At 42.8% G+C, this 115343-nt stretch carries 90 protein-coding genes and 1 tRNA gene (1 of these 91 running past the window's edge); 44 read left to right on the forward strand and 47 right to left on the reverse strand.

Translation table 11 applies throughout. The features are described from left to right. The 4 genes from ACLI1A_RS16535 to ACLI1A_RS16550 form a co-directional block, all read right to left on the reverse strand. The coding region (locus ACLI1A_RS16535; RefSeq protein ID WP_411409793.1) for a hypothetical protein at nt 1-256 on the reverse strand (256 nt) is incomplete at its 3' end. Between the two features lie 20 nt (nt 257-276). Beyond that, entirely contained in the window at nt 277-939 is a 663-nt protein-coding gene (locus ACLI1A_RS16540) for a hypothetical protein (protein ID WP_411409794.1), read from the reverse strand. An 86-nt stretch (nt 940-1025) separates the two neighbouring features. After that, nucleotides 1026-1454 (reverse strand): hypothetical protein, encoded by a 429-nt coding sequence (locus tag ACLI1A_RS16545; protein WP_411409795.1) that lies wholly within the window; start codon nt 1452-1454, stop codon nt 1026-1028. A gap of 83 nt (nt 1455-1537) precedes the next feature. Beyond that, nucleotides 1538-2254, reverse strand: a complete 717-nt coding sequence (locus ACLI1A_RS16550) for a DUF4369 domain-containing protein (RefSeq protein ID WP_411409796.1) — start codon at nt 2252-2254, stop codon at nt 1538-1540. 123 nt (nt 2255-2377) lie between these two features. Between ACLI1A_RS16550 and ACLI1A_RS16555 the strand changes: the two genes are divergently transcribed. After that, nucleotides 2378-3145, forward strand: coding sequence for a hypothetical protein (locus ACLI1A_RS16555; protein ID WP_411409797.1), 768 nt, complete (start codon nt 2378-2380; stop codon nt 3143-3145). Between the two features lie 79 nt (nt 3146-3224). Here ACLI1A_RS16555 and ACLI1A_RS16560 read toward each other — a convergent pair whose 3' ends face one another. From ACLI1A_RS16560 to ACLI1A_RS16600, 9 genes are all read right to left on the reverse strand, one after another. Beyond that, complete coding sequence (locus ACLI1A_RS16560) at nt 3225-5090, reverse strand: T9SS type A sorting domain-containing protein (protein WP_411409798.1); 1866 nt, start codon at nt 5088-5090, stop codon at nt 3225-3227. 120 nt (nt 5091-5210) lie between these two features. Further along, nucleotides 5211-7049: a peptidase M61 gene (locus ACLI1A_RS16565; protein ID WP_411409799.1), complete on the reverse strand. Its 1839-nt coding sequence runs from the start codon at nt 7047-7049 to the stop codon at nt 5211-5213. Nucleotides 7050-7149: 100 nt separating this feature from the next. Continuing rightward, nucleotides 7150-7566, reverse strand: a complete 417-nt coding sequence (locus ACLI1A_RS16570) for a PH domain-containing protein (protein WP_411409800.1) — start codon at nt 7564-7566, stop codon at nt 7150-7152. An 85-nt stretch (nt 7567-7651) separates the two neighbouring features. Then, nucleotides 7652-9049 carry an alpha/beta hydrolase family protein gene (locus ACLI1A_RS16575; protein WP_411409801.1) on the reverse strand — a complete coding sequence of 466 codons (1398 nt, stop codon included), beginning with the start codon at nt 9047-9049 and terminating at the stop codon, nt 7652-7654. Nucleotides 9050-9055: 6 nt separating this feature from the next. Next, the gene (locus tag ACLI1A_RS16580; protein ID WP_411409802.1) at nt 9056-9634 is read right to left on the reverse strand and encodes a hypothetical protein; all 579 of its coding nucleotides are present in this window, start codon (nt 9632-9634) and stop codon (nt 9056-9058) included. Between the two features lie 6 nt (nt 9635-9640). Next, nucleotides 9641-9919 (reverse strand): DUF2089 domain-containing protein, encoded by a 279-nt coding sequence (locus ACLI1A_RS16585; protein WP_411409803.1) that lies wholly within the window; start codon nt 9917-9919, stop codon nt 9641-9643. A 473-nt stretch (nt 9920-10392) separates the two neighbouring features. Continuing rightward, nucleotides 10393-12804: a TonB-dependent receptor domain-containing protein gene (locus ACLI1A_RS16590; RefSeq protein ID WP_411409804.1), complete on the reverse strand. Its 2412-nt coding sequence runs from the start codon at nt 12802-12804 to the stop codon at nt 10393-10395. Between the two features lie 213 nt (nt 12805-13017). After that, nucleotides 13018-13893 (reverse strand): alpha/beta hydrolase, encoded by an 876-nt coding sequence (locus ACLI1A_RS16595; RefSeq protein WP_411409805.1) that lies wholly within the window; start codon nt 13891-13893, stop codon nt 13018-13020. 51 nt (nt 13894-13944) lie between these two features. Further along, nucleotides 13945-14724 (reverse strand): zinc ribbon domain-containing protein, encoded by a 780-nt coding sequence (locus ACLI1A_RS16600; RefSeq protein ID WP_411409806.1) that lies wholly within the window; start codon nt 14722-14724, stop codon nt 13945-13947. A gap of 160 nt (nt 14725-14884) precedes the next feature. Here ACLI1A_RS16600 and ACLI1A_RS16605 point away from each other — a divergent pair, with 160 nt between their 5' ends. Together ACLI1A_RS16605 and ACLI1A_RS16610 are read left to right on the forward strand one after the other, a co-directional pair. Beyond that, the gene (locus ACLI1A_RS16605) at nt 14885-15406 is read left to right on the forward strand and encodes a DUF6584 family protein (protein WP_411409807.1); all 522 of its coding nucleotides are present in this window, start codon (nt 14885-14887) and stop codon (nt 15404-15406) included. A 103-nt stretch (nt 15407-15509) separates the two neighbouring features. After that, a complete protein-coding gene (locus ACLI1A_RS16610) occupies nt 15510-15941 on the forward strand; it encodes a lipocalin family protein (RefSeq protein WP_411409808.1) in 432 nt (143 codons plus the stop codon). Nucleotides 15942-15997: 56 nt separating this feature from the next. Here the strand turns inward: ACLI1A_RS16610 and ACLI1A_RS16615 are convergent, their stop codons facing one another. From ACLI1A_RS16615 to ACLI1A_RS16630, 4 genes are all read right to left on the reverse strand, one after another. Beyond that, nucleotides 15998-16879, reverse strand: a complete 882-nt coding sequence (locus ACLI1A_RS16615) for a bifunctional 5,10-methylenetetrahydrofolate dehydrogenase/5,10-methenyltetrahydrofolate cyclohydrolase (protein WP_411409809.1) — start codon at nt 16877-16879, stop codon at nt 15998-16000. Nucleotides 16880-17120: 241 nt separating this feature from the next. Then, a complete protein-coding gene (gene ffh, locus ACLI1A_RS16620) occupies nt 17121-18458 on the reverse strand; it encodes a signal recognition particle protein (protein ID WP_411409810.1) in 1338 nt (445 codons plus the stop codon). 300 nt (nt 18459-18758) lie between these two features. Next, entirely contained in the window at nt 18759-19442 is a 684-nt protein-coding gene (locus ACLI1A_RS16625; protein ID WP_411409811.1) for a hypothetical protein, read from the reverse strand. A 212-nt stretch (nt 19443-19654) separates the two neighbouring features. Continuing rightward, a complete protein-coding gene (locus ACLI1A_RS16630) occupies nt 19655-20125 on the reverse strand; it encodes a hypothetical protein (protein ID WP_411409812.1) in 471 nt (156 codons plus the stop codon). A 544-nt stretch (nt 20126-20669) separates the two neighbouring features. Between ACLI1A_RS16630 and ACLI1A_RS16635 the strand changes: the two genes are divergently transcribed. The 3 genes from ACLI1A_RS16635 to ACLI1A_RS16645 are packed head-to-tail and all read left to right on the forward strand — an operon-like array spanning nt 20670 to nt 24676. Next, entirely contained in the window at nt 20670-21191 is a 522-nt protein-coding gene (locus ACLI1A_RS16635) for an RNA polymerase sigma factor (RefSeq protein WP_411409813.1), read from the forward strand. Between the two features lie 48 nt (nt 21192-21239). Then, nucleotides 21240-22145: a FecR family protein gene (locus ACLI1A_RS16640; protein WP_411409814.1), complete on the forward strand. Its 906-nt coding sequence runs from the start codon at nt 21240-21242 to the stop codon at nt 22143-22145. Beyond that, nucleotides 22142-24676, forward strand: coding sequence for a TonB-dependent receptor plug domain-containing protein (locus ACLI1A_RS16645; protein ID WP_411409815.1), 2535 nt, complete (start codon nt 22142-22144; stop codon nt 24674-24676). Before ACLI1A_RS16640 ends, ACLI1A_RS16645 begins: the two co-directional genes overlap by 4 nt. 63 nt (nt 24677-24739) lie before the next feature. Here ACLI1A_RS16645 and ACLI1A_RS16650 read toward each other — a convergent pair whose 3' ends face one another. The 5 genes from ACLI1A_RS16650 to argS all read right to left on the reverse strand — a co-directional run bounded on the left by ACLI1A_RS16650 (nt 24740) and on the right by argS (nt 32840). Continuing rightward, on the reverse strand, nt 24740-26104 hold the full coding sequence (locus tag ACLI1A_RS16650) for a peptide-N-glycosidase F-related protein (RefSeq protein WP_411409816.1): 1365 nt from the start codon (nt 26102-26104) through the stop codon (nt 24740-24742). A gap of 119 nt (nt 26105-26223) precedes the next feature. After that, nucleotides 26224-27909 (reverse strand): MBOAT family O-acyltransferase, encoded by a 1686-nt coding sequence (locus ACLI1A_RS16655; RefSeq protein WP_411409817.1) that lies wholly within the window; start codon nt 27907-27909, stop codon nt 26224-26226. A gap of 7 nt (nt 27910-27916) precedes the next feature. Next, the gene (locus ACLI1A_RS16660) at nt 27917-29353 is read right to left on the reverse strand and encodes a GDSL-type esterase/lipase family protein (protein ID WP_411409818.1); all 1437 of its coding nucleotides are present in this window, start codon (nt 29351-29353) and stop codon (nt 27917-27919) included. Next, a complete protein-coding gene (locus ACLI1A_RS16665) occupies nt 29343-30941 on the reverse strand; it encodes a hypothetical protein (RefSeq protein ID WP_411409887.1) in 1599 nt (532 codons plus the stop codon). Before ACLI1A_RS16665 ends, ACLI1A_RS16660 begins: the two co-directional genes overlap by 11 nt. Nucleotides 30942-31055: 114 nt before the next feature. Continuing rightward, nucleotides 31056-32840, reverse strand: a complete 1785-nt coding sequence (gene argS / locus ACLI1A_RS16670) for an arginine--tRNA ligase (protein ID WP_411409819.1) — start codon at nt 32838-32840, stop codon at nt 31056-31058. Nucleotides 32841-33409: 569 nt separating this feature from the next. Between argS and ACLI1A_RS16675 the strand changes: the two genes are divergently transcribed. Beyond that, nucleotides 33410-34852, forward strand: coding sequence for a cellulase family glycosylhydrolase (locus ACLI1A_RS16675; RefSeq protein ID WP_411409820.1), 1443 nt, complete (start codon nt 33410-33412; stop codon nt 34850-34852). A gap of 177 nt (nt 34853-35029) precedes the next feature. Continuing rightward, complete coding sequence (rluF, locus tag ACLI1A_RS16680) at nt 35030-35905, forward strand: 23S rRNA pseudouridine(2604) synthase RluF (RefSeq protein WP_411409821.1); 876 nt, start codon at nt 35030-35032, stop codon at nt 35903-35905. Between the two features lie 91 nt (nt 35906-35996). Here rluF and ACLI1A_RS16685 read toward each other — a convergent pair whose 3' ends face one another. Together ACLI1A_RS16685 and ACLI1A_RS16690 are read right to left on the reverse strand one after the other, a co-directional pair. Further along, the gene (locus tag ACLI1A_RS16685; RefSeq protein WP_411409822.1) at nt 35997-36716 is read right to left on the reverse strand and encodes a LytR/AlgR family response regulator transcription factor; all 720 of its coding nucleotides are present in this window, start codon (nt 36714-36716) and stop codon (nt 35997-35999) included. Next, the gene (locus tag ACLI1A_RS16690; protein WP_411409823.1) at nt 36713-37807 is read right to left on the reverse strand and encodes a sensor histidine kinase; all 1095 of its coding nucleotides are present in this window, start codon (nt 37805-37807) and stop codon (nt 36713-36715) included. Before ACLI1A_RS16690 ends, ACLI1A_RS16685 begins: the two co-directional genes overlap by 4 nt. Before the next feature lie 408 nt (nt 37808-38215). On the opposite strand from ACLI1A_RS16690, the gene ACLI1A_RS16695 reads away from it, so the two are divergent. From ACLI1A_RS16695 to ACLI1A_RS16710, 4 genes are all read left to right on the forward strand, one after another. Further along, a complete protein-coding gene (locus ACLI1A_RS16695; RefSeq protein ID WP_411409824.1) occupies nt 38216-39112 on the forward strand; it encodes a helix-turn-helix domain-containing protein in 897 nt (298 codons plus the stop codon). 95 nt (nt 39113-39207) lie between these two features. Beyond that, nucleotides 39208-40047, forward strand: coding sequence for an SDR family oxidoreductase (locus ACLI1A_RS16700; protein ID WP_411409825.1), 840 nt, complete (start codon nt 39208-39210; stop codon nt 40045-40047). 18 nt (nt 40048-40065) lie between these two features. Beyond that, on the forward strand, nt 40066-40905 hold the full coding sequence (locus ACLI1A_RS16705; RefSeq protein WP_411409826.1) for an SDR family NAD(P)-dependent oxidoreductase: 840 nt from the start codon (nt 40066-40068) through the stop codon (nt 40903-40905). A 297-nt stretch (nt 40906-41202) separates the two neighbouring features. After that, nucleotides 41203-43041 (forward strand): T9SS type A sorting domain-containing protein, encoded by a 1839-nt coding sequence (locus ACLI1A_RS16710; protein ID WP_411409827.1) that lies wholly within the window; start codon nt 41203-41205, stop codon nt 43039-43041. A 445-nt stretch (nt 43042-43486) separates the two neighbouring features. Here ACLI1A_RS16710 and ACLI1A_RS16715 read toward each other — a convergent pair whose 3' ends face one another. Beyond that, entirely contained in the window at nt 43487-44581 is a 1095-nt protein-coding gene (locus ACLI1A_RS16715; protein WP_411409828.1) for a Nif3-like dinuclear metal center hexameric protein, read from the reverse strand. Between the two features lie 83 nt (nt 44582-44664). Next, nucleotides 44665-45189, reverse strand: coding sequence for a hypothetical protein (locus ACLI1A_RS16720; protein WP_411409829.1), 525 nt, complete (start codon nt 45187-45189; stop codon nt 44665-44667). 316 nt (nt 45190-45505) lie between these two features. Between ACLI1A_RS16720 and lpxK the strand changes: the two genes are divergently transcribed. Together lpxK and ACLI1A_RS16730 are read left to right on the forward strand one after the other, a co-directional pair. Beyond that, entirely contained in the window at nt 45506-46534 is a 1029-nt protein-coding gene (lpxK, locus tag ACLI1A_RS16725) for a tetraacyldisaccharide 4'-kinase (protein ID WP_411409830.1), read from the forward strand. Next, nucleotides 46506-47321: a purine-nucleoside phosphorylase gene (locus ACLI1A_RS16730; RefSeq protein WP_411409831.1), complete on the forward strand. Its 816-nt coding sequence runs from the start codon at nt 46506-46508 to the stop codon at nt 47319-47321. The genes lpxK and ACLI1A_RS16730 overlap by 29 nt, the downstream gene beginning before the upstream one ends. A 71-nt stretch (nt 47322-47392) precedes the next feature. Here the strand turns inward: ACLI1A_RS16730 and ACLI1A_RS16735 are convergent, their stop codons facing one another. From ACLI1A_RS16735 to rpe, 3 genes are all read right to left on the reverse strand, one after another. Continuing rightward, nucleotides 47393-48820: a glycosyltransferase gene (locus ACLI1A_RS16735; protein WP_411409832.1), complete on the reverse strand. Its 1428-nt coding sequence runs from the start codon at nt 48818-48820 to the stop codon at nt 47393-47395. 148 nt (nt 48821-48968) lie between these two features. Then, nucleotides 48969-51203: a TonB-dependent receptor gene (locus tag ACLI1A_RS16740; protein ID WP_411409833.1), complete on the reverse strand. Its 2235-nt coding sequence runs from the start codon at nt 51201-51203 to the stop codon at nt 48969-48971. 393 nt (nt 51204-51596) lie between these two features. After that, on the reverse strand, nt 51597-52262 hold the full coding sequence (rpe, locus tag ACLI1A_RS16745; RefSeq protein WP_411409834.1) for a ribulose-phosphate 3-epimerase: 666 nt from the start codon (nt 52260-52262) through the stop codon (nt 51597-51599). 183 nt (nt 52263-52445) lie between these two features. Between rpe and ACLI1A_RS16750 the strand changes: the two genes are divergently transcribed. The 6 genes from ACLI1A_RS16750 (at nt 52446) to ACLI1A_RS16775 (ending at nt 60646) form a co-directional block, all read left to right on the forward strand. Beyond that, a complete protein-coding gene (locus ACLI1A_RS16750; protein WP_411409835.1) occupies nt 52446-53519 on the forward strand; it encodes an efflux RND transporter periplasmic adaptor subunit in 1074 nt (357 codons plus the stop codon). Between the two features lie 2 nt (nt 53520-53521). Then, a complete protein-coding gene (locus ACLI1A_RS16755) occupies nt 53522-56599 on the forward strand; it encodes an efflux RND transporter permease subunit (protein WP_411409836.1) in 3078 nt (1025 codons plus the stop codon). A 2-nt stretch (nt 56600-56601) separates the two neighbouring features. Continuing rightward, nucleotides 56602-57906, forward strand: coding sequence for a TolC family protein (locus tag ACLI1A_RS16760; RefSeq protein WP_411409837.1), 1305 nt, complete (start codon nt 56602-56604; stop codon nt 57904-57906). Nucleotides 57907-58038: 132 nt separating this feature from the next. Then, nucleotides 58039-58704: a DUF2306 domain-containing protein gene (locus ACLI1A_RS16765; protein ID WP_411409838.1), complete on the forward strand. Its 666-nt coding sequence runs from the start codon at nt 58039-58041 to the stop codon at nt 58702-58704. Next, nucleotides 58701-59624, forward strand: a complete 924-nt coding sequence (locus tag ACLI1A_RS16770) for a YARHG domain-containing protein (RefSeq protein WP_411409839.1) — start codon at nt 58701-58703, stop codon at nt 59622-59624. Before ACLI1A_RS16765 ends, ACLI1A_RS16770 begins: the two co-directional genes overlap by 4 nt. 107 nt (nt 59625-59731) lie before the next feature. Then, on the forward strand, nt 59732-60646 hold the full coding sequence (locus ACLI1A_RS16775; protein ID WP_411409840.1) for a YARHG domain-containing protein: 915 nt from the start codon (nt 59732-59734) through the stop codon (nt 60644-60646). Between the two features lie 35 nt (nt 60647-60681). On the opposite strand, the gene ACLI1A_RS16780 is transcribed toward ACLI1A_RS16775, so the two are convergent. The 9 genes from ACLI1A_RS16780 to miaB all read right to left on the reverse strand — a co-directional run bounded on the left by ACLI1A_RS16780 (nt 60682) and on the right by miaB (nt 70835). After that, entirely contained in the window at nt 60682-63030 is a 2349-nt protein-coding gene (locus ACLI1A_RS16780) for a hypothetical protein (RefSeq protein WP_411409841.1), read from the reverse strand. A gap of 176 nt (nt 63031-63206) precedes the next feature. Further along, the gene (gene groL, locus ACLI1A_RS16785; protein ID WP_411409842.1) at nt 63207-64838 is read right to left on the reverse strand and encodes a chaperonin GroEL; all 1632 of its coding nucleotides are present in this window, start codon (nt 64836-64838) and stop codon (nt 63207-63209) included. Nucleotides 64839-64880: 42 nt separating this feature from the next. After that, nucleotides 64881-65156: a co-chaperone GroES gene (gene groES / locus ACLI1A_RS16790; protein ID WP_411409843.1), complete on the reverse strand. Its 276-nt coding sequence runs from the start codon at nt 65154-65156 to the stop codon at nt 64881-64883. Nucleotides 65157-65308: 152 nt separating this feature from the next. After that, entirely contained in the window at nt 65309-65701 is a 393-nt protein-coding gene (secG, locus tag ACLI1A_RS16795) for a preprotein translocase subunit SecG (RefSeq protein ID WP_411409844.1), read from the reverse strand. Nucleotides 65702-65710: 9 nt separating this feature from the next. Further along, nucleotides 65711-66697 (reverse strand): hypothetical protein, encoded by a 987-nt coding sequence (locus ACLI1A_RS16800; protein WP_411409845.1) that lies wholly within the window; start codon nt 66695-66697, stop codon nt 65711-65713. Between the two features lie 98 nt (nt 66698-66795). After that, nucleotides 66796-67314, reverse strand: coding sequence for an LptE family protein (locus tag ACLI1A_RS16805; protein ID WP_411409846.1), 519 nt, complete (start codon nt 67312-67314; stop codon nt 66796-66798). 88 nt (nt 67315-67402) lie between these two features. Continuing rightward, nucleotides 67403-67927, reverse strand: coding sequence for an LptE family protein (locus tag ACLI1A_RS16810; RefSeq protein WP_411409847.1), 525 nt, complete (start codon nt 67925-67927; stop codon nt 67403-67405). Next, the gene (locus ACLI1A_RS16815) at nt 67917-69203 is read right to left on the reverse strand and encodes a sigma-54 interaction domain-containing protein (protein ID WP_411409848.1); all 1287 of its coding nucleotides are present in this window, start codon (nt 69201-69203) and stop codon (nt 67917-67919) included. The genes ACLI1A_RS16810 and ACLI1A_RS16815 overlap by 11 nt, the downstream gene beginning before the upstream one ends. A 186-nt stretch (nt 69204-69389) precedes the next feature. Continuing rightward, nucleotides 69390-70835: a tRNA (N6-isopentenyl adenosine(37)-C2)-methylthiotransferase MiaB gene (gene miaB, locus ACLI1A_RS16820; protein WP_411409849.1), complete on the reverse strand. Its 1446-nt coding sequence runs from the start codon at nt 70833-70835 to the stop codon at nt 69390-69392. A gap of 220 nt (nt 70836-71055) precedes the next feature. On the opposite strand from miaB, the gene topA reads away from it, so the two are divergent. The 9 genes from topA to ACLI1A_RS16865 all read left to right on the forward strand — a co-directional run bounded on the left by topA (nt 71056) and on the right by ACLI1A_RS16865 (nt 84994). Then, nucleotides 71056-73563, forward strand: coding sequence for a type I DNA topoisomerase (gene topA, locus ACLI1A_RS16825; RefSeq protein WP_411409850.1), 2508 nt, complete (start codon nt 71056-71058; stop codon nt 73561-73563). 6 nt (nt 73564-73569) lie between these two features. After that, nucleotides 73570-74727, forward strand: coding sequence for a formimidoylglutamase (locus ACLI1A_RS16830; RefSeq protein ID WP_411409851.1), 1158 nt, complete (start codon nt 73570-73572; stop codon nt 74725-74727). Between the two features lie 147 nt (nt 74728-74874). Beyond that, the gene (gene gldK, locus ACLI1A_RS16835; RefSeq protein ID WP_411409852.1) at nt 74875-76260 is read left to right on the forward strand and encodes a gliding motility lipoprotein GldK; all 1386 of its coding nucleotides are present in this window, start codon (nt 74875-74877) and stop codon (nt 76258-76260) included. Between the two features lie 74 nt (nt 76261-76334). Further along, on the forward strand, nt 76335-76967 hold the full coding sequence (gldL, locus tag ACLI1A_RS16840; RefSeq protein WP_411409853.1) for a gliding motility protein GldL: 633 nt from the start codon (nt 76335-76337) through the stop codon (nt 76965-76967). A 60-nt stretch (nt 76968-77027) separates the two neighbouring features. After that, nucleotides 77028-78575: a gliding motility protein GldM gene (gldM, locus tag ACLI1A_RS16845; RefSeq protein ID WP_411409854.1), complete on the forward strand. Its 1548-nt coding sequence runs from the start codon at nt 77028-77030 to the stop codon at nt 78573-78575. A 30-nt stretch (nt 78576-78605) separates the two neighbouring features. Next, nucleotides 78606-79592: a gliding motility protein GldN gene (gldN, locus tag ACLI1A_RS16850; protein WP_411409855.1), complete on the forward strand. Its 987-nt coding sequence runs from the start codon at nt 78606-78608 to the stop codon at nt 79590-79592. Nucleotides 79593-79749: 157 nt separating this feature from the next. Continuing rightward, entirely contained in the window at nt 79750-83031 is a 3282-nt protein-coding gene (locus tag ACLI1A_RS16855) for a T9SS type B sorting domain-containing protein (RefSeq protein WP_411409856.1), read from the forward strand. A 173-nt stretch (nt 83032-83204) separates the two neighbouring features. Continuing rightward, complete coding sequence (locus ACLI1A_RS16860; RefSeq protein WP_411409857.1) at nt 83205-83498, forward strand: hypothetical protein; 294 nt, start codon at nt 83205-83207, stop codon at nt 83496-83498. A gap of 137 nt (nt 83499-83635) precedes the next feature. After that, nucleotides 83636-84994: a sigma-54-dependent transcriptional regulator gene (locus ACLI1A_RS16865; protein WP_411409858.1), complete on the forward strand. Its 1359-nt coding sequence runs from the start codon at nt 83636-83638 to the stop codon at nt 84992-84994. A gap of 5 nt (nt 84995-84999) precedes the next feature. On the opposite strand, the gene ACLI1A_RS16870 is transcribed toward ACLI1A_RS16865, so the two are convergent. The 3 genes from ACLI1A_RS16870 to ACLI1A_RS16880 all read right to left on the reverse strand — a co-directional run bounded on the left by ACLI1A_RS16870 (nt 85000) and on the right by ACLI1A_RS16880 (nt 89391). Then, nucleotides 85000-87390 carry a hybrid sensor histidine kinase/response regulator gene (locus tag ACLI1A_RS16870; protein WP_411409859.1) on the reverse strand — a complete coding sequence of 797 codons (2391 nt, stop codon included), beginning with the start codon at nt 87388-87390 and terminating at the stop codon, nt 85000-85002. Between the two features lie 87 nt (nt 87391-87477). Then, nucleotides 87478-87822, reverse strand: coding sequence for a helix-turn-helix domain-containing protein (locus tag ACLI1A_RS16875; RefSeq protein WP_411409860.1), 345 nt, complete (start codon nt 87820-87822; stop codon nt 87478-87480). Nucleotides 87823-88248: 426 nt separating this feature from the next. Further along, nucleotides 88249-89391, reverse strand: coding sequence for an acyl-CoA dehydrogenase (locus ACLI1A_RS16880; RefSeq protein WP_411409861.1), 1143 nt, complete (start codon nt 89389-89391; stop codon nt 88249-88251). Between the two features lie 86 nt (nt 89392-89477). Here ACLI1A_RS16880 and ACLI1A_RS16885 point away from each other — a divergent pair, with 86 nt between their 5' ends. After that, nucleotides 89478-90554, forward strand: coding sequence for an anhydro-N-acetylmuramic acid kinase (locus ACLI1A_RS16885; protein ID WP_411409862.1), 1077 nt, complete (start codon nt 89478-89480; stop codon nt 90552-90554). Here ACLI1A_RS16885 and ACLI1A_RS16890 read toward each other — a convergent pair. After that, nucleotides 90549-91226 carry a response regulator transcription factor gene (locus ACLI1A_RS16890; protein ID WP_411409863.1) on the reverse strand — a complete coding sequence of 226 codons (678 nt, stop codon included), beginning with the start codon at nt 91224-91226 and terminating at the stop codon, nt 90549-90551. The genes ACLI1A_RS16885 and ACLI1A_RS16890 overlap by 6 nt on opposite strands. A gap of 114 nt (nt 91227-91340) precedes the next feature. On the opposite strand from ACLI1A_RS16890, the gene ACLI1A_RS16895 reads away from it, so the two are divergent. From ACLI1A_RS16895 to ACLI1A_RS16960, 14 genes are all read left to right on the forward strand, one after another. After that, complete coding sequence (locus ACLI1A_RS16895; RefSeq protein ID WP_411409864.1) at nt 91341-92159, forward strand: LytR/AlgR family response regulator transcription factor; 819 nt, start codon at nt 91341-91343, stop codon at nt 92157-92159. A gap of 182 nt (nt 92160-92341) precedes the next feature. Further along, a complete protein-coding gene (locus ACLI1A_RS16900) occupies nt 92342-92491 on the forward strand; it encodes a hypothetical protein (protein WP_411409865.1) in 150 nt (49 codons plus the stop codon). A 52-nt stretch (nt 92492-92543) separates the two neighbouring features. Then, on the forward strand, nt 92544-92693 hold the full coding sequence (locus ACLI1A_RS16905) for a hypothetical protein (RefSeq protein WP_411409866.1): 150 nt from the start codon (nt 92544-92546) through the stop codon (nt 92691-92693). Nucleotides 92694-92745: 52 nt separating this feature from the next. Continuing rightward, nucleotides 92746-92895 carry a hypothetical protein gene (locus ACLI1A_RS16910; RefSeq protein ID WP_411409866.1) on the forward strand — a complete coding sequence of 50 codons (150 nt, stop codon included), beginning with the start codon at nt 92746-92748 and terminating at the stop codon, nt 92893-92895. A gap of 52 nt (nt 92896-92947) precedes the next feature. Further along, the gene (locus ACLI1A_RS16915; protein ID WP_411409866.1) at nt 92948-93097 is read left to right on the forward strand and encodes a hypothetical protein; all 150 of its coding nucleotides are present in this window, start codon (nt 92948-92950) and stop codon (nt 93095-93097) included. A gap of 54 nt (nt 93098-93151) precedes the next feature. Beyond that, nucleotides 93152-93301, forward strand: a complete 150-nt coding sequence (locus ACLI1A_RS16920) for a hypothetical protein (RefSeq protein WP_411409867.1) — start codon at nt 93152-93154, stop codon at nt 93299-93301. 67 nt (nt 93302-93368) lie between these two features. Then, the gene (locus ACLI1A_RS16925; RefSeq protein WP_411409868.1) at nt 93369-95387 is read left to right on the forward strand and encodes an ATP-binding protein; all 2019 of its coding nucleotides are present in this window, start codon (nt 93369-93371) and stop codon (nt 95385-95387) included. 71 nt (nt 95388-95458) lie between these two features. Beyond that, complete coding sequence (locus tag ACLI1A_RS16930; RefSeq protein ID WP_411409869.1) at nt 95459-96685, forward strand: Glu/Leu/Phe/Val dehydrogenase dimerization domain-containing protein; 1227 nt, start codon at nt 95459-95461, stop codon at nt 96683-96685. Between the two features lie 54 nt (nt 96686-96739). After that, the gene (locus tag ACLI1A_RS16935) at nt 96740-97954 is read left to right on the forward strand and encodes a bifunctional folylpolyglutamate synthase/dihydrofolate synthase (protein ID WP_411409870.1); all 1215 of its coding nucleotides are present in this window, start codon (nt 96740-96742) and stop codon (nt 97952-97954) included. 84 nt (nt 97955-98038) lie between these two features. After that, nucleotides 98039-98116, forward strand: a tRNA-Val gene (locus ACLI1A_RS16940). 128 nt (nt 98117-98244) lie between these two features. Next, a complete protein-coding gene (locus tag ACLI1A_RS16945) occupies nt 98245-98703 on the forward strand; it encodes a hypothetical protein (RefSeq protein ID WP_411409871.1) in 459 nt (152 codons plus the stop codon). A gap of 103 nt (nt 98704-98806) precedes the next feature. Then, nucleotides 98807-99184, forward strand: a complete 378-nt coding sequence (locus tag ACLI1A_RS16950; RefSeq protein ID WP_411409872.1) for a hypothetical protein — start codon at nt 98807-98809, stop codon at nt 99182-99184. Nucleotides 99185-99267: 83 nt separating this feature from the next. Next, entirely contained in the window at nt 99268-103641 is a 4374-nt protein-coding gene (locus tag ACLI1A_RS16955) for a CusA/CzcA family heavy metal efflux RND transporter (protein ID WP_411409873.1), read from the forward strand. A gap of 4 nt (nt 103642-103645) precedes the next feature. After that, nucleotides 103646-104782, forward strand: a complete 1137-nt coding sequence (locus ACLI1A_RS16960) for an efflux RND transporter periplasmic adaptor subunit (protein ID WP_411409874.1) — start codon at nt 103646-103648, stop codon at nt 104780-104782. 155 nt (nt 104783-104937) lie between these two features. Here the strand turns inward: ACLI1A_RS16960 and ACLI1A_RS16965 are convergent, their stop codons facing one another. From ACLI1A_RS16965 to ACLI1A_RS16985, 5 genes are all read right to left on the reverse strand, one after another. Beyond that, nucleotides 104938-106896, reverse strand: coding sequence for an LTA synthase family protein (locus ACLI1A_RS16965; protein ID WP_411409875.1), 1959 nt, complete (start codon nt 106894-106896; stop codon nt 104938-104940). Nucleotides 106897-106964: 68 nt separating this feature from the next. Continuing rightward, nucleotides 106965-109376, reverse strand: coding sequence for a TonB-dependent receptor domain-containing protein (locus ACLI1A_RS16970; RefSeq protein ID WP_411409876.1), 2412 nt, complete (start codon nt 109374-109376; stop codon nt 106965-106967). A gap of 57 nt (nt 109377-109433) precedes the next feature. Further along, on the reverse strand, nt 109434-110705 hold the full coding sequence (locus ACLI1A_RS16975) for a sensor histidine kinase (protein ID WP_411409877.1): 1272 nt from the start codon (nt 110703-110705) through the stop codon (nt 109434-109436). After that, entirely contained in the window at nt 110698-111375 is a 678-nt protein-coding gene (locus ACLI1A_RS16980; protein ID WP_411409878.1) for a response regulator transcription factor, read from the reverse strand. Before ACLI1A_RS16980 ends, ACLI1A_RS16975 begins: the two co-directional genes overlap by 8 nt. Nucleotides 111376-111473: 98 nt before the next feature. Next, nucleotides 111474-115343: the 3' portion of a T9SS type B sorting domain-containing protein gene (locus ACLI1A_RS16985; RefSeq protein ID WP_411409879.1), read on the reverse strand. Its footprint extends 3060 nt past the window's final position; only the last 3870 of its 6930 coding nucleotides appear in the window; the start codon falls outside the window, past its right edge; its stop codon occupies nt 111474-111476.

Genomic DNA, 115343 nt, shown 5'->3' on the forward strand with positions numbered 1-115343 from the left:
TATAAAAATAAATTTCAAAAACAGCATCAAGATTCAAATTAGCAATTACAATCTTTTTTTGTGCTTTATAAAACTCATAATCGGGTGCTTTAAAGCCTTCGATGTTGAAAAGCTTGGATGAATCAAACTTCTTTAAGATTTCCTTAGAAGAATTTCCTTCAATATCTGATATGCCAAAAGCAGAGAGGTTTATTTTACATTGACCTATCGAGATTTGAAATAGCAGGATAAACAATATTGAGAGATAAAATTTCATGGTTTAATTTTTTGGATAGTCTATTTAATAATCCTGTATTTTTCTTCTGGGTCATTGGGTAGCGCTACTTTAATATCTTCCCGATATATAGCACCTGCCCATACATAATGTATTTTGTTGTACTGCTCGGTTAGCTGCAAATTTTTTGTAAATGAATTAGCAGTTATACTATAAACGATGTACGGACTGTATGCGCTAACGTGTTCAGATATCATTTCGGGTTCGTTGTGGCAAATAAGTTCGGCTTTGTTATCGTTGTCCAGGTCTTTAAATGCTATGGGAGTTTCCAGTTCATTATCGTGCAAAAGATGTGTCTTAGAACCCTCTATGCTTATCAGGGTTATCTCATCATATCCTGTTCCGTAGAAGAAGCCGAAAAGCAGTAAAATAGTGTGGTTTTTTTCGGTGCGCACGAAAACAGACTGAGAGGCTACAGCGTTTTTGTTTTCTTTCAGGAAATCGGCAGGAATGTTATCCCATATATCTATAGGAATGTAGCTTGTGTTGCAGCTTCCTGTTATATCCAGCTTGGTGTACCTGCCGGGATCTTCCCGGGTTAGCACTTCATATAGGGTAAGTTTGTTCTTCCCGGTTGGGAGTACTATGGTTTCTGTTTTTTGCTTGTTTTGTGCGTTGCAAAGCAAAACGGTAAGTAAGGTGAGTATATAGAAGTTCCGCTTCATATCCGGGTTGGTTAAAACCCAAATATAAACAATCTGCCATTTGCAAAAACAGCCTGGTAAAAATAACCCGTAAGCGGGGTGTGGAGCTACGCTATATGCCGTTTGCGTACACCTATAGCCAGGTTTGCTATAAACAGCAATTGTGCTGCTGTAGCTACCGTAATAAGCCAAAAGGAAACTATTTCTATTTTCCATTCGGGCAGGGCTACAAGCAGTATGGCATTTATCAGTACGCACCCCAGTGTTATTATGGTGTGTGTAAGCGTAAGGCTGCTGTTTAAGGGCATTTTTAGCCTGTTGGCAAGGTAGTACCCCAGCGCGATAACAAAAAGCGCTATTTTAAAGAAAATGGCAAGTTCAAACTTGTCCAGGGAAATAAAAGTATTGCTGAAGCTTAGGCTTACAAAGCGTTCTTCGGCAAATGCGCTGATAAAAAGCGCGTAAAGCAGCGTAAAAAAAGACGACGTTAAAAATAATAACGCCGTGTAGTTTTTACCTAAAAATGAATTGTTCACTTTAGTAAAGGTTTAGATGGGCGGTGCAAGTTAATGAAAAACCCAAATATATCTTTTGTAAAGTGCCGCTTTAACGAATTTGATTAAATTCCTTCCTTTTTACGCTCTTTAATGTACTCATTTAGTACTTTCCCGTACTTAGAAGCGGCCACTTTTGGTGTCATGCTTTTAGAAATCGTATCCAGGTATTTCAGGTTTATATCCGGAATTTCTTTCAGTACTATGTACGGCGCTACTTCATACTTGCCGTTGTTCAGGGCATAGTTTGCAGTAAACAGGTAACGGCGTTTTGTGTTGCTGTCCATGGCTTTAGATATACTGTCCAGCCTTGTGGCATTGCCTTGTTTTGTGGCTTCCATATTTTTGGCTACCAGTTCCAGGTTCATGTCGGTATAGCGGCGGATGGTTTTTTCGTATTCGGCAAATTTATCCTGGTTAGGGCCTGCCTTTATCTTAGCTTGCGCATAAAAATAGTCGAGCTTGGTATCTATGGTTACGTTGCCCGGTTCGGCAAAAAACATCAGGTTGTCGTCTATACTTTCGGTAGTACCACGGTCTATAACCAGGTACAGCATATCTGGGCTATCCATTTTTAGGTGGCTCTCAAATTTAGAGTCGCCGTCTACATTTATGGTATCTATAGTTACCAGTGTAGAGTCGTTGTATTTTTTAATAAACAGCCTACCCTGTTTAAAACCCTTAATATTTCCTGTTATATGTACGTTTGTGTCGCCATGGTCTTCTTTTTTACAGGCTGTAAAAAGTGTAAGGGCGGCCACTACTGCAAGTATCTTTTTCATCTTTGTGTTTGTATGTTAAAAAACCAGCGCAAAGTAATAAAAATTATGTTTTATATTATACCGATAACGTTTTTTTGTGGAATGGATAAAGTATTATATTAGTCTGAAAAATATTACCTGATTATGGGCAAACGCAAAAATAAATTTTCATCTAATATTCGGGGTGGTGCTCCCAGTGGTTATGCAGGGTTATATTTTATTGCTATACTTACAGGTGTGGCAATGATGTATTTTTCTGACACAACAGAACATGATGATTTGTTTTTACTAAATCTGTTAGGTTGGTTCATGCTTATTTTCGGACTTGCAAAGTTAGTACCGGAACTACGGCCGCTGATGGATAAATATTTCCCGTTGCCCGGAGTAAAAAGCAGTGATGAAAGTAGTGCTTTTGGTGTTGTAAAAAACATTTTTGCTGCACTTATGGTGCTTAGTGTTGTTTTTCTTATTTTTCAGGTTTATATCATCCGAAATACTTTTGGTGGGGCAAAAGTAGCTATGCTGTCTGCCCTGGCAGCTGTGCCGGTGTGGTTAATAATGTTGTTTGTTATTGGTAAGTTGTTGCCGGGAATTTATTCCGATGGAGACCGCAGGTTTAAAATTGTATTCCATGCACTGGTATTTTTCACATCTATAGGTGCAATTAGTGTGCCTTTTATAAATAGCCAATTTGCCGATGTGCGTGTTGAGTACAACAGTTACAGGGTGGCAAATACTTATACCACATCCGGCAAGCATAATGATGTATACCATATAAACATATATACAACCGGGGGAGAGAAGGAAAGTTTTATTGTTAAAGAGCCTTTATTTAGGGAGGCTACAAAACGTGGCTCGGTAACCTTGTGTACCCGTAAAGGCTATTTTGGTTATTTAATTATACAAAAGTAAAAGGAAATAGGGCATAATCAAAAATGGCTGCACCACACGGTACAGCCATTTTTTTTGGAATATCTGGAAATAGGGGCAGTTATAGTTTTATAAGCTTCAGGGTACTGTGCGTATTGCCTTGTTGTGCTTCTATAAAATAAGTACCGGCCGAAAGGCTTGCAGTATCTATAGTAGTTTGCAGCGCGCCGTTATATGCTTTGCTAAGCAGTACTTTTCCGGTAATATCATAAATCTTTACCGTGTCTATACCGTTAACCGAGGTAATGTTTACACGCCCCGTAGCCGGGTTAGGGTATAGGGTAAAGGCTTTTGGGGTAACGGTGGCGGTGCTAAGCGCGGTAACAAATTCGGTAGTAAAGGTGTTTGTTTCTACCACAGGGTTAAAGTCGAAATATATTCCTGCCGATGCCGGTATCATGTCGCCTGCCTGTATGCCCGGTAGGGGTTTTACCTTAAAGTATACATAGCCGTTGCTTCCTGCCTCGTCGTCCTGGGCAGCGGGTAGCATTATATCGTTAAATTTCCAACTCAGGTTACTGCCGGTACGGTCCAGTTCGTAACTGTGGCTGCTGCTTAGCATGGTAAGGGTAGAAGCGTCTATCTGTGTGTCCAGTACTTCTTCTATGCGTACATTGTGTGCCGGGGCAGTACCCAGGTTCTGGAAACGTATGGTGTAATACAGGTAGTCGTTCTCGGTAAATGTAGCCGCTATAATTTCGCGCCCGTGCGATTCGGTAATGTCATTCGGGTCGTAAGAAGCTACAATTTCCTGTGAAAGTTCCGAAAGGTTATTTGTAGGGTTTACATCGTCGGCAACCGGGGTTATAGACGCCGAGCAACTGGTAAGCTGACCTAATGTTACTGTAGGTATGGCGGGTACATCCATATACACGGTTACGTATCGTATTTCTAACGGGGCAAGGTCTGTAAAAGGCAGTTCAAAGCCATAAAGTGTTATTATCGCATCGGGAGATGAAACACTTGTTATGGTAAAAGCATTGTCTTTTGTAAAAGCTACGGTGCCCGAAACGGTTTCAGGGCCAAGGTTGGTATAGGCCACTGTAAGGTGGTGGCTAAAGCCAGCCGCAGGGCTACCCCACGAAGCTATAAGGTTAACGCTAAGATCCTGGTACGACTGAATTATTGATATGGGGAATTCATAGGTTTGTATGCTGCCCGGTGCCTGTGGGTTTATGTCCTGGTACGATGCCGGACTCACCGAATAGTAACTGGTATAAGGCTCCGGTATGCTGTAGCTAAAGTCGTAACTGGCTGCAGGGTCTTCGTTATAAATAGTAAAGAAACCGTCTGAGTCGTTAACTTCATGCACTGTTCCGCTGTTGTTTGCTTCGTAGCTTATAACACCAAAAGGGAAGTTGGTTTCGTTTGCATCACGTACGCCGTTTGCATTCGCGTCTATAAAGGCATTTATATTAATGCCTGAACAGCCTATAACACCCGTGCCGTTTAATGCGTTTTCTATAGTGATAAAGCCTGGACTGCCATTAAAATTCGTTATCATTAAAAGGTAGTATTCACCGGCCTGTGCATTAGATATATCTAATTGCTCTGTTGCCGATGCAGAATAGCTACAGTCAACTATATTATTGCTTCCGGCATTGTTACACATTCCTTCCGGAGAGCTGTAAGGGCCATAGCAAATAAAATCCACATCTATAGGAGTGCCATTTTCAGAAACCTGGTTCATTATAAATGCAAGTGGTCCGCTTTCTGCAATACTAAAATAAAACCACACAGGATTAGGTTGTGAGCCAAGGCATCCATAGGTTGAGATAGGGGTTGTTTGTGCAGATGTACCTGTTGTATTAGGAAATGGTATTCCTAATGACCCGCATAGTGAGTAGGCTTCCTCGCACAGGGCTGCATTTTGGGCAGAAACAATAGAACTTACGGCAAGAAACAGGAGAAGTAAGAATTTTTTCATATCTGTAAGGTAAAGGTTTGTTCTTGTTAGATGTGAATTTACGTAAAAGGTTGCGTGTATATGCAAAAAAAATCCTGCAACATGTGCAGGATTTTAAAATTTTAAGAAAAGTGATGCGGATTATCCTTTTAGCCATGCATTGCGCAGTTCGGTTTTAGAGGCATCGGTTCCTTTCCATGTATTTACTTCTTCACTTGGTAGTACTATTTTGCCTTTTACCACCTGTTCTTTACCATCGTGTTTTATTTTTACGCTGATGTCTTCGCCACCTTTCCAGCCTATACTCAGGGTTATCAGGTCGTAAATGTTATCCAGGTTATAAGCAGTACCGTTTATTTCAAGCAGGGCATCGTTTTTCTGTATACCAAGTGTTTTAAAGAAAGCATTTGGCTCCAGGTCTGGTCTTAAAAGGATTGTTTTGGTAGCACGGTCTACAGTAATTGTAGGCTCCTGCATGTTTATAAGGAACGGGTTTCCTGTTTTGCTGGTTTTAGCTTCGGTTACACCCATTTTAGCAAAAAACTGCTCGTAAGGTATAGGCGTGTTACCCGATACGTATGTTTTAAAGAACTCGCCTACGGCAGGGTAGGTAATAGAAGTTATCTTGTCAAAAAGTTCACTGTCGTTAAACGGCTTGTTGTTACCGTATGTTTTGCTCAGTTCGCTCATAAGGCTAAGTATGCCACGTTTGCCGTTGCTCTGCTCGCGCAGGGTAATATCAAGGCACATGGCTATAAGCGCACCTTTTTCGTATACGTTGTTGTACTGGTCTTTGTAGCCTGCCTCAAGTACGTTTTTACTCATTACGGTAAACGGCATGGTGTCATTATACTTGCGTGAGTGGGCTATCTTTTCTGCCATACGGTTATAAAATGCCTCTTCGTCTATAAGCCCCTGGTTAATCTGGAACAGGTTTGCAAAGTACTCGGTAATACCTTCGTACATCCACAGGTGCTCACTCATTTTAGGGTTGTTAAAGTCGAAATACTGAATCTCTTTACTGTGTACGCTAAGCGGCGTTACAATATGGAAGAACTCGTGCGATACTATGTCTTTAAAGTTTTCGGCAAGTTCCTCTATGTCCATAATTTCTGGCATTACCACTGTAGTACAGGTAGGGTGTTCCAATGCACCAAAACCGTTGGCATCATTATCTCCCATTTCAGAAAGGTAGATAAGCACTGCATATTTTTTGTTGCTGTTTATAGGGCCAAGGAATTTCTTCTGGGCGCGCATGGTTTTTTCCAGCATCGGGGTTACATCGGCAGCTTTTACTTTTCCTGTAGGCGAGTATACCGCTATGATTATCTCCATACCGTCTGCGGTAAAGGTGGTATAATCAGGCTTGCTGTACATAACCGGGAACTCGGTAAGCTCGTGGTAACGCGATGTTTTAAACTCATCTACAGTGTTAGATGCATTGCTGTCGGTCATGCTTGTAGCACCCCAAAGCTCAGCCGGGTGTGTTACGGTTACAGTATACGGAGTTTCGGTTTTTCCTTCAAAGTAACCTACAAACCCGTGGGTGTTCAGCATAAAGTTTTTACCCGCATCAATATTAGTACCTGCAGGAGAAAAGATAGGATCTTCCTTTTCTTTTTCGTTATCATAGCTGTCGTTTACCAGGTAGGTAATCTTAGCCAGCTTTTTAGCATCTTCTATTTTCCACGAGTTAACATCGGGCTGGGTTACGGTAAGTTCCTTGCCTTTTTTGTCATAAGCCTTAAGGCCTTCTATAAAAGTACCATAGTTGTCTGCGCTATAAGTTCCCGGTACGGTTTTCGGGATAAAGTATGTTACCGTAGCTGTTTTTACAGGATCGGGTATTACTGTTACCTGGACTTTGTCGTCCTTAACATTGGTAAGGTCTATAGCTACCTTAATGTCGCCGCCCTTTTGGGCATAAGTAAGGCCGCCCAGGGTAAGGGACAGAGCCAGTGTACAGATGAATTTATTCATAGTTTATGTTTTCTTGCCAATAAGTATTGGTAATGGCTTTTTTGTTACGGCTAAAGATAAAAAAAATACCCGCAGTAATTTTGCGGGTACTATTTTATAGTTAATTCTTTGAATTGTATGTAATTGCAGGGTTAATTTCCTGAAGCAATTGTATAAACCCCTCCTTATCTTTTGGCGAAACCAGAAGATATCCCCTGGCATGCCTTATTTCCATGCGGTCTAACGAAGCCGCCGGGGCACTCAGCGGGTTGCTGGTGTCTTTTATTGTGGTAATGGTATTTATGTCAATAGGCTTATAGCCAAAGAACCATACATAAGCCCGTAGCGTACTTCCGTTTATGGTATAGCGCGTGGTGCGCAGGAGTAATAATACAAGCACAAAAAGCGCAGGCATTATTAAAATGGCTACCCAGTCTTTTTCTTCCTCTGCCAGCATGGTAACCAATGCCGGAAGCATACCTACTGATAAAAGGATTATAAGCTCAGGGCCAATCTTCGAACGGAAAACTTTTGGCATTTTAATGAGTTTATAACCACAAATTGCACCGACTCGTATACATTGTTACTTGCAAGGCCAGTGCAATTTGTGGTGTTGTAAAACTTTATTTTGTTTGTTGTACTATCCAGTCGCCTACTGTTTTCAGGGCAACGGGAGCAAAGGTTTCTTCTATTTCGCCATACTCTGTAGGTGCGCCGGTGGTGCTGGTCTGGAACAGGTGGTTAAGCCCTTCCAGTTCTACAGTGGTTACCTTTTTATTACCGCTTTTTGCAGCAGCACGTTTTATAGCCTCAAGATTGGCTTTAGGCGCTACCTGAACGTCTTTACTGCCGTTTATGGCCAGTAACGAGCATTTTACCTTTTCCAGTGTAGGGTAGGGGTTGTAGCGGATAAAGTTAAGGTACCATGGTGTGGTAAGGTCGCCTATCTGCATTTCTATGTATTGCGATGCCTGCGCCTCAGGTATCCCCTTAGATATAAGCAACGGCTTCAGGTCTTTGTTAAACGCTGCCTGAAGGCGGGTTTTTAATATCCCGGTGTTTTCTTCCTGCTTTACAAGGTCATAAGCAGTACGGTTTATGGCGCCCAGTTTTTTTAGTTCCTCTTCGGGCATACCATTCGCCTTGCCTATAAGGTAGTTTTGCAGCATCATCAGCTCATCGCCCGGTATTGCGGTACCGGCAAGCAATACTACAAAAGCTACGTCGGGGTTTTTTACGGCTACTATAGGCGCCACAATACCACCTTCGCTGTGGCCTGCAAGGCCTATTTTCTTAGCGTTTATTTCCTTGCGGGTTTTCAGGTAGTTAAAAGCAGCCTCTGCATCGGTCGCAAAATCTTCGGTAGTAGCGGTGGCGTATTTCCCGGTACTCTTTGCTGTGCCCCTGTCGTCATAGCGCAGTACAGCTATTCCCTGACGGGTAAGGTAGTCTGCCAGTACCAGGAAAGGCTTATGGTCTAAAATCTCCTCATTACGGTCTTGTGCGCCGCTGCCTGTAATCAGTATTACGGCAGGGTAGTTACTGCCGCCCTGTTTTGGCAGGGTAAGTGTTCCGGCAAGGGTAAGGCCTGCCTTAGTATTTTGTATGCTAACTTCTTCTTCGTAGTACGGATACGGCTTTTTAGGCTCCTGCGGACGCTTGGGCGGTACAGCCTCAACCTTTTCGCGACTAAAGTTAAGATCCATAGGGTAATTGTTCTGGGTAAAGGTGCCCTTAATGGTTTTACCTTCCAGTGTGCCTTTATAGTTAATGCCACCTGCGGGTATGCCCCACACCAGTGTGTTGTTTTCAAAATCTATAGTGGTTACCGGTATACCGTTGGCGCCCTGGTCCGGGCTGTCCATGGTGGCGGTGTATCCTTTTTCAGCTTTTGTAATGTGCAGGTTTATATGTAATTGCCCGCCGGGAAAGCTAAGTAATGAAAACCAGTCGCCCGTAATATCCTGGGCCTGTAGTGCAGCACTAAACATAAGTACCGCAGTAAGTAAAAATTTTTTCATGTTGAATTAGTATGGAATGTTGTATATCAATAGTTTCGAAATCACTTCTGCTGCAATAACCGCAGCAACAAATACCAGCACCTGCGGGGTGGTTTTTACATTGGCCGCTACACGGTAGCCGTGGTACAGCAGTGCCATGGCCCAAACCAGCAGTGCCATAGAAACAATACCCAGTACCGACAGTAACCCTAACGCCACCGGATCCATTTTTGTTATATCAGCCCCGGCATTAATAATGTTCTCTGTGGCGCGGCCCAGGTATCCGCCTATATTTGTTAGCGGAAGCAGGTAAAACAACGCGCGCGATACTAATGCTGCATTCAGCACATCAATAAAACGTACGCCCTTGTTTATGCTTTTGCCTATGGCAAACAACAGCGCCGAAAGCACAAGCGTGTTCAGGAGGTTGTCTGCAAGCGGTTGCCACCACATTACGGTGTCAGACAGGTGCATGTCTATAATGCCGTCAAACCGTGCCGAGAACGGTACCGCTATAGCACTTCCTATTAGTAGTGCAATGCTGCCGGAGAAGAATAATTGTTTTTCGCTGAATTTTTCAAAAGGGTTGTAAATCAGTTTGTTCATTGGCTTTTAGTTTTGCTTGTTGGCTTTTATTTTCAGGATGAGGTCGTCCAGGCGGTTGCGCACGGTGGGGTAACTTACGCCTGTAATTGCGGCCATTTCCTTAAGGCTGCCACCGTTTATAACAAACTGCACTATAAAATCCTGTTCGTCGGCACTTAGCCGCGCCAGTGGCGGCAGGCTGAATGCACCCGATACCTGCGTACTGCAATCTGGGCAGGCCAGTTGCGACACATGCAGTGCACCCTGGCATCCAGGGCACTGGGTAGGGAGTTTTGGTGTGGTCATTTTAATTTTGTTTACTCAAAGATAAATAAAATTAAAATATGTTTTAATAAAAATGAAAAATACTTTAAAGTTGAAGGTTTTGAAGCGGTAAGGTGGAGATGGGGATTTTTGTTTATATTTGGTTTTTCAAAATGATTTTGCTGATGTTGATTCCCCAATTATTCTTTTTTATAGCTATAGTCGCTATCGGCATTTATTTTCTTGTTCGACAGGCTAGTGAGGGAAACTCTTTTGAGAGTTATCAAAAATCAAGAAAATATAGGATAGTAATACTATTGGTTGTAGGTGTAGTAGGTTTGATTGTTCAGTTTGTAAGAAAGGTTTTTGGAATAGAATAAGGCAACAACAAACTTCATATAAAAGGCAAGCCCCGGGAAACCGAAATCTCCGCGGGGCGTTACCAACCTAAAATCTGATATGAAAATTGCACTTTGCGCTGTGCTTTATTGTAAGTGGGGTGCAGTTGTGTTTTCTTAGAACATTCCGCCACCACCCTGTTTGGTGTTGTCTTCGTGCATTTTGCGTTGCATTGCCCTGTTTTTACCCGAACCAAACATATAGTTTAGCCCGAAATATACGGTGCGGCTCTCCCAGCGGAACTCACCCTCTTGCGGGTAAGGGTTGCGGCTGTCAAATCCGTAACGCATGTTTTTAAACATATCGTTAAAGCGCAGGCTCAGCGTCATTTTATTGTTTAGCAGGCTGTAGCGTGCGCCACTGTCTACCTTGTACATTTCGTGTCCGTTGTTTTGTACACCGTTTACGCCGCTGCGGTAAAACCCAAACAGCAGGAAACTAAGGCGCTGGTTTACCCTAAAGTTGCTGTTCATACGTGCGTTAAAGGCATTAGCGTTTATTTTTCGGGTGATAAAATCAAACTCCGTGTCGCTGCCGTCTGCCAGTACCGCTACGATACCCTGCTGCGAAATGCTGCTGAAATCAATAGCAGGCTGTATGTCCCACCACTTGGTTATCTTATAGTTTGCCGAAACCTCAAAACCATACGAGTTGTTGTGCCCAAAGTTGGCATAGCTCATAATAAGGTCCTGGGTGTTTGGTGTGGTTTCGTCAGGGTAAATCACGCGGTTAATTTCGTTATTGATTAGCCTGTAAAACACGCCTCCTGTTATAGACGAACCTTTACCGAAAGTGCGTGTATAGTTTGCTTCTATAGAGTTAGTAAACTGTGGTTCCAGCCTTTGGTTACCCAATGAGGTAAACTGTGGGGTGCTAAACTCCCTTATCGGCTTGGTCTGCTCCAGGCTTGGGCGGTCTACACGGCGGCTGTAGCTTATTTGTACGGTGCTTTTTTCGCTTAGTACATACGATGCAAATGCAGATGGGTATAAGGTAAAGTACTTGTTTTCAAAGGTGGTGTCGCCGTTGTTAAAGTCGGCATCAGCCTTATAATGTTCACCACGTAATCCCAACTGGTAGCTAAACTTGTCAAACTTCTGTGAGAATGTAGCGTACAGCGAGTAAATGGCGTTGTCGTAGCTGTATACCGAGTTTTGCAGCGCAGGGTTTTCCAGTACGCGGGTGGTTTGGTACGCGTTATCAGTACGTATTATACGTGCTTCGGCACCGGCTTCAAGTTTGGTTTTTTCGCTTAGCGGATTTACGTAATCCAGGTTGGCGGTCAGGTTTTTGCGTTTGTCCAGTACATCGTCGTTGTAGTACACAGGGTCGGTAGTGCCTGTTGTAGTGGCGTAGTCGGCATTCTGGGTGCTTTTTACGGTATTGTAGTTGGCTTCAAAATCAAGGGTGTGGCCTTCTTTTTCAAATTTGTGCTTAAAAGCCAGGTCGTAAGTATTATTCGTATTGTCTCCGTCTATGGTGTTCCTTTGCAAAATGTTATCAAACGAACTGCCCGTTGGGTACGTAATGTCGCTGTTCACTGAGGCATCACCTGTACCCTGGTTTTGGTTGGTATATACCGAAAGCGTGTTGAAATCGTTAATGTAATAGTCCATGCCCAACTTGGCCAAAAAGCCGGTGTTGTCGTTTACCACATCTATCAGGGTTTCTCCACCGGTATCAAAACGTTGTACGTGGCCGCCGTTAAAATACTTTCCGCCATTAGTACCGCCGTTGGCAAAAAAGTTCACCTTTCCGGTGCGGAAGTTCATATCCAGCGAGTTGTTGTATTTCGGGGTTTCCCCAAAGGTAAGGCCGGCGTTAAAGCTGCCGTTAAAACCGTCGTTAGCGTTTTTATTCAGGATGATGTTAATAATACCACTCATCCCCTCAGGGTTGTACTTGGCACTTGGGCTGGTTATTAGCTCTATCTTTTTTATGGATGTAGACGGAATTTGTTTTAGTAGCGTGGCGGCATCTATGGTAGTAGGGCGGCCGTCTATAAGTACGCGCACATTCTGGTTACCACGAAGCGATATGTTTCCATCCTGGTCTACGTTTACCGACGGGATGTTGTTCATAATTTCGCTGGCGGTGGCTCCCGCTGTGGTAAGGTCGCGGCCTACGGTAATTACCTTGCGGTCTATTTTTTGTTCTATGGTGCTGGTTTCCTTTACAATTTCTACGGTGTCCAGGGTTGTGGCTTCTTCGGTAAGTGCTATGGTGCCCAGGTTTAGGGTAGGTTTGCTATCGGTAAGTGCAGCGTTTACGGTTTGGGTTTTGTAACCCATAAACACTATCTCTACCGTATAGGTTTTTACCGGCAGGTTTTTTATGTTAAAGTTACCGTCTTCTGTGGCTACATCGCTGGCTACGGTAGCGCCATTGTCTTTTACCACAACGCTTACGTAGGGTAGGGGCTGCTTAGAGGTTTTGTCGGTAATTTTTCCGGAGATGCTGCCTTTGGTTTGGGCAGTAAGGGTCATGATACTGCCAAATAGCAGCACCAACAGTACATTTAATTTCATTTTTCGTTTTTTAATCTCCTCCTGCAGTTGTTTCCAGTTGCGGAGGCTAATGATGATTGACCCCTATATGACTACCCCTGTTTTATTTTGTTACACATTTTTTTGAAACTTTTTTCTGGAAAAAGTTACGGGCTTGTGTTTAAGGTGGTTTGGGGTAATAGGTGGGCGGGAAGTAAACGTGGTTTCAACCGGAAACTCCGACAGAAAATGGTATTAGGCTATTTCCTCAATAGAAACCTCGTCTTCTTCGTTAAACAGAAAGGTGTAAATACGGTTGTACAGCCTGTCGTCGTGCAGGCGGTGTCCCATACCTTTTGTGGCTACAAACTTGGCGTTGGTATACGCATTGGCAATACGCATCCCTTCCGAAAAAGCTACGGTTTCATCTTCGCGGTCGTGCACTACAAGACCGGGAACGTCTATTTTTTTTGCAAATGCCGCCGCCGAAAACGACATTGGGTCCAGCCCGAAACGATCGGTGCAGTGCTTTTTCAGGTTCTTGAAAATACGCTTGTTCAGCCCCAGCATTTTGCGGTAGTTGTTCAGTACAATGGTCAGTTCGCTGGGAGCGCCCAGTACTACCATTTTTTCTATATACGGGTTAGGGTAGTGTGCCTGGGTATACAATACTGTGGCTCCGCCCAGTGAATGCCCTATAAGGTGGTTTGGCTGGTGTTTTTGTATCAGTACGTTTACATATTCGGCATAGCGCGGAATGGTGTATTCCTTTCCGTCCGACAGGCCGTGCGCAGGGGCATCAAGCGCTATAATGGTACATCCGGCCTTGCGCAGGTAGCTTATAAGCAGCTTCCAGCGTGCCGAGTTACTTTCCCAGCCGTGTACTAAGAGTACTTTGGTTTCGTTTCCGGGCCAAATGTAGCTTTGAAAATTCCCTCCGTTGTGCAGTATGGTTTCCAGTTGTGCCTCGCGCAAAATTCCGGGCAGGTCGTCGCGCTTCAGTTTACCGTATAGCGGCTTGCTGAAGTAACGGTAGGCCAGTGCTGTGGCTTTGGCAGGGGCTACGTAGCTAAGCAGGTTAATGCTTAGTCCTAATGCTTTTGCAACGATTTTGGTTATTATAGGCGACATTCGGTGTGGGATGGTAAAAACAAAGCCCCCTTGCGGAGGCTTGTATTATTTTTAGATGCTTGCAAAAAGCTGTTCCATTTTTTCTCTTTCCTCGTCAGCAAGAGAGCTGTCTACAAGGATACGGCCACTGTGCTCGTCTGTAAGTATTTTTTTACGGGCAGCAATTTCCATTTGTGTTTGTGGCGGAATGGTAAAGAATGAACCTGCGCTGGCACCCCTTTCTATAGATACTACAGCAAGGCCATTGCGTACGCTGCCACGAATACGGTCGTAAGCGGCAAGAAGCCTGGCTTCTATCTGCTCGCGGTATTCGTTAGACTTAGCTATAAGGAAGTTTTCTTCTTTTTCAGTTTCAGCCATTATAGCATCAAGCTCGTTCTTCTTGTGCTCAAGGTGTGTTTTCTTGGCATCAAGTTTTTCCTGGCTTTGTGCTATGGTTTCTTTTTTGTGCTCTATAGAAGCTTTCATCTCCTTAATGTGCTTTTCAGCAAGCTGAATTTCCAGTTCCTGGAATTCTACCTCTTTAGTAAGGGAGTTGAACTCGCGGTTGTTGCGTACGTTCTTTTGTTGCTCCGTATATTTTTTTATAGCCGTTTTGTGGTCGTCTATAGCGTTTTTCTTGGCCTTTATCTGCTCTTCAATGCTTTCAAGGTCGGTTTTTAGCTTATCAAGCCTGGTGCTAAGCCCTGCCACTTCATCTTCAAGGTCTTCCACCTCAAGCGGAAGTTCGCCCCTTACGCTCCTGATTTCATCAACCCTAGAGTCGATTAATTGTAAATCATAAAGTGCCCTTAACTTTTCTTCAACGCTTAGTTCCTTAATGTTAGCCATAATTTTGTAAATGCTTATAACAGAGTTTTTATTTCTTCAGATAAAATGAATGCAAAATTATAAATTTTTTTGGTTCTGTAAAGAACTATTTCTTATTTTGTTGCGCCTTATGCTTTGTAGTTAAGTTTTTGGCGTTTTGTAAACCAATCATTATTTCATTATGGACATTGGGCACCAGTTAAGGATAGCCAAACAGGAGGCTAATGCAGGGCTGAAACAAAAGGCTGTGCACCGGCTTAGAAGTGCTATTAACGCATACCCGGACGACCTGAGGGTTCGGGAAGCATTAGCCGAACTTTACTACGAAGCAGGTTTTGCCGACATGGCGGGGCTTTACTGGTTGCTTTCCTCTCCCGAAAATGCAAGGAAAGGATGTGTTGATTTGTATATGAAAAGTATAAACTACTCGGCACAGCAGGCATTGCATGATTTGAAATACCGCGGTAATAAGAAAAATTTACCCGACTATGCAAGGCAAAAGCTTGAAGCGCTTAAACAGGAGGCGGATGACATAAACCAAAAAAGCTATAAAGAAAATCCGAATGCTTCAGGTAAGTCAGATTCAAAAGGAAAAAGTTACGGCAGTGATGCAGGTTGTATATTCCTTTTAGTTTTGGTGTTGTTTGCGTTTATTGCGGGCTTAGTAAATGTTTTGCAGTTTATAAAGGATTTGTTCCGCTAAAAGGAAAAATAGCCGCATTGCTGCCGTGTCAAAATAATGTCGTATCATTACACCGAAATTGTAACAACAGTATATAACTTTTAAAATTTTATAATCAACTTCAATGAAAATTAAAAACCTTTTGCTTGTAGCTTTCATAGCTGTTATGGCAGTGGCCTGTGGCCCTAAAGAGCCTAAAGACATCATCCAGAAAAAATGGACACTGGATGCTATAGATACTACAGAGCTTATTAAAAAGCTACCGCCGGAGCAGGTAGAAATGTTCAAGAAAATGTTTGGCGAGGTTATGACTAAGCTAAAAGGTAAGGCTACTCAGGAATTTAAAGCTGAAGGCAAATACCAGTCGTACACTATGGGCCCTGACAACCAGTGGAAAACCGTAGACGGTACATGGGAACTGAGTGCTGATAATAAAACGCTGACAATTAAAAGCAACGAAAGACCTGAAGTATATACTATAAAGGAGATTACTAACGAGCACCTGTCGTTAGAAGCTGAAGGCCTTGTAATGAAGTTTGTCCCTAAGGAAGACTAAGGATTAACAGGATATAAAAAAATCCCAACCGAGAGGTTGGGATTTTTTGTTTGGTATTATTTTGTCCTGCGCATTTCTCGTGCAAGTAATGTGTTTTTAAGCAGCATGGCTATGGTCATAGGGCCTACACCGCCTGGTACCGGGGTAATGTAGCTGGCTTTTTTGCTTACGTTTTCAAAATCTACGTCGCCTACAATTTTATAACCTTTTTCGGTAGTTTCGTCGGCTACGCGGGTAATACCCACGTCTACTATTACCACATCATCCTTCACCATTTCGGCTTTCAGGTAGTTTGGTACACCAAGGGCAGTAATAATAATATCGGCCTGGGTAGTTATCTGGTTAATGTTTTTAGTGTGGCTGTGCGTAAGGGTTACGGTACTGTTGCCCGGGAAACCTTTGCGACCCATAAGGATGCTCATAGGGCGGCCCACTATGTGGCTACGGCCTATAACCACGGTGTGCTTACCTGCGGTTTCTACGTTATAACGCTCTAAAAGCTCCAGGATACCAAATGGTGTAGCCGGGATAAACGTGCTCATATCAAGCGCCATTTTACCAAAGTTTTCCGGGTGGAAACCGTCTACGTCCTTGCTTGGATCTACCGCCATAAGTACTTTTTGCTCGTCTATTTGTTTAGGTAGCGGAAGCTGTACTATAAAACCGTCGATGTTATCGTCCTGGTTTAGTTCTTCTATTTTTTTAAGCAGTTCCAGTTCGCTTATGGTAGCAGGCAGTTTTATAAGTGTGCTTTCAAAGCCAACTTTCTCGCACGATTTTACTTTGCTGCCCACATAGGTAAGGCTGGCACCATCGTTACCTACAAGCACCGCTGCAAGGTGAGGCACCTTTTCGCCGTTCGCTTTCATTTTTGCTACCTCGGCAGCAATTTCATTCTTAATGTCTTCAGAGACCTTTTTTCCGTCTAGTAGTGTCATTACTTGTTTCAGGTTTAAAGTTTAAGGTTTCAAGTTGCTTACTCGAATCCTAAAACCAAGTTGTTGTGTTGTTGTATTTTTTTGTTTAAAGTTTAAAGTTTAAAGTTTGCTTCGCCGGTTCGGCTAAAGCCTCGAGTCAAGTTCTTACTCATACCCTTAAAAACAGTATGGTTTACCGTAACGTCGGCTGAGTGAGTAACTTGAAACCTTAAACTTTAAACTAAAGGAACAGCTTCGCTGTTTACTGCATCCCCTTCATGCCGCCCATCATGCGCATAAGGTTTTTACCGGCACCGCCCTGCATCATCTTCATCATCTTGCTCATTTGGTCAAACTGCTTTAGTAGCTGGTTTACCTGTTGTATGCTGGTACCGCTACCTTTGGCTATGCGGTTTTTGCGTTTGGCATCTATAAGTGCAGGCTTGCTGCGCTCTTTAGGTGTCATACTGTGTATTATGGCCTCTATGTGTTTAAAGGCGTCGTCTTCAATTTCTACATCTTTCAGGGCTTTGCCTGCGCCGGGTATCATGCCTATAAGGTCTTTCATGTTACCCATTTTCTTTACCTGCTGTATCTGCGTAAGGAAATCGTCAAAACCAAATTCGTTTTTGGCAATTTTCTTCTGTAGCTTACGTGCTTCTTCTTCATCATACTGCTCCTGCGCACGCTCTACAAGCGACACCACGTCACCCATACCCAGAATACGGTCAGCCATACGGTTCGGGTAGAACACATCAATAGCTTCCATCTTCTCACCGGTACCTACAAACTTAATAGGCTTGTTTACTACCGATTTAATGGTAATGGCTGCACCACCACGGGTATCACCATCAAGCTTGGTAAGGATAACACCGTCAAAATCCAGCCTGTCGTTAAACGCCTTAGCTGTATTTACGGCATCCTGACCCGTCATGGCGTCTACCACAAACAGGGTTTCCTGCGGTTGTATGGCTTTATGAACGTTAGCTATCTCGTTCATCATTTCCTCATCTACAGCAAGACGACCGGCGGTATCTACAATAACCACGTTAAAGCCGTTTGCCTTAGCGTGTTTTATAGCGTTTTGGGCTATTTCCACAGGGTTGCGGTTGCCTTCTTCGCTGTATACTTCTACGCCTATTTGTTCACCCACTACATGCAGCTGGTTTATTGCTGCAGGGCGGTAAATATCACAGGCTACAAGAAGCGGTTTTTTGTTCTTTTTGGTTTTAAGGAAATTAGCCAGCTTACCAGAGAAGGTGGTTTTACCACTACCCTGAAGTCCACTCATAAGTATAACCGATGGGTTACCGCTTAGGTTAATGCCTGCAGCATCGCCCCCCATAAGCTCGGTAAGCTCATCCTTTACAATTTTTACCATCAGCTGGCCCGGCTGTAGCGTAGTAAGTACGTTTTCGCCTATAGCCTTATCGCGTACGCGGGTGGTAAAATCTTTGGCTATCTTAAAGTTAACGTCGGCATCAAGAAGGGCGCGGCGCACCTCTTTAAGGGTATCGGCTACGTTTACATCGGTAATTTTACCGTGCCCTTTTAGTATATGGAACGCTTTGTCTAATTTCTCACTTAAATTATCAAACATACTTGTGGTTTCATTTATAGAAGGTGCAAATTTAAGGATTTGATTTTGAAGTAAACAGTTATGTAAATAAAAAAAACCAGCCTCCTGGGATGAAGCCGGTTTCTTCATGAATAATCGAATTAACTGATATAGGAAAAAACTAAATTCTTTTTGACAATACTTAAACAACTGAAATATGTTTTTCCCTAACAGGTTAATAAAAAAAAGACCGGCCAATTCCCCCTGGCCGGTCTTTACATTGGAAAAACTTGAAATATGTGCAACATTTATTACATGTCCTTTACTCAGGGGCAGCAGTATTTAGTTTCCGCTGCAGTTTGCTTGTGCCAGTTGTAAAAAATTCAAAAGGTCGTCGTTGTCGCTTACTGTTAGGGTACCCGGATCGGGCATGGAAATAGTAAGCGGGTATTTTATGGTGTAGTAATCATTTTCGCGCAGGTTTATTAAAAAATGATAAAGCTGCGTATCGCTGTGCATTATATATGTGTGTTGCTCCTGGTTGCTGCTGTCGTATCCAAAGAGTGTTATGGGGTAGCTTATGGTAAGGCATCCGTTTTGGAAAGGCATTATGGTGCAGTTGTTCAGGTAATCGTTATACTCCTGTTGCGAATTTACTTCGTAGGTTGAATTGTTTTCCGGGTAGTTTATATATATAGGAAAACTGTACTCCAGTTGGTCTGTATCGGTTGAGCTTTGGGAAAAAATGGACGCTACGTTATTGTAATCACTTTGAGAGCTTACAGTTACTTGCTGCCCGTTTGCGGTAACCGTAACCGGAAGTTGTATGTTAAAACAATGTGTGCTGTCTATAATGTAGCCTTGGTCGGCCTCGTTTACTGTAGCAGTTTGCAGTAGCGTTGTTAAAGAGGAATAAGGTCCCAGCGCCCCGGAATTATTTTCGACAGAACTTTCCTCCTGGCATGAAAAGCACAGAAAACCCAATAGGGCGCCGAGGACCGTAAAAAAAAGTGTGTACTTTTTCATAGCAAATATATTGATTGGCGGAAATATTTTAAATACACATCAAAAAAAATGGCCGATACCTTTTAACAGTACCGGCCGGGAGAAAATTAATTGACGCGTTTCTTTTTCATTATATCATTTCCACTTATTGATGGGATACTCTCCTTATATACTGTATATGCCTGTTATAACAGGCAGCTAAAAAAATACCCTACCTGGAAAATGATATTTTTTTAATTTTTTTCAAAAGTCAGGTAATCCGTACCTCCGTTACCTCCGCTTTCGTCTATCAGTACAATCTTTATACCGGTACGCTCGTATACGTGCCAGTCGTCGGTAAGTTCGGTAAAATCAACAGGTGTGCTGAAAGCAATGTTAAAATGAATATCGTCTCCCGATGGGTTGTCGTCGTTGCTGTCATCGTCACTGTCTGTTACGCTCCATACACCGGTATAGGTGTTAGTAGTGTTTGTAGCGGTTAGCGTGCCGCTTTCAGCAAATGTAAAGTTGTAGCCGGTAAAGTGGTTGGTTTCATCTGTGCCGTCTTCGGTAAAGCTGGTTATGCGCCAGGTACCACTTTTCATATTGTTTGCTACTGCTGTGGCGTTTCCGTTTACATTGTTGCTGTCGTCATCAGAGCAGGCGGTTAAGGCAAGCAGCAGTGCAGCTGCTACAGGCCTAAGGGTTTTCATTGTCAGTTTCATATTTCGTGTTAATTGCGGTTTTTTTGTAATAAAAAATAAGCTTCTGTATTACAAGTAAGACAAAATTCGTGATTTTTTCTGTTTAAGGAAGGTTAAAAGTGAGTGTAGATGTTTTTGTCGAGAATTTGTGGAGTTTGAATTATTATTCGCATTAGTGCATAAAAAAAGCCTGCCGCAGGTGTTTCGACAGGCCTCTTTCATTAAAAACTATCAACTAAGGTTTACTTGGCCAAAAGAATTAATAACAAACTCAAATGTTCCGAAATTTAATTATTTTTTCACAAACTGCAAAGATGTTTTTAGAAAAAATTAACTCATTATGGAAGAATTTTTTAATTTTTTTCGAAATATTTTGTAAACTAACGTATTGCGTTTCTAAATTGTCAGTAAATACGGGCAGTTGTTTTTTGTTGTACCTTTCAGGTAGGGAAAAAGACATTATGGCTGTTTATTGTGCTTTAGTAAAAATGCTATTTTTGTATAGGGAGCAAGCCCTTGTTGGTGTATAAAAGCTAACATAAAAAACCAATTTAGCCAGCGGCATATGAAGATAGAAAGAACCGGTGGAATATGTGAGGAAATCACGTTTTCGAACTTTTTTGCAAAGCATGCCAAAACGCTTCGCAATTACCTGTACTATAAATTTGGCAATGAAGACCAGGCCGAAGATGTAGCCCAGGAAGCCTTTATAAAACTATGGGAAAACTGTGGTAGTGTAACGCCCGAAAAGGCGAAGGCATTTATATATACTGTGGCTAATAATGCATCCTTAAACCAAATTGCACACCAAAAGGTGGTGTTGCAGTATGCTAAAAAGAGTGTAAAAACGGGTGCTGATGTACAAAATCCGGAGTTTTTACTGGAAGAGCAACAGTTTAAGGTAAAACTGCAAAAAGCCATTTCGGGCCTTAGTGAGGCACAGCGTACTGCTTTTTTACTGCACCGTATAGAGGGGAAAAAGTACCATGAAATAGCCGAAATACTGGGTATAAGTGTAAAGGCTGTAGAAAAGCGCCTGCATGGTGCTTTACAGGAGCTTAGGAAACAAATTGATAATTTTAAGTAGGGTATTTTAGCACATTGCTGTTATAGATAAACAAAAGACGCAGAAACAATGGAAGATGTAAAGTTAGCAAAGTGGCTAAATGACGAAATGGATGCGCAGGAGCTGAAGGAGTTTGAGTCGTTGCCGGAATATGCCACTTACAGTAAAATAAAACAATACTCGGCAGAGCTGGAAGCTCCACAAGCCGATATGGAGGCTATGTATGCCCGTATACAACAACATAAACTACAGCAAAACCAGCCTAAGGTGCGCAGGCTTAACGCTTGGTTTGGCCGTGTGGCTGCCGTGCTGCTTATTGCTGTGGGTATTTCGGTTTATATGTATGCTGCACGTGTTACTACGCAGGCTGCAGTAGCCGGTGCTACAAATACTTTTTTACTGCCCGATGATTCTGAAATATCGCTTAATGCTGATTCGGAAGCAGAATATAAAACCTTTAACTGGGATAATAACCGCAGGCTGGAACTTAACGGCGAGGCTTATTTTAAAGCGGCCAAGGGTAAAACCTTTGACGTGGTTACGCCTCAGGGAACCGTAACGGTAGTGGGTACACGCTTTGATGTAAAAGTACGTGGCAAACGCCTTGATGTTACCTGCTACGAAGGTAAAGTTAGGGTTACTACAAAAAACGAAACCGTACTGCTTACTCCCGGTAAGGCTGTCGCGTATGAAGACGGCAATAACCTGCACGTTCCTGACGTTAAGAAAGAAGAGCCAGGATGGGTAAACCGCCATGAAGTAGACTTTAGCATAGAAACACCCGAAAATGTACTTGCTGAGCTGGAACGCCAGTTTAATGTAAAAATTAGCGTACAGGGTAAACTAAAAGATAAAGGCGGCTACAGCGGTACCCTGCCGGTAAAGAACCTGGAAGCAACCCTGGATATGTTTTCTTTACCGTATGGCTTAAAATACAAAAAACAGGGCAAAGAAATTATACTATCGGCTGAATGACGCGTGATACCCGGTATCTGCTTTTAACGTTAATACTTTTTTTTTTCGGTGCCGCTTACGGGCAGTCGTCCGAACAGAAAAGTATTGAACTAAAAAAGATACTCTCGGGTATTGCACAGCAGCATAACATTAAGTTTAATTTTGCCGAAAACGATGTGGCGGGCCATTCTATTTTCCCGCCCCAAGACAGGCTTCCGTTGCGCGCCAAACTTACCTACATAAGTAACCGCACCCTGCTTAAGTTTAAACAAAACGGAGTATACATTACCGTATACCAGCCTCCGCAAAACACTCCTAAAAGCCAAACCCGTTGCGCCTTTGTAACTGATGAAACCGGACTTATATTGGGTAATTCGGTAATTCAGTATGCGCAAACCCGTATACTCGCAGGGGTTGATGGCTATTTTGAATTCCCGGCAGATGTAACCGAGCTTATGGTAGAACAGGCGGGGTACAAGCCTCTTAGGTTTACCGTCCCTGAAACTCATGGCGACTGTGCCGAAATAAAACTGGAGCCCGATGTTCATGAACTGGATGAGGTAGTGGCAGAGCGCTACCTGGCTACGGGTATTACCCTGAACCCAAATGGTGCCTACGTTATTAAGCCGGCAAAATTTGGCATACTACCGGGCCTTACCGAGGCCGATGTGCTGCAAACCATGAAGCAGCTTCCGGGTATAAACAGCATAGACGAAACCGTAAGTAACATAAACGTACGCGGTGGCAGCCACGACGAAAACCTGTTTACCTGGAACGGCATACGCCTGTTCCAGACCGGGCATTTTTTCGGGCTTATATCGGCGCTTAATCCTAACCTGGCAAACAGTATTGAGATTTCTAAAAACGGCACTTCGGCATTATACGGAGAAAGTGTATCAAGCACTGTAAACATTACATCTCATTCTGAGGAAATAGGTGAAACCCGAGGCAACATTGGGGTTAATATGATAGGGGTAGACGGCGCTGCACGGATAAAAACATCGGCTACTTCTAATGTGGAGGTTGCTGCAAGGAGGTCGTTTACAGATGTGCTCGATTTTCCTACCTACACCAGTTATTCCAACCGTATTTTTCAGGATACCGAGGTAAGAAGCCGCAATAGTGAGTATGTTTTTTATCAAAGCGACAAGGAGTTTTATTTTTATGATGCCACAATACAATACCACCAAATCTTCAATAAAAAACACCACCTGTATGTAGACGGCACAGGTATAAGGAATAAACTCGATTTTACCCAAAGCACCTTTATGCCATATGGGCTGGTTATAAAAAGTAGTAACCTGGAACAAACCACACTGGGTGGGGCTGCTACCTTTAAATCACAATGGAATACCCGTCATAGTACAGAGGTGGGTATTTACAGCTCATATTACAATGTAGACGCAGTAAATTCTGAACTCGATTTTGGGCGGACCACGCTACAGCAAAACATTGTAAACGACAATGGGGCCCATCTTTGGTACACCTGCAAGGTAAGTGACAGCCTTAGTATAAAAACAGGTTACCAGTATAATGAAACGGGTATAAAAAATCGCGACCTTATAAATTATCCGCAGTACAGCCTGGAGGTAAAAGAAGTGCTGCGTACCCATGCGTTTGCGGCGCAGGCCGACTATACACCTTTTTACAGCCGCTGGCGTGCGCAGGGTGGTTTACGGTTTAACTATTTTGAAAAATTCGGAGTGCTGATTGCCGAGCCAAGGCTTAGTGTTTCTTACAAGGTATCGCCGGCGCTAAAAATACAATTGCAGGCAGAACGAAAAAGCCAGACTGCTACCCAGATAGTGGGGCTTCAGGATGATTTTTTGGGGATAGAAAAACGCCGCTGGGTATTGGCTAATAATGCCGATATACCCATACAAAAAAGCAGCCAGGTGGCACTGGGGGCCGGGTGGAAGCACAATGACTGGCTTGTAACCATAGATAATTTTTACAAGGAAGTAAAGGGTATTACTGCCAGTGCGCAGGGATTTCAGGATCAGTTTGAGGGGCTTAGTGCTTCGGGGAGTTATAATGTGTTTGGTACAGAAGTGCTTATACAAAAACAGTTTAAGCATTTTTACGTATGGCTTAGTTATGCCTATAATCATAATATGTACCATTTTGCAACATTTAATCCTCAAAGTTTCAGGAGTAACTTTGATCAGCCCCATGCTGTAAACAATGCCATTACTTACGAACATAAAAACCTCAAAGTATCCTTAGGGTCGAAGCTGCTTAGCGGGCGCCCTTATACTGCACCGCTTATTAATACCCCACTTGAAGATAACGGAACTTATTCTATATTATATGACTATCCTAACGGACGCCGTATGAGAACGTACTTTCAGGTAAACCTGTCGGCAGGCTATACTTTAAGGTTGGGTAATAAAAACCAACTTTACGCAGGGTTTTCGGTAATCAATCTGCTTAATCGTAAAAATGTACTTAACCGCTACTACCAGGTAAGCGATATTAACCAGTCTATAGAAACTGTAAATACATATGCGCTGCGCCGTACACCAAATGCAGTACTGAGGTTTAGTTTTTAGTAAAAAAAAAATCCGCCTGCATAGCAGGCGGATCTATCAAAATATTGATAAACTAAAACAAAATTATTTCCTGATAACTTTTTGAGTAGCTACCTGGCCGTTTGAAAACTGTGCTTTAACCATGTACATACCTGCTTGTAGCTGGCTCATGTTTATGGTTTCGCCGTTACCTGTAAGTACGGTTTGTCCTAAAGTGTTTACCACCTCAAAAGATTTTACCGGCTCACCGTTTGATTTTAGGTTTACTACATCGGTAGCAGGGTTAGGGAATACGGTAAATGTACTCTTAGTTACAGTGTCTACACCTGCTGTAGCAGCATATCCCTGGAAATATACAGACATAGGGAAGTAACCCTGGTCGCTTGCAAATGTAGCAGATGGTACATCCATTTTGTAGCTGTGAGTACCTGCAGCAAGGTTGCCAAGTTCTATTTCGCGCGTATCTATTTTACCACCCGGACACCATGAACGTGTTAACCAGTAGCTGTTACCTTGTACACTAGATCCGTAAACGCCATTACCCATAGTGTTGTACTGCCTGTATTGTTCACAGTTTTTACCAGGCTTAAAGCTAAATACCTGAGTTTCGTCAAGGTATACATAGTGCCACCTGTTTTTATATTCTTCACCACCGGCATTAGAACCGTGGTTAGACATTACTACATAAAAATAACCGTTAGTAACTGCGTTAGCAAGGTCGAAGTTGATGGTTTTAACTGTTTCGTCAAGAACATCTGTACCGGCAAGGGTATAGTCCTTCATTTCGTATTTAAAGCTTAGTTTCTCAAATACAAGATCGCCTGTAGGCAGGGTTTCATCGTATTCAGAATCAAGTATTAACGATCCTTTGTAAACATCGTTCCTGTTTGCACAGATTGTAGGGAAATCGTAAGCGGCACCACCTTGTGTAGAAGAACCCTGGTAACCGTAAATTTCAAGCTCCATCCAAAAATCGTATTGAGCCGAAAGTACCGGGTCGTGTAGTATTGCAGCAACGTTGTTGATTTCGAATACATACGGAACCGATGTTGGAGTCTGTGTAAGGTTGTTCATAAACGGAGTAATAAACCTCGCTATTTCTATCCTGTCTACATCATTGTAGCTGTAAGAAGTAGCACCTTTTGGTACAAAAGCAAGGTTTACGTTACCTATACGGTCATAGTCATCACATAAAGCCGATGCATTTACCGTAAGGGTAAGCACATTCCCCATAAGGGCTATTTGTTCTTCGGTAATTTTTTTTCCGTAAGATGTGTTGTTGTTACGCTGGGCACCTTCCGGTAGTGGTTCGTCTACAGTACCTTCATACATGCTGTAGTAAACAGCGTCATCATAAACCTGTAGTGTATAAGGGTCTGTAGCCTGAGCCGATGCCTTAAAGCCGAAAGCCGAAGTAAGTAAACCAACAAGTAGTAGTGTTTTTTTCATCGCAGAGTAAATAAGTTAAGCGCCAAAAATACCAAAAAATATTTAAGAAAAACACGCTTATACCTACTCAAAAAGTACTTTTTTAGCTAAAAACACTAATTCTTATCAGAATGTTACATTTAAAACTGGAAATATATAAATGGTTGAGGTCCTGCAGAACTTGCAGCATATACCAGCCAGAAAACAAAGCCTAATACAATGGCTTTAATTACAAGAGGCATTTTGCCAAACGAACGTTTCATGGCCGATGAAATTCCCTCGGGCATAAGATGCCATGCATACCCAAAGGCCATAAGCATAAATACGTTTTTGTACCCCATGATTATGGTTTTCCAATGCTCAGGCTCAAAGGTAATATTACCAATATTGTTGATAACCTGAAGTGCAATTTTAAAATCTTCATGGTTTACTTTGTCCTTCGCACGGAAGAAAATCCAACAGAAAGCAACAAAATGGAACGTAATTAGCACCGCAATAAATTTCCATACTACAGAAAGCGCTGTTTTTTTAGCGTCTTTTTTTGAAGGGAAAAATTCCATCCAAATTTTGTGTACTGCCAGTGCTATACCGTGCAGTGCTCCCCATACAATAAACTTTGCACCGGCACCATGCCACAATCCGCCCAGTAGCATAGTGGTTAGCAGGTTTACATTAGTAAACATGGTTTTTTCTTTTTCCTTTGCCAAAACAAACGTAAGGGTAAACACCACCAGCGAGCTTATACCAATAATAAGCGGTATGTTGCTTACACTTGCATAGTTAATGCCCCATACAATAACGCCAAAAAAGAAAAGGGCAGGGAAAAGGAAACCTGCAAAAGTGCCGTTGCGGTTACCGCCTACAGATATGTATAGAAAATCCTTCAGCCAGGTAGATAATGAGATGTGCCACCTGCGCCAAAACTCGGTAATGCTGGCCGATTTATATGGCGTACGGAAGTTAGTGGGTAGCTTAAAGCCCAATAGCAGCGCTATACCTATAGCCATATCACTATAGCCTGAAAAGTCGCAATAGATTTGTATAGTGTAGCCGTAGGCTGCCATAAGGTTCTCAAAGGGAGTGTACAAATCAGGCGCGTCAAAAACGCGGTCTACAAAGTTTATGGATATGTAGTCTGATATTATGGTTTTTTTTATAAGCCCGCCTATTATCAGGAAGAATGCCTGGGTAACATCGTCTTTAGTAAGTACCAGTTTGCTGTATATCTGGGGCAAAAAGTCTTTGGCACGTACTATAGGCCCTGCCACAAGCTGTGGGAAGAACGAAACGAAGAACAGGTAATCCAGGTAGTTCTTTGCGGGGATAATTTCCTTACGGTACACCTCAATAATGTAACTTATAGACTGGAAGGTAAAAAATGATATACCTACCGGTAGCAACACTTTGTGTACGGTATATTCCCACCCGAAAAGTTCTTTGCCGCTTTCGGCTATAAATGTTGCGTACTTAAAGTACCCAAGAAATACAAGGTTTACCGCCACGCTAAACCATAAGTAGAGTTTGCGGGGAATAGTGCGCATTTCCCTGAAAAGTAAATAGCTCAGTGTATAGTCTACAATAGTGCTGAAAATGAGCAGTACAAAATACTTTTCGCTGCACAGGTAGTAAAAGAAAATAGAAAACGCTGCAGTAAAGGCCAGCCTTGGGCGGAAAGTATTGCGCAGCAGCCCGTAGAAAAAATAAAATATAAGAAATAGCACCAAAAACCTATCGGTGCTAAAAAGCATTTGCTTCTTAGGGTTGTATAAAAACCAGTCCTTCAGGACTTCAATGTTTATTTGCGATAAATAATCGTTCAGCTGCATTGTTATCTTACTTGTCCCTGTTTGATTTAAAATAGTCGTACGCGTTTATAAAAGCTTCGCTAAAAAGGCGTCCCTGCTTTTCATATCCCTGCTTGGTGTAGTGTACCCTGTCTGTATTAATCAGTCCGCGTTTGGCGTTCTTTGGCACTCCGTACAATCCACCAAATTCTGTAAACAAATCCCATGTGGCATACTGCTTCGCTTCTTCAGCGGCTATAATACTGCCTGCATACGATGCGGCAAACGTATTAGGATACTTGCGGCGGAACAACGATGGTGGCGGCGTCATAATCAGTATAGCGGTATTGGGGCAATTAGCCTTTACGTTGTTTATAAATGTATTCAGTTGCGCCATATAATCGGCCTCCGTCATTTTATCAAACGATTCATTTGTGCCAAGTGATACCACAACCAAATCAGGTTTTAGTGCAGGCAATTGCTGAAAAAACAGCGGGTACTTGTTGTAATCGCTGGCTTTGGCACCGTTTACCCCTATGCTGTGATACAGTAGTCCGGGTGTGTCGTTTTCCAGCACCAGTCCGCTCAGGTTGTACTCATTTTGTCCCGGGTGGGGCAGTAGGTATATTTTATCAAGCGCCTGTTTGCTGTAATAGTAGTGGGTAAGCGTATCGTTTTGCAGCGTTAACGGAATAAACTCACTGCGCTTCACATCGCGTTTTACCTTTTCGTCGGTAGGTATTTTTAGGGTTTTTCCGGCGCGTATACGGTCGGTCTTCATGCTGTTAGCACGTTTTATATCGGCTACACTTACATTGTATTTGTTGGCTATGCTACCCAGTACCTCTCCGTTTTTTATACGGTGGGTTATTTTTTTAGGTTCGGTGCTTTCCAGTACTATGGTGCGGCTGCTGGTAGCCAGGTCAAAGTCTTCCTGGTTGTTAGGGGTAACAATACGTATGGTATTAAAGTCATACGATGAGTCCCTAACATTCAGTTCTACTACAAAATTCTCTCGTGTTTCAAGCGCTATACCACTAAGCCCTACTGCAAAAGCAGGGTCTACAGGCAGTATGTTGCGGCGGCTTGCCCATGATGCATTGCTTTTAAAACGGGTGTTGTAGCTGCCGTTAGTGCGTGCCAGCTGGTGCGGAAAGGTAAACCCACCACCACCGTTACCAAAGCGTTTTTGAAGCCTTTTCCGTATGGCATTGGTCATCAGGTCGGCCTGTATGTGGCTGTCGCCTATGTGTACTATGTTTATTTTTCCGGTGCCGGTTTGTTCAAGCTTGTACAATTTCTCAAACAGCTGGCGCATTACGTGCGAATTGGTAATCACATTATTACCCGGAACATCGGTAGTGTCTATATCGGCTAGAGAGTCGGTTACTACGGTAGCTGTTTCGGTAACAGCCGGAGGTGTCTGTGCTGCTACTTTTGTAAAAGCCAACAGCAGTGCTATCAGGATTGTAAGCTTACTGTGCATTAGTGGTGTCTTTTACTGGTGGAACTACAGGTACTACCGGTTTTACTTTGGTTTCTTTAGGCTGCGTTGCAGGCTTTTTTGCGCTGTCTTTAGGCAGGGCAGGGGTAGTGCCTTTTGCAGGTGTGGTTACCTTAGGCGTTACCGTAGCCGGGGTTGTTTTTTTAACCACGGTCTTAAAGCTGTCTGCCGGTTTTGCAGCCGGTGCCTGTGGTACGGGCTTGGCTACCGGTGCCGCTGTATCTATAACTTCTTTTGGCAATGGCTTACCGCCACGCAGCGCCTTGTATTTTTCGTAACCACTGTTTAGCTGGCCGTAAATAAGGTCGGCTATCTGCTTGCTTCCCCTGAAGTTAAAGTGGGTATAGTCTTTATTAGCGCGCGCCGGTTCGTCTTCTACCCAGCGCACCATACTACCATCGCCGCCCATAAGGGTGTACAGGTTTATGAATGCCGAATTAGTTTTTACAGCATAGCGTTTTTGCGCCATGGCTACCGGTACTACAGCCGAATCGGTTTTCATTTCGGTGCCGTACTTGGTCGATTTATCCGCAGTGGAAATAATCAGTATCGTTGTCCCCGGAAAACATTCGCGCAGGTGTTCTACAACGTGTGTCATGCTACGCTCGTACCAGTTGTATTTTAGCGAACCGTTGTTCAGTATGTTTGTGCCGTATTGTAGTACAATAAGGTCGTACCCCAGCTTGTCGTTAAACGCTTTCATCAGCGAAGCGTTAAACGTGCTGTTTGGTAAGCCCGAGTTTCCGCGTGTACTGAAGTTATCTATATGCACACCACGCCCATTATCAAAGTTAAAGCCGTAAAACGGTATGCTGTCGGCCTTAATGAAGTCGGCCTTAAAGCCTTTGTAGTTGTCCGACAGCTTCAGAGTGTTCAGTAACGACGAAGGGTTTAGTTTCTTTACCAATGTATCTTTGCCCACCACCACACGAAGCGAAGCATCGCGGTTACCGCTACGCCCGTAGAACAGGGTAGGGTTGTTTAACGATGTAAGGTGGTTCAGCTTGGTGCCTGCATAGCGCACCCAGGTGGTGTTTACGGTATCGTGCTTTACAAAGAACACGCGCCCGTTAACGCCAAACGGCCTTGTAGGGTGTTTTACGTTAAGGTAGCTCTGTGTTTTCCAGTTGGTAGAAAACTGGTGCGTAACGGTGCTGCGCGATTGTGCCGACTCCGATGCGATGCTTACAAAGCCCACGCCCTCGCCGCCAAAACGGTTTTGCATGCTGGTGCGCAGGTCTTTTACAATCATATCGCCATCGGTCATGGAGTCGCCAAAGTAAGCAATGCGCACATTACCCTCTCCGGTTTTTTCCAGCTGCATAAGCTTTTCATAAAACTGTATCAGGTGCTGGAAACCCTTATAGTCGTCAAAGTCCTCAGCGGGGAATTTTACGCCGTAGGTTTCTTCAAAGGTAATTTTAGTATGGGTAAGCGTGTCTTTTTCGGGCACGCTGTCATCAGAGGCGCTTGCTGCCTCCAGCATAAGGCTGTCTACCGCCACATTTTTTATGTTTGTGGTGGTTTCGGTAAATATTTTTTCGGGTAAAACCTCCTTAAAGCCCAGCATAGCCAAAGCAGCCACGGCTACAACAATGTAGGCCCTGAAAAAGTTTCCGTCGTTCTTTTTGTTATCTGTCGGTTCCACTACAATAGTCCTGTTTTATATAGAGGTTCCAAAAAATTACATGCGCTCAGGCACGTTGATGCCCAGCAGGCCGAAAGCCAACTTAATGGTTTCGCCTACTTTTTTGCTCAGCTGCACACGGAATATCTTTTCGTTTTCTGCCTCAGCTCCCAGTACTGGTATGCTTTGGTAGAATGAGTTGTACTCCTTAACCAGGTCATACGTATAGTTAGCCACAAGCGCAGGGCTGTGAGTAGTGGCAGCGCTTTGTATTACCGCCGGGAATTGTGCTACTTGTTTCAGTAGTTCTTTTTCCTTTTCGTGCAGGTTAATTTGCTCCGGTGTAAGGGTAGCACTAAAGTCAAATTCGGCGCGGCGCAATAGGCTTTGTATACGTGCGTAGGTATATTGTATAAACGGCCCTGTGTTACCTGCAAAGTCTACCGACTCCTTAGGGTCAAACAGTATGCGTTTTTTAGGGTCTACTTTTAGTATGTAGTATTTTAGTGCACCAAGGCCTATGATTTTGTATAAACGCGCCTTGTCCTCATCAGAATAACCATCGAGCTTGCCCAGTTCTTCTGCAATGTTCTGAGCAGTTTCTGCCATTTCGCTTATCAGGTCATCGGCGTCTACCACGGTACCCTCACGGCTTTTCATCTTGCCCGAAGGAAGGTCTACCATACCGTAAGACAGGTGATACAGGTGCTCTGCCCAGTCGTAACCCAGTTTTTTCAGGATAAGGAACAGCACCTTAAAGTGGTAGTCCTGCTCGTTACCCACCGTGTACACCATACCGCCCACATCGGGGAAGTCTTTTACACGCTGCACAGCAGTGCCCAGGTCTTGTGTTATGTATACCGAAGTACCGTCTTTACGCAGTACCAGTTTTTCGTCAAGGCCATCCGGGGTAAGGTCTATCCATACCGAACCGTCCTCTTTTTTGTAGAACACACCTTTTTCAAGGCCTGCATCTACTATGTCTTTACCTAAAAGATAGGTGTTACTCTCGTAATAATTCTTATCGAAGTCTACGCCAATGGCTTCAAAGGTAGCATCAAAACCTTCGTATACCCAGCCGTTCATTTTCTCCCAAAGGGCAATAACTTCGGGCTTACCGGCTTCCCAATCCAGAAGCATTTGCTGGGCTTCAAGGATTATAGGAGCGTTCTTTTTGGCTTCGTCTTCGGTAGTACCATCGGCTACAAGGGCATTGATTTCGTTTTTGTATGCTTTGTCAAATTCCACATAGTACTTACCCACCAGCTTATCGCCTTTAAGGCCGCTTGTTTCAGGGGTTTCGCCGTTTCCGAACTTTTCCCACGCCAGCATACTTTTACAAATGTGTATACCACGGTCGTTTACTACCTGTGTCTTGTGTACCTTAGTACCCGATGCCTGTAGTATCTGCGCTACCGAATAGCCTAAAAGTACATTACGCACGTGGCCCAGGTGAAGGGGTTTATTGGTGTTTGGCGAAGCATACTCTACCATTACCGCCTTGCCGTCTTCGGCTGGGGTGGTAAATCCGAACTTTTCATCGCCTTTAATGTCGTTAAAGAAGTTGATGTAGTAGCTGTCGGCTATTACTATATTCAGGAAACCCGCCACTACATTAAACCTGCTTACAATACCGGCGTTGTCTACCAGGTATTGCCCTATTTTGTTGCCCAGCTCGGCAGGGTTGCCCTTAACAAGCTTAAGCAGCGGGAAAATAACCACGGTGATATCGCCTTCAAAATCTTTTCTTGTAGCCTGTAATTCAACTTTTTCAAGGTTGATGCCATACAGGGCCTGCACCGCATTTTGTACGTGTTGCGTTATGATTTCTGGTAATGCCATGGGTTGTAATTTTTTTTAAGCGTGCAAAGATAGTATTTTTTCGTTTATGGTTAGTTGTTTGTAGTTCATGGTTTATTGTTCATGGTTGCTTACTCTGATTTAATTACTGGTTCTGTCTGTAGTTGCCTGCTTTTTAAGTTTGAGTGAAGCTGTTCCCCTCTTGAGACTATCGTGTGGACACATCTTTGCGACTTGGCGGCTTTGCGAGGAATTTTCTACCACAAGGGGCGCAAAGTTTTTCACGAAGAGCACAAAAGACCTAAATTATGCTTAATACGAACACGAAGGCTTTCCTTTGGAAAGCAAAAAAGTTCACAAAGCGATTTGTGTCCACACGATGGCTCTTGAGAGGGGTTAGGGGTGTGTCTTAGCGTTAAATTCTGTATATATGATGGTTTTAATCATGTGGGATTCTTAAAAAAGAAATTTTAAGCTAAATATTTTGTCAAAACCAAAAATACACTGTATACTTGTGGTCATATTAACCATTATATAAAACGTTATAGTGGAGCGTTTGCGAAAAGCATAAACCCAAACCCAAACTTGTAACCAAACTCTCTTTCGCGATAATGAAAACAATTCATTTCTTAAAAATGTTTGTATTGCTGATTGTATTATCAGTAATACCCGGATGCTCGTCTGACGACAACAAGAGCACCGACAGTGGAATAACCTTTGCGGTAACACCCGAAACACTACAGTTTACTGCAGCAGGCGGAAACAACATTCTGAACATCAGTATCGACCCGGCGCGCCAGTGGACGATAAACAACCCTGCAGGCTGGGTAACCATTGAAGCTGTTAGTGGTACAGGTATGGCGCACCTTAACTTTACCGTGGCGGCAAACGAGTCGACCGAAGCCCGTTCGGCTACTGTTGTTGTTACTTCGGATACCGAAACCCGCCAGTTGGTTATTACACAGGATGCCTATGTGCCTACTGGTATAGTGTATGATGTAACTCCCGATGCCAGCAATATGGGAACCTGGACCAGTGTAGAGCTTACTGCCCAAATGGGTACCGGCTGGAACCTGGGTAACAGCCTTGAAGCTATAGGCGGAGAAACAGCCTGGGGTAACCCTGCTACCACGCATGCGTTTATAGACGCTGTTAAGGCTGCCGGCTTTAATACCATACGCATACCGGTGTCGTGGAGTGTGTTTTCTAACTCGGCAGATTATACCATAAGCGCTACATGGATGAGCCGCGTAGAGGAAGTGGTAAACTACGCATTAGACAACAACATGTATGTAATTATGAATGAGCACTGGGATGGCGGCTGGATGCAGCCTACCGCAGCGCAAAAAGATTATGTAAACGACCGCCTGGGCAAAATGTGGAAGCAGATAGCCACGCATTTTCGTGATTATGATTACCACCTGCTGTTTGCCGGAAGCAATGAAGTAATGGTAGAGGGTAACTATAATACGCCTACAGCAGAGTACTATACTACACAAAACAGCTTTAACCAAACGTTTGTTAATGCAGTACGCTCTACCGGTGGGCGCAATGCTTACCGCTACCTTGTGGTACAGGGCTTTAATACCAATATAGACCATACCGTAAACTTTGCTCAGATACCTGAAGACGTAGATATTGCTACAAACCGCCTGATGATGGAAGTGCACTACTACGATCCGTACAACTTTACACTAAACGAAAACAGCACCATTACCCAATGGGGTTCTATAGCAACCGACCCGGCAGCTACCGAAACCTGGGCGAATGAATCATACGTGGATGCTGAGTTCCAGAAGATGAAAACCAATTTCATCGACCAGGGCGTAGGTGTTATTTTGGGCGAATTTGGTGCTATTGTGCGCACTGACGTAGAGGGCAGTGAAACCTTCCGTAAGTACTACCTGCACTATGTAAGTAACTCGGCACGCACACACGGTCTGGTACCTGTGTATTGGGATAACGGCTTTATAGGAAACCATACCATGGCAATATTTAACCGGAATACCGGCGAGGTAGTATATCCTGAAATACTGGCTTCTATATTACCGTAAATTCTATCTATTTCATATAATTTTGGGTTAAGCCATCTGTGAAAGCAGATGGCTTTTTTGATGGTTTCACATGGTAACCTGTAATGAGGAGTGTTTGAGTGAAGCTGCTCCCTCTCCTTGGGAGAGGGTTGGGAGAGGCTTATTAAAAATCTCCCTTAAAATGCCTACCTTTGCCGCATGGAACAGGAACTGAAAAGGCTGAATAAATTTATTTCGGAAACAGGCTATTGCTCACGCCGCGAGGCCGACAAGCTTATAGAGGAAGGACGCGTAACCCTTAATGGCGTTGTGCCCGAAATGGGTACGAAAGTAGGTCCCGATGACGAGGTGCGTGTAGACGGCAAGCTTATTTCGGAAAAGCGCGGACAAAGCGTGTACCTGGCATTCCATAAGCCTGTGGGTATAGAGTGTACTACTAACCTGGAGGTGAAAAACAATATTGTAGAGTATATTAACTACCCGAAGCGCATCTTTCCGATAGGCAGGCTGGATAAAGCCAGTGAAGGGCTGATACTGATGACCGATGATGGTGATATTGTAAATAAGATACTCCGTGCGCGAAACAACCACGAAAAAGAATATATTGTTACGGTAAACAAACCGATAACCGATCGGTTTATTCAGCGTATGGGTAATGGTGTGCCTATCCTGGAAACCATAACCCGCAAGTGCCTTGTAGAGCAGGTGAGTAAATACGTGTTCCGTATTATACTTACACAGGGGCTAAACCGCCAAATTCGCCGTATGTGCGAATACCTGGGCTATGAGGTTACGGCACTAAAACGTATCCGTATCGTAAATATTTCGCTGGATATACCGGTAGGGCGTTACCGCGACCTGACCACAGCTGAATTAAACGAACTGAACAGGCTTATAGAACCATCAAGTAAAACCGAGGAGGCGAGCTTACCAAAACCCGAAAGTCCCAAAAGCCCCCTAACCCCCAAAGGGGGAAACAACAGGGGTGCTAATAAAAAACCGTTTGGTGCAAACCGTAAACCCGGCGACAAAAGAGATGGTGGTTTTAAGGGTGGTAACAGGCAGGGACGTTAATTTTGTTTAGGGATTAAATCCGTTATTGCGAAGCATCCGTTTTATCTGCGTTCCCTTAAACGATAATCAATAAAAAATAAAAAATAGCACATTAAAGGCTCAGCATGTCTTTAAACAATACTGATTGCCTGCGCGATATTTCTACTTCGGTACCGTTTGTAAGGGTAGCAATAAGTTTTCCGCTAAGGGCATTTTCCACGCTTTTTATAAATTGCAGGTTAATAACCTGCTGGCGGTTTGCCCTGAAAAATAAATGCTGAGGCAGGCGTTCTTCTATCTGGTTCAGTGATTTGTAAATCAGTGGCTTGTTGTCGTTAAAGTACACGCGGGTGTAGTTGCCCACAATTTCGCACAGTTGTATATCGGCTATACGTACCAGCCAGCATTTTTCTCCGTCCTTTATAAAAATCTGGTTGTTTTCCAGTAATGGGCCCTGCGTGGTTTGTGTTTGGTTTATCTTTGTTTTTACCTTTTCTACAGCATCGGCAAAACGTTTTTCGTTTATGGGTTTCAGCAGGTAGTCCAGCGCATTGTACTCAAATGATTTTATAGCGTATTCATCAAAAGCCGTAGTAAATACCACCAGCGGTACCTCATGCAGCATTTCCAGGAGCTCAAAACCATCTTTGCCCGGCATGTTTATGTCCAGGAAAATAAGTTGGGGCTGCAGTTTGTTTATAAGATCATAAGCATGATCGGCATTTTCTGCCTCAGCCACCACTTCTATATCCGGGTGTAGCTTTATAAGTTCGTGCAGTTCGTTCCTGGCCAGGCGCGAATCTTCTACAATTATGGTCTTTATCGTGCTCATTCTTCGGTTTTGTTTAGCGGAATGGCTATGTAGGCTTCTACAAGCCCGTTTTTTTCTTCCAGGGTAAAACTTGCCTTATCTCCAAAGATAAGGAAAAGTCGTTTCTTTATGTTTTCCAGTCCCAGGCGGGTGCCGCCTTCGGCCATGTTTAGCCTTCCGGAATTCAGTACGCCTATACGCAGTATGTTGTCGGTGCCTTTTTTAACGCATAGTTTTACTATTCCGCCTTCCTTCAGCTTACCTATACCGTGCTTTACGGCATTTTCTACCAGCATTTGTATAACCATGGGCGGTATGGCTATGTTTAGTACATTGGTATCAACGTCCATACTGAACTGCAGGCGGTCTTCAAACTGTATTTTGCTTATCTCTATGTAATTGTCTACCGTTTGCAGCTCCTCTTTTAGTAGAATGGTGTTGGTGTCGTTTTTGGTAAGGCTATAGCGCAGCATTTCGCTAAGGCGCGTTATGCTGTCGCGGGCGCGTGTAGTATCTTCCAGTATCAGTCCGCGTATGTTGTTCAGGCTGTTAAACATAAAGTGCGGGTTTATCTGCCCTTTCAGTGTATTGAGTTGAGAGTCGCGCAGGTTGTTTTCCAGTTGCAGCTGTTTTATCCTTACCTGTTTAAGGTGTTGTACCAGTTTTATGGTAATGATGGTAAACAGCCATATAAGGAACATAGCCGCGAAATAGGACATATTCAGTATCTTAACGTAAGTAGGGATGTCCATTTTTGTGTGCATGATAAGGCGGTGCACTTCAGATAGTGCCGGCCACAACATATATGTGTAGGCTACCTGTACTGCAATAAATGTAAGCACTACTTTTCCACCCATTGCGGTGCGGTATCTGCTGAAGTCGGAATTTTTTTCCACAACCCACAGCAGGGGGATGGAAAGCATATAGGCAAGGAAACTGCATACTAAGGCTTCGGCTATATAGTAACTAACGTCCTGGTATACTTTATCAAGGTATTGGGTTTCCATGTTTACCTTAATATATACCTTAACAGCAGTAAGCGTACAAAGGATGTATAGCAGAAAACCTGCAAACGTATATATGTGGTATTTTACTTTGTATAAAAATGTCATAGCCCGGTAAAAATAAAGGCAGTAACTACACTGCCTTTTAACTAACTCAGATTTTACTCGTACCCGACAGGTTGCCTTATGGGATGATGAAACCCACAACCGCCGGTTTTTTGATTGATGACTCCTATTTGTATAAGGTGTCTGTTTAGAATAAAGAAACTACAAAATGTATAGCTACTTTAATTACGTGTACAACTACTGTTATCATGGTAGAAAAAATTGGTAATGGGATTTTGGTTTATTAATTTCAATTCAAAAGTAGTTTTTTCTGTAATACAAATTAAAAAAATATGTTAAACGGTATTTTTAGCAGCCCGAATGGTACAGCCGTAAATTAGGTGCGGTTGTATAACATTATAAATAAATGAATATCTTTGTTTGAATATTGCAATAATTAATTGGTGTGGTATGAAAACAGAGAGTTTAGAGCAGTTTTATACAGATAAAAAAAGGCCGGTACCCGAAGGTGTAAATAAAATCACGGGCCACATGAATGTTTTCAGGCTGGAGGAATGCGCTCATGACAAGCCCATTCATTACGCCCGCCGTGATTATTATAAGGTTACGCTGCTTAGGGGGCATAACCGTTACCATTATGCCGATAAAAGTATAGAGGTAAACGGCACTTCGCTAATTTTCTTTAACCCTCAGGTGCCTTACACATGGGAATACCTTGCACCCAATCCCACGGGTTATTTTTGCATATTTACGCCCGGTTTTTTTACAGAGAAATCCAGGATTCCGCTCAGTGAACTTCCTATGTTTGTGCCGGGAGGTAAGCCTGCTTATGTGTTAAGTGACATTCAAGATGAAGCCTTCTCGGGTTTGTTTGAAAAGATGCTCGATGAAATAGATAGCGATTATCCTTTTAAATATGACTTGCTGCACAGTTATTTAACTGAAATGATACACCTGGCGCTAAAAACAGAAGCCGCTAATAATAATGTGTACGAGCACCCGAATGCCAGCACGCGTATTACGGCAGTATTCAGGGAATTGCTGGAACGCCAGTTTCCGGTAGAAACCCCCATGCATAAAATGAACATGCGTTCGGCGGCAGATTATGCTAATGCGCTTTCGGTGCATGTAAACCATCTTAACCGCGCAGTAAAGGCTACAACCGGTAAAACTACAACCAATCTTATAAATGAGCGCCTGGCTGATGAAGCCTGTGCTTTATTAAAGCATACCGACTGGAATGTGGCTGAAATAAGTAACAGTCTTGGCTTTGAGGAACCAAGCCATTTTAATAACTTTTTTAAGAAACACACAGGCGAAACCCCACGCCGTTTCAGGGTGGTGTAGTAGTTGTTTGATTTTTGCAATTTTTGGTTTGATTTGCGATAGCGCAGCCCCTTGCTGCTGCTGTACCTTTGTCCTGTAAATAAAAACAAAGAGTTATGCAGAGCAAAACCGAAAAAACCTGGTTTATAACCGGGGCTTCAAAAGGGCTTGGCCTTAGCCTTGTAAAACAACTGCTTCAAAAAGGCCAGAAAGTAGCGGCTACTTCACGAAATGTGGCGCAGCTTATCGATGCCGCGGGTACAGACATAGCCAATTTTTTACCGCTTTATGCTGATCTTGCCGATGATGCCTCGGTAAAGGAAGCTATTAATGCCGCACAAAAAGCCTTTGGCAGTCTTGATGTGCTTATCAATAATGCCGGCTACGGTATAGGCGGTAGTTTTGAAGAGCTTACCGATGCCGAAATACGGGCTGCTTTTAATGTAAATGTATTTGGCACCATAAATACCATACGCCATGCGCTGCCGCACATGCGCAGGCAGCAGAACGGACATATTATTAATATATCGTCTATAGCAGGGTTTGCAGCTGCTACAGGGTGGGCACCGTATGCCGCCACTAAGTTTGCCGTTACCGGCCTTACCGAAGTGCTGGCTGATGATGTAAAGGCTTTTGGTATTAAGGCGGTATTGGTGGCTCCGGGTGCGTTCCGTACCAGTTTCCTTACCGATGATTCATTGGCTTTGCCCGAAAATCCGATAGCTGCCTATGAAGATATTCGCGCGTCGCATAACCGCTACCGTGCTATGGATGGCACACAGGCCGGCGACCCGGAAAAAGCCGCTGCCGTAATGATAGCTGCCGGTTTTGACGAAAATCCGCCGGTACACCTGTTTCTGGGTACTGATGCCTACAACAGGGCGCTTACTAAAATTGATTCCCTTACTAAAGAACTTGAGGCTAATAAACACACGAGTTTTTCTACCGATTATTAATTTTTAATTTCCCATAAAATGAAAAAGACATGGTTTATTACCGGGGCCAGCCAGGGCCTTGGGTTAGAATTTGTTGCCCAATTATTAGCAGCGGGGCATAATGTGGCTGCTACATCGCGTACCATAGCCGGACTGGAAAAAGCAGCAGGTACGCACCCTAACCTGCTGCCGCTACAGGTAAACCTTACTGACGAAAGCAGTGTAGAAACTGCCGTAAGTGATACTGTTGCGAAATTTGGCGCTATAGATGTGGTAGTAAACAATGCAGGCTATGGTCAGCTTGGTGCTCTTGAGGAGCTTACCGATGCCGAAGCACGTGCTAATTTTGATGTTAACGTGTTTGGAGCGCTGAATGTAATACGTAAGGTACTTCCGCATTTGCGTAAACAGGGTAGTGGTCATATTTTTAATGTTGCTTCAGTGGGTGGTTATACAGGGGCGTTTCCGGGATGGGGCGTTTACTGCGCTACCAAGTTTGCAATGGTGGGCTTTACCGAATCACTTTCTTATGAAGTGGCCGAATTTGGTGTAAAAGCTACTGTAGTGCTGCCGGGTTATTTCCGCACTAACTTCCTTAAAGGAACATCGCTTGCTGTGCCCGAAACCCCGATAGCAGAATATACCGCTGTGCGTAAGAGTGAAAACATGCATACCGAAGATATAGATGGTAACCAGGGAGGCGATCCTGTAAAAGGTGTGGCTGCAGTAATTGAGGCTGAAGCTTCCGGAAAAGCGCCGCTTTACCTGTTTTTAGGAGCCGATGCTGTGGGTATGGCAAGGCAGAAAAATGAGTTTGTTAATAATGAAATATTAGCCTGGGAAGCATTAAGTACTGCTACAGGATTTGGTGAAAACTAATTTTTTCATTTAATTTTTTATTGCACTCCCCAAACCGAATTTCGGTTTGGGGAGTGTTTTTTATGGAAGAACCATGACGCAATTGTTAAAAAACTATTTGTGTATGTTTGTTTACGAAAAAGTTTTCGTTTGTTTTTAATATATTGATTTTTAGTTGTTTAAATTAAAAATGTCACTTAAATTCTTCGCGGTGTCGCTCTATTTATAAAGCAGGAATTTAACAATGGTTTAAAATTTTGGTTAATGTTGCAATACGAAAAAAACTATCAATTACTTGCAATTTTAACCAAAATGAAAATGAAAAAGTTTACTTTAACATCAATCTTTGTGCTCGCACTATCGTATGGTGCAAATGCACAAGACTGTTCAGTGGAAACGATTCCGTACACACTGGACTTTGAAACGGCAACGGCTCCTGCATTGCCTGATTGTACTACAGCTATTAACGTAGGTTCAGGAAATACATGGGAGGTTACAAACAATCCCGGATTTGGCTTTGATAATAATGCTATATCTTACACTTCAAATACAGAATCTGCCAATGCCTGGTTTTTTACAAAAGGCTTTGATATGGTGGCGGGTACTAATTACCGAATTTCATACAAATACGGTAACAATGGAGAAACTACCGAAAGTTTTACTACTTTTCTTTCTAATGGCGCTACAGATACAGCTGTAATGTCGGAAATAGCTACTCATCCTACTGTTACGGGTGGGCAGGCTACAGTATATTACATAGGTAATTCTATTTCTACACAGGTTTCGGGAACTTATTACCTGGCGTTTCATGTTACCAGTGCGGCTTCGCAGGGTACACTTTATCTGGATGATATTGCTATAGAGCCTTACACTTGTCCGGCTCCTACAAATATTGTAAAGGGCGCCATTACATCTACCAGTGCTTCATTTAGCTGGACTGCGCCTACGCCCACGCCTAACGGATATTTTTATGCAGTAACCACCTCTGCTGAAGAGCCTGCTAACTTCGAACTGATTTATACAACTTCAAAAACAATAAGTTCACTACAGCCTGCTACAAAATATTATTTCCATTTAAGGAGCTTTTGTGGTTCTGCATTTGGCGATTGGTTAGCTCCGGTGGCGTTTACCACACCTGCCTGCGACGATGTGGTTACTGTGCCTTTTACTTTTGATTTTTCGTATACAGATGAGCCAACATTGCCTGCGTGCAGCATAAGTAATTCTGCTAATGGAAACAACTGGGCTGCTGCGCCTGCTCCGGGTAATGGTTTTGATACGCAGGTGCTGCAATATACCGGTAATAACGAGGATGGCAGTGCGTGGTTTTTTACACAAGGAATACAGATGGAAGCAGGCGTGCGTTACAAAATAAGCTTTACCTATGGTAACAGTAACGCAGACCAGACTGAAAGCCTGAGGTATATGCTGGTTAAAAACCCGGATGCATCTGCCGGAAGCGCAACGCCGGTAGACCCTGCTGTAACAGGAGCTACAGCTCATGTTAGCGAAACAAACTTTATACAGATTAATGAAACAGGCATCTATTATTTCGGGCTTAATGCATATAGCGCAGCAGGTTTGGGTAGTATATATGTAGACAACATTACTATAGAAGAAAGTACATGTGGTGTGCCTTCGGATGTATCGGTAACCGATATAACTCAAACTACGGCAACCCTTAACTGGGCTGAGCCTACCGAAGGAAACTCTCCGGTGGTAGTGTATTTCTATGGTTTCGGCACGGCAGATACCCCGCCTGCAACACAGTCGGCATCAAATGGTTTTACGGCAGCTTTAACTGATTTATTGCCAAATACCACATACTACCTTTATACAGGTACACTGTGCGGGCCGATGTTTAGCGAATGGGTGGTTACTGAATTTACCACACCGGCGGAAACAAGCAGCGTGAAAAACGACAGTTTTAAAACACTTACTGTAAGTCCTAACCCTGCTACTGATAATGTTGTAGTTAAAAACGACAGCGGTATAGATTCGCTTGCGCTGTACAACATTACGGGTCAAATAGTAAAACAACAAAATGTAAATGCTAATACTGCCAGCCTTAATACATCTGATTTGGCTGCAGGTATATACGTTCTATCAGTTACCAACGGAGGCCAATCGCAGAGAGTAAAGCTAATAAAGAAGTAATTTTTTTATAGCCTCCGGGTCTGCTACCCTTTTGGGTAGCGGCCGGTAACTAATATTATTTTGTTTATCCGGTTATTAAGAATAACGATTAGCCACTAATTAAGTAATTTTTCTCATTTAACAAGGTCGTATCGGGCTTCTATGCCTACCTTAATTATTAGGCTAATCAATGTTGCGGCGGTCAACAGGAGGGCCGCCGCTTTTCTTAATAACTTTGTGAAAAATACCCAACACTAGGTATTTTTATAACAAATAAAATTGTTATTTTTGTTTTTTATAACAAACTAAGTTTCAAAATTCTACCTGTTACACAATAGGATAATTTTGGAAGCGTTTTTATGAAACAGGCAGCAAGGATCCATCATCTGCCTTCCATTTGTACAAGATTTCAAGATTCAAGATTAGGCTTTCTGCAGGGATCCGCAGAAAGCTTTTCTTTTTTAGGCTAAAAATAATGTACGGGGTTAGTATTAACGGTAGTTTCCAGTACTGTAATTCCGGTTGTGTTGTTTTTTATAAAGTCAGTCATAAACCGTGCTGTATAGCGTTCGCTTTCATAATGGCCTATGTCGGCAAGCAGTAATTTTCCTTCCGCTTCGTAGAATTGATGGTACTTCAGGTCGGCAGTAAGGTAGGCATCAGCGCCTGCTGCTATTGCATTTTTTATAGCAAAGCTTCCTGCACCGCCCAGCAGAGCCACTTTCTTAATGCTTTTATTGGTAAAAGCACTATGACGTATGCCTCCGGTTTTCATCTTGTTTTTTACAAATTGCAGAAATTCCCCTTCATGCATTTCTAACGGTAATTCGCCTACCATTCCCAGTCCTATATTCTGGTGACGGTTTTGCAGGTTGTATATTTCGTAAGCCACCTCTTCATATACATGGTTTTCAAAAAGGGCTTTCAGTATGCCGGCTTCAAGGTGCTTTTCAAAAGTTACTTCAACCTTTATTTCCTGGGCTTCCATAAATTCGCCACGCTCGCCTATTTCGGGGTTACTGTATTCATTACCCTGATAGGTGCCTTTACCGGTGCTGTTAAAGCTGCAATTCTCATAATTGCCTATATTGCCTGCTCCTGCTGCAAAAAGTGCATTACGCAGCTCTGTATGGTTGTCTGGCACGGTATAGGTAACCAGCTTACGGATGAATCCTTCTTTTGGCACCAGTATTTTAGTGTTAATAAGTCCCAGGGCATCGGCAAATATTTTATTCACGCCATTTCTGTGGTTGTCCAGGGCGGTGTGTATGGCATATATGGCTATATTGTTCTGTATCGCTTTTAGTACGGCTCTTTCTACATAGTTTTTTCCGGTTATTTTCTTCAGCCCGGAAAACAGTATGGGGTGGAAGCATACAATAAGGTTGCATTTGGTGTTTATGGCTTCGTCTACCACACTTTCCAGTGCGTCATGGCATACCAGCACGCCGGTAAGGTTTTCTGATGCATTGCCGGTAAGCAGGCCTACGTTGTCAAAATCTTCGGCGTATGCAAGCGGAGCCATTTTTTCGAGTACAGGAAAGAGGTCTTTTATTTTCATGGTATGAAGTATCGTTTTATCAAAGGTACAAAAACAAAAAAACTGCCCTAAGGCAGTTTAGTATATAATATTTTTAAGAGTAATTACTGGCAGGTAGTTGCCTGTTGCATTGTAGCTACATAAGTGTTGAATATGATTCCTGTGTCCTGGCCTCCTACGTATGCATTGCCGTTTTCACCCTGGCAAATTTCCATTTCAGGAATAGTTTGGCCGTTTAGTGGGTACGATGCACATGTTACACAGTTTTCAGCTCCGTTAGTGCCGCCATTGCTTCCACCGCTGCTTATTGCATCCGGGTCGTAAGCATTGTCACAGTATAGTGAAAAATAATAATCAGGTTTAAGTCCGGTGTTAGCACCGTTCACAAACAAAAATGTGTCTAAAACAGTTACCTGAACTATTGTGCCTGCTTCGGTTAAACTATCAACTTTACTTGATACGATGCCCACACAGGCTTCATAATCTTCGGCAGTATAGTTTGGTGCGGTACCAGCTACTTCACACGTTTGGCAACCTATGTAGCTTTGAGTTGGTAGTTCGTCCTCATCTGAGCATGATACGGCCAACAGTATGCCAACGAAAGTAAGTGGAAATATAATCTTTTTCATTTCGGTTACACATTATTTTTTGTGAACAGCAAAAAAAGGAAAAACAGGAATTATATCCAAATGTTTCCGTTAAAACTTTGTTATTTTTATTGTTTTGGCAGATAGCATTGGTAAAAAAGTTGCAAAAGCCTGTTTTTAGTTATTTAGTGGTTAAAAAATTATTTCATTCTAAAATACTGGTTTCAGTAAACGCTGCTGTTACCATTGTTTTTGTCCGGGAGGCGTTAAATTTTGCACAACTTTTCTTTCCTATGATAAATGCCTGCCTTTTGTTTTATAACAAAAACTTACATTTGCATTATACCTTAATTTTATCATGAAGTACCTCAGGTTACTTTTACTTCCTTTTTCGTTGTTGTACGGCTGTATTACAGGCGTTCGGAATGTGTTTTACAATACCGGTATCTTTAAAAGTCATAGCTTTACTGTGCCTGTTATAGCGGTGGGTAACCTTAGTACGGGCGGCACCGGAAAAACCCCGCAAACCGAATATCTTATCCGATTGCTTTCGCAACAATACAATGTAGCAGTGCTGAGCCGTGGTTACGGACGTAAAACCAAAGGTTATATACTGGCCGATGATACTGCTACAGCGCAAACGATAGGCGACGAACCGTACCAGTTTTTCAGCAAGTTTAAAAATATACGTGTGGCGGTAGATGCTAACAGGGTAGAGGGTATAAACAATCTTTTGGGCTTAGAGCCAAAGCCCGACGTTATACTACTGGACGATGCCTACCAGCACCGTAAGGTTAAGGCAGGTTTTTATGTATTGCTCACCGCTTACAGCGATATTTATGCCGATGATTTTATACTGCCTGCGGGCAACCTGCGTGAAAGCAGGGCAGGGGCTAAGCGTGCCGGTGTTATTGTGGTAACCAAATGTCCACCATTATTACCTGAAGCCGAACAGCAGCGTATCATAAAAAAACTAAAGCCATCAGCAGGGCAGCAGGTGCTGTTTACAAGCATTGCCTACGACGATTCTGTATATTCGGATGCGGGTATATTGGCTGTAGCCGAAATAAAAAATACCCCGAAAATATTGGTAGCGGGGATAGCTAAGCCTCAGCCTTTTTATGCACACCTGCAAACAGGAGGAGACAATATAAGGACGTACCCGGATCATCATGATTTTACCGATGCCGAAATTAATGAGCTGAAACAGCTTAGTGAAATAAAACCTATAGTTACTACCGAGAAAGACTATGTGCGCCTTAAAGGTAAATTACCCGCCGACAGGTTGTATTACCTGCCCATAAAAAGCCGGTTTTTAGATAATGGTAGTAATGTGTTTAACCAAACCATTTTACATTATGTGGAACAAAGTACAGGAAACCGTTAACTACATTAAAGCCAAAACAGGGTTTACCCCACAATATGGCGTAATACTGGGCTCAGGCCTGGGCGGTTTTGCCGATGATATAACTATTGAACATTCTTTGCCATACAGCGAGCTGCCTAACTTCCCTGTATCAACAGTAGAAGGGCATGCCGGCAAACTTATTTTTGGCAAAATAGGCGATAAAAATGTCGTGGCCATGCAGGGACGCTTTCATTATTATGAAGGCTACAGTATGCAGGAGGTTACCTTCCCGGTAAGGGTAATGAAATACCTGGGCGTGGAAAAGCTGATTGTAAGCAATGCTTCGGGTGGGGTAAATTCATTTTACCATGTGGGTGATATTGTAATCCTCTACGACCATATTAACCTGATGCCGGAGCATCCGCTGCGTGGGCACAACGACGAACGTTTTGGACCAAGGTTCCTAAACATGAGCGAACCTTACAGCCATGCCCTTATTGCAAAAGCCAAAGAAATTGCGGTAGAGCAGGGCATCGATGTAAAAGATGGTATTTACCTGGCTTTACAGGGGCCTACGTTTGAAACACTTTCGGAGTACCGAATGGTAAAGATACTGGGAGCCGACTGTGTGGGTATGAGTACCGTACCCGAAGTAATTGTAGCCCGCCACATGGATATGGAGTGTTTTGGGGTGTCTGTAATTACCGATATGGGCGATAGCGACGGGGTAGGCTCGGTAAGCCATGATGAGGTACTACAAGCTGCTGCCCTTGCCGAACCCAAAGTACGTACACTGATAAAAGAATTAATAGCAACAGGGGAATAATAATCTTCTTAGTAGAATAACAAAAAACGCAGGCTTGGCCTGCGTTTTTTGTTCCTGATTTTTAATATGTGTTAGCCTCTTGTTAACCAGCCGCTTTTTCCTGCGGTTGCAATGGCGTAAGGAGTTATCCAAAACAAGCTGAATGTGTACAGCAGGCTGTAGGCATAAGCGTACAACGATTCGCTAAACTTGTTGTAGCGTTTTGTGTAAAAGAACACCGGGAAGCTTGAGTATAAAAGTATGCCCATAAGGGTAGAGCTTAAAAATAGTGCCGGGTGCGATACTATAAAATAAAACATCAGTATAAGGAAAGGATAAGCAGCAACGGTAGTAAGTAGTTGGTTTGCAAATAACAACCTGATACCGGCTTTGTTTTCTTTCCTGTAGTTTTTAAATACAAATGTTGCCATTTTTATATTCTCACGGATGTTGCTGCGTCCCCAGCGGATGAACATTTTGTACAATCCTTTATATTTTTCAGGCACATTGGTAAGTACATAGGCATTACGCTGAAACAATACATGAAAGCCCTGCTTCATAATCATGTTGGTCATGGCGCGGTCTTCGCCTATATCCGATTTTTTGCCCATAAACTTCTGGTCTATCCATTCGGGCAGGCAGGCCATAACGGCTTCACGGCGGTAGGCTGCAAGAGCACCCGGTGTACACATTACCGACCCGAGCGCACTTTCGGCAGAACGTATAAACTCAAAGCTGAGTACAAAACTTACGTTAAGCATTTTTGGTAATATGGCACTGCGGTTGTTTAGTACACGTACGTTGCCGGCTACCGCACCACAATCTTTTTTTACAACCAGTGGGCTAACAAGGTTCCTTAGCGTGTTTGGTTTTACAACCGAGTCACTGTCTACGGTAACAAACACTTCGCCAATACCGTTGTTAAACCCATAGTACAGTGCATGGCGCTTACCCATGTTTTTAGGTTGTTTGTATATGGTAACCCTAGCGCCTAAATCGTGTTTTGCCTGTTGTATCCATTGCCAGGTGTCGTCTTTACTGCCATCGTCTATGGCTATTAGCTGTAGTTTGTGTGTAGGGTAGTCGCTGGCAGCAAGGCTTTGCAGCGTATGCCATACCAGTTGCCCTTCGTTATACGCCGGTACTATTACCGTGATTACGGGGAGTTGTTCGTCTGTTACTGATTTAATGGGCTTGTATTTAGAATACAGGTACAAATTGTACAGGAAGAATAACCCCTTTATGCCCAGTAGTGCAATGCTGGTTACAATAATACTGCGCCCCCAAAAGGTATTGATGCGTTCCTGGTAAAGTGCATCAAACTCCGGTTGTAATAAATACACTAAAAAAGAGCCTACAAGCAGGAGTAATAAAGTTACTGTGAGTAAAAGTGTACCCCTGAGGTTAAAGCTTTTGTCTTTTTCTGCGGTTTCTAAATCTATATTTTCTATAGTATCAGTCTCCCGGGGGATGAAACTATTGTCTATGGTTAGGTTGGCTGATGTAATGCTTGATTTCATAAGTGTGGATTACTAGTTACACGCCAAAAGGTGTGCAACAGCCGTGCCGCAACGATTTATTGCTGTAAATCAAAGCAATATGTAATGTGTTGATTTTAAATGTGTAGAAAACGCAGGAAGGTTTCTACAACTTTCTACACAAATCACACTACATAGGGCTGTAGCGTATGCCTAAAAACATGCGTCTTCCCTGTAATGATGCGTAGTTATACGCCGTATCAAAAGTATAGCCGTTAGGATTGTTCACCGGGTCGTTCACATGCTGGTTAAACGGGTCTTCGGGGCGCAAAAGGCTATATTTCGGCACAAAGTCGAATATGTTCTTAAAGCCTGCGTATAGTTCCAGCCCGTAATCAAACTTTTTTGTAAACTGAATGTTGGCGGTACAAAACCATGGCGAATATTCGGGGCGGTAGTCGTTGGGTTGTACGGGCAGGCGCATAGGCCCGTACCAGTTGCCGGTTATATCCATAGAATAGTTGTTCGGCAGGCTGTAGCTGGCTATAAAGTTACCACTCCATTTGGGGGCGTGCAGTTGCTGTATGCGTTGTGCGTCTTCCATCCTGTAAACATCGGTATACGAAGCCCCTGTCATCAGTTTCAATGGGAAGTTAAACATCAACTCAATATTTGTGGCAAGCCCGCGCGATACAGCATAGCCATTCAGGTTGCTGTAAATAATCTTCGTAGGGTCGGAATCAAAATCCCCTATAATTTTATTGGTAAAGTACGAGTAGAAAGCCGTGGCATCTACATTAAGTAAAAAGGGCTTGGCGGGCAGCTTCCATACATAGTTAAGGTTTCCGTTATAAGAGCGTTCGGGTTTCAGGCTTTCGCTTATTATTACCTGGCGGGCTCCGGTAAGTGCAGCATGATCTTCGGTAAAAAGGTTTACTACCCTAAAGCCTGTGCCAAAACTCGCCCTGAGGGTATTCTGCACATCAGGCGAAAATTTATACGCTACCCTTGGCGAATGTACCGCGCCGTGATTGTTGTCGTAGTCAAAACGGTAACCCGCCAGCAGTTTGTGCTTGTTGGTCATGGTCCATTCATCCTGTACAAATAGGCCGGGCAGCGGGGTATTTTGCGGCTTATTTACGCTTCCGTCTTCCGATGCCGTTGCGGGGGTGTTGTCGTCATAGTGCGTATAGCGCAGCGCAGCGCCCACAAGCAAGCTGTGTGTCGGGGTAAGTTGCTTGTCCCAATACGCCTGTGCAAAACCTACCTGTTGTGTAGCCATATAGGGTGTGGTACCGTACCATGAGTTTTGGTTGTGCCAGTTGTAGGAGTATTGCGTAAAAATCTTTTCGGTGGTGGGTAGCTGGTACGTGCCTATAAGTTCTATACGGCTGGTGTAAATGCTTTCGCCATAAATACTGTCGCTGCCCCTAAAGTGTTTGTTCCATTGCATCTCTCCACCCCAGCGGTCTTCGTATACATAACGTGCACCCAGGGCTGCCACGCGGTTGTCTTTCCGTTTAAAGCTCCATTTGTTGAATATAGAAACACGGTTCTGCTGGGTAACATCGGTAAAGTTATCATGGTTTTTGTCGGCTTTTACATTATAGTTAAAGTAGTTTACCCCGAGCAGCGATGTTGCTTTGCCAACTTTAGTACGCGTAGCCGCATCAAAATTCAGTTCGCCCCAACTTGTCATAAAATAGTCTGCGCTCACTACCGGGGCTTTTTCCGGGCTTTTAGTTATTACGTTAATAAGACCACCCATAGCCTCGCTGCCGTAAAGCGACGAAGCAGGGCCTTTTACCACCTCTATGCGTTCTACAATGCTGTTTGGTATACCACTAAGGCCGTATACGGTACTTAGTGCGCTTACTATAGGCATACCGTCTATCAGTATCATGGTGTAAGGGCCTTCCATGCCGTTTATGTGGATGTCACCCGTATTGCATACGTTACAGTTGAGTTGCGGCATTACACCGTTTATCATACCCACAGCTTCAAACAGGCTGGGAGTAGGGTTCTTCTTAAACAGCTTTGGGGTGATTATTTCCACAGGTACCGGGCTGGCCGATCGGCTCATTTCTTTCATGGTACCGGTTATTACCACTTCGTCCAGGTTGTTTTCTGTAGCGATGAGTATAAAATTTTGCGTAAGGGTTTCGCCTGCTTTAACGGTTATGGATTTGGTTACGGTAGCATAACTAAAATACTCCGCCGAAAGCGTATAGCTGCCTTCGGGGACGCTTATAGTATAGTGCCCGGTGCTGTCGGCAAATACTGTGGTGTTAGCGGGGTATACGTTTAGTGCAGCCGCTTCCAATGCTGCACCTTTGTTGTCTTTTACAATACCGCTTACGGTACCGTTACTGTTTTGCGCATAAACCGACATGTTTATAAAGAGTAAAAGAATAATTTTTTTCATCTAAACATAAAATTTACAATTCAAAATTATAAATTTAGTTTAGACTAAAAAATATTTTTACCACAAAAGATAAGCCCCGCACTATTGTACGGGGCTTACTTGTCAAAAAGAAAAAATACACACTTTGTTTTGTCAAAGCATTTAAACCAGAATAAAATGCTAAGGATATGCTAAAAGTATAAATTAAATTTACATTACATCATTGATTTTCTTAAAATTTAAACTAATAACCCTATTTTTGTTAAATTTTTAAATAATTTAATGTTAATATGGTTTTGCTTACACTTTAAGGGAGAAAATCATGCTAATTTAGTTAAAATTCAAAATTTAAATATATGTTTTGAGCATGTGGTAATGAAAAAGCCTCCTGTTTATGGAGGCCTTTTGTTAAAATTATTGGTTTGAAGTTATTTTTTTAAGATGTGCTACTGTTTTTACGGGGTCTTCCGCTTTAAAAACGTAGTTGCCTGCTACCAGTACATCGGCGCCGGCTTCTACAAGCTGTGCAGCATTTTTGTCGCTTACACCGCCGTCTATTTCTATAAGGGTAGAAGCGCCGTTGCGCACGATAATTTCTTTCAGTTTACGGATTTTATCATACGTACGCTCTATAAAGCTCTGCCCTCCAAAGCCCGGGTTTACACTCATAAGGCATACAAGGTCGGTGTCATTAATAATATCCTCCAGCAGCTCTACATTAGTATGTGGGTTTAGGGCTATACCCGCTTTCATGCCTTCGGCCTTAATGGCTTGTAGCGTGCGGTGCAGGTGGGTACATGTTTCATAATGCACAGTAAGGTTGTTAGCGCCCAGTTGTGCAAAGGTTTTAATGTACGGGTCAGGGTTTACAATCATAAGGTGCACGTCGATGGTTTTTTTGGCGTGGCGTGTTATGGCCTCTACCACCGGTATACCAAACGAAAGGTTGGGTACAAATACGCCGTCCATAATATCTACGTGAAACCAGTCGGCCTCGCTGCTGTTTATCATTTCGATGTCGCGTTGCAGGTTTCCGAAGTCGGCAGAAAGCACAGACGGGGCTATAAGTGTGTTTTTCATTATATAAGATAGTGTTGTTTACGGTGCAAAGATAAAATTTTACTTTGGCAATTAAACTTTTGGCAATGTATTCCGTCTTAAAAAGGGTGATGATGAATTGCATTCGTCCTATTTAAGAATTCTTTAACAAAGTAATACACGGGCTTTATCATAGCTTTGTGCAGGATATAGCCACCTTATTATATGAAAATAAAATACATAGTGTACGCTGTGCTCGTAGCAGGGCTTGGCGGACTCATTTACTACCGTATATCAGAAAACAATAAAGGAAAACAGGATAAGGCCGGTGGGGGCGATGCTAATAAAAAGCCTACTGCCGTAACTGCCATAGTGGTAAAGCCTGAAGATTTCAGTAATACGCTGTCGCTTTCAGGATCTATAGAGGCAAATGAGCAGATACAGCTTACCAGCGAGGTATCGGGCATTGCCGAAAAAATATACTTTAAGGAAGGGGCTTCTGTAAGCCAGGGGCAGGTACTGGTAAAGATAAACGATATCGAGCTACGTGCCCAGGCTAACGAAGCGAGAACCAAGCAAACCCTTGCTGCCGAAAACGAGCGCCGTGCGCGCCTGCTGTTGCAAAAAGAAGCCATAAGCCAGGAAGAGTACGATATAGCCAGCGCCGACTTTAAAACCGCACAGGCACAAACCCAACTCATAAACGCACAAATAGCCAAAACATCCATTCGTGCACCCTTTAGCGGTACTATAGGATTAAGGAATATTTCGCCGGGTACCTATGTAACCCCGCAAACTATAATTACTACACTTGTAAACAGCAGCCAGGTTAAAATCACCTTCTCTGTCCCTGAAAAATATGCTTCGCAAATAAAAACCGGCACCAAAGTGAATTTCTCACTTTCGGGTTCCGATAAAAAGAACATTGCTACCGTGTATGCCACAGAACCTGCGGTAGACGTTTCTACCCGTACCCTGCGCATACGTGCCGTGGCTGATAATCCGGGTGGCAAGCTGATACCGGGCACCTTTGCCGATGTTATCCTGCCGCTTGATAAAACGGCCAATGCCTTTATGGTGCCTACCGAAGCGGTAGTACCTGTACAGGGCGGTAAAAAAGTATACGTAGTGCGAAACGGCAAAGCAGACGAAGCCAAAATAACCACTGGCACACGTACCGCTACCGATGTGGTAGTGCTGGAGGGGCTTAAGGCCGGCGATACGGTAATTACTTCGGGGGTTTTGGCACTGAAAAAAGATGCGCCTGTAAAAGCTACGGTAACTCCTAAACAGCAATAGCCATGAGCCTGAGTACACTGAGTATAAAGCGCCCCGTACTGACCATAGTAATGAACGTGGCTATTATCATCTTCGGGTTTATAGGGTACATGTTCCTGGGCGTGCGTGAATTTCCGAGTATAGACCCGGCGCAGATAAACGTGCGTACAAACTATACCGGGGCCAATTCCGATATTATAGAATCACAGATTACTGAGCCGCTGGAAAAAGCCATTAACCAGATAGACGGTATACGAAACATATCATCGAGCAGTAACCAGGGTTCCAGTAACATTACCATAGAGTTTGAACTGGAAAAGAACCTGGAAGAAGCCGCTAACGACGTGCGCGATAAGGTATCGCAGGCTACCAGCAGCCTTCCGCAGGATATTGATGCCCCGCCGGTAGTAAGTAAGGCAGATGCCGACAGCGAACCGATTATTACCATGACGGTACAGAGTGCCACCCGTGGCCCGCTGGAACTGAGCGACTATGCCGAAAACGTGATTGCCGAGCGCCTGCAAACCATACCGGGTGTGAGTTCGGTGCAGATATGGGGGCAAAAGAAATATGCAATGCGTATGTGGATAGATCCGGTAAAGCTGAATGCTTATGGGGTTACCGTAGCCGATGTGCGAACCGCCCTAAACAGCCAGAACGTGGAGTTGCCTACGGGTAAGCTTACAGGTGCAAATACTGAGCTTACCGTAAAAACACTGGGTAACCTGGCCACACCGGAACAGTTTAACAACATCATTGTAAAATCTGAAGGAGAACGCATTGTAAAGCTGAGCGACGTGGGCCGTGCCGAACTGGGGCCGGAAAACGTGGAAACCAAGATGACCAACAACGGTCAGCAACTTGTGGGGCTTGCCATAATCCCCCAGCCGGGAACTAATTATATAGAAATTGCCGATGCTTTTTATGCGCAATACGACCAGTTGAAGAAAGAGCTTCCGGGCGACATGAAGATTAATATAGCGCTTGATAATACCCGCTTTATTAAAAAATCAGTGCTGGAAGTAGCCGAAACCCTTGGTATCTCCATCATCCTGGTAACACTGATTATTTACCTGTTCTTCCGCGACTGGGCTATAGCACTACGTCCGTTGCTGGATATTCCCGTATCACTTATCGCTACGTTTTTTATCATGTATATTTTCGGTTTCTCCATAAATGTACTTACGCTGCTTGCCATTGTACTGGCTACCGGGCTTGTGGTAGATGACGGTATTGTGGTAACCGAAAACATCTTTAAAAAAGTAGAGGAGGGCATGACCCCGATAGAGGCAGCACTTAAGGGAGCCAACGAAATTTTCTTCGCGGTAATTTCCATTTCCATAACGCTGGCAGCCGTGTTCCTTCCTGTAATTTTCCTTGAAGGTTTTGTGGGCAGGTTGTTCCGGGAATTTGGGGTGGTTATTGCGGCGGCAGTACTGGTATCGGCATTTGTGTCGCTTACCCTTACGCCCATGCTAAATGCCTACCTGATAAAAGGCGTGCACAAAAAATCGAAATTCTACGACCTTACCGAGCCGTATTTCGAAAAGATGAACAAAGGCTATGCCGGTATGCTTACGGGCTTTATGAAACGTAAGTGGATGAGTTTTCCTATCCTGGGGCTTTGTGTGGGGCTTATCATATTATTTTTTAGTACCCTTCAAAAAGAGACGGCACCGTATGACGACCGCAGTAGTATCGGCCTTAACATAACAGGTCCCGAAGGTGCTTCGTATGACTATATGGACCGTTTTATGCAGGAAATGCAGCAGCTAATAAACGACTCTATCCCCGAAAAGCAGGTGGCACTGGTAATCACGTCGCCGGGATTTGGATCCGGAGCTGTAAACAGCGGGCGTGTACGTATAGCCCTAACGGATACCGAAGACCGCAAGCGCAGCCAGAAAGAGATTGCTGATGATTTAACAAAATGGACAAAGAAGTATAACGATGCCCGTGTGGCAGTACAGCAGCAGCCTACGATAGCCGTAAACAGGCGTGGTGGTTTCCCGATACAGTACATTATACAGGCACCCAATTTTGAAAAGCTGCGCGAAAAGATACCGCAGTTTATGGATGAGGTAAACAACGACCCTACCTTTGCGGCAAGCGACGTGAACCTGAAATTCAACAAGCCGGAAATCAACGTTACCATAGACAGGGAAAAGGCACAAAGCCTGGGTGTGTCGTTACTTGATGTGGCACAGACATTACAGCTTTCATTAAGCGGTCAGCGTTTCGGGTATTTTATGATGAATGGTAAGCAGTACCAGGTCATTGGCCAGTTTGATAAAGCCGACCGCGAAAAGCCGCTCGATCTTACTTCTATATTTGTAAAAAGCAGTACCGGCGAACTGATACAGCTGGATAACCTTGTTAAGGTAGATGAAGAAAGCAGCCCGCCACAGCTGTACCACAACAACCGCTATATGAGTGCCACCGTGTCGGCTGGTCTTGCACCGGGCATGAGTATCAGTGATGGTATAGAGGCTATGGACAGAATCAAAGCCAAAGTGCTCGATGAAACCTTTACAACCGACCTTGGCGGGGAGTCGCGCGACTTTGTGGAGAGTAGCTCTAATACGCTGTTTGCATTTGGCTTAGCACTATTGCTTATTTACCTGATACTTGCAGGGCAGTTTGAAAGCTTCCTGGATCCGTTTATCATCATCCTTACCGTGCCTATGGCGGTAGCGGGAGCGTTGTTTTCGCTATGGTTGTTCGGGCAAACCTGGAACATCTTTAGCCAGATTGGTACCATCATGCTTATCGGGTTGGTAACCAAAAACGGTATCCTTATTGTGGAATTTGCAAACCAGCTTCGCGAAGAGGGCAAGGAAAAATACGAAGCCATTATGGAAGCATCAGAGAGCCGCCTTCGTCCTATATTAATGACCAGCCTTGCCATTGCCCTGGGTGCATTGCCTATTGCCATGTCGCTGGGTGCAGCCGCTACCAGCCGTATTGGTATGGGGGTGGTTATTGTAGGCGGTACGGTGTTTTCGCTATTGCTTACCCTGTTTGTAATCCCGGCTATTTACTATATGTGGTCGCGCCCGCGCAAGCACAGGCCGGAATTTGATAATATTAAAGACCTGTAACTATGAGGTTATATCTGTATATACTACTGGCATTTTCGTTTGCAGCTTCGGCACAACCCCTGCTTACGGTAGAAGATGCCGTGGCTATTGCCCTTAAAAATAATTACGACATACAACTGGCAGGCAATAACCTGAAAATGGATGAAGAAAACGTTAGCCTTGCCAATGCAGGCCTGTTGCCTAATCTTTACGGTTCGCTGTCGCAAAACAATACCATACAGGATAGTAAGCAGGTGCGTACTGATGGTACTGTGCAGGAGCTTAAAGGTGCTAAGAATAACAGCCTGAACTATGGTGTAAACCTGGGGTGGACAATATTTGACGGTTTCGGGATGTTTGCGCGCTATGACCAGCTTAAGGCGCTGAAGACTCAGGGTGAAGCCGAGCTGAAATACGCCATAACCACTACCGTAGGCGATGTTATGGAAACCTATTATACCCTGGTACAGCAACAGCAAATGCTTAAGGCGCTTGATACTGCTGTGGTAATTAGTAAACAACGTATTACTACGGCACAGAACAGGTTTAAGATAGGTAAGGCTTCTAAGTTAGAAGTGCTTAACGTTGAGGTAGACCTGAATACCGACCAAACCAACCTGCTGAACCAGCAAAAGGAATATAAGAATACTAAGACCCTGCTGAACCAGCTTTTAGCGCGCGATCTCACCACTGATTTTAAAGTGGCCGATAGTGTAGCTACAGACGATAAGCTGGTGCTGCCGGATTTGCTAAACCAGGCGGGACAACAAAACCCGTTGTTACAACTGGCATTGATCAATAAAAATGTAGCGGAGCTGAACCTGAAACAGGTTAAGGCGGCACGCTACCCTCAGGTGGGTATCACTACAGGTTATATTTTTACAGATACGGAATCGAGCCTGGGGTTTGCCCGTACTAACAGGGGTAACGGTTTAAGCTATGGGCTTACGGCAAGGGTAAATATTTTTAACGGCTTTTTGCAAAAACGTAACGAGAGGATAGCCAAACTGCAGATAGAAAACACTAAGGTGCTTATAGACCAGCAAACACAGGAAATAAACACCCAGCTGATGACGGCTTTCCAAACGTATATGACAAACCTGGAGCTTGTAAAACTGGAAGCCCATAACGTACAGATAGCCGAGCAAAACCTGGATATTACCATGGAAAAATACCGCATAGGTACCATAACCACACTTGAGGTACGCGCAGCCCAGCTGAATTATGTAAATGCACTTTCGCGTAGTAGCACGGCCCAGTTTAACTCTAAACTATCGGAAGTGGGACTAAAAGAACTTGCCGGAAACCTTTCGCTTACCGGGAAATAACAGTTGTTCAAATTTCATACGGGAATCCCGGCAGCCATTGCCGGGATTTTTTGTTTCAAAATTTTTGCAGCTTTGAAAATAATATTATAATATTCAGCGTTTTAAGTTGAATTTACATCAAACCAATCGCTTTTGAAAACTTTACGCACCATAAACGGAACATATTCGTATCTGGTATTGATTCCGGTGGCGGCATTTATATACTTTTTTTGGCTCATGGTACGTCTTACACTCGATTATGTGCCTTATAATACCAATGTGGCTTTCCTGATGATAAAACAAACGGAAGTAACCACCTTGCCTGAATATCGTTACATTTTTTACAGCCATGTGTACACCAGCATATTTGTATTACTGCTGGGTTTTGTGCAGTTCTTTACTTTTCGCAGCAGGGCAGGAAAGAAGCTGCACCGCTGGTCGGGCTACGGGTATGTGGTGGTACTCCTGGCTATAGCCGCACCCAGCGGACTGTATATGGGGGTGTATGCTAATGGTGGTTTACCCAGCAAAATATCGTTTGTATTGCTCAGCATACTGTGGTGGGGTACCACATGGCTGGCTATGCGTCGCATTGCTTCCCGTGATTTTGCAGCCCACCGCCGCTGGATGATACGCAGCTATGCCTTGTGCCTCAGTGCTGTTACCCTACGTATGTGGAAGGTTGTTATTGTAATGCTTTTTCACCTGCCGCCTATGGAAACCTATAAAATTATAGCCTGGGCAGGCTGGGTGCCTAATCTTATTATTGCAGAACTGATCATTTACTATAAATACCAACATTTAAAAAAACAACCATGAAAAAAATGTTACCACTTGCGGCCGGGCTCATAATGATGCTGGGCTGCCAAAGGCAAACCGGTACACCGGCTGCCGATAATGATGGGATGGACGGGCTTTTGGCCGTGAATGACGATGTGGCGCCCAGGGAACTGGTAAAAGACGAACATACCGAAATGTATGGGGTGTGGACGGGTTTTATGGAAGTGGTTTATGATAATGATGAAGAGTTTAGTGATGATGATTACCGAAAGAAACTATCCATTAAAATAAAGAGGATAGAGGATGATGTAGTGTATGGCAAAAGTATTACTGCAGGACATGCCCGTAACTTAGAAGGAACCTACAAAACAGAAAGCGATATTATTGTGGTAAAGCTTAACGAGCCCGGAACAAACAAATACGACGGTATCTTTGAACTTAAAATGGTAAATGATTCGCTTAAGGGAACGTTTAAACCATTTAAGAAAAATGAAGGGATTAGCAGTGTAAAGAATGTGGCGCTTGTTCGGGCGGAGTTTAAGTACGACCCTAAAGTAATGCTTACTGAGGAGGAGATTATAGATTACACTAACCCTAAAATAGAAAAGTGGACCGTAAAGAATAAAAGTGGAGAAACCTTTACACGGTCGCGCGAAACCTTTAGGGTGTCTTCAGAAGAGATAATGTCTATAAATTCATCGACCACTAAATTAACCGAGAGCCAGCTGAAGAACCTTAGGAAAATAGACCTTGAAATTTTGAGGTATACCATTTATGCTCGGCATGGGTTAACCTTTAAAAAGAGTTACTACCGTTATTTTTTTGAAAGCACAGACTGGTATGTGCCAATTTCGGACAACGTAGATGCCGATCTTACCAAAATTGAAAAAGAAAACATAGCCCTGCTGCAACGTATGGAAAAATACGCAGAAGACCACTATGATTACTTTGGTAGGTAAAATATATTAACAAGGGCTTGCTATACAGGCAGCCCTTGTTTTTGTACTGCTGTTTGTAAATGCATATCTTCGCATATTGTAATGAATGCCAACATAAACCTATCAACATGAAAAAAGCTTTACTCTTTATTATAACTGTCCTGGCTTTAGTATCGTGCAAAGATGAAAAAGAAACTGCCGCCAAACCTCAGGCCATAGCGTATCATGAAATTAACAACGAACCGTATAAAAAACTCTATGGCTACTGGACGGGTATGCGTATAGATGATTATGATGAGGTAGATAAAGATACTACCTTATATGCCGAAGAAGGAGCCAAGCTAAGCTTAAAGATAAACCGCATTATAGAAAACAAAGTATATGGTGTAAGCATGATAAATGGGGAAGCCCGTCCTGTAAAAGGCGAAATGAAGCTGGGTAGTGGCGGTAAAAAACTTTTTACCCTAAGAGAACCCGGCACTATGGAAGGGTCGGGTATTTTTGAACTGGTAATGGCAAATGACACCATAATCGGCATATGGAAAGCGTATATACCCAAGCCGGGCAAGGTAAAGGTGAAAAAACTGGAGCTTGTACAGCGTGGGTTTAAATACAACCCTGACCAAATGCTGAGTCAGGATGATAGCTACTATGTAGACTGGGGAACATCTATTACTAAAGATACCGTATATACCTATAAGGATGGTGATGAAATAAAAGAGGAAAAAGAAGTGCAGGAACTTTACAGGGCTGCATCTGATGCTATTTTTAAACTGAATGGTTCTACCCAAAAGCTTACCGAAGAACAACTAAAAGAACTAAGTAAATTAGACCTCGAAGTGCTGCGCAATACCATTTTTGCACGTCATGGCTATTCGTTTAAGCGTACCTCCCTGCGTTATTTCTTTGAAATGGCCGACTGGTATGTACCTGTTTCGGGTAACGTAGATAAGGAGCTTACCAAGCTTGAAAAAGAGAACATAGCCCTACTGAAACGCCTGGAACAATACGCTACAGACCACTATGATTACTTTGGTAGATAGTAATAAAAACGGGGAGCTTTAAAGCTCCCCGTTTTTTATTGTTTAAGTTCTAATGTTTTTATTTCGGAAATCAGTTTGCCGTCGGCACTGAAACCTTCAATCAGCACTTTTACTTTTTTGCGGTTAATGTTGGGAATCTTAAACTTAAAGTTACCGTTTTCATCGGTCATTATTTCGGCTTGCCAGTCTATTACCCCAAAGTTTTCAAAACCTGCCGAATTGTAATTGTACTTTTCGTTTTTAAACACCGGGTATTTCTCAAAACCATCGGTTATAATAATATCGGGCGTAGCGTTTTTGTCTTTACTGGTGTATGCCATAGCCGGTTTAAGGTAAATTTTAATAACACCGCTATAGTTGCGCACTGATGGTACCAGGGCGGTAGTGCTTATATAAATTTCATCAACTTCGTCCATAGATATCATGGTAAGCTGGTTGTGATCCAGTAGCTGAGAGTTGTTTATGTACACTATTGGCTCGCTTTGTGCTGCATTCAGGCTGTTTCGCTGGCGCGAGTATATATGGGCATCCCTGCCTATGCCGCCGTTGTCTACGTTAAACATTCCCCGCGATATAATGTACTGCATTACGTTGTGGTAAGCATTAGTTTCGCGCTCGCCTATTTTTACACCGTTAAGGTTACCGTTACCAAAACTCCTTTCGTATTTAAGGCGCTTGGCATTAATTACGGTTTCCTCCAGTTCTATGGTTCCGGTAACTACCCCGGGCAGTTCAGGGGCTGTAGTAGCACCCGATAGGTAACAACGCTGGGCTGGTTTATACTTTTTATTAAACTCTTTAAAGCCGTCTGTTATTCGGGGTTTAATATCCAGTACTTTTGCTTTTCCACCCTCCGGTATCAGGCTTAGTGTTACATGGGTAGAATCCCGTATAACCAGTTTGTCAAATTCAAAATTGCCTTTATCGTCTACGGTAGTATATTCATTAAGTCCTGCTGTAAGTGAATACAGTTGTATCCTGTCTTTTTTGCCAGTTTTTCCGGCCAGTTTTTCCGGCAATGTACCTTTTAATGTAAGTCCCATATCAAAACCATAGTTTGATTTAGGAGGGTTTTTCAGAATATTATTCCAGTTGTATTTACTGGTCTTACCCATAAGGTACATATCTAGTTCATACGCTTTTGCCCGGCTTATGGTATTAAAGTAGTATTTTCCGCGTGCTTTTTTATCTGTTTGTATGTAAGGCAGTATCCATAGCGAAGAGTATATGTCGTTTTCCTGCTCCATAGCAAGGGTGTTTTCGGGTAGCACCGTCATGCTTAGGTTAAACATAGCAGGGTGGTTTACCTTTCCTGTAAGCTCTACATACTCTACATTTTCGTTGTCATTGTTTACAGTAACCCCTGTTGCAGCTGCGGGAAATTTAAAAATAACCCTTTGCGCCAGCTCATTAAGGTCTTTATCAAGCAGGCGTATGGTATTTAACCCTTCGGCAAGGTCGGCATTGGCTATAGCCAGTTTTATTTCTCCTTTTGGCTGCACTTCATACATGTTTACATGGTCGTCTTTGTGTATCAAAAGTAGAAGTGATTTGTACTTTCCTGGGTTATCAGTACGTATGGTAACTGTTGTTTTATCGACTGAAAGGTAGTTGTTTACCTCCAGTGTAATACCCGATGCAGCCGCAGGTAGTGCTACCTCAAACGTTTTGTCGTTGTAGTTTACTACGGCTTTATAGTTTTCTCCAGCTACAGGTACAAGGTCAAACCGTCCGTAGCCCAGTTTATTCAGTTGTACTTTTTTCAGCACATTGCCGGCGCTGTCTGTAATATCTGCAGTAACAACCTCTGTAGGTTCGTGGTTACAATCCGATACATGTATGCTAAGGATGTTGGTAACACCGGTTACAAAATTACCGCCCTCAGCTGCTATATCAATATTCAGTTTAGACGTGTCCGGGCCCGAAAGCGCAGTACCTGCACCTGTGCTTTGGTTTATTACGGTAAATTCGGCAACAGCCGATTCATCTTCGGTAAAATTGTTCATCCAGTTGGTGTAGCACTGTATGTAATAACGCCCTGATTTAAGGCTGCTACCCAACTTAAAGCTGCCCTGAAAACCACCTACATTTCCGTACACCAGTTGTGTTTCCAGTACTTTCCCGGTTTCGTCTATCAGTGACGCAAAAATGTTTACCGTGCTAAAAAACGGTACGTTTTTCCTGCGGTGAAATACATAGCCCTTAAACCATACGCTTTCGTAGTTTAAGTAGATACTTTTGTTTGTTTGCAGATGAATGTTTTCGCGCTCAAGGAAAAAATAGTCGGTAAGTGCCTTGCCGGCCGTTTCCTTGTCCTGCGCAAAGCAAATAGAAAAAAATAACAATAACACTACGGCAAGTTTATGCCCTAAGTTTTTTTTCATACGGTAAATGTGTAATTGGTTTTGGAAATTGGTTTGATTTCGATGCAAATATAAATGTTTAAATTATATGCAGCCCCAGTATTAAACGCTGTTTACCGCAATTTAGCATACGTATATATTAAAAAAAGGGGCGCCAATGGCACCCCCTGATATATAGTGTAAGAAAAAGCAGATTATTACATCATGCCCGGCATACCGCCGCCCATTGGCATACCGCCGCCGGCTCCTTCTTCTTTAACGTCGATTAGTGCGCACTCTGTAGTAAGTATCATACCTGCAACCGAAGCAGCGTTTTCAAGCGCTACACGGGTTACTTTCTTAGGGTCTATGATACCTGCGGCAAGCATGTCTACGTACTCGTCTGTTTTAGCGTTGTAACCAAAGTCGCCTTCGCCTTCCGCCACTTTAGAAACCACTACGCTGCCCTCAAGGCCTGCGTTTTCTACGATAGTACGTAGCGGGGCTTCTACAGCGCGAGATACGATTTGTATACCTGTAGCTTCGTCAGCATTTTCAGCTTTTACATCGGCAAGAACTTTCTTGGCACGAAGCAGTGCTACACCACCACCGGCTACAATACCTTCTTCTACAGCAGCGCGAGTTGCGTGTAGTGCATCGTCTACACGGTCTTTTTTCTCTTTCATTTCCACTTCACTTGCAGCACCTACATAAAGTACAGCTACACCGCCTGCCAGTTTAGCAAGACGCTCCTGAAGTTTTTCCCTGTCGTAGTCAGATGTTGTAGTTTCTATCTGAGCTTTTATCTGGTTTACACGGTTTTTAATAAGGTCTTCTGTACCTGCACCGTTTACAATGGTAGTGTTGTCTTTGTCTATAACTACTTTTTCGGCAGTACCCAGCATAGAAAGGGTAGCGTTTTCAAGGGTATAACCTTGCTCTTCAGCAATTACAGTACCACCGGTAAGGATGGCAATGTCTTCAAGAAGTGCTTTCCTGCGGTCGCCAAAGCCAGGAGCTTTAACAGCAGCAATTTTAAGCGCACCACGAAGTTTGTTTACCACAAGCGTAGCAAGAGCTTCACCGTCTACGTCTTCTGCAATAATAAGAAGCGGTTTTCCGCTTTGCGCTACCGGCTCAAGTACCGGAAGCAGGTCTTTCATTGAAGATACTTTTTTGTCGTATAGTAATATGTAAGGCCTGTCAAGTTCGGCCTCCATTTTCTCAGAGTTGGTTACAAAGTAAGCCGATAGGTAACCACGATCAAACTGCATACCTTCTACTACGTCTACGTAAGTATCAGTACCTTTAGCTTCTTCTACAGTGATTACACCTTCTTTACCTACTTTTTCAAAAGCTGTAGCTATAAGTTCGCCCACGCTTTCGTCGTTGTTAGCAGAAATTGAAGCTACCTGCTTAATTTTTTCAGACGTACTGCCCACTTCAGCGCTTTGCTTGGCAAGCTCGCCTACAATAGCAGTAACAGCTTTGTCTATACCACGCTTAAGGTCCATCGGGTTAGCACCGGCAGCCACGTTTTTAAGGCCTTCTTTTACAATAGCCTGTGCAAGTACAGTAGCGGTAGTAGTACCGTCACCGGCAAGGTCATTGGTTTTGCTGGCAACTTCTTTTACCATCTGGGCACCCATGTTTTCCAGGGTGTCTTTAAGCTCTATTTCTTTGGCAACAGATACACCGTCTTTAGTTACGGTAGGGCCGCCAAATGATTTGCTGATGATAACGTTACGCCCTTTAGGACCCAGGGTTACTTTTACTGCATTAGCAAGTGCATCTACACCACGTTTTAAACCGTCGCGTGCTTCAATGTCAAATTTTATTTCTTTAGCCATTTCTTTTATCTTTTATGGTTTTTCGTCAAACAATTAAACTCCTTAGATGATAGCGAAGATTTCTTCTTCTTTCATGATAAGGTAATCTTTACCTTCAAACTTAAGCTCAGTGCCGGCATATTTACCATAAAGCACAGTGTCGCCCACTTTTACAGTCATTTCGTAGTCTTTTGTACCGTTACCTACGGCAACAACAACACCTTTAGATGGTTTTTCCTTGGCAGTGTCAGGAATAAAAAGACCTGAAGCTGTTTGTGTTTCAGCGGCAACCGGTTCTACCAGAACACGGTTTGAAAGCGGTTTAATGTTTAAAGCCATATTATGTGTTATTTTTTGTTTGTTAAAATTAATTTTTGATGCAATCAGTTTTTCAGAAATTGTGCCAATTTAAATTTCTGCCAAATTTACAGGTAAAAAAAATGCCAGCTTTGACAGGCTGGCATTTTTTTGAAGATATATTGTATATATTCTTAGTTCTGTGGTTGTGCAGCAGGCGTAGCAGGTGCGCCTGTGGCAGGTGCAGCAGCGCCATTAGCAGGAGCAGTAGCGCCATTAGCAGGAGCAGTAGCTCCGTTTGCAGGTGCCTGGGCAGCAGGTACAGCACTTTCGTCAGTAAGTGGTTCAGATGAGCCACCTGAAGCAAGACTTACAGTAGATAGTATAATAAGCACTACAAGGATACCGGCAAGTACTGCGGTACTTTTGTCAAGGAAATCGGTAGTTTTTTGTACACCACCCATAATTTGCGGTCCGCCTATAGATGAAGAAAGTCCTCCTCCTTTAGGGTTTTGTACCATAATTACTACGATAAGCAAAAAGCTCACTATGATTATAAATACTAAAAAAATGCTGAAACTAATCATTGTTCTTTATTAATTGTTATTTTGTTGTAAATCTTTTATTTCTAAAATACGGTCTGCAAAGAAAGCACTTTTTTCCGGATATTTCAAAATTAAAATTTCATAAGCCTGTATGGCTTTTGCATATTTTTTTTGCTCCAGGTATACGCGTGCCAGTGTTTCGGTCATCAAGCCCGGTGTATCACCGGTTTTCTTGCTCAGGTTTTCCCACGCCGATGTATCTGTCTTAACCGGTGTTATCTTAGGGCTGGCCTCTATAAAGCGGTCTATCAACTCCAGTTTTTTATCAAGCGCTGTTGGTGCTTCCGGGGCTTTTTCCTTAGTAGGTGCTGCCTCAGGTTGAAGTGCAGGAGTAGTGCGGTCTATTGGTTTAAGCCTTGATAATTGCAACCATTCGGCAAAGGAATGTTTTTCACTTTGCTCAAATTTTAGCGGACTGCCAATAGGTTCGGGGCTTATGGTTATCTCAGTTGCTGTTTCTGCTACAGGAGTTGGTTCCGGTTCTGTGATTTCTAAAGGTGCCGAAACTTCCTCAGCCGGTATAGTTTCTTCCGGAACGATTGGTGTAATTGTTTCGGGTTCCTTAATGAGCATTTTTATAGAGCGTTCCAGCTTTTCTATACTGCTCAGCGGGGTAGGGTCGGCCTTCAGCTGTGGTTCTTCTGCGATAACAGGGGTAGGGGCAACTGTAATTTCTTCCGTCACCTCTATTGCTGCTACAGCTTTTTCGTTTGCTTCAAGCTGTTTGTAATCAATGCTTCTAAACTCTTCTGAAGTAATAAACTCAAACAAAACCGTACGGTCTGTGGTATACGCTGCTGTTTTTTTCAGTTCGCCGTTATACCGGAAACTGTCTTTATTATATAGTCCTTTAAGGTATACCGCACGGGCGCTTTGCAGGTACGGGAATTCCATGAGGATACTTTCCAGTTCCGCAGCCTGCCTGTCGTTTAACGAATAAGGCTTATTAAGCAGGTATGTGTAGTCTTTTGTATTCAATTTTTGTTGATGGTTGATGGTTGTTAGTTATTAGTTGTTGGTCTTACTCGGGTCGAGTGAAGTTTCCAAAAACCAACAACTGACAACCAGCAACTAATTTACCATTTCGCCAGCGACTCGTTAAAGATGTCCTGGGTTATGCGTTCAAAAATATCGTTTAAAGCGCTGTCCAGTGTTGCACCGTTTAGCAGCTTGTTTGCATCATAATCATAATAAAAACTGAAAGGTTTTTCAAAGTTGTCCTTTTCGTTCTTTTTGTTTGTAAACCTTACGTTTACGGTAATGGTAAGCCTGTTTTGTGCCGTCCTTTGATTAGCAGTAGCCGTCATCGGGCTAATCCTGTACTGGGTTATTTCGCCTTCGTATACAAGGTCTGCGTTGTTGCCACCCGGTGCTAAACTGGTTTGGCCCTGAATAAGATCCTGTAGCCTTCGTGTAAAAGTGCGCTCTATGCCGGGCTCCACAACATCTGCATGGTTCTGGAAATTATTCACCTGAAAGGTCTTTACATCGTTGCCAATGTTAGTGCCGTTAAAGCTGTATTTGCTACTGCTGCCACTGCCGCATCCTAAAACAGGAAGTAGTGCGCATAACAGTATTATTTTTATGATACGCATTTTATTAGAGTTTATAGTTATCGGTTGTTAGTCTTACTCTGGTTGAGTGAAGTTTCCAAAAACCAACAACTGACAACCAACAACTAATTTACCATTTCGCCAGCGACTCGTTAAAGATGTCCTGGGTTATACGTTCAAAGATTTCTTCAAGGGCAGTAGTTAATACTCCTCCGGTAAGCAGTTCGTTTGCGGCGTAGTCGTAGTAAAAACTAAAGCGTTTCTCAAAGTTATCATCTTCCTTAAATTTATTTGTAAAACGCACCATAACACTTATGGTAAGCCTGTTTTGTGCAGCGGTTTGGCTGGCGGTGGCTGTCATGGGGGTTACGCGGTATTCGGTAATTTCTCCTTCATACAGCAGGTCACCGTTGCTGTTGGTAAGGCTCAGGTTCGTCTGATTCTGTATCAGGTTTTGCAGCCTTTGGGTAAAGGTTCGTTCTATACCCGGTTCAACTACCTCTGCCGTGTTCTGAAAGTAATTTACCTGAAAAGTTTTCACCTTTGGGTCTATGTTAGAACCCGAAAGCGAGTAAATCCCGCATCCGCTAAGCGTAAGTAGCACCACAAAGGCGGGTAATAATTTTAATAAGCGTAAAAAAGGCTTACAAGTCATATTGTTTTATTTTTCTATATAAAGTCCTTTCAGAAATGCCAAGCTCATCGGCGGCGGCCTTGCGCTTGCCTTTGTTTCTTTCCAGGGCTTTTTTAATCAGTTCTATTTCTTTTTCGTCCAGCCTAAGTGTTTCTTCTTCCTCTACGGTATCGGCATACAGGTAGTTACCGTCATAGTCATCATCGTCCTCGTCATGATCTATAATGGGTTCTGCATGGCTTACTACCGGTTGCGGAGCATATACCTCGGGGCGGTGGTCCAGGTATTCCTGCCTGTTGCCGTTTTCCTGTCCGTATATGCGCTGAATCAGTCCTTTGTTGTTTTCCTGTACCTTGGTGCTGTTGCCGTTTTGCATCAGTTCCATAGTAAGTTTTTTCAGGTCGGTAATATCCGCACGCATGTCAAACAGTATTTTGTACAGAATCTCGCGCTCGTTTGTAAAATCGCTTTCCTGTTTTTTATCCGGAATAACGGCAGGGAGGTTACTCACCACACCATCGGGCAAATACGCGGCAAGCGCACTCCCGGTTATGTTTCGGTTTGTTTCTAAAACGGAAATTTGTTCTGCAACATTGCGCAGCTGGCGAATATTTCCGCTCCAGCGGTATTTCATCAGTACGTTTACTGCGTCGTCTTCCAGTTTTATTGGAGGCATTTTGTACTTGTGTGCAAAGTCTGACGCAAACTTACGAAACAGCAGGTGAATGTCATCCTTACGGTCGCGTAGGGGAGGGAGCATAATTTCAACTGTGCTAAGGCGGTAGTATAAATCCTCACGGAACTTGCCTTTTTGTATGGCGTCAAACATGTTTACGTTTGTGGCCGCTACTATACGCACATTAGTTTTCTGCACCTGACTCGACCCAACTTTTATAAACTCACCATTCTCCAGCACGCGCAGCAGGCGTACCTGGGTGGTAAGTGGCAGTTCGCCTACTTCGTCCAGGAAAATGGTGCCACCGTCGGCTACCTCAAAATACCCCTCGCGGGTAGAAGTTGCACCGGTAAAGGCGCCTTTTTCGTGACCAAAGAGTTCACTGTCTATAGTACCCTCGGGTATTGCACCACAGTTTACGGCTATGTACTTGCCGTGCTTACGGTGTGATAGGGCATGTATAATCTTCGGAATGCTTTCCTTACCTACACCGCTTTCTCCGGTAACCAGTACCGAAATATCAGTAGGAGCTACCTGTATGGCTTTCTCTACCGCGCGGTTTAACTTCGGGTCGTTCCCTATTATTTCAAATCGTTGTTTTATGGCTTGTACGCTTTCCATACATTTGTTTGTTTCAAGTTTAAGGTTTTAAGTTTTTACTCAATCCCTAAATCTTACTTAAGCGATACTTTTTTGTTGTTGGTTTCATGTTTAAAGTTTCAGGTTTCAAGTTGTTGGGCTTAATAGTCAAACGCGATTTTCACGTTGCACAACCTGTAACCTGAAACTTTAAACCTGAAACAAAAATTACTGCATTTCACTATACCCCACGGCATCGCCTATCAGCGTGGCCGATGTGCATTCTGTTACCAGCACGTTTACAAAATCGCCCGGTTTGTAATCGCCTTTCGGAAAAACAACCGTAGTGTTCTGTGAGTTACGGCCGCTCCAGTGGGCATCGCTGCGTTTAGATGATTTTTCTATAAGCACCTCTACCACCTGGCCTACAAAACGCTGGGTACGCTCCAGTGCCATTTTTTGCTGCAGGTTAATGATTTCGGTAAGGCGGCGGTTCTTTACATCGTCCGGCACATCGTCTTCCATTTTACGGGCGGCAAGTGTACCCGGGCGTTCGCTGTAGGCAAACATAAACCCGAAGTCGTACTTACAGTGCTCCATTAGGCTCAGGGTGTCGGCGTGGTCTTCCTCAGTCTCAGTAGGGAAACCGGCTATCATATCCTGCGAAAGCGAAATATCCGGGATAATGCGGTAAATGTTGTCTACCAGCGCCATGTATTCTTCACGGGTGTGCTGGCGGTTCATTTCCTTAAGTATACGGGTACTGCCGCTTTGTACCGGCAGGTGAATGTATTTACATATATTATGGTGTTTTGCCATAACCTCTATTACCTCCAGGTGCATATCCTGCGGGTTAGAAGTACTAAAACGGAAACGCATTTTAGGGAATGCTATAGCTACCATATCCAGCAGTTGTGCAAAGTCTACCGCAGTAGCTTTTTGCATATCGCTGGCTTTTTCAAAGTCTTTTTTAAGGCCGCCACCGTACCATAGGTAGCTGTCCACGTTTTGGCCAAGTAGCGTTACTTCCTTAAAACCTTTGTCCCAAAGCTGCTGAATTTCTTCCATAATGCTTTGCGGCTCACGGCTGCGCTCACGTCCACGGGTAAATGGCACCACGCAGAAGGTACACATGTTGTCGCACCCACGGGTTATCGATACAAATGCGGTAACACCGTTGCTGTTTAGCCTTACGGGAGATATGTCGCCGTAGGTTTCTTCCTTGCTCAGGATTACGTTTACGGCATCGCGGCCTTCTTCCACTTCCTTAAGCAGGTTTGGCAGGTCTTTGTAGGCATCGGGGCCTACCACCATGTCTACAATCTGCTCTTCTTCCAGGAACTGGCTTTTAAGGCGTTCGGCCATACAGCCCAGTACGCCCACCTTCATGCCCGGGTTAATTTTTTTTACGGCGTTATATTTTTCAAGCCTTTTGCGCACGGTTTGTTCTGCCTTATCGCGTATAGAGCAGGTGTTTACCAGTACCAGGTCGGCTTCCTCTAAATTCTGGGTAGTGTTATAGCCTTCATTGGCCAGGATAGACGCCACAATTTCGCTGTCCGAGAAATTCATCTGGCAGCCGTAGCTTTCTATAAACAGTTTTTTGGTGTTTCCTTCCTTTTGTTCCAGCACCAGGCTGTTGCCCTGCTTGTTTTCTTCAATTATCTTTTCCATAAATACACTACTGCATCTTACTTTTAGAATGGGCAAAGATATAGATAAAAATCAATATACTGCCAAGTTGACAGCTATAGTCGCGGAAAATTTTTTCATCTATATATACATATATAATATGTATGGGTGCTTAAACGTGCCTTAAAATGGCATATTTTAAAATCACTAAAACACTATATTTAAAAAAAACACATACTTTTGCCCCCAAAGAAGAGTTTGTATGGCAAAGAATTTAGTGATCGTTGAGTCACCCGCAAAGGCAAAGACCATTGAAAAATTTTTAGGGAAAGACTATCAGGTAGAGAGCAGCTACGGCCACATAGCCGACCTTCCGAGCAGGGAGATGGGGGTGGATGTAGAGAAAGGCTTTAAACCGAAGTATGAAGTTTCTCCTGATAAAAAGGCATTGGTTAAGAAACTCAGGGATCTTTCTAAATCGGCAGAAACCGTATGGCTGGCTTCCGATGAGGACCGCGAGGGTGAGGCGATAGCATGGCACCTGGCGGAAGAACTGAAACTGGACCAGAAGAAAACAAAGCGTATCGTTTTTCATGAAATTACCAAGACTGCCATACAAAAAGCCATAGAAAACCCACGCGGTATTAACTACAACCTGGTAAATGCGCAACAGGCGCGCCGTGTGCTGGACAGGCTTGTGGGTTACGAACTTTCGCCTGTGCTTTGGAAAAAAGTAAAAAGCGGCCTTTCTGCCGGTAGGGTACAGTCGGTTTCTGTACGTCTTATCGTAGAGCGCGAACGCGAAATACAAAACTTTAAAGCCGAAGCTTCTTTTAGTATTACTGCCGAATTTGCCAACGAAGCAGGTAAAACCTTCAAGGCAAAACTGCCTAAAAACTTTGCAACAAAACAGGAAGCACAGGATTTCCTGAATAAAAATATCGGTTCGGCTTATAAAGTGGCCGACCTTGAAACCAAGCCGGCTAAAAAATCTCCGGCGGCTCCATTTACTACATCTACACTACAACAGGAGGCTGCGCGTAAGCTGTATTTTCCGGTAGGTGTAACCATGATGCTGGCGCAAAGGCTGTACGAAGCGGGACTTATTACTTATATGAGAACTGATAGCGTAAACCTGAGCAACGAGGCTATGGCTGCTGCCGAGGCGGAAATCATCCGTTCTTACGGTAAGGAGTTCAGCCGCCCGCGCAACTACAATACCAAGAGTAAAGGGGCACAGGAGGCGCACGAAGCCATCCGTCCTACAGATATGACCCTGCACGGTGTAAATATAGACCGCGACCAGGCAAGGCTTTACGACCTGATTTGGAAGCGTACCCTTGCTTCTCAAATGAGTGATGCACAACTGGAGCGTACCAATGTGAAAATAGATGCCAATAACCACAAGGAACAGTTTACTGCTTCGGGCGAGGTATTGATGTTTGAAGGGTTTCTTAAAGTATACCTTGAAGGGCATGACGACGATGAAGAAGAACAGGAAGGAATGCTGCCTGCACTGCGTGTAGGTGAAAACCTTGCTAACAATTATATCACCGCTACCGAGCGTTTCAGCCGTCCGCCGGCACGCTATACTGAGGCTGCCTTGGTTAAAAAGCTTGAAGAGCTGGGTATAGGCCGTCCGTCTACGTATGCACCTACCATTAGTACCATTATCAGCAGGAACTATGTTGAGAAAGGTAACTTTGAAGGACAGCGTCGCGAATACGCACAGCTTACCCTAAGGGCAGGTGGTATAAAACAGGAACTGCTTAGTGAAAATGTAGGTTCAGATAAAGGTAAACTGGTACCTACTGATATAGGTACTATTGTGAACGACTTTTTGGTGAACCACTTTGATGGTATTATGGATTATAACTTTACTGCTAAGGTAGAGGAGGATTTTGATGCCATAGCGTCGGGTAATGAAGACTGGACGCAGATGATGGAGGATTTTTACAGTCATTTCCATCCTACGGTAAAAGATGTTGAAAAAAATGCCGACCGCGAATCGGGTGAGCGTATACTGGGAACAGATCCTAAATCGGGTAAGCCGGTAAGTGTACGTTTGGGTAAATTTGGTCCAATGGCCCAGATAGGTGATGCTGAAGATGAGGAAAAACAATTTGCCAGCCTGCTTCCGGAACAAAATATAGGAACCATAAGTCTTGATGAGGCGCTTGGCCTTTTTGCCTTGCCTAAAATCTTGGGTACATACCAGGGTGAAGAGGTGGAAGTAAACAACGGTCGTTTTGGTCCGTATGTGCGTTTTGGTAAAACCTTTATTTCGTTGCCAAAAGGCGAAGATCCTCTTGATGTAACCCTGGAAAGAGCTCAGGAACTGATAGGGGAGAAGCAACAGGCAGATGCTCCGATAGGAGAATACGAAGGTCATCCGGTGCAAAAAGGGGTGGGGCGTTTTGGTCCATTCATTAAATGGAACGGAATGTTTATCAATGTAAGTAAGAAATATAATTTTGACAGGCTTAGCCAGGATGATATTGTAAACCTTATAGAAGATAAGCTGCAAAAAGACCAGGATAAGGTGGTTCATAACTGGGAGAGCGAAGGTATTCGTGTAGAAAAAGCACGTTGGGGCCGTTCGGTTATCCTGAAAGGAAAAATAAAAATAGAGCTGGGTAAAGAAACCGATGCTGCTGCGCTTACGCTTGAACAAGTGCAGGCTATGATAGCTGAGAAAACCCCTGCTAAGAAAACTGCGGCTAAAAAAGCGCCTGCAGCTAAGAAAACAACTACTGCCAAAAAGAAATAATAACAAATGGGATTTGAATTTTTACAGCCCGTAAATGATAATGTGCTTGCTTTTCGCGAGGAGCTTTCTGTGCAGACATTGGGCAAAAAAATAATTGTCCATAGTGCAGAAGAAGGTTTTCCGGAGCTTGAAGATGTAAAAATAGCTTTTATAGGTGTACTGGATAATCGTGGCCAGCTTGATGAGCAGCGCCAGCACGTACACCTTAATTATATACGTAAAGAATTTTATGGCCTTTATCCAGGTAACTGGCATGTAAACATGGCCGATTTAGGGGATATTCAGCCGGGAGAAGCTATAAGTGATACTTATTATCTGGTAAAAACGGTTACAGAGCAGCTTGTAAAGCAGGGAGTAATTCCTGTATTTATTGGTGGTGCACAGGATTTGGCGTATGCTGTTTACCGTGGTTATGATAAGCTGGAACAGATGGTAAACTACGTAAATGTAGATGCCCGTTTTGATTTTGGTAAAGAAGATGAATCCATGTCTGCCCGTTCTTTTGTAACCCGCATGGTTATTGAAGAGCCTCATAATTTGTTTAATTACAGTAACGTAGGTTATCAAACGTATTTCAATCCTCAGGAAGAAATAGACCTGATAGAAAAACTGTACTTTGATGCGTACAGGCTTGGTGAGGTGTGTAAAGATATTACGCTAGCCGAGCCGGTGTTTAGGGATGCCGATTTTGTAAGCATTGACATGAGTGTTGTAAAATCGGGTGATTCTGGAAATATTGTTAAATTTATGCCAAATGGTTTTGATGGCAAAGAAATTTGTATTTTAGCGCGGTACTCAGGTATCAGCGACAAAGTTTCCTCATTCGGCATATTTAATCATAGCGATACCCGACAGGAGTCAGTGCTAATTGCCCAGGTACTTTGGTACTTTGTGGAAGGAGTGAACTTCAGGTCGGGCGAATTTCCGTTCGGAACCCGTGAGAATTATACTAAATATATCGTTGCTCTCGATGAAGAAGAGATAGTGTTTTTTAAGAGTGATGTAACGGATCGTTGGTGGATTGATGTGTTTAGTAATAAAATTGGCAATAATAAAGTTAAAACTACTGCGTTATTACCATGTAGCTACCAGGATTACCTAACGGCTTGTAATAATGAGTATCCAGAGCGATTATGGAAAGCTCAAAGAAAGAACATAATTTAACGGTTTTTATATAAAAATGCTCTTAAAAAGCTGAACTTGTTAATTGTTTTGTTAGCGAAAGCTTTTTTGAGTAAAAAAATTGTTTTTTTAAAAAAATATAAATAGGTTTACGCCCTTAAAAATAGAATACATTAATAACCCGAATTTATGAAGAAGTTCATTGCATTAACAGCAACTTTATCGTTACTAATCAGCTGTGGCTCCAGTGACCGTGGAGAACTAGTGGGTGTTAGAGGAAAGAAGTGGAGGCCTGAGAAGCCTTATGGTATGACTTTGGTTCCTGGTGGCGCTTACATCATGGGTAAGTCTGACGACGATTTGGCTAATGTTCAGGATGCTCCTACAAAAACCGTTACTGTACGTTCATTTTATATGGACGAATCAGAAATTACAAACAGCGAATACCGTCAGTTTGTAGAATGGGTAAAGGATTCTACTATCAGGACTAGGCTTGCTATTCTTGCAGATGAGCAGGGTCAGAAGCCAGGTGGTGGAGGTATTGGTGAATACGCATTTAAAGATCAGGCTGCAGAAGGTGAGGATCAATCTCCTTACGACAAATACATGTATGAGAACTACTACAGTGTAGGTCTTGATCCTAATGATCCGTATTCAGGACGTAAGCTTAACCATAAAGCTAAGCTTATTAAAGATCCGCAAAAATACCCGGATGAGTATTATGTGGAGGTAATGGATTCTATGTATTTGCCGGAATCGGAGTCTTACAACGGGTTAAAGACTCTTGATGTATCTAAACTTGTATTTACTTATAAGTGGCTTGATATAGAAGCTGCTGCAAAAGATAAAACTAAAAACAGCAGGACGAAGAGGAGTAAATATCTTGTTCCTGAAAAAGTTCAGGTATATCCTGATACTACTGTGTGGATTAAGGACTTTGCTTATTCATATAACGAGCCAATGCACAACGACTATTTTTGGCATGATGCTTACGGTGAATATCCTGTAGTGGGTGTTAGCTGGGATCAGGCAAAAGCGTTCTGTGCATGGAGGACTCTTTATAAGAATACATTCCAAAAATCTAAGAAAAGGCAGTTTGTAAACCAGTTCCGTCTTCCTACTGAAGCTGAATGGGAATATGCTGCAAGGGGTGGCCTGCAATCAGGTACTTTCCCTTGGGGTGGTCCTTATGCTAAGAACGACACAGGTTGTTTCCTTGCTAACTTTAAGCCAAGCAGAGGTGACTATGCTGCTGACGGTGCTCTTTATACAGTAGAGGCTAACTCTTTTGATCCTAACGACTTTAACCTGTACAATATGGCAGGTAACGTTTCTGAGTGGACAGATTCATCTTATGATGCCAGTTCTTATGAGTATGTATCTACAATGAACCCTAACGTTTCAGATCGTAAAAACCAACGTAAAGTTGTTCGTGGTGGTTCTTGGAAAGATGTGGCTTACTTCCTTCAAAACGGTACTCGTGACTGGGAATACAGGGATTCTGCAAGGAGTTACATAGGCTTCAGGACTGTACAGGATTACATGGGTACTGAAAGTACTGCTACAAGGCAATAATTAAAAGATCTATTTTGTACCAACTTAATTTTTTGAATATTAATTAACTTAACTAAAAACTAAAATTATTTATTATGGCACTACCACAAAGAGTAATGAACATGGCTTATGGTCTTGGAGCAGCGGTTGTAATCATCGGGGCACTTTTTAAACTGATGCACTGGCCGGGTGCAAGTGAGATGCTTATTGCTGGTCTTGGTACTGAAGCATTTATCTTCGCAATGTCTGCTTTCGAGCCTGTACACAAAGAACTTGACTGGTCTCTTGTATATCCAGAACTAGCTGGTGGAGAACCTACTAAGAAAGATGCTAAAAAAGAATCTCCTTCTGAAGCTTCTGGTCTTCTTTCTCAAAAACTTGACACACTACTTAAAGAAGCTAAAATCGATGGCGAGCTTATGTCAAGCCTTGGTAACAGCATCAAAAACTTCGAATCTGCTGCTAAAGGTATAGCTCCAACTGTTGATGCAGTTGCTTCTACTAAAAAATACAGCGAAGAAATGACTTCTGCTGCTGCTCAAATGGAAGCGCTTAACAGCCTTTACAAAATCCAACTTGAAAGCGCTGAGCGTAATGCTGCTGCTAACAAGGATATCGCAGAAAACGCTGCTAAACTACAAGGTGAAATGGCTGCAATGACTAAAAACATTGCTCAACTTAACAGTGTATATGGCGGAATGCTTTCTGCTATGGGCAACAGGGGCTAATTACATTGCTAATTAGGAATTAATCAACAAGTTAAAAACAAAAAGAAAGACTAATTAGAAATGGCAGGAGGTAAATTAACCCCAAGGCAAAAGATGGTGAACCTGATGTATCTGGTTTTCATCGCTATGATGGCCTTAAATATGTCGAAAGAGGTACTTTCCGCTTTCGGTCTGATGAACGAAAAGTTCGAAGCGTCTAATAAAGGTGCTGTTGAAAATAACGAAGGTCTGTTCCAGGCGCTTTCTCAGAAAGCTACAGACGACCCGTCTCACTATGGTGAAGCGAAGAAACTTGCTGATCAGGTTAAAACTATTTCAGCTGATTTTTATGCTTACATAGAAACTCTTAAAGGTGATATTACTAAAGACATCGAAAAAGAGCCAAGTGGAAAACTTCCATTTGAGCAGATGGATAAAGGTGATAAAATTGATGAGGCTTGGTTTGCCGGTGACGGCTACTCTAACAAGGGTAAAGAGGTTCTTGGTAAAATTGAAGGTTATAGGAATGCTATGATTGCTCTGCTTAAGTCTGACAAGAAATATGCAGGTATGGTTAGCGATCTTGAATACAAATTCAATACAGCTGACGTTAAGGCTCATGATGGTGCAATGAAGAAATATCTTGATTACAACTTCAAAGGCTTCCCTGCTATCGCTTCACTTACTAAGCTTTCTGCTATGCAGAACGATGTTAAATCGATAGAAGCTGCTATATACAGTGGTGCTCTTGGAAAAGCTGCACTTGCTCAGGCTTCAATGAAAAACTTTACAGCTCTTGTTGTACTTGATAAGAATGCATACTTTGAAGGTGAAAAAGTAACCGGTAAAGTAGTTCTTGGTAAGTATGATGAGAACACTAAGCCTACAAGCTTCCAGGGGCCTGGTAAAATTGAGAACGGTCAGGCTGTTCTTAACTTTAACGCTGCTGGTGTAGGTGAGCACGATATCAACGGTAAATTCGTATTTACTGAAGAAGGTAAATCTGTGCCGCTTGACTTTAAAGGTCAGTATGTAGTTGTGCCAAGGCCAAATTCTGCTACGGTTTCTGCTGATAAAATGAACTCAGTATACCGTGGTGTTGTTAACCCTATGACTATATCATTTGCAGGTGTATCTGATAAAGATGTAACTGTTAATGCTCAAGGTCTTACTAAAGGTTCTAAGACTGGTCAGTACAACTGGTCTGTAACTAACCTTCCAGGTGAGACAGCTGTTGTAACTGTTACTGCAAAACTTCCTGACGGAAAAACGGTAAGCGATAAGAAAACTTTTGTTATTCGTGATATTCCTAGGCCAATACCTACAATTAGAGGTAAAGAAGGTAACGGTAAAGGTAGCAAAGAAGATCTTAGCGTATCTGAAGTGAAAGTTGCTTTCCCTGGTTTCGTATTTGATGTTCAAACTGTAGTGAAGAGCTTCGAGCTTCAGGTTCCTGGTAGCCCAAGGATGAAAATTCAGGGTAACAGGTTTGACAGTGCTGCTAAAGCTGCTATTGCTAAAGCCCGTAAGGGTGATGTTATCATTGTAGGTAGCATTCAGTGTGATGTAGTTGGTGCTGGTGGTTACAAGGTTAAAGAATCTACAAGCTTCGCTTGGGAAGTACAATAATTAATTGAATTATATAAAGAAGGAATTATAATGATTAACAAGAAGTTGGTTTTAGGTGTTTCTCTATTTCTTTTCGGGATGATGTCTTATGGGCAGGAGAACCTGCTTAATGCAAAAACCCCGGATGAGATAGGAAAGAAGACTGCAGCAGAGGAAGCTCTTGATAATGACAACCCACTGCCTTATGGATATATTGGTAAAAGGGACATTCTTTTTTCTAAAAAAGTATGGGAAACAATTGACTTAAATCAACGTGTAAATTTCCCTTTATATTTCCCTACTGAAAACAGTGCTAACAGTGGTAACCTGGGTGCTGAGCGTAAATCACTTTTTGTGGTTCTTACTGAGGCGATAGAAGCTGGTACTATTAAGGAAATCTATGCAGACTCTTACTTTATTACAAAGAAGTCTTATGATGATGTAAAAGGTTTGTTTTTCTTCAGTCAAATCAATAGTGATGGTACTGATATTTACAACCGTTATCAAGGTGAGAAGAAATATAAAGGATGGTCTGAAGATAAAATTATTGAAGATCTTAAGGTGCGCAAGCTTCTTAACGAAGAGCATTTTGATACCATGAGGATTAAACCGGATGATGTTAGTGCTTATCAGATTGTAGGAGTTTGGTACTTTGACAAACGTCAGGGTGAGCTTAAATACCGTATTCTTGGCCTTTGTCCTCTTGCTCCGGATGCTCTTGGTAAACTTAGGGCTTCTCAGGAAGGCAAAGAAGATGATTTGGTTCCTGTACCTCTTTTCTGGGTATTCTACCCATCTGCAAGGGATGTGCTTCATAAAGCAAAAGGTTTTAATGAGAAAAACTCATCTATGCCGCTTTCTTTTGATCACATACTAAACTCAAGGAGGTTCTCTTCTACTATTACACGTGAAGAAAACGTGTACGGCGACAGGGATATTCTTGATTACCTTAAAGATAAGTCTCAGATGCAGCTTCTTGAAGCTGAAAGGATCAAAGAAAAGATTCGCAACTTCGAACAAGATATGTGGAATTACTAATTCTTAATCGAAATATAACTAAAGCCAACCTTCGGGTTGGCTTTTTTGTTGTTTGATTTTCTTATATTTGTCCGATTTTATCTACAAATTTTTTTAGGCCTGAAATTTGTATTCTAATTACTTTTGATATACGTTTACTTTTATAATTACTATGGGGATGGTTCGGTTATTTATATTGTTTTTCTTGTTGCTTCCGGCTGCGCTTTTTGCGCAGTTACCTGATTTTACAGTTAGTGTAGCAACTACTGACGAAACATGTTTGGGTAACGGTACCATGACCTTTACGGTAAACAACGCTACTCCGGGTTCTACGGTTTTATTTGCAGTATATAGCCTGCCTACAATGACTCAGGTAATTTCTACCAGTGAGTTAACAGTGGTGGGATTGGAGTCTGGTACTTACGTAGTAGATGCATTGCAAACCCTGGGTTCAGAAAGTAATACGTTTTCTATACAGGTTGTTATTGATCAGAATACGCCTGTTCCTTTAGAGTTTGACGCTGATTTTGCTTCTACCGGTTGTACGTCGGGTAATCAAATGACGGTTAATGTGCTTGAAGGAACTGGCAGTCTTTATGAAATCGTATCAGGGCCCGTTACAGCGCCCCCGCAAACCTCAAATGTTTTTACGGGTTTAGTAGATGGTACGTATAACGTTAAGGTCTATGATGAGTGCGGAGACGGCTTTGTACGTACGTTTACGGTGTTTTTCTCAGCTCAGTCGCCTGTTGTTACTTCGCCAGCCGTAGATCAGGTTTTATCGGGTGATTGTAGTACTGTAGTGCTGCAAAACACAATTTCTTACCCTGAGGGTACTATCATTAGTTATCCTCTTACGTTGGTTTATACTATACACCCATCTAACGGTGATCCTGATATTGTGTATAACCAAACGATTAACGACGGCGATAATACCACTGTTGAGTTTAGCAATACATTGCCTTACATAGAGGGTGTTACTTATAATTATGACATTTCTATAACTAATGGTTGTGGGCAGGTGTTTACAAATAGTGGCTCTTCATTTAGTGCACTTCCTACTGTAGCTTTAAATAAGAACTTGATACCCTGTGGTAATTACTATCTTACGTTAATAGCCAATAATTATAACCCTCCTTATACAGTAAACTTTACATCTGTACCGGATGGATTTGATCCGGTTGCGTTTAATAGTGCCTACCCGGGGCCTTATACTACATCACCTCAGAATTTTGGAAGTGATAGCATGGCTGTGCCGGAAGGTACGTATGTGGTTACCATAACTGATGCCTGTAACCGTACAAGTGAGCCCTTTCAGATAGAGATTGAAAAGTTAGTAGTTGTACCTGTTACTGTAGGTAGAAATAACGGATGCTTTTCTGATCATGGCTGGATTTCGATTACTATTCCCGATCGAAAAATTGTTTCTGCAATTATTATATCTGCTCCCGCCGCGTATCCTAATGCTCTTCCTTTTAATGTATCTTCTTTTATAGATAACAACGGTAAGCTAACAGTAACTAATTTGCCCTTGGGTACCTATGTGTTTACGCTTATAGATGATTGTGGCGATGTTTACGAAAATGTTACGGTTACTGTGCCTGTATTTGTTCCGCGTGAATTTGCAGCTTCTTCGGTACCTGACTGCGACGAGGGATTAGGTAGTGTTACTGTAAATAGTAACAATGGTAAACTGGTTAGTTTATCTATTATTACTGCTCCTGCCGGATTTACACAGCCGTTACCATTTGATGTTACTGCTTTTATTGAAACTTCCAGTGGGAAAATGTATATGAGTGGACTCCCTGAGGGTACTTACACATTTTCGGGTATAGATATTTGTGGTATTTCTGATGATGTGGCTGTTACCATTAACGGCTATCACCCGGATGCTACTCCGTATACATTTTTACCGCAGTGTAATTCCTTTGACATTTCTATGGAGGATACTAACGTTTCAGGGATAACCGCTACTTATTGGTTGCAGCGTCGTATTTCGACTAATCCGGATGTATGGGGGCACGCAGATACCGGTGTAGCTTATACCGATGGAACATTGCCTACAGCAACAAATTCTTATTCACTGGCTAACGGCCAAGTGAATTACAACCTCCAGTTTTACGGTGTATTCCGTATTGTTAAAGCATTTCAGAGCACAGGCAATGGCGCTAGTGCTAAATTGTGTACAGAAATACTAGGTGACACATTTGAGTATTATTATGACGTAACAATAAACAACGTTTATAGTGTAAGCTGCTCAGATTCTCCAAACAATGTATATGTTGATGCTACGGGGCTTGCTCCTCTGCATTATTATGCGTATAATTCGGTTACAAATGCGCTTGTTGTAGATAACGGTAACAACAGTATTTTTGTTAACCTGCCTACCGGTACCTATAAGTTTGTTGTAGAAAATGCCTGCCTTGCCTCGCGTAGTTTTGTGAGCGATATTACAAATCTTCCGGATCTTGTTAATGCAGGTACTCCAGTAAATATGTCGCAGTGTGTGGAGCCTGGTGTTTCTCTTTTTCAGCCGTTCGACCTTACACAACAAAATATAGCTGTACTGAATGGCGGAGCGGCAGATGCCTATAATATTGTATATTACCTTAGCGAGGCTGATGCCGAAAACCAGGTGAATCCGATACCTGACCCAACGAATTATGTAAATACCAGCAATCCGCAAACCATATACGTGCGCATGAACCACGTGTTTGTGCAGCTGTGTCCTGATATTTCGCCATTTGGAATAGAAGTAGCTACCAGGCCCATACTTGAAGTGGACGAAGAACAGTTTTTATGCCAGCAAACAGGCTACCTAACTTTAACTGCAGGCGATGGTTTTGATGAATACCTATGGTCTCCGGGCGGACAAATAACACCTTCTATAACAGTAGAGGAGGGCGGGGACTATACCGTAACGGTTACTAATTATACTTCATTAAATCAGTGCTCTACATCGGCTACCATTACTGTAATACCTGTAGATCCTCCGGTAATCAGGGATATTCAGTTAATGGACTGGACTGAGGATAATAATAGCATTACTATTATTATGGATATTCCTTATAATTATGAATATTCTATAGATGGTATTAATTATCAGGATGATAATGTTTTCAGTGACCTTCCTACAGGTATCTATGATATTTTTGTTCGCGATAAGCAGCAATGCGGTACGGTACAACGTAAGGTGTCTTTAGTGTATTATCCTAAGTTCTTTACTCCTAACGGAGATGGATACCATGAAACCTGGTACATTCATTACTCATGGCTTGAGCCGGATATGGTGATTAATATATTCGACCGTTATGGTAAGCTCATCTATAGCTTTGGCCCGAATTCTTCCGGGTGGGATGGTACCTTCCATGGACAACCATTACCGGCCACTGACTACTGGTTTATGATTCAACGCCACGATGGCAGGGTACATCGCGGACACTTCTCATTGTTGAGATAGTGTGGAATTTCTACACCTAAGTGTGGAATTTCCACACTTTTTTACTTCCTGAATATTTATCTAAATTATAGGTAACTCTTTATTTTTCAATGGTTTTGTTGTTTTTAGGCTTGTTGCCGTTATTTGGCTTGCGTTTTGTACTTACTTAATCAAATCAAACAAAAAACATTGCTATGAAAAAGTTTCTTTTAATAATAGTTGTTGGCACGATGCTAAATGGTTTTAGTGCATTCGCCACACCGCTGTCTCAGGATACTGTGATGCAGGAAAAAGTGTACACTAAAATTGCTGCAGATAAAGTGGCAGCAGCTGTTTTAAAAGAGATTACCGAAAAGTACGAAGGCTATACTATAGCTGAAGCTTATGTTTCAGAAGATTCTGAGTACAAGTTGGTACTTAAAAAAGAGCAAACACAGGTTACTGTTTTTTATAACTCTAAAGGCGAGTTTTTAAAAGAACAAAAGTAAATACAACATATAGTAAGGTGATTTGAAGAATTTAATTCTTCGGCAGAAGGGAACGATAGTTCCCTTTTGTTTTTTATTAACATTATCAAAGGCTGTTTTAACTTACATTTGCAAATAACATCCTTTTTTATCCCCAAATGAGCGCTAAAATTCTTGTAGTTGATGATGATACGGCTTTCTGCGTAATGCTGAAAACCTTTTTGCAGAAAAAGGGGTATAATGCGGAAAATGCTTTTACCGGTGTGCAGGCCATGGAACTGCTGAAGGAAGGGGAGTATGATGTGGTACTTACCGATATCAGGCTTCCTGATACCGATGGTATGCAGTTGCTTAAATACATACGCGAAAACTCGCTCAAGGCTACCGTTATCTTAATGACGGGCTATACTGATATAAAAACGGCTGTAAATGCCATGAAACTGGGTGCCTTAGACTATGTAGGTAAACCCATTAATCCCGAAGAAATACTACATCTAATAGGGCAGGCGCTTAAAAAAGCAGAGACTCCTGTGGTAGAGGATGTAAAAAGTAAAGCGGTTAAAACCGTAGCGGAGAAAAAAACTACTGGTGTACCGGCTTTTGTAAAAGGTGTTAGCGGTAATTCGTCTCAGTTGCACGATCATATAAGCCTTGTGGCGCCTACAGATATGTCTGTGCTGATTATTGGTGATAGCGGTACGGGTAAGGAGCATATAGCGCGTTCTATACACGACCAAAGCAAACGTGCCGCAAAACCTTATATAGCGGTAGACTGCGGCGCCATACCAAAAGAGCTGGCTTCAAGTGAGTTCTTCGGGCATTTAAAGGGTTCGTTTACCGGTGCTGTTACTGATAAGACCGGGCATTTTGAAGCAGCCAACGGTGGTACTTTATTTCTTGATGAAGTGGGTAACCTTTCTTACGAAGTACAGGTGCAACTGCTGCGCGCACTACAGGAACGCAAAATAAAGCCTGTAGGAAGCAGCCACGAAATTAATGTAGACATACGTGTGGTAGCGGCTACAAATGAAGACCTGAACGAAGCGGTAAAACGTGGTGATTTCAGGGAAGATTTGTACCATCGGCTTAATGAGTTTTGTATAAGGGTACCCCGCCTTGCCGACCGTAGACAAGATATCATGGTTTTTGCCAAGCATTTCCTGAATACGGCAAATACCGAATTAGGTAAGGAAATAGCAGGTTTTAGTACTGAAGTAACACAGCTTTTTAAAGAATATTCATGGCCGGGTAACCTGCGCGAAATGAAGAATATCATTAAACGCTCGGTATTACTGGAGCGCGGCGATATAATTTCTATTGATGTACTTCCGGTAGAAATGCGCGAACCACAGCCACAGGAAACGTCGGGTTTTGGTTATACCAAGGAAAATGAGGAAGCTGCTATAATGAAGGCGCTGGAGAAAGCTAATTACAACAAGTCTAAAGCAGCCCGCTTATTAGATATAGACCGCAAAACACTTTACAATAAACTAAAATTGTACAATATCGATTTATAGCGGTATTAAGCAATTTCTTTTTGCAGCATGCGGCACAGGGTTTCCATCTGTGCACATATCTGTTCACAATATGTTATCCTTTCGGCTCCCTTAAATGGCAGTGTCTGTTCTTCTATTGGCAGCAGTAGTTTTGCTATGCTGTGCACTTCCATTTGCTTAAGCATGGGTATCATTTTATGCGCTATGCGAGCCAGCCTGTCGTTGTCATGGCTTTCGGCGGCAGCTATAAGTTCTGTGCAGTTATCAACCGAGCTTTCAGTAAACGTATCTATAATCAGTTTTAGCGAAGCAGGGTCGTTTTGTGTAAACTGCGACAGGCTGCGTAAATCATACAGTTTTTCGCTTTTTTCAGTGGTGTCAGCAACGGGGGTAGTTGTAGGTGCCACGCCTGCTATGAGTGCTTTTAGGGCATCAAAATTTATGGGTTTATGGCAGGTGCCGGTAAACCCTTTTTCGGTGTACTGAACCGGCTCTAAATCGCGCCTGCCCGATAGTGCCATAACCGGAAGCGATGCTATATTCGGGTTGCTATGGCTTCTGATTTTTTCCACCAAATCAAAACCGTCCATTCCCGGCATTTGTATGTCGGTAAGTACCACATCGGCCGGCTCAGTTTCAAGCAAAGCAATTACATTGGCCGCATTAGCTTCGGTGGTAACAATAACTCCGTTGTTTTGCAGTAGTTCTTTCATCAGGCGCAGTTGCATCAGGTCGTCGTCAACTACTATAATCCTTTTGCCAGATATGTCTATACTATTAGTGTTTTCAGCAGGTGTTTCGGTATTGTTTTTTGCGGCTATACAAGGTATGGTTATGGTAAATATTGTGCCTTGTCCTTCCTGGCTTTCCAGTGTTATGGTGCCACCCAGCAGCTCTATAATGCGCTTGCTTATAGTGAGCCCCAGTCCGGTGCCGCCAAATTTCTTTTCAATGCCCTCATGCGCCTGGGTAAACTCACGGAATACTGCTGCGTGCTTATCAGGCGCTATGCCTATACCGGTGTCTATAACCGAGATTGCAATTTCGAAGCCTTCTATTTTTGCAGTTACTTCTACAGATCCTTCGTTGGTGAATTTAATGGCGTTACTCACCAGGTTAGTAAGGACCTGCTTTATGCGGTAAGGATCTGAAAGATAGTTTTTATCTAATACGTCTTCCACGTCCCAGTTCAGCTCTATTCCTTTTTGCTCGGCCATTGGCGAAAGGGAATTGCAGGTTGTTTCTATTATTTTCTTAACATTAAAAGGAACTTCTTCTATAGAAATGCGGTTGTTTTCCAGTTTCGAGAAATCAAGGAGGTCATTAACCAGCTTCATGATATAGCCGGCAGACTCTTTTATATTGTCAAGATATTCAAGTTGCCCTTCGGTCAGCGCTGAGTTTTTTAATAGTTCATGGAAGCCTAATATGCTGTTTAGTGGCGTTTGTAGGTCGTGCGTTACTGTAGCCATAAGCATTCCTTTAGTACGTAGTAGTTCTTCGTTTTCGCGGTTAAGTATTTCCAGTTTACGGCGGTAATCCTGGTTAATGCTTAGGTCGCGAATAATAACCCATGCTAGTATAATAAGCAGGAACAATGTGCCGGCACCTACCCAGGCCAGGGTTTTGGCTGTTTTGCTCATTGTGTTACGGGCATTGCTTATTTCGGCGTAAGAATTTTTTAAAGATTCGTTTTCAAGAGAACTAAGCAGTGCACGTAGCCTGTCGGATATTACACGGTTTTCATCCAGTAATTTTTGTTCGCGACGATACAGCTGGTAATTTACCTTAAAGCTCTTTTTCCGCATTTCCTGTAACACCTTAAGTGATTCTTTTTTATAAACATCATTGCTTATGGGTAGCTTGCTTAGAGAGTCAAACTGTTTTTTGGATAAAAGCTTTACAGCCAGTTCTTCGTACTGGTTTCTCTTACTTGCTGTAACGGGTTTTATATTTTGCCATACAGAGTCGTAGGCGGTGCGCATGCCCGAAATGGCATTAGAGTAATATTCGTCGTCTTTGTGGTCTTCCCTGAATTTGAAAATATCTGCTACACTAACTTTTTTGCGTTGTATAAGCAGCTGTATACTGTCAAATTTTTTTTCCTGTGATGGTTCTGATTGTTTTTTTATAGAATCTATTACCGCAGCTATACTATCGGTTAGCTTAAAATAGCGTTTCAGTTCGGCCTTGTCGGCAGAGATTATAGCGCTGCGGCTTATGGCTTCAGAAGAGTATAAGGCAGCTACAGTATTGCTTATGCGTATAATGCGTGCATTATCGTCTGAAAGCCTGTTAGTAGGGGTGATTTTTAGTATTTCGGTATAGGAAAACCATACCGATAATACGGCAACGGCAAAAAGCAGCACGTAGCCGGAAATAACTTTGTATTTAACCGCCTTGGGTTTTTGTACCATGAAATAAAGGTACTGATTTTTTCAGTAGTTAAGGTATAACGGTATAGCCTTAATAAAATTATGCCCGCCCTGCGCGGGCATATATTTTTAGCTTCGTACTATAACGCGCAAAAAGTTTACTTCTTCCTTAAGATGTTGTATTTCTGCACGCAAACTTTCTACAAGTATCTCGTATACTTCTTTGTTTGTTTGCGTCAGGCTGCTTTCTTTGGGCTGTTCGGTGCCGCTTTCTGCCATACCGTTAAACATATACATAATGTTTACATCCAGAATGCGGGCAATTTTTAGCAGTTTTACCACATTTAGCCTTCTGTCATCTTTTTCAAGGCGGCCGTAGTTGCTTTGCGTAACGTCAAGCTGTACTGCCATTGCGTCTTGGGTAATACCCTTCTCCTCTCGTAGTTTTTTAATACGTTGACCGATTACGTTCATAATAGTAATTTTTTAGTTGGATTCACTTATGATAAATAGTAGGATGCTTAATTTACTTTAATTACTTCCCGAATGTCGTATCCCCCCAGATACGAATGCCCTAAATCCTTATTGTTGTGCATAAAAATTTGCTAACAAGGAGGTGGAAGCATTAATTTTAAAGTAAAAATAAGAAAAGACTGCTTTTAAAATAAAATTCGTAAGTGTTTTTTCGATGTAATGCTGTCTTTGTCTGTTAAATTGCAAATAAAACCTATATTTTGTGCCTAATGGTAGTTAATAAAGTACTATTTGTGCCGGGGTTTTTCTTTGTTGTAAAGGGAAACGAAAACTTTTGTAATTATTATCTGTTTATAATTCAGGCTTCTTTATAAAGCAAAGGACAGGTTTTGTGCCTGTCCTTATAAAATATGCGGTATTTAAAATTTAATCCTTAAGCACCTCGCGCGATATTACTATTTTCTGTATTTCGCTTGTTCCTTCATATATCTGGGTTATTTTGGCATCACGCATAAATCTTTCTACGTGGTACTCTTTTACATAACCGTTGCCGCCGTGTATTTGTACAGCTTCTACAGCAGTATCCATTGCAGTTTGGCTGGCAAATAGTTTAGCCATAGCACCGCTCATATCATAGTTATGGCCGTTATCTTTATCCCACGCCGCTTTAAGGCACAGGTGGCGCGCCGCTTCTATGTTTACAGCCATATCAGCCAGCTTAAAGGCAATGGCCTGGTGTTCGCATATGGGTTTTCCGAAAGCTTTACGCTCCTTGCTATATTTTAAAGCAAGCTCATAAGCGCCAGATGCTATGCCCAGTGCCTGCGATGCTATACCTATACGTCCGCCCGCAAGGGTTTTCATGGCAAACTTAAACCCGAAGCCGTCTTCGCCAATGCGGTTTTCTTTAGGTACCTTTACATCGGTAAACATTAATGAGTGTGTATCACTACCGCGAATACCCAGTTTTTGTTCTTTAGGGCCTATTTCAAACCCCGGCATGCCTTTTTCTACAATAAGAGCGTTAATACCTTTGTGTTTTAAATCGGGGTGCGTTTGTGCTATAACAAGGTATACATCGGCCGTGCCGCCGTTTGTAATCCAGTTTTTGGTGCCGTTTAGTATATAATAGTCGCCCATGTCTACCGCTGTCGTTTTCTGAGATGTAGCGTCGCTTCCTGCTTCAGGTTCGCTAAGGCAAAAAGCTCCTATCACCTCTCCTGTAGCCAGGCGGGTTAGGTATTTTTGTTTTTGCTCTTCGGTTCCGAAAGTTTGAAGCCCCCAGCATACAAGCGAATTGTTTACAGACATAACCACTGAAGCCGAAGCGTCTATTTTGCTAATTTCTTCCATGGCCAGTACATAAGAAATAGTGTCCAGTCCGCTACCGCCGTAAGCAGGGTCTACCATCATGCCCAGAAATCCAAGCTCGCCCATTTTCTTTATCTGCTCGTATGGAAACTGTTGTTTTTCGTCGCGTTCTATTACCCCCGGAAGTAACTCCTGCTGCGCAAAATCGCGCGCAGCCTGTTGTATCATTAAATGTTCTTCAGATAGTTGAAAGTCCATAATTATTAATTTGCTTTTTTGTTTGATTATGTCCAAATGTATGGATTTAATGGTAATCTTTCAAAAAAAAGGAGTAATTTTAGGCCATGCTTAAAGAAAACTACAACGTTTTAGGTGTTATGTCGGGTACGTCTCTGGACGGGATAGATGTAGCGCGTATTTTACTGACGGAAAAAAATGGGGCATGGAGTTATGAAATCCATGAAGCGTCCACCATACCCTATACTGATGAGTGGGTTAAGGTGCTTAAAGAGGCTGTAAATTATAATGAAGCCCAACTTGAGGAACTAAACCAAAACTATACCAAGTTGCTTGGTGGTGTTACAGCAAATTTTATTTCTGAAAATACTATAACCGGACTGGATGCTGTGTGCTCGCACGGGCATACCATATTACATCAGCCCCAAAAAGGTATTACCCTGCAAATAGGAAATCTTCCACAAATTGCTGCCTTAGTGGGCACTACTGTAGTGTGTGATTTTCGGGTGCAGGATGTAAAGCTGGGTGGGCAGGGAGCGCCGCTGGTGCCTATAGGCGATAGGTTGTTGTACTCTGGGTACGATTACTGCCTTAACCTTGGAGGGTTCAGTAATATATCATTTGAAGAGAATGGCGAGCGTGTGGCTTTTGATATATCGCCTGTAAACACGGTACTTAACTATTATGCTAACAGGCTGGGGTATCCATATGATGCCGGTGGTGCTATAGCTAAAGGAGGAAGGCTTAATGCTGTGCTGCTGGATAAGCTTGACAGCCTGGAGTATTACGCTGCTCCTTACCCTAAATCGCTCGGGGTGGAATATGTCAACAAAATAGTATTACCACTTATAGAAGAGTTTAATATACAAACAGAGGATAAGCTGCGCACCTTTACCCGCCACATAGCCCGGCAAACAGCAGCAGTAATAAATACCTTGCCAAAAAAAGGAGGTAGGCTCCTTATAACCGGAGGAGGCGCATACAATACTTATCTTATAAGCAGCCTGCAAAATCTGCTGCCGGAAACAGAGATAGTGATACCCGATGATAAGGCCATACAGTATAAGGAAGCGTTGATTTTTGCGCTATTAGGTGTACTGAGGCTAAGGGGTGAAGACAATGTGCTGGCCAGTGTTACCGGCGCCCCTCACAACCATAGTAGCGGATGTGTGTATAGTTTATAATATTCCCATCTTTTTTACGGCTTCTACCAGGGCGGCATCGCTGTTGCTATCGGTGCTTTCGTCTTTAAGGATAAGTTTTTTTACATTATCTATACGTTCTGTAATGTTATCTAAGGATAGTGGAACGTAATTAGGGATGTTTGTTTTGGCTATGCCTTCGCTAAGGCGCATTAGTATCTGGCGGTCATAACTATCCAGCTTAAAGTTATCAAGCGCGCGGTCTTTTAACGATTTCTGTATTTTGTTGCTGTAGTGCTTTTGCCCGCCAAATATTATATGGAATGCTTTTACAAACTCGTCTATATCTATGTCGCTTTTGCACAATATCCCTTGCGGATTTGTAGCGGCTATAAGTCTTTCTATAAGCGAAGACTCACTGTGCATAGTTAAAAAGATAATAGTGCAATCTGGGTATGTTTTACGCAAAAGAATGCCTAAATCAAGTCCTGAAAATATTTTTTCTTCAGGGTAAGGTGGCAGACTAAGATCCAGATAGGCTACATCAGGTTTTGTTTCCTTATTTGTTATTATTTCAAAAGCCTCTTTGCAGTTAAGTGCTTTATTAAAAGTTAGTTCATAGCCCGGAAAACCTTCTTCCGAAAGTACGTTTATATAACCATCTACTGTCATAGGGTGGTCATCAACTATGAGTATGCGTAGTTTTTTGTTCATTTTTTGGGGTTCAGTCACGATGCAAATTTTAAAAAAAAATGCCTCACGGTAAAATTACTAAAATTTAATTATTTAATTTGCTAATTCTATCCACTAAATAGTAAACTACCCCCTGTGCAGTATACATACGCTATATTAGATGACGATTCATCAAATATACAGGAAACGCTTCGCCTCTTTGAAGATTTTCCCGACTATCATTGCGTGGGTATTGCCTCCGACAGAGAAAAGGCAATAGATATTATTATAGAAGCCAGTCCTGAACTGGTGTTTTTAACGGTAAAAAAGAATGGCAGAAACATAAACATAAGCTTGGGGCTTATTTATGAATTACACCGTTATCTTAATGAACTTCCATACTTTATAATATTGTCTGACACCAAGGATTTTGCTTTTGATGCTATAAATGCCGGTGTTTTTGATTACCTGCTTTTGCCTTTGCAGTCTGTATCTGTAAGAAAAGCGCTGCTTAAATTCCAAAAAATTATTCCTCTTAGCGGAACGGTGGTGCCTAAGGTGCTTGAAAGTCCGTTTGAAGTAAGTGAACGTGTTGATTTTGAGAAAAATGGCATTGAAAATGGTCGCTCTGAAGTTGATATTCAAATATGCATTAAGTCGTATGGCGACTATCAGTTTATAGCGCTAAAAGATGTTGTGTATCTTAAGGCTGATAACAATACTACCGATTTTCATCTTCACAGCGGTAAGGTGCTTACTGCTTACAAAACGTTAAAACATTACGAAAACAACCTGCCTTCATTCTTTTATCGAATACATAATAGTTATATCGTAAATAGTTATTATGTATCTCGCATCAACACCGGAAAATCTTTATGTTACCTTAATAATAACGAGGTTTCGGTGTCATTTAGTAAAACTTTTAAGGATAATATTGATGCTATTATTAAAAAAATAGCGCCGGAGTACATTTAAAATAATGTGTTCACCCTTAAAATAAGCTTAAATTCTCGTGTACTGATGTAACTGGCTAAAAGTGAGTTGAATCATGGTGTTTAGCCTGTGGTGCTTGCATAATTTTGCTCCAGAGACAAACAGATAACAGTTTGTCTCTGAGGGGAAAAATTAAGAAAATAAGTACTAAAAAATTTACTACCATGAAAAAATTTATTCTTGCTTTAGCGCTGGCTACATCATTTGCTTCAACATTTGTTTCATGTTCTGCAGACGACAGCGACCTACAGGAATCAAACGCACAAGCTGACACCGCTACAGGCATACTGCCTCCAACAAGGGCAAATCCTTAATAGCAGACACAAAACACTAAAAGATTTACTACTACATTAAGATTTTACTACCATGAAAAAATTTATCCTTACCATAGCTTTAGTAGCATCATTTGCTTCAACATTCGTTTCATGTTCTGCAGACGACAGCGATCTACAGGAATCAAACGCACAAGCTGACACCGCTACAGGCATACTGCCTCCAACAAGGGCAAATCCTTAATAGCAGACATAAAACACTAAAAGATTTACTACTACATTAAGATTTTACTACCATGAAAAAATTTATCCTTACCATAGCTTTAGTAGCATCATTTGCTTCAACATTTGTTTCATGTTCTGCAGACGATAGCGATCTACAGGAATCAAACGCACAAGCTGACACCGCTACAGGCATACTGCCTCCAACAAGGGCGAATCCTTAATAACAGACACAAAACACTAAAAGATTTACTACTACATTAAGATTTTACTACCATGAAAAAATTTATCCTTACCATAGCTTTAGTAGCATCATTTGCTTCAACATTTGTTTCATGTTCTGCAGACGATAGCGATCTACAGGAATCAAACGCACAAGCTGACACCGCTACAGGTATACTGCCTCCAACCAGGGCAAATCCTTAATAGCAGACAAAAAAAACACTAAAAGATTTACTACTACATTAAGATTTCACTACCATGAAAAAAATTATCCTTACCATAGCTCTTGTTGCATCATTTGCTTCAACATTTGTTTCATGCTCTGCAGACGATAGCGATTTACAGGTATCAAATGCACAAGCTGATGAGTCTATAGGCATACTGCCTCCAACTAGGGCAAATCCTTAATAGCATTTGTATATTTAATTTTTTATTTTTGAGGGCGATAGTACAAATACTATCGCCCTCAAAAATTTTGAAAACATACCTATGTGTAATTTTTGCGCTTTGTATTGCCTTGCTTTCTTGCGAAAGAGGTGGGCGTAGTGGAGCTATAGCAAAAATTGACGGTTATTTTTCAAAAGCCGAAACTCCTTCAATCCCCCAGCACGAAAGATTAAAATATTTAGATTCTGCGGCGCAGTCTATAACTACACTTAAAAACGATTCTTTAACCCGGAATTATTACAGGAAAGTATCGGCAAAATATTTTAATCTAAGGGACTATAAAAAATCACTATTGTTAAGTAGAAAAATCTCATCACTCTCTAAGGAGGCAGGAGATACTATAGGTATGGGTAAAGGGGCCTATCTTCAGGGGCTTGCTTATTATGAGCTTGGTGTTAAAGACACTGCTCTTATATTTTATAAAGATGCAGAGAACTATTATAAATCTATAAACTACCCTGATCTTAGCTCGGTAATAATGTATAAAGCCTATGTACTGCATGATGTGGGCGAATATGTTCTTTGTGAATCTGAAGCTTCGGTGGCGCTTAAATTATTCAGGGAGCAAAATAAAAATTATGAAATATACCAGTGCCTTGTAGTAATAGCCTCGGCACTTAATGAGCAGCAAAATTTTGAGGAGTCCATTTATTATTATAAGCAGGCATTGGACCAGATTGAAAAATTTTCGAGCAAAGATGATAGCGAGGATAATAGAGAGTTTTTTAGGGTTATATGTTATCATAATATAGGTTCTGTATACGAAAAAAGGAAAGAGTATGACCAGGCTATAGCACAATATAAAATAGGTCTGAAGTCAACTCAGGCGCCTAAGGGGTCTGAACTCTATGTAAGTATTATAGAAAGTATGGCAAAAGCCAAAATGCTAAAAGGAGAATTGGCGGGCGTTAAAGATATGCTTAATGAGGCATTATTTATGAGCGACACTATGGGTAATACCGAAGGTTTAATGAGGGGTAGCATTTATCTTGCAAATTACTACGAGCGGGAAAAAGACACCTCTAAGGCTATGCGTTATTACAAGAAAGGATACTTTTATGCAAACGAAATAAATAGTAATCCTGATAAGCTTAAAACCCTTGAACGACTTGGGCAAATAGACAGGGAAGAGAGTTTCTTGTATGCGAAGGAGTATGTTAGCCTAAACGACAGCTTGCAGACCATTGCCTTGAAAAATCGTAATAAATATGCCCGTATACAGTATGAAACCGACCAGTTAAAAGATGAAAAGGATGCCCTGGTGCGAAAAAACTCGTTTATTATAGGATTGTCTGTAGTTGTACTGTTGTTTGTGGCTGCAATTTTTATCATTTACTATCTTAATTCCCGAAACAAAGAACTGGTAATGCTGCAAGAGCAGCAAAAGGCAAACGAAGAAATTTACCAACTAATGTTTGAGCAGCAGGAGCGGGTAGAGTCGGCAAGGTCTGAGGAGAAAAACCGAATAGCCATGGAGCTGCACGATGGTATACTGAACAATATTTATGCAGTGCGGCTTAACCTGGAGTTTAGTAACCGGAAAAGTGATGATGAAACGGTACAAAAGCGTAAAGGTTATATAAAAGAGCTGCAATCGCTTGAGGCTGAAATACGTTCGGTATCGCATGACCTGAGCCGTAGCGCCAAGCTGGTACAGGGAAAAGATTTTGCCGATATGCTTTTCTTTTTGGTTAATACCCAAAAAAACAATTTCGGTACCCATTTTGAACTTCATTTAGATAACGCCATTGACTGGCTGGCAATGCCAAATACCCATAAGGTAAACATTTATCGCATTGTACAAGAGTCACTGCAAAATGTAAATAAATACTCTCATGCTAAAAATGCATTTGTAGATATCCGTAAGGATGGTGAAAAAATTGTGGTAAACGTTCACGACGATGGTGTGGGGTTTGATACCAAGGCGGCTGCGGGTGGTATTGGGCTAAAAAATCTGCGCCAGCGGACCCAGTCTTTAAACGGGGTTTTAAGGATAGATTCATCGCCGGGAGAGGGTGCGAATATTAATGTACAATTTGCATTGTAAACGATACTTTAATGAGAAAAACTCAAAATATCTTTGTTATATTTGTGCCGCACAAAACAAAGCACGGCTAAATGAAAGAACTGTTACAAAAATTTGAAAATAAGCAACCTGAGATAGTTTTTAACTGGAAAGACAGTGAAACCGAAGCCGAAGGGTGGACGGTTATAAACTCATTGCGTGGTGGTGCAGCCGGTGGCGGTACCCGTATGCGAAAAGGCCTTGATATGAACGAGGTACTTTCGCTTGCTAAAACCATGGAAGTGAAGTTTACCGTATCGGGTCCGGCAATAGGCGGAGCTAAATCGGGTATTAACTTTGACCCTAACGATCCTCGTAAACAGGGTGTACTTAAACGTTGGTACAAGGCGGTTTCTCCATTGCTTAAAAGCTATTATGGTACCGGTGGCGACCTTAACGTAGATGAAATACACGAAGTGATTCCTTTTACCGAGGAGTGTGGTGTATGGCACCCGCAAGAAGGGGTTTTTACAGGACATTTTAAACCTACCGAAGCAGATAAGATAAACCGCATAGGCCAGCTGCGCCAGGGTGTGGTAAAAGTTATAGAAAATCCTGCTTTTTCACCTGATGTAAATCGTAAGTATACTGTGGCTGATATGATTACCGGTTATGGTGTTGCCGAAGCGGTAAATCATTACTATGACATTTATGGTGGAAGCATTGTAGGCAAAAAAGCTATAGTACAAGGGTTTGGAAACGTAGGTTCGGCGGCAGCATTTTACCTTGCTAAACTTGGTGCCAAAGTAGTAGGTATAATAGACCGCGATGGCGGACTTATTAATGAAAACGGTTTTACATTTGACGAAATACAGCAGCTTTTCCTTGATAAAGATGGTAATAAGCTTGTTGCTGAAAACATGATTCCGTTTGCTGAACTGAATGAAAAAGTTTGGAGTGTGGGCGCTGAGATATTTGCACCGTGTGCAGCATCAAGGCTTGTAACCGGAGAGCAGGTAGATGCTATGGTGGCTGCCGGTCTTGAGGTTATATCTTGTGGTGCTAATGTGCCGTTTGCTGATAAAGAAATCTTCTTTGGCCCTATAATGGAAGCTACCGATAAAAAAGTAAGCCTAATACCTGACTTTATATCTAACTGCGGTATGGCCAGGGTATTTGCTTATTTTATGGAAAGCAAAGTTTCTATGACTGATGAGGCAGTGTTTAAAGACGCGAGTGATATTATTAAAAACGCTATGCAATCAGTTTACGCAGAAAACACTGCAAAAACAGGTGTTAGCTTCACCGCGTTTGAAATTGCCCTTAGGCAGCTTGTATAACACATTATTTATATAAATTAGATGGGGCTTTAACAGCCCCATTTTTTATTAAACATGAATTATAAAGAAACCACCGAATGGATGTTCCGCCAGCTGCCTATGTATCAGCTACAGGGCGCATCGGCTTATAAAAAAGACCTTACAAACACGCTTTTGCTTGCAAATCATTTGGGCAACCCTGAACGTAGGCTAAAGGCAATTCATATTGCCGGCACTAACGGTAAAGGTAGTACGTCGAGCATGCTGGCCAGTATATTGCAGGAGGCCGGTTATAAGACGGGCTTGTACACATCGCCACATCTTAAGGATTTCAGGGAGCGGATAAAGATAAACGGACAGGATATAAGCGAAGCCTTTGTGGTAGATTTTGTTGCGCGGAATAAAGTCTTTTTTGAGCAGGAATCGCTTAGTTTTTTTGAAATGACCGTGGGGCTCGCGTTTGACTATTTTGTACAGGAAGGCGTAGATATAGCCATAATAGAAACCGGTATGGGCGGAAGGCTGGACAGTACGAATATAATAACCCCGTTACTTTCGGTTATAACAAATATCGGCATGGATCATACCCAGTTTCTAGGCGATACATTGCAAGCTATAGCAGGGGAGAAGGCCGGAATTATAAAGCCAGGTATCCCGGTGGTGATAGGGGAGTACACTGCTGAAACCCGCCCGGTATTTGAACAAAAAGCAGTAGAAACCGGTTCAGATATCTATTTTGCATTCGATAGAAACTGGCCTGAATATGATAGTGTACTGAAAGGTGACTACCAGAAGAAAAACAGGGCTACAGTGTTACAGTCAATAGATGTGCTGAAAGGTGTTTTGCAGGTAGATGAGGCGGATATACAAAGAGGCTTGCTTAATGTGGTTGCAAATACCGGCCTGCGCGGACGTTGGGAGCAAATTCACGAAAATCCTACAGTAATAGCTGATACTGCACATAACAGCCATGGACTAAAACCCGTGCTAGAACAGGTAATAGCGCAACCTTATAAAACGCTCCGTTTTGTGCTGGGTGTGGTAAACGATAAAAAGCTTGATGAAATTTTGCCTCTTTTTCCTAAAAATGCGATGTACTATTTCACTCGCCCGGACGTGCCAAGGGGACTTGACGCACAAATTTTAGCCGATGATGCAAAAAAATATGGACTGGAAGGAAAAATTTTTAGTGATGTAAATGTGGCTTATGAGGCTGCACTTCAGGATGCTGAAGCAGATGATTTTATTTATGTGGGAGGAAGCACCTTTGTTGTTGCCGAAATTTTATAGTCAAACGCTTGCAGAAACGAAAAACAGTGCTATCTTTGCACTCGCAATACGGAACTAATAACAGCTACGTAAAGCGATAGATTGGGGCGATTAGCTCAGCTGGTTCAGAGCACCTCGTTTACACCGAGGGGGTCGGGGGTTCGAACCCCTCATCGCCCACCATAAAGGACAAAGAAGTTTTTTTACTCTTTGTCCTTTTTTTATATTAGTATATTTGGTTGTTAATATATTAATTGGATAACTTCGTTAATTCTTGTGGTTCGAAGTGTGTAGAACTAAACTTATTCAATGTGAAAACTTTATTTTTGTTTTTTAGCGTTGTGTTGCTAACGCATAATATTTCAATAAAGGATTTTGATAATCAAGAGAAGAATGTTTCCCCGGTAGAATTTCTTAAAGAATTCTATATTGCCTATAATGCTGCTTGGTCTCAAGGTGGTGAGTCTTCAGTTTTGATAGGCAAATTAAAACAGTTACAAGCAAAATATTGTTCTAAAGAATTTCAGAAAGTTTTGAATAATAACTTTGAAGAGTCTGGCTTGGATTACGATATATTGATAAGTAATTATTATGCAAATAAAAATGAGATTAAAACTTTGAATATTACCTCTTTAAAAGGGAAGGGTAAATATTTGGTAAGTTATAAGGTTACTATAAATGATTTTGGAACCAAAAAGGTTGAAACAATCAAGATTAAGGTTACTTTAATCCAAGAGAATGGTAAACTTAAAATTAATGATGTTGAATAGTTGTGTGTTATCTTCTGGTTTTTTGTTTGCCCCGAACTGAAATAGCTTTACGAAATTGCCATAAATAATTTGTGGGTATTAACTTTCTCAATAACTTTGTATTGTGCAAAAATTATGTATCTACATACTCATCCTTGTGTTAAACTTTAATAATTGCCTTTTTGAGCAGTTGTTTAAGGTTCCGGTACTTATGGAGCATTATGCAGATCATCAGCAGCGAAATGATACGCTTACTTTTTCTGATTTCCTGGCCATGCACTATTGGGGGAAAGACATTAAGGATGCCGACGACGAAAAAGACAAGCAGCTGCCCTTTAAAAACATAGATCATCATATATCCCATTTGGTATTTATACCTAACCGTGTTTATACGTCAAATGTATATGTTGTGCCACCCACCACGCACATTACTATTAATTATACCGATACCTTAAGGCACAATCCTCATCTTGGGGCATTGTTCAGGCCTCCCATTGCATAATTCTTTTTCAGGATTTTAACGTCATACCGCACCGTAATGCTACGGTGTGCCGTATGGTTATATTTCATTCCAAAAAAGAACGTATGCTTAACAAAATAATTCAGTTTTCAGTTAAAAACAAACTGGCTATAGGCATCTTTACACTACTGTGGATAATCTACGGGGTGTATGAGGTTACCCGTTTGCCTATAGATGCCGTACCTGATATTACTAACAACCAGGTACAAATAATAACCACAGCGCCCTCCCTTGGCGCTGAAGACGTAGAGCGTCTTATTACCTTTCCTATAGAACAGGCTGTGAGTAACATACCACAGCTCAAGGAAAGCCGCAGTATATCGCGCTTTGGGTTATCAGTAGTAACCATAGTGTTTGATGATGCTACTGATGTGTACTGGGCGCGCCAACAGGTGGCCGAACGCCTGCAAAAAGTAGAAATAAACGAAAACGCTAATATGCCTGAAATGGCTCCGGTTACCACAGGCCTTGGCGAAATTTACCAATACATACTAAAACCGCAGCCGGGCTACGAGAAAAAGTATTCGCTGGAAGAACTGCGTACCCTGCAAGACTGGACGGTGCGCAGGCAACTGCTGGGTACTCCCGGTATAGCCGATGTGTCTACCTTTGGCGGTAAACTAAAACAGTATGAGGTAGCCGTTAACCCCGCCAGGCTTAAAGCACAAAACCTTACCATAAGCGATGTGTTTACCGCCCTGAGCCGCAGCAACCAGAATACAGGTGGCGCCTATATAGAAAAAGGCCCTACAGTATCGTACATACGCAGCGTGGGACTTGCTAAAAGCATAGCCGATGTAGAAAATATTGTTATTAAAACTACCCAGGCAGGTACCCCGGTTTTGGTAAAAAACGTTGCTGACGTAAAACTATCGTCGGCGCTGCGTTACGGTGCACTTACCACAGACGATATGGGTGAGGCTGTAGGCGGTATTGTAATGATGCTAAAAGGTGAAAATGCCAATAACGTTATTAAAGACGTTAAGGCCAAGATTACTGAAATTGAGAAAATTCTCCCGGAAGGGATTAAGATAGAGCCGTTCCTGGACAGGACAAAAATGGTAGACAACGCCATAGGTACGGTAGAGCACAACCTGCTCGAAGGAGCCATAATTGTGGTTATAGTGCTGGTGCTGTTTTTGGGTAACCTTCGTGCCGGTTTTATCGTAGCTTCGGTAATACCACTGGCCATGCTGTTTGCCATAATCATGATGAATACATTTGGTGTAAGCGGTAACCTTATGAGCCTGGGTGCACTTGATTTCGGGCTTATTGTAGATGGTGCCGTGATTATTGTGGAAGCCATTTTGCACCACCTCCATTCCTCCGAAAAATACAAAGGCATAAGCAGGCTTTCGCAAAACGAAATGAACGAGGAAGTATCGGGTTCAGCATCCCAAATGATGAATGCCGCAGTTTTCGGGCAAATCATCATCCTTATCGTATACCTGCCTATATTATCGCTTTCGGGCATTGAAGGGAAAATGTTTAAGCCTATGGCACAAACTGTGGCGTTTGCCATACTGGGTGCATTTATCCTTTCGCTTACGTATGTGCCTATGGTGAGCTCGCTTTTTGTGAGCAAGAAACTAACCCACAAGCCTAACCTGTCTGACCGTGTTATGGTAAAGTTAGAAGGATGGTATGAAGGTGCCCTGAGCAAAGCACTTAAAATAAGAAAAGGTATGGTAGCCATAGCCCTGGGGCTTTTTACCGTGGCGGTTTATCTGTTTATGCAAATGGGAGGGGAGTTCATTCCGCAGTTGGAAGAGGGCGACTTTGCTGTGGAAACCCGACTACTACTGGGTACTAATCTTTCTACAACTGCTGAAACGATCACCAAAATATCGGCGGAACTTAAAAAACAATACCCGGAAGTAAAAAAGGTGGTATCGCGTATTGGTAGCGCTGAAATTCCTACTGACCCAATGCCTATTGAAGGTGGTGATATGATTATTGTACTGAAAGACAAATCGGAATGGACAAGCGCGTCATCATTCCCGGAACTTGCCGAGAAAATGACCGAAACGGTACAAAGTGTAGCACCGGGTGTAAGTACCGGTTTTCAGTACCCGGTACAAATGCGCTTTAACGAGCTGATGACCGGAGCCAAGCAGGATGTGGTGTGTAAAATTTATGGTGAAGACCTTGATAAACTTGCTGCTTATTCTGAAAAGCTGGGTGCCATAAGCCGCACCGTTAAGGGTACTGCCGACCTTTATGTAGAAAAGGTTACGGGTATGCCTCAAATTGTTGTCGATTATAACTGGGCCGAAATGGCTAAGTACGGACTGTATGTACAAGATATAAACCGCACGGTAAATGCTGCCTTTGCAGGGGCTGTTGCCGGAAATATCTACGAAGGTGAAAAACGTTTTGACCTTGTGGTGCGGGTAGAGAACAACGGCAGGCGTGGTATAGACGACGTGCGTAATTTGCTTGTGGCTACACCATCCGGGGCGCAGATACCTTTGTATCAGGTGGCTTCGGTTAAAGAAATAGAAGGCCCGAACCAAATTCAGCGTGAGGATGCCAAGCGCAGGATCATTGTAGGCTTTAACGTACGCGGCCGCGATGTACAAAGTATAGTAACTGAATTACAGAAAAAGGTTAGCGCCGAAATTAAGTTTGACCCGGGGTATTACATAACCTACGGCGGAGCCTTCGAAAACCTGCAACAAGCCAAAAGCCGTTTGGGTATTGCCGTTCCGGTGGCGCTGCTTATGATATTCGCATTGCTGTATTTTGCTTTCAGGTCGTTTAAAGAGGGTACTATTATATTTACCGCCATACCCCTATCTGCTATTGGTGGCGTGTTTGCGCTCTTCCTGCGCGATATGCCGTTTAGTATTTCGGCTGGGGTAGGCTTTATAGCACTTTTTGGAGTTGCCGTACTAAACGGTATAGTACTTATCTCCGAATTTAACCGCATACAAAAACAAGGTGAAGTGTCAGACCCGCTGCAGATAATATTAACCGGTACTAAAAACAGGTTACGCCCGGTATTAATGACGGCTGCAGTGGCATCGCTTGGCTTTTTGCCTATGGCGCTGAGTAACGGTGCCGGTGCCGAGGTACAGCGTCCGTTAGCCACGGTAGTTATCGGCGGACTGGTTACGGCTACACTGCTTACGCTTTTTGTACTGCCTGCCATTTACCTGATGACCTACCACGTAAATACAAAAAAAATGAAAAAGAAGGATATAGCAGGTATAGCCACCGTAATACTGCTGCTACTGACTGTTAGCGGTGTAAACGCGCAGCAGACCGAAAAAATATCGTTGCAGAAATCAATAGATATTGCCCTGAAGCATAACAACCGTGTTAAGGCAGCACAATATAACGAACAGTCTAAAGGCTTTTTAAGCAAATCGGCTTACGATGTTCCTAAAACAGTTATTGATGCCGATTACGGACAGTTTAACAGCCGTATAAACGATACGCGCTTTGGCATTAGCCAAACCATTAATTTCCCTACGGTGTATACCCGCCAAAAGAAAGCGCTTACGGCATCGGCCGAGGCCTCTAAGGCTCAAACGCAACTTACCCAGCAGGAAATTAAGGCCAGTGTGCGCACGCTGTACTACGAACTGCAATGGCTAAACGGAAAAAAAGAACTCCTTAAATACGCCGACAGCATTTACCGCCTTATGGAAGAAAAATCGCAATTGCGCTTTAAGGTAGGTGAAACCAATGTGCTGGAGAAAACAGCGTCGCAGTCGGCGCGCCAGTACTACACAAACCAGCTTAATATGGTGCAACAGGATGTAACTATAGCCCTGCGTTCGTTTAATGCCGTGTTACAAGATAGTATTAATTACATTCCTCAGGAAGACAGTATAAAGATTCAGTCGGCTTCGTTGTCTGATACGCAGTCTGCCGAGGGATTACCTTTAAGCAGGCTATGGCAGCAGGAAACCGAAGCTGCAAAATGGCGCTGGAAAACAGAACGCGCCCGTATGCTTCCTGATTTAACTTTTGGCTATAACAACGTAAGCATAACCGGTTTTCAGACTACCGAGAGCGGACAGGATATTTATTACGACACTTCGCACCGTTTTAGTTATATCACTGCGGGTATCAGTATACCGTTGTTTTTTGGAAGCCAGTCTTCAAAGAATAAGGCCGCTAAAGCCGAATACCAGAACTATGAAGCACAAGCGTATGCTGTAAAAACAGAACTTTCGGCACAGCTTGCCAATGCCCAGAATGAAGTGGCTAAATACCGTGCCAGCCTGGCATATTATGAAACTGAGGGGAATATCAATGCACAAACCATAATTAATGCGGCTAACGACCAGCTGGGCAACGGTGATATTGATTACCTGCAATGGGTAATGGTAGTTAACCAGGCCATAACCATTAAAAACGAATACTTGGACACCGTAAACAGTTATAACAAGGCAGTAATAGCGCTGCAAACCCTTACAAACCTGTAAAATCATGAAAAAATATATAGTATTAGTAGCGGCTGTTGTGTTTATGGCTGCCTGCGGAAAAAAAGAGGAAACACAAACGGAAGCTGCTCCTGAGGCAACGGCATCAAATGTTATAAGCCTGTCGGCAGCACAGGTAAAAAATGCAGGAATAGAAACAGGCATCCCTACCGAAAAAGAACTGAGCGGTACCGTACAGCTACAGGGCGAAGTAACCGTGCCGCCACAAAGCCTGGTTAACGTAACGTTTCCGCTGGGTGGGTACATTAAAAAGACCAATGTGCTGCCGGGTATGCACGTACAAAAAGGACAAGTGCTGGCTGTAATAGAAGATATGCAGTACATTCAGTTGCAACAGGATTACCTTACGGCCAAAGAACAGCTTGCAGTAGCCGAGATGGAATACAACCGCCAAAAGGAACTGAATGCTAAAAAGGCGAGTAGCGATAAGCTGTTTGAACAAATTACCGCCGAACGCGAAACCCAGCGTATTGCCACGGCATCGTTAAAACAAAAGTTGGAGCTTATAGGGGTAAACGTAAGCAGGCTAAACGCTACTAACATAAGCAAGGCCATAAGCATACCGTCGCCGGTAAGCGGGCTGGTTTCGGCAGTGAATGTTAATGTGGGCAAATACGTTTCGCCTACCGAAATGCTTTTTGAGCTTACTGATATGAATGATGTGGTGCTTACCTTTAACGCGTTTGAAAAAGACGTTAAGTACCTGAAAACAGGCCAACAACTTGATGTGTACAGTAATGACAACCCGGACAAGAAATATTCGGCCAAGATTCATTTTATAAACCACAGTCTTAATGCCGACAGGGCTGCAACGGTAATTGCTAAGCTAAACCGTTATGACGCTGTATTTATACCGGGGCTGTTTGTAAATGCTGATATACATGTGCAAAACAAAAAACAACTGGCACTACCCGCTGATGCCATTGTAGACTGGCAGGGCAAGAGCTATGTTTTTGAAGATAAAGGCAACGGTAAGTATGCCATGCTTCCGGTTAAGGCAGGGATATCCCAGGATGGTTTTAAGCAGTTTGAAGGAGAAGGGGTAACCGCTTCATCCAGGCTTGTGGTTAAAAACGCCTACACGCTGCTTATGAAAGCCATGAACGAAGGAGAGGAAGAATAATAAAACCCATTCGTTATAAAACCAAAACGCCATTAGTAACTAATGGCGTTTTTTATTAAAAAGTATTCAAGGGGCAGTGCCAGCTTTTCCCATCAATTAGGCAAAGCACCTTATCTGTTTTTAATAACGGTTTTAAATGTTATGTTGTTTATGCACTATTTAAGCATCTTTTTTGTAAACAGGTAATCTGCGGTTTGGTACCAGGCTATAGCTTCCTCCAGGAACGATTGCTGCATAGGCAACGCTTTCAGGCTGTTGTCTTTTTTGTTCCAGCTGTAAAACGCCTGTTTCCTTTGGTCTGAAAGTATCATTACCTTGTCTTCTTTCATAAGGGTAAGCTTGCGGTAAGTACCCATTACCGAGCGTTGTTCAAATCCGTCTTCAAGTACGTTTTTACCGAAGAAATCCGATTCGTAACTCCAGTGCAGCAGCCCGAACAGGGTAGGGAATAAATCTATCTGAGAGCAAAGTTTACTCACCCTTTGGTTTTCCGCATCCGGCAGGTTTACTATAAAGGCAGGGATATGGTAGTTAGCCACATCAATTTCGTCTTTACCGGCACTGCTGGCACAATGGTCGGCTATAATTACAAATACCGTGTTTTTATACCAGGGTTTCGTTTTGGCTTTCGCAAATAGTTCCCTCAGGGCAAAATCAGTATACTTAACCGCACCGTTTCGGCCTGTGCCCGAAGGAATATCTATTTTTCCGGACGGGTAGCTGTACGGCCTGTGGTTAGAGGTAGTCATTACAAAGTTAAAGAAGGGTTGGCCAGTAGCATACTGCTTGTCAGCAACGCTCAGCATTTTGTTAAAGATATCCTCATCGCATATACCCCAGGCATTTTCAAAGGTTACTTCGTTATCTTCAATGTGGTTACGTACCGCCTGTATTTTGTCGCCCAGTACACTGCCATGGCCTCGGTCGTAAATATTAAAGCCGTTTCCGCCAAAGTAGGCATTCATGTTGTCAAAATAGCCATCACCCCCATAAAAGAAATTAGTATCGTAGCCTTTTGCCTTAAATACGCTGTTTACGGTATATAAATTAGCATTATCGGGGCGTTTTACAATACTTTGCCCCGGTGTGGGCGGTATGCACAGCGTTACTGCTTCCATGCCCCTTACGGTACGGTTTCCGGTGGCGTAAAGGTTGTCAAAGAAAACACTCTTTTGTGCCAGGCTGTCCAGGAACGGGGTAATTTTATCGGTATTGCCAAACTCCGTCATAAAACTGGCGCTAAGGCTTTCCACCAGTATAAATACCACGTTCTTCTTTTCGGCAGGCGGCACGCTGTCGGTTATAGTGCGGTGTATAGAATAGCCTTGATGTGTATATTCCGAATTTGGTTCAGCAAGCTTTTTACGAATTATTTCAAAAGCCTTGTCGTTTTCTATTTTGGTATAAAACTCATCATACTTCATCTGGTTGTTACGGAAGGCGGCAAAGAATGAGTAAATACCTGATTTTGATATTTCAGAATTATAACGGTTTGTACTCCATTCGGCCATACTGTTACTTACAAAAAAGCCATAGATAAACGCTACGGCCACAGTACCGCCTAAAACAGACAAACGTTGTTTTAAGGATGCCTTTTTTGTAAAGGAAGTAGTAAACGCCCCTGTTTTATAAAACACCAGCAAGATACCCGCACTTATGCACAGCACACCGCCTATAAGCAGGGGTAGCGGATACGACTGGTTTATGTTTGCTACTACCTCGTGGGTATAAATCAGGTAGTCTACCGCAATAAAGTTAAAGCGGGTTTTAAACTCGTCCCAAAAGGTGATTTCGGCAAAAAACGTAAATATTACAATGATTATGGTAAGTGTGGTAAAAAACCACACCAGCAATTTATCTGCACGGCTGCCTACAAACTTATTAGGCATAAGGGTGTAATAAACAATGGCAGGAATGCATACAAAAGACAGTGTGCCCAAATCGAAAAACAGTCCCGTAAGCAGGGTTTGTATTACATGTAAAACATTCCAGGATACCTCGTTAGACTGCCATATAAAGAATACTGCACGCAGTAAAAATGACAGTGTTAAAAACCATATTGCAAAATATACAAGGACAGAAAACCTGCCGGCTAACTGCAATTTCTTAAACATAAGATTACATTTTATTAGCGCAAGTTTCGAATCCAATTTTGAATTAAATTAGAATTTTCACCTATCGATTAAAACTTATAGTTGTAACCAAAGCGTATTACCTGTGTTTCATAGTAGTCTTTACTGGTGTAGCTAAACCCGTTTGCGTGTACTTCTTTCCGTATTACAAGGGTGTTAAAAAGGTCTGTGGCGTTAATGAAAAATTCGCCTTTACCTTTTTGCACCGTTTTTTTCAGGCCAATATCAGTAGAAAATCGGCCCAGGGTTTTGCCCTGCGGAATAATGTCGGGTGCAAGGTAGGCTGCCATAAGCTGACCCGATAGTGTGGGCGAAAAAGTAAACGTGTTGTTCCACTTTATGTTACCCGAGGTTATCTGCTGTTTGTCCACACTGTAGGCGGTAGACTGTGGGTACAATATGGTACCGCTAAAGGCATCAATAGTATTGTGGTACACGGTGGCGTTAAGGTTATAAGAATACCACGATACCGGTTTTTGTGTAAACATCAGCTCGGCGCCGGTCATGCTGCTGTTACCTGTATTTTGAAATACGTTATAAATAAAATTAGTATTATCAGGAACCGTAATGGCTATGCGGCTTATGGTACCTTCTACATGCTTGTAGTATGCCGACGCAAACAGGTAACCTTTTCCTATGTTGGCTTTATAGCCCAGTTCCACGGTATTGGTAAACTGGGGCCTCAGCCCCGGGTTTCCTACCTTTATAATCTCGGCATCGTCGTATTTAGGGAAAATACGTATGTCTACCTCATTAGGGCGGTCTACCCTGCGGTTATAAAAAATAGAGAGCTTATGGTTGTCGTTCAGCTTGTATGCTAACCTCATAGACGGAAACGGATTAAGGTAATGGTAGCCGTTTGTACTGTAAACCGGATGATTTGGGTCTACCTGGTATTTTAAGTCCAGGTATTCCATACGCACGCCGGCCTCGGCTTCTATACGGTCGTTTTCATATACATAATTGCCATACACAGCGGGTATCATTTCCTCGTAAGTAGCCCTGCCTCCTGCATTGGCATCGATTACCGAGTTTTGACCCGGGTAAAAGTGCATGTTTGTAGGGATAATGCGGTTGCGGAATTTAACGCCTGTTTCCAGCCTGCCCGCAGCCAGTGGTTTTATATAGTCTACGTTAATATCCAGCACGCTTTCATCGGATATAAGCTTAAAGGCATCGGTGCCCGAAGATTCGGGTAAAGTATTCGTAAAAAAGTACTTCTCGTTTTCGCGGTGAAACGTGTAGTGGGCTCCGGCATTTAAAACATGGCCTGCCTCGCCAAATTTATGCTGATAGGTAGCAGAGGCCATTGCAGTGGTTTTTAGTTCGTCTTCCAGGAACTGCCACAGGCGCAGGCGCTGCGAATAGTCGGCATTAAAAAAAGGCTCATCACCATGATCAAGAATCTTTTCGCTGCCAAAGAGCGCCGAAAAAGCCAGTGTGTTATTATCGTTATATTTCCAGTCAATACCTGCTTTCAGGTTTGTAAACTGAGTATCACGGTTACGTTTTGTTTGCTGGTTTATAATAGTGCCATCATCATACGTACGTGTTACAAACTCGTTTTTGTTAAGGGTTTCGGTATACAGGTAGTCGCCCTGAAAGTAAACGTTTATTTTTTCTTTACGATAGTTAAGCGATAACGAGGGGTTTATTTTTGGGGTGTTTTGGTATTGCGGCCTTATGGTAGGCAGGTTTTCCCTGCGTTGCCACAAAGCTCCCATACCGGTAGTAAGCCCCGCTTTACCGTTAAAGCCTTCTTCCTTATTTTTTTTAAGGATGATGTTTATAATACCGGCATTACCATTAGCGTCGTATTTAGCCGACGGGTTGTTTATTATTTCAATTTTTTCAATAGCCGATGCAGGCAGGTTATCCAGCCCCGACTGGCTGTTAAAGCCTGTAAGTGCGGTTTGTTTACCGTCTATAAGTATCATAACCTTGTCGTTTCCGCGCAGTAGTACTTTGCCGTCCTGGGTGGTTACCCCGGGCAGGTTTTGCATGGCTTGCAGTACAGAGCCTCCGGTTTGTGCTATGTTATCGGCCAGGGTAAATGTTTTCTTGTCCATTTTACTGCTTACAGCATCCTGTTGTGCATTAACCACTACTTCCTGTAGCTGTTTTGCATCCGTTTGCAGCAGTATAGTACCCGCATCCAGGTAATCTGAAAGCGTACCCACAAACAGCTCTTTTTGTGTTGTAGTGTACCCGAGTGACGAAACTTCTAGCACATATTTTCCGGGCGACGTTGTTAGTGAAAAGTGTCCCTGTTCATTTGTTATGGTGTCTGCGGCTGTGGTGCCGTCTACCTTTTTTAAAACGGCATTGGCATAAGGCAGGGGAGTACCCGTGTTTTCTTTTACAGTTCCGCTTAGTGTTATCGTTTTTACCTGAGCAGTTGCCTTTGTGTAGCAGAATAATAATAACAGTGTTGTAATGCAGTAAGCAATTTTTCTCTTCATGGCCGATTCGTTCAATAATGGTGCGAAGTTGCGGCCTGATTTAGAAATAAATCTGAATTAAAGGAAAGTAACCGTAAAATAATGAAGGTTGTCCTGAAAATGGTAGGAGATATCCCAGTTATTCAGTTCGGCTATTTTTTTTATGATGGCAAGCCCCAGGCCATTTCCTTTTGAGGAAGGATTTTCTTTAGAGAAACGGTTAAACAACCTGTCGGGATTTAAGGCTGTATTTGTTCCCGTGTTGAAAAAGGTAACCGAATTAGTACATGTTTCAATAACAATTTTACCGTCCTGTACATTGTGCCGTATGGCATTCATATACAGGTTGTTTATAAGCACCTCTGCCAGTACGGGATTTGTATTAGTAAGCAGTTGTTCTTTAATATTCAGCTGAAACTTCAGGTTTTTAGGCTCGCCCTGTTCTTTAAAAAAGTCGATATGCTTTTCTATCAGCGCATTCATATCCACCGGCTGTTTTTGCAGGTAGGTGTCGTTGTCTATCTTAGACAGCAGTAGCAGGTTTTTATTCAGGCGGTTCAGTCGCGATATATCATTGTTAAGCGAGTCTATAATGCCCGAAGCTTCATCGGGCAGGTTTTCAGACTGGGCAAGCATGTCTACCTTGGTTTGAAAAAGTGCCAGGGGTGTTTGCAGTTCGTGTGCTGCATTTTCTACAAACTCGCGTTGGCTTTTATAAATGGCGGTGTTTTTTTCTATAAGTTTTTCAATGCTTTTGTTCAGGGAATCAAACTCCGCAATGTCGGTTACTGCAAAATTAGGTTCGCGGTTTTTGTCAATCTCAAAGTTTTGTATTTTTTGCAGGGTATCATAAAAAGGCTGCCATATTTTGGCGGCAGACTCTCTTGATATGTATATAATTCCGGCAAGTAATATTACTATAATGCATAAAAACATCATGGCTATGCTTACTACCATGCCTTCCATTTCTACAAGGTTGCTTTTTTCTATATAGGTAAATTTTTTCCCCTGTATTATTACAGGGGCATACAGTATCCGGAAGGGTTCCATTTCCTGCGATGCAGCCTCAAACAACGATTTTCCTATAATAGAATCTTTTGTAATCCCCATATCGGGTACTATTTCCACATCAGGGTTGTATTTATTCCAAGCCAGGATATCGGTTTCAGTAAATTTATCCCGGTTTTCCCTTAAAAAGTCTTCTTTATGAAAAATAAGCACCTCATCGGTTTCATACACATACAGCCACTGGCTTATAAAATAAAACGCCGGAGCCGATGCCAGTAATATCAGCACGGCATAAATCAGGAAACTCCGGGTGGTTTTATTTAATAGCTTTGTTTTATTCATCCTGCCATTTGTACCCCAGGCCGTATACGGTTTTTATATAATCGCCGGCACCGGCTGAGGTAAGTTTCTTTTTAAGGTTTTTTATATGGGCATACACAAAATCGTGGTTGTCCAGCATATCGGCCATATCGCCGCTCAGGTGTTCGGCTATGGCACTTTTGCTTAGTACTTTGTTTTGGTTGCCTATAAGATACAGCAGCAAATCTATCTCTTTTTTGGTTATGTCCAGCCTTGCGTTGTTTACCTTAACGCTTTTGCCCAGTACATCCACCTCAATTTCGTTAAAAGAAATCACATTACTGCCGTTAAAGTTTTTTCGTCGTATAATGGCCTGCATGCGTACCAAAAGCTCGGAAAGGTGAAACGGCTTTGTAAGATAATCGTCGGCTCCCAGCGTAAAGCCCTCTATGCGGGTTTCCAAGGTTTCCTTGGCCGAAATAACTATAACGCCTTCGGTTTTGTTAAGCCTTTTTATTTCTTTCAGTATATCAAAACCATCGCCGTCGGGCAGCATTAAATCCAAAAGGATACAATCGTACTCATACAGGCCTATCTTATCAATGGCATCTCGTTTGGTCGATGCAATTTCGCACTGTACGCCGTTTGGCCTGAAGTAGTCTTTAATACTTTGGCTTATGGCAGCTTCATCTTCTATAATCAGTACTTTCATACCCGCAAGTTAGCAAATAGATTTTGAAGGAAATCTGAATATGGAAATTAGGAGTGTTCTAAAAAAAAGCAGCCATTATATAGTGGCTGCTTTAAAAATTATCTCTTCAATGCAAAGTGGGCTTTAAATACCCTTTGTGTATTGCCCTCGGTAAATTCTACCCTAAACCAGTAATCATCTGCGGGTAGTGCCTGTCCGTTATATGTGCCATCCCAACCTTCGCTTTCTGAGGCACCTGTAGCGCTGATTTGTTTAATCAGCTTGCCGTAACGGTCAAATATAAAAATGCGGGCTGTAGGGTCTATGTTTTCAAGGCCTGATATGTTCCAGTAGTCGTTAAAGCCATCGCCGTTAGGGGTAAAGAAGCGAGGGTAATCTATAACACTTACATTGCTTATCTGTAGCATCTCACAAGGATTTGGCGTAAGCACATCCCTAACGTAAATATCGAAATAACCAGCCGTTACATTAGTAAATACATTAGAGTTTTGCCATGGGCCCAGCGGTGCTTCGCCTTGCGGTACAATGCAGTACTGGTATTCGCCATAACCCTGTACCAATACCGTTACGGTTTGTTCATCGCCAAAGGCATTGCTTACCACATACCCTCCCGAAGCCATAGGGCTGGCAGGGCCGCTTTGTATTACCTCAAATACCGCCGAAGCATTGGATACGCATCCTTGCCCGTTGCTGGTAGCCACTACAGTATACTGACCCGGAACAGTAGCTACAAAGGTATTTTCAGACGGATTTACCGTAACATCTATACCATCCCTGTACCAGGTAAAGTTGTAGTTGCTTGGATCAATATTAGCATCGGTAGCAGTAAGCACAAGGCTGTTGCTTATAATAGCACCTGTGTTATAATCTACGCAAATAGTATGGCTGCCATCTGGGCTTACAATAACCGGTTCTGCAAGCAGCTCTACATTAATGCTGAAGCTGGTTACATCGCGGCATGGGCTAAAGGTGTTAAGGTTAGTAACCACTGCATATACAGTTTGCGGATTTGAAGCATTGGTATACGCCGAAGGATTAGCTATATAATACGCTGAAGCGGTATCGCCTGCCCAGGCAGCGGCTTCATCGGTATAATAATGTACGCTGTAACCCGCAGGACTTTGGCTTCCCAGTATGGTCGCCGTTTGTACGGTAAGATCGAAAGTATAGAAGCCATCGTTGCTGCCGTCGTAGTCGCATTCTGTTATATCAGGGGCATTGTTTGCAATAGCAGCCCTTTCTGCATACAGATCAAGTGGTTGCAAAAGGTAGCAGCCTGTTACATTGTTTTTTACATACACAAGAATCTGCTGATGCCCGGCAGTAACGTTAGTATAAGCGTTTGGCAAAGCAGTACCGACATTGTACGCGGCCTGGTTAAGGTAGAACCTTATGGTGTAATTTACAGCTGTTTCTCCCGCTGCGGTAAGCAGGTCGGTAATATGCCCGATGAGGTTAAAGCTTTCGTAGCCCGTAGTGTTCAGGTTGCAAATAGCATACAAAGGTATTTGCCCTGTTGCATTAAGTACCTGCGGAATCGGGTTTACTGTTAGCGGCAGTTGTACCACCTGTGCGCATACCGGGTCACCCGGTTCTGAGCCTGTCATGGTTACCCGTACCCAAACCGAGTCTGACCACGGTGTTGTATTAGCGTAAGCTGTAGGGGCGGCTATATATTCGGAAGCGATGGTATCACCTGCCCACGCAGCAGCCTGGGTAGTGTAGTAGCTTAATTGCAGGTTAGCGCCACCGTCTGTAATATCTGCTGTGGCAAGGGTTAGGTTAAAGGTTTCAATACCGTTTCCGCTGAGGTCGCTGTCGTCACAAAGCACCAGTGCATCGGGCGTTGTATCAGGAGTTGGTAACGGCAGTACCCTTATGGTAAGGAAGGTATAGCTTTTACAACCTTCGGGTGTGGTTACGCGCACATACAGTGTTTGCGGATTGGCTATGTTAGTGTACGAATCTGGAGTTGCTATCGGCAGGTTATTTGCCATGTTCTGCGCACTCTCAAAATACTCTACCATATTGCTTTCTCCTATCCCGAACGGGGTGAGTATTTCATCGTTTTTCACCGTAAGGTTAAAGACGGCGGTATTGTCGTTAGGAAGTGCATCGTTACACAAAGTAAACATGGTTGGGGTAGCCAGTGCCTGTGGTTCGTTTACATTCAGGGTAAACGAACTTACCTGGTAGCAACCGCTTACTACATCCATTATCCTTACCCAAATCACTTTTCCGTCTGTACCTGCATAAGCCTGTGGTACTACAATGCGTGGTGTACCTGCTTCGGCATTGGCCTGGCTGGAAAAATAGTGTATGGTAAGTGTACCTGCCGGGGCATTCAGTTGCGAATAGATAACCGCATCTTGCACCGTAAGGTTAAAGGTATAGGTAAGGTCGTGGTTGTTGTTATCAACGTCATCGCAGGCGGTAAGGTCGTCCAGCGCTACAGGGAGTGCAATCGGCGCCGGAGACACTACCAGCGTAATAGCCATTGGTGTCGATTTACAGCCCGTTAGGGTATTAGTGGCTACAGCATATATTACCTGGGTGTAAGGCACTATGTTTTGGTAATTACCGGTATTGCTTATGGCATTTGCGCCATTTTGGGCATCGGTAAGGGTGTAGTAGAAGGCTACGTTAAGGTTTACACCGTTGTTAATCATGGTGTCGGTAAGGGCAAGCAGGTCGAAGTTGCCAAAGCCCGAACCGTTGGTGTCACATACCGTAAGTTCGTCTGTGGTAGGCTGGGTAAGCTGCGGAAGCGGCTCCACCCTTATATCCAGTAGTACAATGCGGTAGCAGCCGGTTTCATTGTCTTCCACCTTAACAAAAATGGCCTCCACTGTTGCCTGGTTCTGGTAGGCGGCAGGATTGGTTATACCATTAGTACCCGTCTGGGCATCAGTAAAGGTGTGGTAATAGCTTACGGTTAGCCCTAACGTACCGCCTGTAATTTCGGGAATAACACTTGTTAAGTCGAAAATCTCGCGTTCATCGCCCGGATTGTCAGTGTCACAAAGGCTGTAGGGCAGGGGCTGGTTAACCACCGGCAGCGGATTTACCACAAGGTGTAGCGCTACCACATCATAACAGCCGGTAGTGTTGTTAGTAGCCCTTATATAAATAGTACCGCTCGCTGAAGCATAAGCCGTAGGGGCTGCTATAGCCGGAGTACCCAGTGCCGCCGAAGCTGTATCCTGGTGGTATGTTACGGTATACTGGGCAGGGTTCAGGGTGCCCAATACGGTATCGTGGTAGGTATCGAGGTTGAATATTGCTATGCCATCGGTATCGTTAGCGCCGTTGTCGCACATTTGATAATCGGTAAGCGGGTCTGTAGCTACAGGCCTTGGATGTACTATAAGCTGTAACGGCACCACGTCAAAACAGGTTGTGTTACCTGAAGATACCCTTATGTACACTGTTTGTATACCGCCCGAAGTAAGCGCTTCTACATTAGTATAAGCACTCGGATTGGCTATAGGGTTAACTCCCGCCTGGAAACTGGCATCCTCATACGATTCGTGTACGGTAACAGTAACACCGCCGCCCATTTGGCTTACTATCCATTGCATAGAAGGCAGCAGGTTAAAGGTGGCTACGTTGTCGTTGTTATCATCGCATACCTCTAAAGGAGCGGGCTGGGGAGCTATAGGTGCCGGCTCTACCTGTAGTGTAACGGGAGCTATGGCAGTACAGCCTGTTGTGGTATTTACTGCCCGGGCGTAAATAACCGCACTACCCGTAAGGTAAGGGTTAGCCGTAATATTGTTTGCTGCACCTGCAAGCGCATCGGCCTGGCTGGTGTAGTAGGTTACGGTATATTGTTGTCCGCCCAATATTACCGGGGTAATTTCATCAAGGTTAAACAAGCCCTGCCCGGGAGTTTCTTCGCAGGCATAAAAAACAGGGTTGGTCATATTTACCTGCGGTAGCGGATTTACAATAAGGGTAAAGCTTGC

Source organism: Flavobacterium sp. RHBU_3, assembly GCF_046613565.1.
Lineage (GTDB): Bacteria > Bacteroidota > Bacteroidia > Flavobacteriales > Flavobacteriaceae > Flavobacterium.

What these genes read in the sequence shown, in the direction of transcription:
- ACLI1A_RS16735 (WP_411409832.1), bottom strand. Translation starts at nt 48,820, where the DNA reads ATGAAATCAAGCATTACATCAGCCAACCTAACCATAGACAATAGTTTC.
- ACLI1A_RS16585 (WP_411409803.1), bottom strand. Translation starts at nt 9,919, where the DNA reads ATGACCACACCAAAACTCCCTACCCAGTGCCCTGGATGCCAGGGTGCA.
- gldM (WP_411409854.1), top strand. Translation starts at nt 77,028, where the DNA reads ATGGCAGGAGGTAAATTAACCCCAAGGCAAAAGATGGTGAACCTGATG.
- ACLI1A_RS16600 (WP_411409806.1), bottom strand. Translation starts at nt 14,724, where the DNA reads ATGGCTAACATTAAGGAACTAAGCGTTGAAGAAAAGTTAAGGGCACTT.
- miaB (WP_411409849.1), bottom strand. Translation starts at nt 70,835, where the DNA reads ATGGAAAAGATAATTGAAGAAAACAAGCAGGGCAACAGCCTGGTGCTG.
- ACLI1A_RS16815 (WP_411409848.1), bottom strand. Translation starts at nt 69,203, where the DNA reads ATGGAAAGCGTACAAGCCATAAAACAACGATTTGAAATAATAGGGAAC.
- ACLI1A_RS16665 (WP_411409887.1), bottom strand. Translation starts at nt 30,941, where the DNA reads ATGCTGGGCTTTAAGGAGGTTTTACCCGAAAAAATATTTACCGAAACC.
- ACLI1A_RS16715 (WP_411409828.1), bottom strand. Translation starts at nt 44,581, where the DNA reads ATGAAAATAAAAGACCTCTTTCCTGTACTCGAAAAAATGGCTCCGCTT.
- lpxK (WP_411409830.1), top strand. Translation starts at nt 45,506, where the DNA reads ATGAAGTACCTCAGGTTACTTTTACTTCCTTTTTCGTTGTTGTACGGC.
- ACLI1A_RS16855 (WP_411409856.1), top strand. Translation starts at nt 79,750, where the DNA reads ATGGTTCGGTTATTTATATTGTTTTTCTTGTTGCTTCCGGCTGCGCTT.
- ACLI1A_RS16565 (WP_411409799.1), bottom strand. Translation starts at nt 7,049, where the DNA reads ATGAATAAATTCATCTGTACACTGGCTCTGTCCCTTACCCTGGGCGGC.
- ACLI1A_RS16865 (WP_411409858.1), top strand. Translation starts at nt 83,636, where the DNA reads ATGAGCGCTAAAATTCTTGTAGTTGATGATGATACGGCTTTCTGCGTA.
- ACLI1A_RS16810 (WP_411409847.1), bottom strand. Translation starts at nt 67,927, where the DNA reads ATGACTTGTAAGCCTTTTTTACGCTTATTAAAATTATTACCCGCCTTT.
- ACLI1A_RS16980 (WP_411409878.1), bottom strand. Translation starts at nt 111,375, where the DNA reads ATGAAAGTACTGATTATAGAAGATGAAGCTGCCATAAGCCAAAGTATT.
- ACLI1A_RS16550 (WP_411409796.1), bottom strand. Translation starts at nt 2,254, where the DNA reads ATGAAAAAGATACTTGCAGTAGTGGCCGCCCTTACACTTTTTACAGCC.
- ffh (WP_411409810.1), bottom strand. Translation starts at nt 18,458, where the DNA reads ATGTTTGATAATTTAAGTGAGAAATTAGACAAAGCGTTCCATATACTA.
- ACLI1A_RS16780 (WP_411409841.1), bottom strand. Translation starts at nt 63,030, where the DNA reads ATGAAAAAAAACTTAGGGCATAAACTTGCCGTAGTGTTATTGTTATTT.
- ACLI1A_RS16875 (WP_411409860.1), bottom strand. Translation starts at nt 87,822, where the DNA reads ATGAACGTAATCGGTCAACGTATTAAAAAACTACGAGAGGAGAAGGGT.
- gldN (WP_411409855.1), top strand. Translation starts at nt 78,606, where the DNA reads ATGATTAACAAGAAGTTGGTTTTAGGTGTTTCTCTATTTCTTTTCGGG.
- ACLI1A_RS16970 (WP_411409876.1), bottom strand. Translation starts at nt 109,376, where the DNA reads ATGAAGAGAAAAATTGCTTACTGCATTACAACACTGTTATTATTATTC.
- ACLI1A_RS16870 (WP_411409859.1), bottom strand. Translation starts at nt 87,390, where the DNA reads ATGGTACAAAAACCCAAGGCGGTTAAATACAAAGTTATTTCCGGCTAC.
- ACLI1A_RS16920 (WP_411409867.1), top strand. Translation starts at nt 93,152, where the DNA reads ATGAAAAAAATTATCCTTACCATAGCTCTTGTTGCATCATTTGCTTCA.
- ACLI1A_RS16930 (WP_411409869.1), top strand. Translation starts at nt 95,459, where the DNA reads ATGAAAGAACTGTTACAAAAATTTGAAAATAAGCAACCTGAGATAGTT.
- ACLI1A_RS16890 (WP_411409863.1), bottom strand. Translation starts at nt 91,226, where the DNA reads ATGAACAAAAAACTACGCATACTCATAGTTGATGACCACCCTATGACA.
- secG (WP_411409844.1), bottom strand. Translation starts at nt 65,701, where the DNA reads ATGATTAGTTTCAGCATTTTTTTAGTATTTATAATCATAGTGAGCTTT.
- rpe (WP_411409834.1), bottom strand. Translation starts at nt 52,262, where the DNA reads ATGAAAAACACACTTATAGCCCCGTCTGTGCTTTCTGCCGACTTCGGA.
- ACLI1A_RS16965 (WP_411409875.1), bottom strand. Translation starts at nt 106,896, where the DNA reads ATGTTTAAGAAATTGCAGTTAGCCGGCAGGTTTTCTGTCCTTGTATAT.
- ACLI1A_RS16640 (WP_411409814.1), top strand. Translation starts at nt 21,240, where the DNA reads ATGGAAGATGTAAAGTTAGCAAAGTGGCTAAATGACGAAATGGATGCG.
- ACLI1A_RS16885 (WP_411409862.1), top strand. Translation starts at nt 89,478, where the DNA reads ATGCTTAAAGAAAACTACAACGTTTTAGGTGTTATGTCGGGTACGTCT.
- ACLI1A_RS16830 (WP_411409851.1), top strand. Translation starts at nt 73,570, where the DNA reads ATGGGATTTGAATTTTTACAGCCCGTAAATGATAATGTGCTTGCTTTT.
- ACLI1A_RS16580 (WP_411409802.1), bottom strand. Translation starts at nt 9,634, where the DNA reads ATGAACAAACTGATTTACAACCCTTTTGAAAAATTCAGCGAAAAACAA.
- ACLI1A_RS16645 (WP_411409815.1), top strand. Translation starts at nt 22,142, where the DNA reads ATGACGCGTGATACCCGGTATCTGCTTTTAACGTTAATACTTTTTTTT.
- ACLI1A_RS16770 (WP_411409839.1), top strand. Translation starts at nt 58,701, where the DNA reads ATGAAAAAAATGTTACCACTTGCGGCCGGGCTCATAATGATGCTGGGC.
- ACLI1A_RS16625 (WP_411409811.1), bottom strand. Translation starts at nt 19,442, where the DNA reads ATGAAAAAGTACACACTTTTTTTTACGGTCCTCGGCGCCCTATTGGGT.
- gldK (WP_411409852.1), top strand. Translation starts at nt 74,875, where the DNA reads ATGAAGAAGTTCATTGCATTAACAGCAACTTTATCGTTACTAATCAGC.
- ACLI1A_RS16880 (WP_411409861.1), bottom strand. Translation starts at nt 89,391, where the DNA reads ATGGACTTTCAACTATCTGAAGAACATTTAATGATACAACAGGCTGCG.
- ACLI1A_RS16660 (WP_411409818.1), bottom strand. Translation starts at nt 29,353, where the DNA reads ATGCACAGTAAGCTTACAATCCTGATAGCACTGCTGTTGGCTTTTACA.
- ACLI1A_RS16910 (WP_411409866.1), top strand. Translation starts at nt 92,746, where the DNA reads ATGAAAAAATTTATCCTTACCATAGCTTTAGTAGCATCATTTGCTTCA.
- ACLI1A_RS16555 (WP_411409797.1), top strand. Translation starts at nt 2,378, where the DNA reads ATGGGCAAACGCAAAAATAAATTTTCATCTAATATTCGGGGTGGTGCT.
- ACLI1A_RS16760 (WP_411409837.1), top strand. Translation starts at nt 56,602, where the DNA reads ATGAGGTTATATCTGTATATACTACTGGCATTTTCGTTTGCAGCTTCG.
- ACLI1A_RS16630 (WP_411409812.1), bottom strand. Translation starts at nt 20,125, where the DNA reads ATGAAACTGACAATGAAAACCCTTAGGCCTGTAGCAGCTGCACTGCTG.
- ACLI1A_RS16595 (WP_411409805.1), bottom strand. Translation starts at nt 13,893, where the DNA reads ATGTCGCCTATAATAACCAAAATCGTTGCAAAAGCATTAGGACTAAGC.
- ACLI1A_RS16915 (WP_411409866.1), top strand. Translation starts at nt 92,948, where the DNA reads ATGAAAAAATTTATCCTTACCATAGCTTTAGTAGCATCATTTGCTTCA.
- groL (WP_411409842.1), bottom strand. Translation starts at nt 64,838, where the DNA reads ATGGCTAAAGAAATAAAATTTGACATTGAAGCACGCGACGGTTTAAAA.
- topA (WP_411409850.1), top strand. Translation starts at nt 71,056, where the DNA reads ATGGCAAAGAATTTAGTGATCGTTGAGTCACCCGCAAAGGCAAAGACC.
- ACLI1A_RS16610 (WP_411409808.1), top strand. Translation starts at nt 15,510, where the DNA reads ATGAAAATTAAAAACCTTTTGCTTGTAGCTTTCATAGCTGTTATGGCA.
- ACLI1A_RS16540 (WP_411409794.1), bottom strand. Translation starts at nt 939, where the DNA reads ATGAAGCGGAACTTCTATATACTCACCTTACTTACCGTTTTGCTTTGC.
- ACLI1A_RS16905 (WP_411409866.1), top strand. Translation starts at nt 92,544, where the DNA reads ATGAAAAAATTTATCCTTACCATAGCTTTAGTAGCATCATTTGCTTCA.
- ACLI1A_RS16755 (WP_411409836.1), top strand. Translation starts at nt 53,522, where the DNA reads ATGAGCCTGAGTACACTGAGTATAAAGCGCCCCGTACTGACCATAGTA.
- ACLI1A_RS16975 (WP_411409877.1), bottom strand. Translation starts at nt 110,705, where the DNA reads ATGAATAAAACAAAGCTATTAAATAAAACCACCCGGAGTTTCCTGATT.
- ACLI1A_RS16635 (WP_411409813.1), top strand. Translation starts at nt 20,670, where the DNA reads ATGAAGATAGAAAGAACCGGTGGAATATGTGAGGAAATCACGTTTTCG.
- rluF (WP_411409821.1), top strand. Translation starts at nt 35,030, where the DNA reads ATGGAACAGGAACTGAAAAGGCTGAATAAATTTATTTCGGAAACAGGC.
- ACLI1A_RS16955 (WP_411409873.1), top strand. Translation starts at nt 99,268, where the DNA reads ATGCTTAACAAAATAATTCAGTTTTCAGTTAAAAACAAACTGGCTATA.
- ACLI1A_RS16690 (WP_411409823.1), bottom strand. Translation starts at nt 37,807, where the DNA reads ATGACATTTTTATACAAAGTAAAATACCACATATATACGTTTGCAGGT.
- ACLI1A_RS16650 (WP_411409816.1), bottom strand. Translation starts at nt 26,104, where the DNA reads ATGAAAAAAACACTACTACTTGTTGGTTTACTTACTTCGGCTTTCGGC.
- groES (WP_411409843.1), bottom strand. Translation starts at nt 65,156, where the DNA reads ATGGCTTTAAACATTAAACCGCTTTCAAACCGTGTTCTGGTAGAACCG.
- ACLI1A_RS16695 (WP_411409824.1), top strand. Translation starts at nt 38,216, where the DNA reads ATGAAAACAGAGAGTTTAGAGCAGTTTTATACAGATAAAAAAAGGCCG.
- ACLI1A_RS16730 (WP_411409831.1), top strand. Translation starts at nt 46,506, where the DNA reads ATGTGGAACAAAGTACAGGAAACCGTTAACTACATTAAAGCCAAAACA.
- ACLI1A_RS16590 (WP_411409804.1), bottom strand. Translation starts at nt 12,804, where the DNA reads ATGAAATTAAATGTACTGTTGGTGCTGCTATTTGGCAGTATCATGACC.
- ACLI1A_RS16750 (WP_411409835.1), top strand. Translation starts at nt 52,446, where the DNA reads ATGAAAATAAAATACATAGTGTACGCTGTGCTCGTAGCAGGGCTTGGC.
- ACLI1A_RS16570 (WP_411409800.1), bottom strand. Translation starts at nt 7,566, where the DNA reads ATGCCAAAAGTTTTCCGTTCGAAGATTGGCCCTGAGCTTATAATCCTT.
- ACLI1A_RS16710 (WP_411409827.1), top strand. Translation starts at nt 41,203, where the DNA reads ATGAAAAAGTTTACTTTAACATCAATCTTTGTGCTCGCACTATCGTAT.
- ACLI1A_RS16960 (WP_411409874.1), top strand. Translation starts at nt 103,646, where the DNA reads ATGAAAAAATATATAGTATTAGTAGCGGCTGTTGTGTTTATGGCTGCC.
- ACLI1A_RS16675 (WP_411409820.1), top strand. Translation starts at nt 33,410, where the DNA reads ATGAAAACAATTCATTTCTTAAAAATGTTTGTATTGCTGATTGTATTA.
- ACLI1A_RS16720 (WP_411409829.1), bottom strand. Translation starts at nt 45,189, where the DNA reads ATGAAAAAGATTATATTTCCACTTACTTTCGTTGGCATACTGTTGGCC.
- argS (WP_411409819.1), bottom strand. Translation starts at nt 32,840, where the DNA reads ATGGCATTACCAGAAATCATAACGCAACACGTACAAAATGCGGTGCAG.
- ACLI1A_RS16615 (WP_411409809.1), bottom strand. Translation starts at nt 16,879, where the DNA reads ATGACACTACTAGACGGAAAAAAGGTCTCTGAAGACATTAAGAATGAA.
- ACLI1A_RS16805 (WP_411409846.1), bottom strand. Translation starts at nt 67,314, where the DNA reads ATGCGTATCATAAAAATAATACTGTTATGCGCACTACTTCCTGTTTTA.
- ACLI1A_RS16700 (WP_411409825.1), top strand. Translation starts at nt 39,208, where the DNA reads ATGCAGAGCAAAACCGAAAAAACCTGGTTTATAACCGGGGCTTCAAAA.
- ACLI1A_RS16605 (WP_411409807.1), top strand. Translation starts at nt 14,885, where the DNA reads ATGGACATTGGGCACCAGTTAAGGATAGCCAAACAGGAGGCTAATGCA.
- ACLI1A_RS16560 (WP_411409798.1), bottom strand. Translation starts at nt 5,090, where the DNA reads ATGAAAAAATTCTTACTTCTCCTGTTTCTTGCCGTAAGTTCTATTGTT.
- ACLI1A_RS16685 (WP_411409822.1), bottom strand. Translation starts at nt 36,716, where the DNA reads ATGAGCACGATAAAGACCATAATTGTAGAAGATTCGCGCCTGGCCAGG.
- ACLI1A_RS16900 (WP_411409865.1), top strand. Translation starts at nt 92,342, where the DNA reads ATGAAAAAATTTATTCTTGCTTTAGCGCTGGCTACATCATTTGCTTCA.
- ACLI1A_RS16860 (WP_411409857.1), top strand. Translation starts at nt 83,205, where the DNA reads ATGAAAAAGTTTCTTTTAATAATAGTTGTTGGCACGATGCTAAATGGT.
- ACLI1A_RS16575 (WP_411409801.1), bottom strand. Translation starts at nt 9,049, where the DNA reads ATGAAAAAATTTTTACTTACTGCGGTACTTATGTTTAGTGCTGCACTA.
- gldL (WP_411409853.1), top strand. Translation starts at nt 76,335, where the DNA reads ATGGCACTACCACAAAGAGTAATGAACATGGCTTATGGTCTTGGAGCA.
- ACLI1A_RS16705 (WP_411409826.1), top strand. Translation starts at nt 40,066, where the DNA reads ATGAAAAAGACATGGTTTATTACCGGGGCCAGCCAGGGCCTTGGGTTA.
- ACLI1A_RS16775 (WP_411409840.1), top strand. Translation starts at nt 59,732, where the DNA reads ATGAAAAAAGCTTTACTCTTTATTATAACTGTCCTGGCTTTAGTATCG.
- ACLI1A_RS16655 (WP_411409817.1), bottom strand. Translation starts at nt 27,909, where the DNA reads ATGCAGCTGAACGATTATTTATCGCAAATAAACATTGAAGTCCTGAAG.
- ACLI1A_RS16935 (WP_411409870.1), top strand. Translation starts at nt 96,740, where the DNA reads ATGAATTATAAAGAAACCACCGAATGGATGTTCCGCCAGCTGCCTATG.
- ACLI1A_RS16740 (WP_411409833.1), bottom strand. Translation starts at nt 51,203, where the DNA reads ATGAAAAAAATTATTCTTTTACTCTTTATAAACATGTCGGTTTATGCG.